The organism is Ruegeria sp. CI8, assembly GCF_056536865.1.
Map to the genome: position 1 here is coordinate 113,023 of NZ_JBQFQL010000001.1, position 112,597 is coordinate 225,619.

At 62.2% G+C, this 112,597-nt stretch carries 110 protein-coding genes and 1 riboswitch (2 of these 111 running past the window's edge); of the genes, 63 read left to right on the plus strand and 47 right to left on the minus strand.

Going from position 1 to position 112,597, the window contains the following annotated elements; genetic code table 11:
• The 4 genes from pcaF to ACR0DA_RS00540 all read right to left on the minus strand — a co-directional run.
• Positions 1 to 1,097: the 5' portion of a 3-oxoadipyl-CoA thiolase gene (gene pcaF / locus ACR0DA_RS00525; protein ID WP_480752573.1), read on the minus strand. It extends 106 nt beyond the left edge of the window; the window shows 1,097 of its 1,203 coding nt (coding positions 1–1,097); its start codon is at positions 1,095 to 1,097; its stop codon lies off the left edge, out of view.
• 191 nt (positions 1,098 to 1,288) lie between these two features.
• Complete coding sequence (locus tag ACR0DA_RS00530; protein ID WP_170357019.1) at positions 1,289 to 1,681, minus strand: carboxymuconolactone decarboxylase family protein; 393 nt, start codon at positions 1,679 to 1,681, stop codon at positions 1,289 to 1,291.
• On the minus strand, positions 1,665 to 2,789 hold the full coding sequence (locus ACR0DA_RS00535) for an aromatic ring-hydroxylating oxygenase subunit alpha (protein WP_170365227.1): 1,125 nt from the start codon (positions 2,787 to 2,789) through the stop codon (positions 1,665 to 1,667). Before ACR0DA_RS00535 ends, ACR0DA_RS00530 begins: the two co-directional genes overlap by 17 nt.
• Positions 2,786 to 3,673 carry a MurR/RpiR family transcriptional regulator gene (locus ACR0DA_RS00540; protein WP_170365229.1) on the minus strand — a complete coding sequence of 296 codons (888 nt, stop codon included), beginning with the start codon at positions 3,671 to 3,673 and terminating at the stop codon, positions 2,786 to 2,788. The genes ACR0DA_RS00535 and ACR0DA_RS00540 overlap by 4 nt, the downstream gene beginning before the upstream one ends.
• Before the next feature lie 68 nt (positions 3,674 to 3,741).
• Here ACR0DA_RS00540 and ACR0DA_RS00545 point away from each other — a divergent pair, with 68 nt between their 5' ends.
• Genes ACR0DA_RS00545 through ACR0DA_RS00570 form a run of 6 tightly spaced genes read left to right on the plus strand, consistent with a single transcriptional unit; the run spans position 3,742 to position 11,361 of the window.
• Entirely contained in the window at positions 3,742 to 6,195 is a 2,454-nt protein-coding gene (locus ACR0DA_RS00545) for an FAD-dependent oxidoreductase (protein ID WP_480752575.1), read from the plus strand.
• Positions 6,192 to 7,271 (plus strand): alcohol dehydrogenase family protein, encoded by a 1,080-nt coding sequence (locus ACR0DA_RS00550; protein ID WP_217355903.1) that lies wholly within the window; start codon positions 6,192 to 6,194, stop codon positions 7,269 to 7,271. The genes ACR0DA_RS00545 and ACR0DA_RS00550 overlap by 4 nt, the downstream gene beginning before the upstream one ends.
• On the plus strand, positions 7,268 to 7,846 hold the full coding sequence (locus tag ACR0DA_RS00555) for a dimethylsulfonioproprionate lyase family protein (protein WP_170537936.1): 579 nt from the start codon (positions 7,268 to 7,270) through the stop codon (positions 7,844 to 7,846). The genes ACR0DA_RS00550 and ACR0DA_RS00555 overlap by 4 nt, the downstream gene beginning before the upstream one ends.
• Positions 7,843 to 8,949 (plus strand): mandelate racemase/muconate lactonizing enzyme family protein, encoded by a 1,107-nt coding sequence (locus ACR0DA_RS00560; RefSeq protein ID WP_480752578.1) that lies wholly within the window; start codon positions 7,843 to 7,845, stop codon positions 8,947 to 8,949. The genes ACR0DA_RS00555 and ACR0DA_RS00560 overlap by 4 nt, the downstream gene beginning before the upstream one ends.
• Entirely contained in the window at positions 8,946 to 10,052 is a 1,107-nt protein-coding gene (locus tag ACR0DA_RS00565; protein ID WP_480752580.1) for a mandelate racemase/muconate lactonizing enzyme family protein, read from the plus strand. The genes ACR0DA_RS00560 and ACR0DA_RS00565 overlap by 4 nt, the downstream gene beginning before the upstream one ends.
• 10 nt (positions 10,053 to 10,062) lie before the next feature.
• Entirely contained in the window at positions 10,063 to 11,361 is a 1,299-nt protein-coding gene (locus ACR0DA_RS00570; protein WP_170420169.1) for an aspartate aminotransferase family protein, read from the plus strand.
• Here ACR0DA_RS00570 and ACR0DA_RS00575 read toward each other — a convergent pair.
• The 3 genes from ACR0DA_RS00575 to ACR0DA_RS00585 all read right to left on the minus strand — a co-directional run bounded on the left by ACR0DA_RS00575 (position 11,358) and on the right by ACR0DA_RS00585 (position 12,916).
• Complete coding sequence (locus tag ACR0DA_RS00575) at positions 11,358 to 11,576, minus strand: hypothetical protein (RefSeq protein WP_093964526.1); 219 nt, start codon at positions 11,574 to 11,576, stop codon at positions 11,358 to 11,360. The two genes, ACR0DA_RS00570 and ACR0DA_RS00575, sit on opposite strands and share 4 nt — an antisense overlap.
• 123 nt (positions 11,577 to 11,699) lie before the next feature.
• Positions 11,700 to 12,095: a carboxymuconolactone decarboxylase family protein gene (locus tag ACR0DA_RS00580; protein WP_170451096.1), complete on the minus strand. Its 396-nt coding sequence runs from the start codon at positions 12,093 to 12,095 to the stop codon at positions 11,700 to 11,702.
• A 2-nt stretch (positions 12,096 to 12,097) separates the two neighbouring features.
• Positions 12,098 to 12,916, minus strand: a complete 819-nt coding sequence (locus ACR0DA_RS00585) for a cyclase family protein (protein ID WP_170357027.1) — start codon at positions 12,914 to 12,916, stop codon at positions 12,098 to 12,100.
• Positions 12,917 to 13,167: 251 nt separating this feature from the next.
• On the opposite strand from ACR0DA_RS00585, the gene ACR0DA_RS00590 reads away from it, so the two are divergent.
• The 6 genes from ACR0DA_RS00590 (at position 13,168) to ACR0DA_RS00615 (ending at position 20,791) form a co-directional block, all read left to right on the plus strand.
• A complete protein-coding gene (locus ACR0DA_RS00590; RefSeq protein ID WP_480752582.1) occupies positions 13,168 to 15,264 on the plus strand; it encodes a 3-hydroxyacyl-CoA dehydrogenase NAD-binding domain-containing protein in 2,097 nt (698 codons plus the stop codon).
• Positions 15,264 to 16,439, plus strand: a complete 1,176-nt coding sequence (locus ACR0DA_RS00595; RefSeq protein WP_480752584.1) for an acetyl-CoA C-acyltransferase — start codon at positions 15,264 to 15,266, stop codon at positions 16,437 to 16,439. Before ACR0DA_RS00590 ends, ACR0DA_RS00595 begins: the two co-directional genes overlap by 1 nt.
• Before the next feature lie 102 nt (positions 16,440 to 16,541).
• Entirely contained in the window at positions 16,542 to 17,732 is a 1,191-nt protein-coding gene (locus ACR0DA_RS00600; RefSeq protein WP_480752585.1) for an acyl-CoA dehydrogenase family protein, read from the plus strand.
• Position 17,733: 1 nt separating this feature from the next.
• Entirely contained in the window at positions 17,734 to 18,861 is a 1,128-nt protein-coding gene (locus ACR0DA_RS00605; RefSeq protein ID WP_480752586.1) for an acyl-CoA dehydrogenase family protein, read from the plus strand.
• A complete protein-coding gene (locus tag ACR0DA_RS00610; RefSeq protein WP_480752587.1) occupies positions 18,842 to 19,261 on the plus strand; it encodes a PaaI family thioesterase in 420 nt (139 codons plus the stop codon). Before ACR0DA_RS00605 ends, ACR0DA_RS00610 begins: the two co-directional genes overlap by 20 nt.
• A gap of 39 nt (positions 19,262 to 19,300) precedes the next feature.
• Positions 19,301 to 20,791, plus strand: a complete 1,491-nt coding sequence (locus ACR0DA_RS00615) for a class I adenylate-forming enzyme family protein (RefSeq protein ID WP_480752588.1) — start codon at positions 19,301 to 19,303, stop codon at positions 20,789 to 20,791.
• A gap of 112 nt (positions 20,792 to 20,903) precedes the next feature.
• Here the strand turns inward: ACR0DA_RS00615 and rpe are convergent, their stop codons facing one another.
• Positions 20,904 to 21,593: a ribulose-phosphate 3-epimerase gene (gene rpe / locus ACR0DA_RS00620; protein ID WP_480752589.1), complete on the minus strand. Its 690-nt coding sequence runs from the start codon at positions 21,591 to 21,593 to the stop codon at positions 20,904 to 20,906.
• A 184-nt stretch (positions 21,594 to 21,777) separates the two neighbouring features.
• Between rpe and phnC the strand changes: the two genes are divergently transcribed.
• From phnC to ACR0DA_RS00645, 5 genes are all read left to right on the plus strand, one after another.
• On the plus strand, positions 21,778 to 22,599 hold the full coding sequence (phnC, locus tag ACR0DA_RS00625; protein WP_480752590.1) for a phosphonate ABC transporter ATP-binding protein: 822 nt from the start codon (positions 21,778 to 21,780) through the stop codon (positions 22,597 to 22,599).
• Between the two features lie 68 nt (positions 22,600 to 22,667).
• Positions 22,668 to 23,570, plus strand: a complete 903-nt coding sequence (phnD, locus tag ACR0DA_RS00630) for a phosphonate ABC transporter substrate-binding protein (RefSeq protein ID WP_170451077.1) — start codon at positions 22,668 to 22,670, stop codon at positions 23,568 to 23,570.
• A gap of 66 nt (positions 23,571 to 23,636) precedes the next feature.
• The gene (gene phnE / locus ACR0DA_RS00635; protein WP_480752591.1) at positions 23,637 to 24,518 is read left to right on the plus strand and encodes a phosphonate ABC transporter, permease protein PhnE; all 882 of its coding nucleotides are present in this window, start codon (positions 23,637 to 23,639) and stop codon (positions 24,516 to 24,518) included.
• Entirely contained in the window at positions 24,515 to 25,882 is a 1,368-nt protein-coding gene (gene phnE, locus ACR0DA_RS00640) for a phosphonate ABC transporter, permease protein PhnE (RefSeq protein ID WP_480752592.1), read from the plus strand. Before phnE (ACR0DA_RS00635) ends, phnE (ACR0DA_RS00640) begins: the two co-directional genes overlap by 4 nt.
• A gap of 24 nt (positions 25,883 to 25,906) precedes the next feature.
• Positions 25,907 to 26,524, plus strand: a complete 618-nt coding sequence (locus tag ACR0DA_RS00645) for an LbetaH domain-containing protein (protein WP_480752593.1) — start codon at positions 25,907 to 25,909, stop codon at positions 26,522 to 26,524.
• Positions 26,525 to 26,530: 6 nt separating this feature from the next.
• Here ACR0DA_RS00645 and phnF read toward each other — a convergent pair whose 3' ends face one another.
• Positions 26,531 to 27,247: a phosphonate metabolism transcriptional regulator PhnF gene (gene phnF, locus ACR0DA_RS00650; RefSeq protein WP_480752594.1), complete on the minus strand. Its 717-nt coding sequence runs from the start codon at positions 27,245 to 27,247 to the stop codon at positions 26,531 to 26,533.
• Between the two features lie 102 nt (positions 27,248 to 27,349).
• Between phnF and phnG the strand changes: the two genes are divergently transcribed.
• The 7 genes from phnG (at position 27,350) to phnN (ending at position 32,600) form a co-directional block, all read left to right on the plus strand.
• Positions 27,350 to 27,811: a phosphonate C-P lyase system protein PhnG gene (gene phnG, locus ACR0DA_RS00655; RefSeq protein WP_480752595.1), complete on the plus strand. Its 462-nt coding sequence runs from the start codon at positions 27,350 to 27,352 to the stop codon at positions 27,809 to 27,811.
• Complete coding sequence (gene phnH, locus ACR0DA_RS00660) at positions 27,808 to 28,383, plus strand: phosphonate C-P lyase system protein PhnH (protein ID WP_480752596.1); 576 nt, start codon at positions 27,808 to 27,810, stop codon at positions 28,381 to 28,383. The genes phnG and phnH overlap by 4 nt, the downstream gene beginning before the upstream one ends.
• A gap of 3 nt (positions 28,384 to 28,386) precedes the next feature.
• Positions 28,387 to 29,478, plus strand: coding sequence for a carbon-phosphorus lyase complex subunit (locus ACR0DA_RS00665; protein WP_480752597.1), 1,092 nt, complete (start codon positions 28,387 to 28,389; stop codon positions 29,476 to 29,478).
• Between the two features lie 235 nt (positions 29,479 to 29,713).
• Entirely contained in the window at positions 29,714 to 30,574 is an 861-nt protein-coding gene (locus ACR0DA_RS00670) for an alpha-D-ribose 1-methylphosphonate 5-phosphate C-P-lyase PhnJ (protein WP_480752598.1), read from the plus strand.
• Complete coding sequence (phnK, locus tag ACR0DA_RS00675) at positions 30,571 to 31,341, plus strand: phosphonate C-P lyase system protein PhnK (protein ID WP_170598907.1); 771 nt, start codon at positions 30,571 to 30,573, stop codon at positions 31,339 to 31,341. Before ACR0DA_RS00670 ends, phnK begins: the two co-directional genes overlap by 4 nt.
• A gap of 24 nt (positions 31,342 to 31,365) precedes the next feature.
• The gene (gene phnL, locus ACR0DA_RS00680; protein WP_480752599.1) at positions 31,366 to 32,049 is read left to right on the plus strand and encodes a phosphonate C-P lyase system protein PhnL; all 684 of its coding nucleotides are present in this window, start codon (positions 31,366 to 31,368) and stop codon (positions 32,047 to 32,049) included.
• A complete protein-coding gene (gene phnN, locus ACR0DA_RS00685) occupies positions 32,046 to 32,600 on the plus strand; it encodes a phosphonate metabolism protein/1,5-bisphosphokinase (PRPP-forming) PhnN (protein WP_480752600.1) in 555 nt (184 codons plus the stop codon). Before phnL ends, phnN begins: the two co-directional genes overlap by 4 nt.
• Here the strand turns inward: phnN and ACR0DA_RS00690 are convergent.
• Positions 32,576 to 33,259: a DUF1045 domain-containing protein gene (locus ACR0DA_RS00690; RefSeq protein WP_170340361.1), complete on the minus strand. Its 684-nt coding sequence runs from the start codon at positions 33,257 to 33,259 to the stop codon at positions 32,576 to 32,578. The two genes, phnN and ACR0DA_RS00690, sit on opposite strands and share 25 nt — an antisense overlap.
• Before the next feature lie 52 nt (positions 33,260 to 33,311).
• Between ACR0DA_RS00690 and ACR0DA_RS00695 the strand changes: the two genes are divergently transcribed.
• Complete coding sequence (locus ACR0DA_RS00695; RefSeq protein WP_480752601.1) at positions 33,312 to 34,454, plus strand: alpha-D-ribose 1-methylphosphonate 5-triphosphate diphosphatase; 1,143 nt, start codon at positions 33,312 to 33,314, stop codon at positions 34,452 to 34,454.
• Here the strand turns inward: ACR0DA_RS00695 and ACR0DA_RS00700 are convergent, their stop codons facing one another.
• The 7 genes from ACR0DA_RS00700 to ACR0DA_RS00730 are packed head-to-tail and all read right to left on the minus strand — an operon-like array spanning position 34,455 to position 40,953.
• Entirely contained in the window at positions 34,455 to 34,931 is a 477-nt protein-coding gene (locus ACR0DA_RS00700) for a class I SAM-dependent methyltransferase (protein ID WP_170340366.1), read from the minus strand.
• 18 nt (positions 34,932 to 34,949) lie between these two features.
• Positions 34,950 to 35,702 carry a polysaccharide deacetylase family protein gene (locus tag ACR0DA_RS00705; protein ID WP_480752602.1) on the minus strand — a complete coding sequence of 251 codons (753 nt, stop codon included), beginning with the start codon at positions 35,700 to 35,702 and terminating at the stop codon, positions 34,950 to 34,952.
• Positions 35,699 to 36,841 carry a glycosyltransferase family protein gene (locus tag ACR0DA_RS00710; RefSeq protein WP_480752603.1) on the minus strand — a complete coding sequence of 381 codons (1,143 nt, stop codon included), beginning with the start codon at positions 36,839 to 36,841 and terminating at the stop codon, positions 35,699 to 35,701. The genes ACR0DA_RS00705 and ACR0DA_RS00710 overlap by 4 nt, the downstream gene beginning before the upstream one ends.
• Positions 36,838 to 37,422, minus strand: coding sequence for a histidine phosphatase family protein (locus tag ACR0DA_RS00715; RefSeq protein ID WP_480752605.1), 585 nt, complete (start codon positions 37,420 to 37,422; stop codon positions 36,838 to 36,840). The genes ACR0DA_RS00710 and ACR0DA_RS00715 overlap by 4 nt, the downstream gene beginning before the upstream one ends.
• Positions 37,419 to 38,495, minus strand: a complete 1,077-nt coding sequence (locus ACR0DA_RS00720; protein ID WP_170340375.1) for a glycosyltransferase family 4 protein — start codon at positions 38,493 to 38,495, stop codon at positions 37,419 to 37,421. Before ACR0DA_RS00720 ends, ACR0DA_RS00715 begins: the two co-directional genes overlap by 4 nt.
• A complete protein-coding gene (locus ACR0DA_RS00725) occupies positions 38,495 to 39,742 on the minus strand; it encodes a glycosyltransferase family 4 protein (RefSeq protein ID WP_170369780.1) in 1,248 nt (415 codons plus the stop codon). Before ACR0DA_RS00725 ends, ACR0DA_RS00720 begins: the two co-directional genes overlap by 1 nt.
• Positions 39,739 to 40,953: a glycosyltransferase family protein gene (locus tag ACR0DA_RS00730; RefSeq protein WP_480752607.1), complete on the minus strand. Its 1,215-nt coding sequence runs from the start codon at positions 40,951 to 40,953 to the stop codon at positions 39,739 to 39,741. The genes ACR0DA_RS00725 and ACR0DA_RS00730 overlap by 4 nt, the downstream gene beginning before the upstream one ends.
• A gap of 373 nt (positions 40,954 to 41,326) precedes the next feature.
• Between ACR0DA_RS00730 and ACR0DA_RS00735 the strand changes: the two genes are divergently transcribed.
• Positions 41,327 to 43,699, plus strand: coding sequence for a mechanosensitive ion channel domain-containing protein (locus ACR0DA_RS00735; protein ID WP_480753892.1), 2,373 nt, complete (start codon positions 41,327 to 41,329; stop codon positions 43,697 to 43,699).
• Between the two features lie 93 nt (positions 43,700 to 43,792).
• On the opposite strand, the gene ACR0DA_RS00740 is transcribed toward ACR0DA_RS00735, so the two are convergent.
• Genes ACR0DA_RS00740 through ACR0DA_RS00760 form a run of 5 tightly spaced genes read right to left on the minus strand, consistent with a single transcriptional unit; the run spans position 43,793 to position 51,010 of the window.
• Positions 43,793 to 45,142 carry a CoA transferase gene (locus tag ACR0DA_RS00740; protein WP_170369776.1) on the minus strand — a complete coding sequence of 450 codons (1,350 nt, stop codon included), beginning with the start codon at positions 45,140 to 45,142 and terminating at the stop codon, positions 43,793 to 43,795.
• Positions 45,139 to 46,293 carry an ABC transporter permease gene (locus tag ACR0DA_RS00745; protein WP_480752610.1) on the minus strand — a complete coding sequence of 385 codons (1,155 nt, stop codon included), beginning with the start codon at positions 46,291 to 46,293 and terminating at the stop codon, positions 45,139 to 45,141. Before ACR0DA_RS00745 ends, ACR0DA_RS00740 begins: the two co-directional genes overlap by 4 nt.
• Positions 46,290 to 47,318 (minus strand): ABC transporter permease, encoded by a 1,029-nt coding sequence (locus ACR0DA_RS00750; RefSeq protein ID WP_093964561.1) that lies wholly within the window; start codon positions 47,316 to 47,318, stop codon positions 46,290 to 46,292. The genes ACR0DA_RS00745 and ACR0DA_RS00750 overlap by 4 nt, the downstream gene beginning before the upstream one ends.
• 13 nt (positions 47,319 to 47,331) lie before the next feature.
• Positions 47,332 to 49,245, minus strand: coding sequence for an ABC transporter substrate-binding protein (locus ACR0DA_RS00755; RefSeq protein ID WP_480752611.1), 1,914 nt, complete (start codon positions 49,243 to 49,245; stop codon positions 47,332 to 47,334).
• Complete coding sequence (locus tag ACR0DA_RS00760; RefSeq protein WP_170390840.1) at positions 49,238 to 51,010, minus strand: ABC transporter ATP-binding protein; 1,773 nt, start codon at positions 51,008 to 51,010, stop codon at positions 49,238 to 49,240. The genes ACR0DA_RS00755 and ACR0DA_RS00760 overlap by 8 nt, the downstream gene beginning before the upstream one ends.
• Before the next feature lie 231 nt (positions 51,011 to 51,241).
• On the opposite strand from ACR0DA_RS00760, the gene ACR0DA_RS00765 reads away from it, so the two are divergent.
• From ACR0DA_RS00765 to ACR0DA_RS00795, 7 genes are all read left to right on the plus strand, one after another.
• A complete protein-coding gene (locus ACR0DA_RS00765) occupies positions 51,242 to 51,739 on the plus strand; it encodes a class I SAM-dependent methyltransferase (RefSeq protein ID WP_170598888.1) in 498 nt (165 codons plus the stop codon).
• A gap of 92 nt (positions 51,740 to 51,831) precedes the next feature.
• Entirely contained in the window at positions 51,832 to 52,461 is a 630-nt protein-coding gene (locus ACR0DA_RS00770) for a glutathione S-transferase family protein (RefSeq protein WP_480752613.1), read from the plus strand.
• Between the two features lie 78 nt (positions 52,462 to 52,539).
• Positions 52,540 to 54,942: a GcvT family protein gene (locus ACR0DA_RS00775; protein ID WP_480752614.1), complete on the plus strand. Its 2,403-nt coding sequence runs from the start codon at positions 52,540 to 52,542 to the stop codon at positions 54,940 to 54,942.
• Between the two features lie 2 nt (positions 54,943 to 54,944).
• Complete coding sequence (locus ACR0DA_RS00780; RefSeq protein WP_480752616.1) at positions 54,945 to 56,489, plus strand: trimethylamine methyltransferase family protein; 1,545 nt, start codon at positions 54,945 to 54,947, stop codon at positions 56,487 to 56,489.
• Between the two features lies 1 nt (position 56,490).
• Complete coding sequence (locus ACR0DA_RS00785) at positions 56,491 to 57,177, plus strand: TetR/AcrR family transcriptional regulator (RefSeq protein ID WP_480752618.1); 687 nt, start codon at positions 56,491 to 56,493, stop codon at positions 57,175 to 57,177.
• Entirely contained in the window at positions 57,164 to 58,468 is a 1,305-nt protein-coding gene (locus ACR0DA_RS00790; RefSeq protein WP_480752620.1) for an NAD(P)/FAD-dependent oxidoreductase, read from the plus strand. The genes ACR0DA_RS00785 and ACR0DA_RS00790 overlap by 14 nt, the downstream gene beginning before the upstream one ends.
• A gap of 54 nt (positions 58,469 to 58,522) precedes the next feature.
• A complete protein-coding gene (locus ACR0DA_RS00795) occupies positions 58,523 to 59,254 on the plus strand; it encodes a hypothetical protein (RefSeq protein WP_170357064.1) in 732 nt (243 codons plus the stop codon).
• Here ACR0DA_RS00795 and ACR0DA_RS00800 read toward each other — a convergent pair.
• Positions 59,242 to 62,670 carry an indolepyruvate ferredoxin oxidoreductase family protein gene (locus tag ACR0DA_RS00800; RefSeq protein ID WP_480752622.1) on the minus strand — a complete coding sequence of 1,143 codons (3,429 nt, stop codon included), beginning with the start codon at positions 62,668 to 62,670 and terminating at the stop codon, positions 59,242 to 59,244. The genes ACR0DA_RS00795 and ACR0DA_RS00800 overlap by 13 nt on opposite strands.
• Before the next feature lie 139 nt (positions 62,671 to 62,809).
• Between ACR0DA_RS00800 and ACR0DA_RS00805 the strand changes: the two genes are divergently transcribed.
• Positions 62,810 to 63,271 (plus strand): Lrp/AsnC family transcriptional regulator, encoded by a 462-nt coding sequence (locus ACR0DA_RS00805; RefSeq protein ID WP_254433925.1) that lies wholly within the window; start codon positions 62,810 to 62,812, stop codon positions 63,269 to 63,271.
• On the opposite strand, the gene ACR0DA_RS00810 is transcribed toward ACR0DA_RS00805, so the two are convergent.
• Positions 63,272 to 63,664 (minus strand): DUF3307 domain-containing protein, encoded by a 393-nt coding sequence (locus tag ACR0DA_RS00810; protein ID WP_093964572.1) that lies wholly within the window; start codon positions 63,662 to 63,664, stop codon positions 63,272 to 63,274.
• Between the two features lie 215 nt (positions 63,665 to 63,879).
• Here ACR0DA_RS00810 and ACR0DA_RS00815 point away from each other — a divergent pair, with 215 nt between their 5' ends.
• Entirely contained in the window at positions 63,880 to 66,876 is a 2,997-nt protein-coding gene (locus ACR0DA_RS00815) for a cyclic nucleotide-binding domain-containing protein (protein ID WP_480753893.1), read from the plus strand.
• A gap of 5 nt (positions 66,877 to 66,881) precedes the next feature.
• Here ACR0DA_RS00815 and ACR0DA_RS00820 read toward each other — a convergent pair whose 3' ends face one another.
• From ACR0DA_RS00820 to ACR0DA_RS00860, 9 genes are all read right to left on the minus strand, one after another.
• Entirely contained in the window at positions 66,882 to 67,169 is a 288-nt protein-coding gene (locus tag ACR0DA_RS00820; RefSeq protein WP_170340532.1) for an ArsR/SmtB family transcription factor, read from the minus strand.
• 115 nt (positions 67,170 to 67,284) lie between these two features.
• Positions 67,285 to 68,517, minus strand: a complete 1,233-nt coding sequence (locus ACR0DA_RS00825; protein ID WP_480752624.1) for a mandelate racemase/muconate lactonizing enzyme family protein — start codon at positions 68,515 to 68,517, stop codon at positions 67,285 to 67,287.
• A 31-nt stretch (positions 68,518 to 68,548) separates the two neighbouring features.
• Positions 68,549 to 69,643, minus strand: a complete 1,095-nt coding sequence (locus ACR0DA_RS00830; protein WP_480752626.1) for a Zn-dependent alcohol dehydrogenase — start codon at positions 69,641 to 69,643, stop codon at positions 68,549 to 68,551.
• Positions 69,644 to 69,723: 80 nt separating this feature from the next.
• The gene (locus tag ACR0DA_RS00835; protein ID WP_480752628.1) at positions 69,724 to 70,923 is read right to left on the minus strand and encodes a TCR/Tet family MFS transporter; all 1,200 of its coding nucleotides are present in this window, start codon (positions 70,921 to 70,923) and stop codon (positions 69,724 to 69,726) included.
• 124 nt (positions 70,924 to 71,047) lie between these two features.
• Positions 71,048 to 71,761 (minus strand): alpha/beta fold hydrolase, encoded by a 714-nt coding sequence (locus ACR0DA_RS00840; protein WP_480752630.1) that lies wholly within the window; start codon positions 71,759 to 71,761, stop codon positions 71,048 to 71,050.
• Between the two features lie 11 nt (positions 71,762 to 71,772).
• Entirely contained in the window at positions 71,773 to 72,561 is a 789-nt protein-coding gene (gene pcaD / locus ACR0DA_RS00845; RefSeq protein WP_480753895.1) for a 3-oxoadipate enol-lactonase, read from the minus strand.
• Between the two features lie 73 nt (positions 72,562 to 72,634).
• The gene (locus ACR0DA_RS00850; RefSeq protein WP_480752631.1) at positions 72,635 to 73,609 is read right to left on the minus strand and encodes a threonine ammonia-lyase; all 975 of its coding nucleotides are present in this window, start codon (positions 73,607 to 73,609) and stop codon (positions 72,635 to 72,637) included.
• The gene (locus tag ACR0DA_RS00855; protein ID WP_480752633.1) at positions 73,606 to 74,433 is read right to left on the minus strand and encodes an alpha/beta fold hydrolase; all 828 of its coding nucleotides are present in this window, start codon (positions 74,431 to 74,433) and stop codon (positions 73,606 to 73,608) included. Before ACR0DA_RS00855 ends, ACR0DA_RS00850 begins: the two co-directional genes overlap by 4 nt.
• Positions 74,433 to 75,119: a haloacid dehalogenase type II gene (locus ACR0DA_RS00860; RefSeq protein WP_480752635.1), complete on the minus strand. Its 687-nt coding sequence runs from the start codon at positions 75,117 to 75,119 to the stop codon at positions 74,433 to 74,435. The genes ACR0DA_RS00855 and ACR0DA_RS00860 overlap by 1 nt, the downstream gene beginning before the upstream one ends.
• A 127-nt stretch (positions 75,120 to 75,246) precedes the next feature.
• Here ACR0DA_RS00860 and ACR0DA_RS00865 point away from each other — a divergent pair, with 127 nt between their 5' ends.
• Complete coding sequence (locus ACR0DA_RS00865; RefSeq protein ID WP_170339858.1) at positions 75,247 to 75,675, plus strand: FKBP-type peptidyl-prolyl cis-trans isomerase; 429 nt, start codon at positions 75,247 to 75,249, stop codon at positions 75,673 to 75,675.
• A gap of 11 nt (positions 75,676 to 75,686) precedes the next feature.
• Here the strand turns inward: ACR0DA_RS00865 and ACR0DA_RS00870 are convergent, their stop codons facing one another.
• Genes ACR0DA_RS00870 through fabA form a run of 4 tightly spaced genes read right to left on the minus strand, consistent with a single transcriptional unit; the run spans position 75,687 to position 78,512 of the window.
• Entirely contained in the window at positions 75,687 to 75,869 is a 183-nt protein-coding gene (locus ACR0DA_RS00870; protein WP_170357073.1) for a hypothetical protein, read from the minus strand.
• A gap of 58 nt (positions 75,870 to 75,927) precedes the next feature.
• Entirely contained in the window at positions 75,928 to 76,719 is a 792-nt protein-coding gene (locus ACR0DA_RS00875; RefSeq protein WP_093965010.1) for an enoyl-ACP reductase FabI, read from the minus strand.
• Positions 76,720 to 76,724: 5 nt separating this feature from the next.
• Positions 76,725 to 77,954, minus strand: coding sequence for a beta-ketoacyl-ACP synthase I (gene fabB / locus ACR0DA_RS00880; RefSeq protein ID WP_480752637.1), 1,230 nt, complete (start codon positions 77,952 to 77,954; stop codon positions 76,725 to 76,727).
• 48 nt (positions 77,955 to 78,002) lie between these two features.
• Complete coding sequence (gene fabA / locus ACR0DA_RS00885; RefSeq protein WP_093964585.1) at positions 78,003 to 78,512, minus strand: bifunctional 3-hydroxydecanoyl-ACP dehydratase/trans-2-decenoyl-ACP isomerase; 510 nt, start codon at positions 78,510 to 78,512, stop codon at positions 78,003 to 78,005.
• A gap of 188 nt (positions 78,513 to 78,700) precedes the next feature.
• On the opposite strand from fabA, the gene irrA reads away from it, so the two are divergent.
• Positions 78,701 to 79,120 carry an iron response transcriptional regulator IrrA gene (gene irrA, locus ACR0DA_RS00890; protein WP_170524872.1) on the plus strand — a complete coding sequence of 140 codons (420 nt, stop codon included), beginning with the start codon at positions 78,701 to 78,703 and terminating at the stop codon, positions 79,118 to 79,120.
• Here the strand turns inward: irrA and ACR0DA_RS00895 are convergent, their stop codons facing one another.
• The gene (locus ACR0DA_RS00895; RefSeq protein WP_170524876.1) at positions 79,121 to 80,017 is read right to left on the minus strand and encodes a LysR family transcriptional regulator; all 897 of its coding nucleotides are present in this window, start codon (positions 80,015 to 80,017) and stop codon (positions 79,121 to 79,123) included.
• Positions 80,018 to 80,103: 86 nt separating this feature from the next.
• On the opposite strand from ACR0DA_RS00895, the gene ACR0DA_RS00900 reads away from it, so the two are divergent.
• Entirely contained in the window at positions 80,104 to 80,901 is a 798-nt protein-coding gene (locus tag ACR0DA_RS00900) for a phytanoyl-CoA dioxygenase family protein (RefSeq protein ID WP_170524879.1), read from the plus strand.
• A 15-nt stretch (positions 80,902 to 80,916) separates the two neighbouring features.
• Here ACR0DA_RS00900 and ACR0DA_RS00905 read toward each other — a convergent pair whose 3' ends face one another.
• Complete coding sequence (locus ACR0DA_RS00905; protein WP_170524882.1) at positions 80,917 to 81,780, minus strand: glycosyltransferase family 2 protein; 864 nt, start codon at positions 81,778 to 81,780, stop codon at positions 80,917 to 80,919.
• A 122-nt stretch (positions 81,781 to 81,902) separates the two neighbouring features.
• On the opposite strand from ACR0DA_RS00905, the gene miaB reads away from it, so the two are divergent.
• The 10 genes from miaB to ACR0DA_RS00955 all read left to right on the plus strand — a co-directional run bounded on the left by miaB (position 81,903) and on the right by ACR0DA_RS00955 (position 92,460).
• Positions 81,903 to 83,222: a tRNA (N6-isopentenyl adenosine(37)-C2)-methylthiotransferase MiaB gene (gene miaB, locus ACR0DA_RS00910; protein ID WP_170339872.1), complete on the plus strand. Its 1,320-nt coding sequence runs from the start codon at positions 81,903 to 81,905 to the stop codon at positions 83,220 to 83,222.
• 183 nt (positions 83,223 to 83,405) lie between these two features.
• Complete coding sequence (locus ACR0DA_RS00915; RefSeq protein ID WP_170340437.1) at positions 83,406 to 84,170, plus strand: outer membrane beta-barrel protein; 765 nt, start codon at positions 83,406 to 83,408, stop codon at positions 84,168 to 84,170.
• A 164-nt stretch (positions 84,171 to 84,334) separates the two neighbouring features.
• Entirely contained in the window at positions 84,335 to 85,357 is a 1,023-nt protein-coding gene (locus ACR0DA_RS00920) for a PhoH family protein (RefSeq protein ID WP_093964591.1), read from the plus strand.
• A 40-nt stretch (positions 85,358 to 85,397) separates the two neighbouring features.
• Positions 85,398 to 85,892 (plus strand): rRNA maturation RNase YbeY, encoded by a 495-nt coding sequence (gene ybeY, locus ACR0DA_RS00925; RefSeq protein WP_480752640.1) that lies wholly within the window; start codon positions 85,398 to 85,400, stop codon positions 85,890 to 85,892.
• A gap of 36 nt (positions 85,893 to 85,928) precedes the next feature.
• Positions 85,929 to 86,813 (plus strand): hemolysin family protein, encoded by an 885-nt coding sequence (locus ACR0DA_RS00930; protein WP_480752642.1) that lies wholly within the window; start codon positions 85,929 to 85,931, stop codon positions 86,811 to 86,813.
• Entirely contained in the window at positions 86,810 to 88,315 is a 1,506-nt protein-coding gene (gene lnt / locus ACR0DA_RS00935) for an apolipoprotein N-acyltransferase (protein WP_480752644.1), read from the plus strand. The genes ACR0DA_RS00930 and lnt overlap by 4 nt, the downstream gene beginning before the upstream one ends.
• A 42-nt stretch (positions 88,316 to 88,357) precedes the next feature.
• Positions 88,358 to 88,406: riboswitch (SAM-SAH riboswitch) on the plus strand.
• Between the two features lie 5 nt (positions 88,407 to 88,411).
• The gene (metK, locus tag ACR0DA_RS00940) at positions 88,412 to 89,593 is read left to right on the plus strand and encodes a methionine adenosyltransferase (RefSeq protein WP_170369733.1); all 1,182 of its coding nucleotides are present in this window, start codon (positions 88,412 to 88,414) and stop codon (positions 89,591 to 89,593) included.
• 127 nt (positions 89,594 to 89,720) lie between these two features.
• Positions 89,721 to 90,431 (plus strand): tRNA (guanosine(46)-N7)-methyltransferase TrmB, encoded by a 711-nt coding sequence (gene trmB, locus ACR0DA_RS00945; RefSeq protein WP_480752646.1) that lies wholly within the window; start codon positions 89,721 to 89,723, stop codon positions 90,429 to 90,431.
• Positions 90,432 to 90,499: 68 nt separating this feature from the next.
• On the plus strand, positions 90,500 to 91,846 hold the full coding sequence (gene aroA / locus ACR0DA_RS00950) for a 3-phosphoshikimate 1-carboxyvinyltransferase (RefSeq protein WP_480752647.1): 1,347 nt from the start codon (positions 90,500 to 90,502) through the stop codon (positions 91,844 to 91,846).
• Positions 91,843 to 92,460, plus strand: coding sequence for a (d)CMP kinase (locus ACR0DA_RS00955; RefSeq protein ID WP_170598854.1), 618 nt, complete (start codon positions 91,843 to 91,845; stop codon positions 92,458 to 92,460). The genes aroA and ACR0DA_RS00955 overlap by 4 nt, the downstream gene beginning before the upstream one ends.
• Positions 92,461 to 92,490: 30 nt before the next feature.
• On the opposite strand, the gene ACR0DA_RS00960 is transcribed toward ACR0DA_RS00955, so the two are convergent.
• A complete protein-coding gene (locus ACR0DA_RS00960; protein ID WP_170598852.1) occupies positions 92,491 to 92,970 on the minus strand; it encodes a YHS domain-containing (seleno)protein in 480 nt (159 codons plus the stop codon).
• Between the two features lie 216 nt (positions 92,971 to 93,186).
• On the opposite strand from ACR0DA_RS00960, the gene ACR0DA_RS00965 reads away from it, so the two are divergent.
• The 9 genes from ACR0DA_RS00965 to trpB all read left to right on the plus strand — a co-directional run bounded on the left by ACR0DA_RS00965 (position 93,187) and on the right by trpB (position 101,302).
• On the plus strand, positions 93,187 to 93,702 hold the full coding sequence (locus ACR0DA_RS00965; RefSeq protein WP_480752649.1) for a hypothetical protein: 516 nt from the start codon (positions 93,187 to 93,189) through the stop codon (positions 93,700 to 93,702).
• 239 nt (positions 93,703 to 93,941) lie between these two features.
• A complete protein-coding gene (locus tag ACR0DA_RS00970) occupies positions 93,942 to 95,627 on the plus strand; it encodes a tryptophan halogenase family protein (RefSeq protein ID WP_170339897.1) in 1,686 nt (561 codons plus the stop codon).
• A gap of 204 nt (positions 95,628 to 95,831) precedes the next feature.
• Positions 95,832 to 96,089, plus strand: coding sequence for a DUF6525 family protein (locus ACR0DA_RS00975; RefSeq protein ID WP_480752651.1), 258 nt, complete (start codon positions 95,832 to 95,834; stop codon positions 96,087 to 96,089).
• Between the two features lie 271 nt (positions 96,090 to 96,360).
• Positions 96,361 to 98,037 carry a 30S ribosomal protein S1 gene (gene rpsA / locus ACR0DA_RS00980; protein ID WP_170340458.1) on the plus strand — a complete coding sequence of 559 codons (1,677 nt, stop codon included), beginning with the start codon at positions 96,361 to 96,363 and terminating at the stop codon, positions 98,035 to 98,037.
• A gap of 272 nt (positions 98,038 to 98,309) precedes the next feature.
• A complete protein-coding gene (ihfB, locus tag ACR0DA_RS00985) occupies positions 98,310 to 98,594 on the plus strand; it encodes an integration host factor subunit beta (RefSeq protein WP_050603110.1) in 285 nt (94 codons plus the stop codon).
• A 7-nt stretch (positions 98,595 to 98,601) separates the two neighbouring features.
• A complete protein-coding gene (locus ACR0DA_RS00990; RefSeq protein WP_170340535.1) occupies positions 98,602 to 98,952 on the plus strand; it encodes a lipopolysaccharide assembly protein LapA domain-containing protein in 351 nt (116 codons plus the stop codon).
• A 6-nt stretch (positions 98,953 to 98,958) separates the two neighbouring features.
• Entirely contained in the window at positions 98,959 to 99,603 is a 645-nt protein-coding gene (locus ACR0DA_RS00995; RefSeq protein WP_480752652.1) for a phosphoribosylanthranilate isomerase, read from the plus strand.
• 48 nt (positions 99,604 to 99,651) lie between these two features.
• Positions 99,652 to 99,987: a hypothetical protein gene (locus ACR0DA_RS01000; RefSeq protein ID WP_480752654.1), complete on the plus strand. Its 336-nt coding sequence runs from the start codon at positions 99,652 to 99,654 to the stop codon at positions 99,985 to 99,987.
• Between the two features lie 67 nt (positions 99,988 to 100,054).
• Positions 100,055 to 101,302, plus strand: coding sequence for a tryptophan synthase subunit beta (gene trpB, locus ACR0DA_RS01005; protein ID WP_170339902.1), 1,248 nt, complete (start codon positions 100,055 to 100,057; stop codon positions 101,300 to 101,302).
• A gap of 60 nt (positions 101,303 to 101,362) precedes the next feature.
• Here the strand turns inward: trpB and ACR0DA_RS01010 are convergent, their stop codons facing one another.
• From ACR0DA_RS01010 to ACR0DA_RS01040, 7 genes are all read right to left on the minus strand, one after another.
• Positions 101,363 to 101,743: a DUF2237 family protein gene (locus ACR0DA_RS01010; protein ID WP_093964605.1), complete on the minus strand. Its 381-nt coding sequence runs from the start codon at positions 101,741 to 101,743 to the stop codon at positions 101,363 to 101,365.
• A gap of 9 nt (positions 101,744 to 101,752) precedes the next feature.
• Complete coding sequence (locus ACR0DA_RS01015; RefSeq protein ID WP_480752656.1) at positions 101,753 to 102,916, minus strand: serine hydrolase domain-containing protein; 1,164 nt, start codon at positions 102,914 to 102,916, stop codon at positions 101,753 to 101,755.
• Between the two features lie 78 nt (positions 102,917 to 102,994).
• Complete coding sequence (gene pth / locus ACR0DA_RS01020; RefSeq protein ID WP_480752658.1) at positions 102,995 to 103,681, minus strand: aminoacyl-tRNA hydrolase; 687 nt, start codon at positions 103,679 to 103,681, stop codon at positions 102,995 to 102,997.
• Positions 103,682 to 103,813: 132 nt separating this feature from the next.
• Entirely contained in the window at positions 103,814 to 104,470 is a 657-nt protein-coding gene (locus ACR0DA_RS01025) for a 50S ribosomal protein L25/general stress protein Ctc (RefSeq protein WP_093964607.1), read from the minus strand.
• 110 nt (positions 104,471 to 104,580) lie between these two features.
• Complete coding sequence (locus ACR0DA_RS01030; protein ID WP_170420231.1) at positions 104,581 to 105,747, minus strand: alpha-hydroxy acid oxidase; 1,167 nt, start codon at positions 105,745 to 105,747, stop codon at positions 104,581 to 104,583.
• Positions 105,748 to 105,905: 158 nt separating this feature from the next.
• Positions 105,906 to 106,697, minus strand: a complete 792-nt coding sequence (gene trpA, locus ACR0DA_RS01035; protein ID WP_170357093.1) for a tryptophan synthase subunit alpha — start codon at positions 106,695 to 106,697, stop codon at positions 105,906 to 105,908.
• Between the two features lie 78 nt (positions 106,698 to 106,775).
• Positions 106,776 to 107,261 carry an acyloxyacyl hydrolase gene (locus ACR0DA_RS01040; RefSeq protein WP_170340476.1) on the minus strand — a complete coding sequence of 162 codons (486 nt, stop codon included), beginning with the start codon at positions 107,259 to 107,261 and terminating at the stop codon, positions 106,776 to 106,778.
• Positions 107,262 to 107,456: 195 nt separating this feature from the next.
• Here ACR0DA_RS01040 and ychF point away from each other — a divergent pair, with 195 nt between their 5' ends.
• The 6 genes from ychF to fdhF form a co-directional block, all read left to right on the plus strand.
• The gene (gene ychF, locus ACR0DA_RS01045; RefSeq protein ID WP_170357094.1) at positions 107,457 to 108,554 is read left to right on the plus strand and encodes a redox-regulated ATPase YchF; all 1,098 of its coding nucleotides are present in this window, start codon (positions 107,457 to 107,459) and stop codon (positions 108,552 to 108,554) included.
• 73 nt (positions 108,555 to 108,627) lie between these two features.
• Entirely contained in the window at positions 108,628 to 109,509 is an 882-nt protein-coding gene (locus tag ACR0DA_RS01050) for a LysR family transcriptional regulator (protein WP_170357095.1), read from the plus strand.
• 150 nt (positions 109,510 to 109,659) lie between these two features.
• On the plus strand, positions 109,660 to 109,812 hold the full coding sequence (locus tag ACR0DA_RS01055) for a hypothetical protein (protein WP_480752661.1): 153 nt from the start codon (positions 109,660 to 109,662) through the stop codon (positions 109,810 to 109,812).
• A 398-nt stretch (positions 109,813 to 110,210) separates the two neighbouring features.
• A complete protein-coding gene (locus ACR0DA_RS01060) occupies positions 110,211 to 110,579 on the plus strand; it encodes a hypothetical protein (RefSeq protein WP_480752662.1) in 369 nt (122 codons plus the stop codon).
• A 176-nt stretch (positions 110,580 to 110,755) separates the two neighbouring features.
• Positions 110,756 to 112,459 carry an NAD(P)H-dependent oxidoreductase subunit E gene (locus ACR0DA_RS01065; RefSeq protein WP_480752664.1) on the plus strand — a complete coding sequence of 568 codons (1,704 nt, stop codon included), beginning with the start codon at positions 110,756 to 110,758 and terminating at the stop codon, positions 112,457 to 112,459.
• A gap of 11 nt (positions 112,460 to 112,470) precedes the next feature.
• Positions 112,471 to 112,597, plus strand: partial view of a formate dehydrogenase subunit alpha gene (gene fdhF, locus ACR0DA_RS01070; RefSeq protein ID WP_480752665.1) — the beginning only. The gene runs 2,657 nt beyond the window's last position; only the first 127 of its 2,784 coding nucleotides appear in the window; its start codon is at positions 112,471 to 112,473; its stop codon lies off the right edge, out of view.

Below are 112,597 nucleotides of genomic sequence, written 5' to 3' on the forward strand. Positions count from 1 at the left end.
ACCAGCCGCGCGCCGGACATGCCCAGCGGATGGCCGATGGCGATGGCGCCGCCATTGGGATTCACATGGGGTGCGTCATCGGCCACGCCAAGTTCACGCAGGGTGGCCAGACCCTGGGCCGCGAAGGCCTCGTTCAATTCTATCACATCCATCTGCTCGATGCTCAGCCTCGTGCGGGCCAGCACTTTGCGGGTGGCTGGGACCGGACCGATTCCCATGACCCGAGGTTCGACCCCCGCGACCGCCATGCCAACGACACGGGCCATCGGGGTCAGGCCGTTCTTCTGCGCGGCAGCTTCGTTGGCCAGCAGAATGGCCGCGGCGCCGTCATTGACGCCCGAGGCATTGCCCGCCGTCACCGTCTTGTCCGGTCCGTTGACGCCCTTCAGGCCTGCCAGCTTTTCGGCCGTGGTGCCGGGGCGGGGATGTTCGTCGGTGTCCATCACCAGCGGGTCGCCCTTGCGCTGGGGGATGGTGACGGGGGTGATTTCCTCAGTAAAAACGCCGGCCTGATGCGCCGCCGCCCAGCGGGCCTGGCTGCGCGCGGCAAAGGCATCCTGATCGGCGCGGCTGATGTCATAGTCCTCGGCCACGTTGTCGGCCGTCTGCGGCATCGAATCCGTGCCGTACATCTGATCCATCTTCGGGTTCACGAAACGCCAGCCGATCGTGGTGTCATAGACCGCGTTGGCGCGGGAAAAGGCGCTGGTGGCCTTGGGCATCACGAACGGCGCGCGCGACATGCTTTCGACGCCACCGGCGATCGCCATGTCATAGTCCCCCGCCTTGATTGCGCGTGCGGCCATGCCGACCGCATCCATGCCGCTGGCGCACAGGCGGTTGATCGTGGTGCCGGGCACCTGAACCGGGAAACCGGCCAGCAGGGCGGCCATGCGCGCCACGTTCCGGTTGCTTTCGCCGGCCTGGTTGGCATCGCCCAGGATCACGTCATCCAGGCTGGCCCAGTCCACCTGCGGGTTCCGCTCTTTCAGCGCAGCCAGCGGAATCGCGGCCAGATCGTCTGTGCGAACCTGGGACAGGGCCCCGCCATAGCGTCCGATCGGGGTGCGCTGTGCGTCGCAGATGAAAGCGTCCATGCGTCAGAACCTCGTGTCTTGCGTCCGAGTCAATAAGTGACCGCTTGGTCGGGTAATACGCCCGGAAGTGATTCGCGGCAAGGAAAATGTAACGCAATCGTGCACCAAATCGAAATTCAGTAACGTATTTGTGCCGACATGAGAAAACCCGCACGGGGGCGGGCGATCTCGATCTTCGGGGCAGGAACCGGCTAAAGCTGACCGGCTTCGGTCAGAACCTTGCGCGCCACGCGAAAGCATTCCAGCGCCTGCGGGACGCCGCAATAGATGCCGACGACATGGATGATCGCCCGAATCTCCTCCTTGCTGACGCCGTTGTTCAGGGCTCCGCGACAGTGGATCTCCCACTCGTGCATCTTGCCCAGGGCGCCGATCATCGACAGGTTCATCATCGAGCGGGTCTTGGGGTCGATCACCTCGTCCCCCCAACCGAAGCCCCAGCACCAGGCTGTCATGGCCTCCTGAAATGGGCGGGTGAAATCATCCGCCGCGGCCAGGTTCTTTTCCACGTATTCGTCGCCCAGCGTCGCCTTGCGCTGCGCCAGTCCCTTCAGAAACAGGTCTTCGTCAAAGATGTCGGCCATCGTCCACTCCGCTTGCATCTGTATCCACCGCCTCGCGCATCCATTGCTGCAAGCGGGCGATCGAATGTTCCGACATTACGCCGCAAGCCGGGTCCAGCACCAGCGGGCCGGGGCGATAGCCGCGCGATTTCAGGCCGCGATGCACGCTTTCAACCAGCCGGATGTCTTCTTCGACCGTGGTTTCCCGGTCCTGCACCGCCAGTTGGCGGATCACCGCGCTTTCGGATCCGCCCTCGGTGTACCAGCCGCGCCAGACGGTGCAGTGATCGGCATCCTGCGCGCGCCAGTGATAGGTGTTCAGCACATTGCCGGGATAGCACTGGAACGAGAACATCGGCCACAGAAACCACGACTGATAGTCGCCCGCATGGGGCACGGACAGGTCGATGGGATAGGTCATCTTGTCGAGGCTCTGACACTCGGTCGTATGGCGCAGGACGTATCCGCCGCCTGCGTCGGGTTGAATGTCATAGGTCTCGGGTTTGACCACACCGGTGGCAAAGGTCGGGTGATTGGTCGGGCAGTGATAGCATTCCGAGTAATTCTCGATACTGACCTTCCAGTTGCAGTTCTCGGGGATCTCGACCCACTCCAGCGGCTCAAGGTCGTCAATCTGCGGGACAAAGGCGCAGATTTCCGCACGCACGCCGGGGTACCAGTCGTCCATCGGGGCGGCGTCATCGTCGAGGTTGACGAAAATGAAGCCGTTGAACAGCTCGGTCTGCACCGGGGTCAGACAGATCGCGCTGCGGTCGAAGCCCGGAACCGACTTGATGTTCGGCCCGGCGCGCAGTTGCCCGGTGAGTTCATAGGTCCACGCGTGATAGGGGCAGACGACGACGCGGGTGTTGCCGGCCCCGGTCACCATCTCATGCGCACGGTGCTGGCAGACATTGTAGAAGGTGCGGATTTCGCCATCACGCCCGCGGATGCAGAACAGGTTCTGGCCTGCGATTTCAAAGGCGAAATAGTCGCCCGGCTCGCGCACCTGCGCCACATGGCCGGCAAATTGCCAGGTGCGGGCCAGAAGGCCCTGTTTCTCCTCCTCGAATATCGCCGGGTCGATGTAATAGCGGGCTTCCAGCGATCGGGTCAGCGGTGCGGTCATTCAGGCTCCTCCGCATAAAGGCCAAGTTGGTGCCGGCGGCGGTGAAACCGCTCCACACGCTCGACGATTTCATCGCTGGACAGGGCGACCACGAAAGACAGAAGCGTCTCCAGCAGCGCGATGGTCGAAACCGATGACGGAAAGAACTGGGGCGTGTCGGCGGCGACGACAAATCCGTGTTGCGCGTTCAGGATGACTGGGCTGGCGGGGCTGTCGGAGATGCCGACCACGGTCATGCCCTGTTCGCGGGCCAGCTTTACCGCCTCGATCACTTCGGTCCGGTAGGGGTGGCAGGTCATCGCGATCAGCACGTCCTGTTCATCGGCCCAGGCCAGATCGTCCACCGGGGTCGAACCGGGCCGGGGGATGGCGTGGAACTGCTTCATCCCGGTCGAGGCCAGATAGGTAAAGTTGCGCGCGTTCGCGTTGTTGACGCCGACGCCCAGCGTGAAAACCTGACGTGATGTCCAGATCGCCTCGGCCGCGGCCTGCAACCGGGTGGCGTCGATCCCGGCGAAGGTTTCTTCGATGTTTCGGATCGCTGCCCCAACCATGTCGGCATAGAGGCCGCCCAACTCGCCGGATTTGCCGATTTCCTGCAGCCAGCGGGCGCGGTCGGGGAACGACACGGTGCCCCGACGGATGGCGTCGCGGAACGGCGCGCGGAAATCCTCGTAGCCCTCAAAGCCCACCTGCCGCGCCATGCGCACGAAGGTGTTGGGCTTCACGTTCGCGGCCTCGGCGATCTCGCGCACGGTCGAAACGCCCACATCCGCCGGGTTCTCCAGCACATAGCGGGCGGCCTTCTGCGCCTCGGGTGTCAGGGCGTCCCATTCACGGGTCAGCCGGTCAAGAACGGCGTTTGATACATTTGTGTCATTCATGATTGACGATGGTACAAATGTGGCCTTAGCCTGTCGAGAAGAAATGCGACTCGGTGAGAGGAAAAATCATGCCCGGGAAGGAACTGCCGTCACAGGCCCGCGTGGTGATCGTGGGCGGAGGTGTCATGGGCGTCGGTCTGGCCTATCACCTGGCGCATGAGGGCTGGACGGATGTCGTTCTACTGGAAAAGGCCGAGCTGACCAGTGGTAGCACCTGGCACGCAGCCGGGCAGATCACCCATTCGACCAGTTCCTTTGGTCTGGGCAAATGCGTGGACTACAACATCGGGCTCTATTCCGGTGCGCTCGAGGCCGAGACCGGGCAGGCGGTGACATGGCACGGATGCGGCTCGTTCCGGCTGGCCTATACCGAGGGCGAGATGGACTGGCTGCGCCACACCCTGTCGGTGGGCCGGTCGCTGGGCTTCAACATTGAACTGGTCGGCCCCGACCGCGTGGCTGAACTGCACCCGTTCTACAACCTCGACGGGGTTCTGGGCGCGCTGCACACGCCGGATGACGGGCATGTGGACCCGACGAACGTGACCATGGCCATGGCGGCGGGGGCGCGTCAGCTGGGCGCGCGGATCATCCGCCGCTGCCGGGCCACCAACATCACCCAGGCGGCCAATGGCGAATGGGTGGTCGAGACCGAACGGGGCACGATCCGCTGCGAACACGTGGTGAATGCGGGCGGCGCCTATGCCCGGCAGATGGGCGAATGGTCTGGCCTACAACTGCCGATGACCTCGATGACCCACCACTATTTCGTGACCGAACCGGTGCCACAGTTCCAGGACCTCGATCACGAGTTGCCTGTGATCCGCGATGACCGCAAGGTCTCGGGCTATATCCGCATGGAGCAGAAGCGCGGGCTGATCGGGATCTACGAAAAGGAGAATTCGAACTCGGTCTGGCATGACCATTGCCCGTGGGACTATGAAAACTGGCTGTTCGATGCCGATTACGACCGGGTCATGCCGTGGCTGGAAGAAAGCCTGAACCGGATGCCGATTTTCGCCGATCTGGGCATCCAGCGCGAGGTTCACGGGGCGATCTCGCACCCGCCCGACGGCAATCCGCTGATCGGCCCGGCGCCGGGCGTGCGAAACTATTGGTGCTGCTGCGGCACGCAGATCGGCATCGGCTGGGGCCCGAGCCTGACGCGCGAACTGGCGCGGTGGATGGTGCATGGGGCGGCCGACATTTCGATGCGCGACTATGATCCGCGCCGGTTCGGGGCCTATGCCACCAAAGACTGGCAGGTCACCAAGGCGCATGAGGATTACAAGCTGCGCCACGAAATTCCGTTTCCGCATTTCAACCGTCTTGCCGGGCGGCCGGCCAAGCCGCCCCCGCTGTATGACCGGCTGAAAGCCAAGGGTGCCGTGTTCGAAGAGGTCTATGGCCACGAGCGCCCCCGCTGGTTCGCAAAGGATGGCGTTGAACAGCGCGACCATTATTCCTTCCGCCGCAATGTGGTGCATGACATGGTCGCCACCGAATGCAGGGCCGTGCGCGAGGCGGTCGGCATCATGGATATCTCGGCCTTCACCAAGGTCGAAGTCACCGGCCCGGATGCCCGGGCCCTGCTGGACCGGCTGGTCGCCAACCGTCTGCCGCAAAAGGTGGGCGGCATCGCGCTGACCCACATGCTGAACCGCCGTGGTCGGATCGAGCTGGAGACCACGGTCGTGAAACTGGCCGAGGACCGGTACTACCTCGTCTGTGCCGCCTTCTTCGAGCAGCGCCTGCTGGATCACCTGACCCAGCATCGCGACGAAGAAAACGTCGATATCATCCTGCGATCCGACGACTGGGCCGCGCTCAGCCTCAATGGCCCCCGGGCGCGCGAGGTTCTGGCCGCCTGCACCGATGCGGATTTGAGCAATGCCGGTTTCAAATGGCTGACTGCGCAGGAAATCGACGTGGCGGGTCACCGGCTCTGGGCTTTCCGCATGTCCTATGCCGGTGAATTGGGTTGGGAGCTGCACATGCCGCGCGACAGCGCCTTGGCCGTTTACGATGCGCTCTGGTCCGCGGGCGCGCTACATGGCATCGCCGATTACGGGTCGTTCGCGATGAACGCGCTGCGGATGGAGAAGGCCTTCAAGGGCGCAGGCGAGTTGACCAACGAGGTCACCCTGGCCGAGGCCGACGTGCTGCGCTTTGCCCGCACCGACAAGGAATACCTGGGCAAGGACCGGACCCTGAACCCCGATCTGCGCTGGGTCTGCGCCTATCTGGAGATCGAACCGGATGGCGAAAACGATGGGCATGGCGGCGAGGCGGTCCTGCTGGATGGCCAGGTCGTGGGTTCCACCGCCTCGGTGGCCTACGGGCATACGGTCGGCAAGATCCTTGCCTTTGCCTATGTCAAACCGCAGGCCAATGTGCCGGGAACCGACGTGCAGGTGGTGATCGCCGGCGCACCGCGTCGCGGGCGGATCCTGGGCGCGCCCGCCTATGACCCGCAAAGCCTCCGGCCCCGTACCGACACCGCGATGGAGGCTGCGGAATGATCCCGAAAACCATGAAGGCCATGGTCCTGACCGGGCATGGCGATCTGGACAAATACGAATGGCACGAGGACTGGCCCACGCCCACACCCGGCCCGATGGAGGTGCTGATCAAGGTGGGCGCCTGCGGGCTGAACAACACGGATGTGAACACCCGCACCGGTTGGTATTCCAAGGCGGTGGACGAGGCAACCACCGGCGGCGCCTATTCCGAGGTGGATGACGACGATAGCACCTGGGGCGGCGCGCCCCTGACCTTCCCGCGCATTCAGGGCGCGGATGCGGTTGGCACGGTCGTGGCCGTGGGCGAGGGGGCCGATCCCGCGATCATTGGCCGGCGGGTGATCGTGGCGGGCTGGCTGCGCGACTGGTCCGAGCCGATGAACCGCGACAGGGCCGGATATTTCGGCTCGGAATGTGACGGCGGCTTTGCCGAATACACCAAGGCCGACATCCGCGGCGTGGCGGTGGTCGATTCCGACCTGAGCGATGCCGAACTGGCGACCTTCAGCTGTTCCTATGTGACGGCCGAGGGCATGTTGGACAGGGCGCAGGTCGGCCGGGGCGATACGGTTCTGATCCCCGGCGCCTCGGGCGGTGTGGGCGGGGCGCTGATCCAGCTGTCCAAGCTGCGCGGTGCCCGCGTGATCGCCATGGCCAGCGCGGCCAAGCACCCCGAGGTCGCCAAACTGGGCCCGGATCGCATTCTGCCCCGCAACCCCAGGAACCTGCGGGCCGAGCTGAAAGGCGAAAGGATCACCGTCGTCGCTGACGTCGTGGGCGGAGAGATATGGCCCAAACTGATCGACATGCTGGAGCGTGGCGGGCGCTATACCTGTTCGGGCGCGATTGCCGGGCCGATCGTGCAATTCGACCTGCGCACGTTCTATCTGCGCGATCTGACCTTCACCGGGTCGACCGTGAACACGCCGCAGAACTTCTTTGATGTCGCGAATTACATAGAAAATGGGCAAATCAAGCCAGCTTTGGCCGCCACTTACCCGTTGACTGAGCTGCGAGAGGCCCAGCAGGCCTTCATCGACAAGCAACATACCGGCAACATCGTGGTGATCCCATGACCCTGGAAAACGTTCTCGAAGCCGCGCGGCACCTGCATCAGAGCATGCCGGCGCTGTCCGAATTCGGCACCTGGCCCACCGACCTGACCGCAACCGGTTTGCAACCGCGGGCGATCCCCGCCACGCCGCTGGTGCAGGCGCTGGATCAACCCGGATCACCCCGGACATCGGGGTTGGTTCAGGCGATCCGGTCGGCGGCGCATCTTGCCCACTGGAAACGAACCTATACCGAGGCAGAGGTCGGTGCCGATTTCCGCAATCGGTACGGGTATTTCGAGCTGTTCGGGCCAAGCGGTCATTTCCATTCGACCCAGCTGCGGGGCTATGTCGCCTATTGGGGCGCCGGGCTGGACTATGACTGGCACAGCCATCAGGCCGAGGAGCTTTACCTGACGCTGGCGGGCGGTGCGGTCTTCAAGGTTGCCGAGGACCAGGCCTTTGTGGGCGCTGAAGGCACGCGCTGGCACGCCAGTTGGCAAAGCCACGCCATGTCCACGGGGGATCAGCCGATCCTGACATTCGTGCTGTGGCGGGGAGAGGGGTTGAACGACCTGCCAAGGATGGACGCCGCATGAAGATCACCCGCATCTCGGTCTTTCACGTCGATCTGCCGCTTGAACATCCCTATTGGCTGTCCGGCGGACGTCTGAAATTCGAGGTGCTGGATGCCACCTTCGTCAAGATCGAAACCGACGCCGGGCTGACCGGCTGGGGCGAGGGCACGCCATGGGGCCACACCTATGTGCCCGCCCATGGGCCGGGCATCCGGGCGGGGATCGAGACCATGGCGCCCTTCGTCCTGGGGCTGGACCCGCGCCGGGTTCTGGAGGTCGAGCGGGCGATGGACCACGCGCTGCCCGGGCATCTATATGCCAAATCGCCGATCGACATGGCCTGCTGGGACATTGCCGGACAGGCGGCGGGGTTGCCGATTGCCGATCTGATGGGCGGCGGGTCGCGCAGCCCCACGCCGATCGCCTCCTCGGTCGGGGCCAAGACCGTCGAGGAAACCCGCGCGGTGATGGATCGCTATCGCGGGCGCGGCTATTGGGTGCATTCGGTCAAAGTGGGTGGCGACGTGGATCGCGACATAGAACGCATCCGCGATGTCGAGGCGCACCGCCCGGCGGGAGAACGCATCCTCTATGACGTCAACCGCGCCTGGACGCGGCAACAGGCGTTGCGGGTGATGAAGGCCACCGAGGATCTGGGCGTGATGTTCGAACAACCCGGCGAGACGCTGGACGACATCGCCGCCATCCGGGCCCTGCATTCCGCGCCGGTCAGCGTGGATGAAAGCCTGGTCACCCTGCAGGACGTCACACGCATTGCCCGCGACGGGCTGGCCGAGGTCTTCGGGATCAAGCTCAACCGTGTCGGCGGCCTGACCAAGGCCGCGCGGATGCGGGACATCGCGCTGGCGCATGGCATCGACATGTATGTGATGGCCACCGGCGGCTCGGTTCTGGCCGACACCGAGGCGCTGCATCTGGCCGCCACCATCCCGGATCACAACCGCCTGGGCGTCTGGGCCTGTCAGGACATGCTGACGCTGGACGTCGCGGGCGGGCGCGGTCCACGCAACCGTCAGGGTCATCTGGAACTGCCCGAGGCCCCCGGCCTCGGTGTCACCCCGGATGAAGATGCACTGGGCGATCCCAAGGCCGTGTACCAATGACCCGCATCACCCGCATTTCGCTCTGGCATGTGCCGCTGACCAGCCATCAGGCCTATTACATGGCTGACGGCAAGGCTTGCGATACGGTTGAAACGGTGGTTCTGGCGCTGGACACCGATGACGATCTGACCGGCTGGGGCGAGGTCTGCCCGATTCCGCATTACCTGCCCGCCTATGCGCGCGGAGTGGCCCCGGCGGTTCAGGACATGGCCCCGGTTCTGCTGGGCGCCGACCCGATCGGACCCGAGGCGTTGATGGCGCGGCTGGACCGGCACCTGCCGGGGCATGTCTATGCCAAATCGGCGATCGACATCGCGCTGTGGGATCTGACGGGGCAGGTGGCAGGGTTGCCGCTGCACGCGCTGCTGGGCGGTCAGCGGGCGCAGACGATGCCGCTCTATCACTCGATCACCTGTATCGCCCCTGCCGAGATGGCCCGCATCGCCCGCGAGGCGCAGGCACAGGGTATCACCCAGTTCCAGGTCAAGCTGGGCGCGGATGCCGATTGGCAGGCCGATGTCGAACGCCTGCGTCTGGTGCGCGAGGCGGTGGGCGACGGGCCGCTGGTCTATGGCGACTGGAACTGCGGCGCCACGTCTCTGGATGCCAGCCGGGTGGGGCGGGCGGTCGCGGATCTGGACGTGATGCTGGAACAACCCTGTGCTACGATCGAGGATTGCGCCCGCGTGCGCGCCGCCACCGGCCTGCCGATGAAGCTGGACGAATGCGCACACGACACCGCCAGCCTGCTGGCTGGCCATGCGCTGGGCTGCATGGACGCGGTCGCGGTGAAGCTGTCGAAATTCGGCGGGCTGTCGGCGGCGCGCCGCGCGCGTGACCTGTGCCTGCATCTGGGGGCGAAGATGTGCGTCGAAGACACCTGGGGGTCTGACATCACCACAGCCGCCCTGCTGCATCTGGGCGCGGCTACCGAACCGGCGCGCCTGATGAATGTGTGCGACCTGTCGGGCTATGTCGTGCCGCGGCTGGCCCCCGATGGCCCGACCCGCAAGGGCGGCCGGATCGCGCCGCCTGACGGTGTCGGCCTGGGCGTTGCGCCCGACCGCGAATACCTGGGCGCGCCGGACGTAATATTGGATTAGGGAGGCGACCATGCCGCGACATCTCAGCCAATCCGATTGGGGCCAACGCGCCCGCGCGGTGCTGCCCGGCGGTGGCTTTGGCAATTTCGACCCGTCGGTCTTCATCCGCGAGGGCCGGGGCAGCCGCGTCTGGGACGAAGACGGGAAGGAATATGTCGACCTGCTGATCGGCTCGGGGCCGATGCTGCTGGGCCATGGTCACCCCGAGGTGTTGGAGGCCGTCGCCGAACAGATGCCCAAAGGCATGACGTTCTTCGCCAACAACGCGCGCGCGGTCGAGCTGGCCGAGGAGATCTGCGCCGCCGTGCCCTGCGCCGATCAGATCCGCTATGTCTCGTCCGGCGGTGAGGCTGACATGTACGCGATCCGGCTGGCCCGCGCTTTTACCGGCCGCGACAAGATCGTGAAGTTCGAAGGCGGCTATCACGGCATGAGCGCCGAGGCACAAATGAGCCTGGCCCCGTCACGGATGGTGAATTTCCCGCAGGCGGTTCCCGACAGCGCGGGCATACCGGCCAGCGTTCAGGCCGAAATGCTGATCGCGCCGTTCAACGACCCGGACTACATCCGATCGCTGCTGGCCGAGCACGGCAACCAGGTCGCGGGCATCATCGTCGAGCCCTTGCAACGCATCATCCCGCCCGAACCCGGCTTCTTGCAGCTTCTGCGGGACGAGGCCGACAGGTACGGCATCGTGCTGATCTTCGACGAGGTGGTGACCGGGTTTCGTTTCGCCTATGGCGGCGCGCAGGAGCTGTATGGCGTGACCCCCGACATCGCCACGCTGGGCAAGATCATCGGCGGCGGCTTTCCCCTGGCGGCAATCGCCGGGCGGGCCGAGATCATGGCCCATTTCGACAAATCCGCCGTTGGACCTGAGAAATGGCTGATGCAGTTGGGGACCCTGTCGGGCAATCCGGTGGCCGCGGTGGCCGGGCTCAAGACGATGGAAGTGCTGCGCCGCCCCGGTCAGTACGACCGGCTGCGCGCCAATGGTCAGCGTCTGATGGACATGGCCTCGGCCGCGCTGACCAAGCAGGGGGTCGCCCACCGCGTCATCGGCGATCCGACCCTGTTCGAAATCGTGTTCACGGAAGGAAAGGTGCGGGATTATCGCGATGTGGTCCGCGCGGACACGGTAAGGGCAACCCGGTTCAACGCGGTTCTGATGCAGAACGGGATGTTCAAGTCGCCGGGCAAGACCTATCCGTCCCTGGCGCTGACCGAAGCGGACTTTGACCTGTGCAAAGCCGCCTATGCCAAGGCCGCGGAGGCCGCGGCCGAAATGCATAGTGCGGGCGTGTCTTAGTAGACGCCCGCCATCACCAGGCGAACGATGTCTTCGCGCTTGAGGCCGCGCGCAGCCAGTTCTTCGTCGGTCAACTCGCTGAGTTGCTTGATCTTGATGACCTTGGCATTTGCTTCGCCCATGCGGATCAAAGCATCATAGATGCCGCTGAACACATCGGCGACGGCCGAGAACAGGTTCAGGATTGCCGGGCGGTGCGTGCTTGTCTGTGCCATGAGCGGAGCCTCTCTGGTCTGTATGTGACCAAAGAGATTTAGACCTGATGCTGCAGTGCAGCTAGGCACTTGACGGAATAGCCGCTGTGCATCTGGTGCAAGTCTGGCCCGACAGGCTCAGGCTCAGGCCTTGAACAGGTCGTCTACCGGCACCTGCAAAGCGGTGGCCAGGGCGTTGGTCTGGCTGGCCATCGCGATCACCGCCAGCAGCTCGGCCTGCATCTGATCGGTCATGCCCTTGGCGCGGGCCGCGGCCGAATGGGAGTGCACGCAGTATTCGCAATTGTTGGCGACCGAGACCGCCACATAAAGCATCTCTTTCACAAGCGGGTCCAGCGCGCCGGGGGCCATGACGGTCTTGAGCCGCTCCCACGTCGTTTTCAGCAGTGCCGGGTCGTGGGCCAGAGCGCGCCAGAAATTGTTGATGTAATCGGTGTTGCGGGTGGCGCGGATGTCATCGAAGACGGCCAGCGCCTCGGCGCTGACCTCTTCGTCCGTCAACAGGCGAACCGTTGCCATGCTCAGACCATCGCAAAGATGCGCGCCGGGCCGCCCGACCCGCCACGATGGGCCGGCGCGCCGACCACCAGCGTCGCTCCGCTGGCGGGCACCTTGTCGAGATTGGCCAGGTTCTCGATGCCGTAACGGTTGGTGGGCAACCACGCGTAATGCGTCACGAAATCGGCCGATGGCCCGTGGTCCAGCGACAGCGTGTCGACGGCCAGAGCAACCGCGCCGGTTCCTTCGATCAGCATCTGCGCCGCTTCGACGTGGAAGCCGGGGAAATGCATCTTGCCGTCGCCGTCGGCGTTGCGGAATTCGGGAGTCGCGGTTTTTCCGGCCCATCCCGAATGCATGGCGACGCAGGCGCCATCGGGGATGTCGCCATTTGCCGCGATCCACGCCTTCAGGTCATCGGGGGTCACCTGCGCATCCGGGTCCTCGGCCGCGCGGGCGGCAATGTCCACCACGCACAGCGGGCAGACGAGGTTCGACACCGGGATTTCGTCCACCGACTGTCCATCCGCCGAGAAATGCAGAGGGGCATCGACATGCGTGCCGGTGTGTTCGTTGACGGCCAGGTTGAACAGGTTGAAGCCATGTTCCTTGAAATTGAAGGCCTGTGTCGCCTCGATCCCCGGCTGGCCGAAATAGGTGGGGAAATCGGCATCGTAGACATGGGTCATGTCCAGCACCTCGCCATGGCCGGCCGCAAGCGCTGGTGGGGCAGCCACCGTCCCAAGCGCCGTGCCTGCCGCCATCGCTGCGCCAGCCTTGAAAAAGGATCGACGCGACAGCATCCGGTCTTTCACCGCGTTCATTACGCAAACGTCACACATTTCAAAACTCCCTGTTCTGCAATCTGTTTTCGTTCCGGGCCGAATTCATTGGCCGGGTGGGCAAAGCCTAGCACGGTTTTCCGCGATCCGGTTCACAAGTTGTTTGGGGCCTGCTCGCCGGCAAGAAATGCGGCCCGGCGGCGCAGTCGGGTATAAGGGGTTGAACCCGCGCGCGGACGGGTTCAATCTGTTGCGGAATATTGTTCCGCAATGCGGAACAAGCTGGGGTTGGCAAGAGGAGACCAAGTCTGATGTCCGAGGCGGTGGAATACGAACGGATTGGCGATATCGCGGTGCTGGCGGCGAACAACCCGCCGGTCAATGCGCTTGGCGTGGATGTGCGCCGGGGCCTGCTGGCCGGGATCGAACGGGCCGAGGCCGAGGGCGCAAAAGCGGTGCTGATTTACGGCAAGGGCCGGACCTATTTCGCGGGGGCCGACATCCGCGAGTTCGGCAAACCACCGCAAGAGCCCTGGCTGCCCGGCCTGTGCGACCGGATCGAGGCCTCGCCCCTGCTGGTGGTATCGGCGTTGCATGGCACGGCGCTGGGCGGTGGGCTCGAAGTTGCGCTGTCCAGCCACTACCGCATCGCGGTTCCCTCGGCCAAGGTCGGCCTGCCCGAGGTCAATCTGGGCATCCTGCCGGGTGCCGGGGGCACCCAGCGTCTGCCGCGCGTGGCCGGGGTCGAGGCCGCGCTGGACATGATCACAACCGGTCGCCATGTCCGCGCCGACGAGGCGCTGAAGCTGGGCGTGATCGACAAGGTGCAGGATGGCGACCCGCGCGAGATCGGGCTGGCCTATGCGCAGGAGCTGCTTGACTCGGGTACGCCCCGCCGCGCGGTCGGAGAGATGCCCGCGCCGGACCCCGTCGATTTCGATGCGGTCTACGAGGCCGTTCTGAAGAAGGGCCGCGGCCAACTGTCCCCCGCCGTTGCCGTGCGTGCCGTGCAAGCCGCCTGCGAGGCGCCCAGCTTTGCCGAGGGCATGGCGCGCGAGCGGGAACTGTTCATGCAGTTGATGGAATCGGATCAGCGCAAGGGTCTGATTCACGCCTTCTTCGCCGAACGCGCCGTGGGCAAGCTGCCCGAACTGAAGGGTGTCGAGCCGCGTCCGGTGCATCAGATCGGGGTCATCGGCGGCGGCACGATGGGCGCGGGGATCGCCACCGCCGCCTTGTTGGCCGGTCTGCCCGTGACCTTGCTGGAGATGACGCAGGAGGCCGCCCATGCCGCCAAAGACCGGATCGCCGGAAACCTGGCAGGCGCCCTGAAGCGCGGCAAGATCAGCCAGCAGCAGTACGACTCGATTCTGTCGGACCAATTGCAGCTTGCCACCGGTTATGACGCGCTGAGCGCCGTCGATCTGGTGATCGAGGCCGTGTTCGAGGATATGGACGTCAAGAAACAGGTCTTTGCCCAGCTGGATGCGGTCTGCAAGCCTGGGGCGGTTCTGGCGACCAACACCTCGTATCTGGACGTCAATGAAATCGCCGCCGCCACCACGCGCCCGCAGGACGTGATCGGGCTGCATTTCTTCTCGCCCGCCCATGTGATGAAGCTGCTTGAGATCGTGGTGGCCGACAAGACCGCGCCCGAGGTGGTCGCCACCGGCTTTGCGCTGGGGCATCGGCTGAAGAAGGTCTCGGTGCGCGCAGGTGTGTGCGACGGGTTCATCGGCAACCGGATCCTCAGCACCTATCGCACCTGCGCCGACCACATGGTCCTGGACGGGGCAAGCCCGTTCCAGATCGACAAGGCGCTGACCGATTTCGGCTTTGCCATGGGGCCGTTCGCGGTGTCCGATCTGGCCGGGCTGGATATCGGCTGGGCGGTGCGTAAACGCAAACGCGCCGAGGGGCTGGACCCGCGCGCCCGCGACAGCAGCTATGCCGACAAACTGTGCGAGGCCGGGCATTTCGGACAGAAGACCGGCCAGGGCTTCTATGTCTATGAAAAGGGCAAGCGCGGTGGCACGCCCAACCCCGAGGTTCTGGACCTGATCGCGGCCGACCGCGCGGCGCAGGGCATCACCCCGCGCACGTTCACGGATGACGAGATCGTGCGGCGATATATGGTCTCGATGGTCAACGAGGCCGCCAAGGTGGTGGGCGAGGGCATCGCCCGCCGCCCCTTGGACGTGGATGTGGTGCTGCTCTATGGCTATGGGTTCCCGCGCTATCGCGGCGGGCCGCTGAAATGGGCGGATCTGCAGGGCCTGCCGGGTATTCTGGACGACATCCGCGCCTGGTCGGCCGAAGATGACTATTTCTGGCAGCCCGCGCCGCTGCTGGAAAAACTGGTGGCCGAGGGCCGCAGCTTTGACGATCTGAACAAGGACGCCGAGTGATGAAACAAGCCGTAATCGTATCCGCCGCGCGCACCGGGCTGGCCAAGTCGTTCCGGGGCTCGTTCAACATGACCCACGGCGCCACGATGGGAGGCCACGCGGTTCAGGCCGCGGTCGCGCGCTCGGGGCTGGATGGGGCCGAGATCGAGGATTGCATCATCGGTTGCGGTTTCCCCGAAGGCGAGACCGGCAGCAACATCGCCCGCCAGATCGCCATCCGGGCCGGGCTGCCGGTCAGCGTTTCGGGCATGACCGTGAACCGGTTCTGCTCGTCGGGGCTGCAGACCGTGGCGCTTGCGGCGCAGGCCATCATCGAGGGCGGCGCGGGCCCCATCGTGGCCGGCGGGGTCGAGAGCATCTCGCTGGTTCAGCCGAAAACCCGGCCGGTGCCCGAGGCGTGGATTCAGGAGCACAAGCCGGCGATCTACATGACGATGATCGAGACCGCCGACATCGTGGCCGAGCGCTATGGCATCAGCCGCGAAGAACAGGACGCCTACGGCCTGCGGTCGCAGCAGCGCATCGCGGCGGCGCAGGCGGCGGGCAAGTTCGACGACGAGATCGTGCCGATGCAGACCACCATGGCGGTCAAGGACAAAGAGACGGGCGAGGTCTCGCACCGGCAGGTCACCGTGGACCGGGATGAATGCAACCGACCGAACACGACCCTGGAAGGGCTGGCCACACTCGAGCCGGTGCGCGGCCCCGGAAACTACATCACTGCCGGCAATGCCAGCCAGCTGTCGGACGGCGCAGCCGCGGTGATCGTAATGGACAGCGCCGAGGCCGAGCGTCGGGGTCTGGAGCCCATGGGCGCGTTCAAGGGGTTCTGCGTGGCGGGGAGCGAGCCCGACGAGATGGGCATCGGCCCGGTCTTTGCGGTGCCGCGCCTGCTGGAACGGCATGGTCTGAGCGTCGAGGACATCGACCTGTGGGAGCTGAACGAAGCCTTTGCCTCGCAAGCGCTGTACTGCCGCAACCGTCTGGGAATCGATGACGAGAAATGCAACGTGAACGGCGGCTCGATCGCCATCGGGCATCCGTTCGGCATGACCGGCGCGCGGATGGTCGGCCATCTGCTGCGCGAAGGGCGGCGGCGCGGGGCAAAGCTGGGTATCGTGACCATGTGCATCGGTGGCGGCATGGGCGCGGCCGGTCTGTTCGAAATCTATTGAAGAATGGGGCACCGGGCTAGCCCATCGAGGGCCGGCCCGGCGCAGCCCGGCCCGCGGGGCCGAGCAGGCAAGGTTCCGATCGCGTCGAGGAGGAGGGCGGCTGTGGACTTGAGTTATACGGACGAGGAGAAGGCCTTTCGCGACGAGGTTCGCGGTTTTCTGGCCGAGAAACTGCCCAAGGAGATCTCGGACAAGATCCGGGCTGGCCGGAATATCGGCAAGGAAGGGTATGAGTGGTGGCATGCCACGCTGAACGAGCGCGGCTGGTTGAATTTCAACTGGCCGAAGGAGTTTGGCGGCGCCGAGTGGAACGCGGTTCAGCGCCATATCTTCGAGGAGGAATGCGCCGCCGCCTATGCGCCGCGCATCGTGCCGTTTGGCCTGTCGATGCTGGGTCCGGTGCTGCAGAAATTCGGCTCGAAGGAACAGCAGGATTATTTCCTGCCGCGCATCCTGAATGGTGAACACTGGTGGTGCCAGGGCTATTCCGAGCCGGGCGCCGGGTCGGACCTGGCCTCGCTGAAGACCCGCGCGGTGCGGGACGGCGACCACTATGTCGTCAATGGCCAGAAGACCTGGACCACGCTGGCGCAATATGCCAACTGGATCTTCTGCCTGGTACGCACCGACCCCGAGGCCAAGGCGCAGGAGGGGATCTCGTTCCTGCTGATCGACATGAACACGCCGGGGATCGAGGTGCGCCCCATCGTCCTGCTGGACGGAACGCCCGAGGTCAACGAAGTGTTCTTTGACGATGTGCGTGTCCCGGTCGAAAACCTGGTGGGCGAAGAGAACAAAGGCTGGACCTATGCCAAGTATCTGCTGACGCATGAACGCACCAACATCGCCGGTGTCGGCTTCAGCCTGGCGGGGCTGGACATGGTCAAACGGATTGCCCGGATCGAAACCGCGAATGGCCGCCCCCTGATCGAGAACCCGCATTTCGCCGCTCGGCTGGCACGGGTCGAGATCGACCTGATGGCCATGGCCACCACCAACATGCGCATCATCAGCAAGGCTGCGGCCGGACAGGCACCGAGGGTCGAAAGTTCGATGCTGAAGGTCAAGGGTACGATCATCCGGCAGGAGATCAACGACCTGGTCCGCCGCGCGGTGGGGCCTTATGCGATGCCTTTCGCCTCCGAGGCGGTGGCGGGCGACAACGACCCGATCGGGCCGGACTATGCCGCGCCGGTCGCCGCCCAGTATTTCAACAACCGGAAACTGTCGATCTTCGGCGGGTCGAACGAGATCCAGCGCGGGATCATCGCCAAGGTCAAGATGGGGGGCTGAGATGGATTTCAACCTGACCGAAGAACGGCAGATGCTGCAGGACACGCTGCGGCGCTATCTGGCCGACCGATATACGACTCCGGTGCGCAACGACATCCTGGACAGCCCGGCGGGGTTCAGCGCCGACATCTGGCGCGAACTGGCCGATCTGGGCGTTCTCGGCGCGCTGTTCGACGAAGCGGATGGCGGGTTCGGCGGAGCGGGCTTTGACATCGCCACCGTGTTCGAGGAACTGGGCCGGGCCGGCGTGGTCGAGCCGGTTCTGGACAGCTGCATTCTGGGCGGTCGGCTGATCGCGCAGGTGGGCAGCCCCGATCAGCGGGTGCTGCTGGATCAAATGATCTCGGGCGCGCTGCATCTGGCACTGGCGCATGGTGAGCCTGCCAGCCGGTATGACCTGAGCCGGGTCGAGGCCACCGTGCGGACCGACGGTACGGACCTGATCCTGAACGGGCGCAAGGCCGTGGTCGTGAATGCCGAGGCCGCCGGGCGATTGATCGTATCCGCGCGTGAAACCGGCGGGCCGTTCGATCTGGACGGCATTTCGCTGTTTCTGGTGCCTGCTGGCACACCGGGTCTGGGCTTGCGCGGGTATCCGATGCTGGCCGGTGGCCGCGCGGCCGAGGTCACTCTGGACGATGTGCGCCTGCCGGAAACCGCGCGTCTGGGCGCCGCGGGGCAGGGGTTCGAGCCGCTAATGGACGTTGTGGCCGCAGCCAATGTTGCGCTGGTCGCCGAGGTGCTGGGCGCGATGGAAAGCGCGGTGGAACTGACGCGGCAATACCTGATGACGCGCAAGCAGTTCGGCCGCCCGATCGGGACCTTTCAGGCCCTGCAGCACCGGTTCGCGGATATGCTGATCGAACTGGAGCAGGCGCGCTCGGCGGTGATCAACGCGGCCGGTCACCTTGAAGCACCCGATCGCGACCGGCAGATCGCCGCGGCCCGCAACCTGGTGTCGCGGGTGGGCCGGTTGGTGGCCGAGGAAACGATCCAGATGCATGGCGGCATCGCCATGACGCAGGAATATGAGCTGGCGCATATAGCCAAGCGGATCGTCATGTCGGATCACAGGTTCGGCGACGCGGATTATCATTTGGAGCGGTTCATTGCACTCGGCGCGGCCTGAAGACGACCCAAAGGTCCGGCGGTCGGGCTGTCAGAACGCGATCGGGTTCGAGGTGAATCTGTCCGACCCCGACGGCCGTGCCCGGTGTCATTTGACCATCCGGGCGGATCACCTGAACAGCCAGGGCATCCTGCATGGCGGCATCATCGCCATGCTGCTGGACGTGGCTTGCGGCAACACCGCCTCGGCCTGGTTCGACCGGGACGAACATCCGCTGGTTCTGACCCTGTCACTGAACACAAGCTATGTGGCGGCGGTGCGTCAGGGGCGCGTGACGGCCACGGGGCGCGCAACGGGGGGCGGGCGCACGCTGGCCTATGTGACCGGAGAGTTGCACAGCGACGACGGAACCCTGATCGCGACGGCGGCGGGGGTGTTCAAGCGCACCACGAAACGCTGAGCGAAAAACCGGTTCCGGCGCAAGGGAGGGCGAAGGGACATGAACAAATGGCACGACTATCCGGATGCCCAGATCCGGACCCGCCCGCAGGCCCGCGCCTTCGCCGACGGGTTCGGCGCCAATTGGAGCTTTGCTGACCTCGACCGCGCGATTTCCGATCTGTCAGGCATCCTGCTGGCCTCGGGGGTGCGCCCCTGCGATCGGGTCATGCTGGTGCTCGAGAATTGCTGTGCGGCAGTGGCCGCGCTGTTTGCCTGTTCCCGGATCGGGGCCTGCGTGGTACCGGTGAACGCCCGTCAGACCGCGGCCGAGTTGGCGCGCATCGTGGATCACGTCACCCCGGCGGTGATCCTGTTCACGTCCGAGGAGTCGCCGGAGGCGCTCGATCATGCGCGAAGGGCCGGGGCCCGGCCTGTTTCCGGGTCCTTCGGGCAGATGCACCTGGCCGCGCCGAACCCGAGCGCGCCCGACCCCGATCTGACGGATGTCGCGGCGATGTTGTTCACCACCGGCACGACCGGAACGCCCAAGGGTGTGATGCTGACCCACGAAAACCTGCGGTTCGGCGGGCTGACCTCGGCGAATTTCCGGGGGCTGACGCAGGATGACGTGGTCTATGGCGTGCTACCGATTTCGCACATCTTCGGGCTGGCCTCGATCGTCACCGGGTCGGCGCTGGCCGGGGCCTTCGTCCAGCTGGATGCCCGGTTCGCGGCGGACCGCGCCTTTGCCGCGTTGAACGCGGGCGTCACGGTGTTTTCGGGTGTGCCGCAGATGCATGCGCTGCTGATGCAATATGCTAAGGAACAGGGGTTGGAGCGGCTGCCGTCGGACGCCCTGCGCTACACCTCGTCCGGGGCTGCCCCGCTGGATCCGGCGTGGAAACGCAAGGCCGAGGCGTTCTATGGCGTCGCACTGCAGAATGGCTATGGCATGACCGAAAGCACGGCGGGGATCTGCGCCTCGCACAACCGGATCGGGGATCCGGATATCTCGGTCGGCCCGCCCTTGCCGGGGGTCGATCTGCGCATTGACGAAACCATACCCGGCGGCGGAGATGGCGTGGGCGAGATCCTGACGCGCGGCCCGCATGTGATGAAGGGGTACTATCGCAACGCCGAGGAAACGGGCCGGGTGCTGGCCCAGGGGTGGCTGCGCACGGGTGACCTCGGCCGTCTGGACGCGCAGGGCAATCTGCACGTCGTCGGCCGCGCCAAGGAACTGATCATTCACGGCGGCTTCAACGTCTATCCGCCCGAGGTCGAGGCCGCGCTGAACGACCACCCGCAGGTGATCCAGTCTGCGGTGATCGGGCATCGGGTGAGCGGCGACGAACAGGTGCTGGCCTTTGTTCAGGTGCCTGAAATCGGCGCTGTGTCCGAGGCAGAGTTGGCGGAGTTCGTGGCGGAACGTCTTGCAGGCTACAAGCGGCCCAGCCGGATCGTGCTGGCCACGTCATTGCCCGCCGCGCCCACGGGGAAGATCCTCAAGCACAGGCTGCTTGCGCATTTCGCGGATCAACTGGCCTAGGGGCAGGGCCGGCAAAACGCTCCCGCGCCCGCGCGACATCGGCTGCGCCGATGCCGGGCCCAACAGTAGGAGGCGTTTTGCCAAAAACGTCGACGACGGGCGGGAGCTGCCGTCAGACCGCGTGACCTTCGGCTGCGGCCCGAATGGCACGGATGTTCTGGCCATAGATTTCGGGGTTCGCAACCGACCCGCCCTTGAAGACCGCCGAACCGGCAACAAGAACGTCGGCACCGGCCGCTGCGACCAACGGGGCGGTCGAGGGGTCGACGCCACCGTCGATTTCGATATGCACCGGGCGGTCTCCGATCAACCCGCGCAGGCGGCTCACCTTTGCGGTCATGTCGATGAATTTCTGCCCGCCAAAGCCGGGGTTCACCGTCATCACGCAGACCAGATCGGCCAGATCCAGCAGGTGCTCGACCGCTTCGGCCGGGGTGCCGGGGTTCAGCGCCACGCCTGCCTTCATGCCTGTCGCGCGGATCGCCTGCAACGTGCGGTGCGTGTGGGGGCCGGCCTCGACATGGGCCGTCAGATAGTCCGCGCCAGCATCGGCATAGGCCTGGATGTAGGGATCGACCGGCGTGATCATCAGGTGCACATCCATCACCGTCTTGACATGCGGACGGAAGGCTTTGACCGCGGGCGGGCCGAAGGTGAGGTTCGGCACGAAATGCCCGTCCATCACATCAACGTGAACCCAGTCGGCGCCTTGGGCCTCGATAGCTTGGATTTCCTGTCCGAAATTGGCGAAATCGGCGGACAGGATCGACGGTGCGATCTTGATCTTGCGGTCAAAGCTCATGGCGGCCTCATGTGACAGATCTGATGGTTCAGGTGTTGAGCCCGCGTATAGACGGGACGAGCGGCATTGCCCAGCCCTTGCATAGGCCATCGGCTTTCAGCCCGTTACAAAAGCTTCACCGGATCGACACATCACCTTTGAGCACCAGCTGTAGACGACCTCCATCACGAATTGGGGGTGGCACGTGCTGCGCATCGAAAAACTGACCAAGCGCTTCGGCGACAATACTGCAGTCGACACCGCAACGCTGGACGTCGACAAGCCATGCATGATCGGGATCATCGGGCGGTCGGGCGCGGGCAAGTCCACCCTGCTGCGCATGATCAACCGCCTGACCGATGCCAGCGCCGGGCAGATCCTGTTTCACGGGCGCGACGTGACCACCCTGAAAGGCCGCGGAAAACGTGCGTGGCAGGCCGATTGCGCGATGATCTTCCAGCAATTCAACCTTGTGCCCCGCATGGACGTGGTCTCGAACGTGCTGCATGGAACGCTGAACCGGCACTCGACGCTGGCGACCATGTTCAACCTGTTCCCGATGGAAGACATCCATCGCGCCATCGACATTCTCGACCGTCTTGGCATCGCCGAACATGCCCCCAAACGGGCCGAGGCGCTGTCGGGCGGGCAGCAGCAGCGTGTCGCCATCGCGCGGGCACTGATGCAGGACCCAAAGATCATCCTGGCCGATGAACCCATCGCCTCGCTGGACCCGATGAACGCGCAGGTTGTGATGCAGGCCCTGCGCCGCATCCACGAAGAGGATGGCCGCACCGTGATCGCTAATCTGCACACGTTGGACACCGCGCGCCGCTACTGCGACCGCGTGGTCGGCATGCGCGACGGACGCATCGTGTTCGACGGCCTGCCCGAGCAGCTGACCACCGGTGTCGCCCGCGAGATCTACGGCGCTGATGCCAGCTTCTCCGAGGCCGCGACCTCGACCGAGATCGAAACGCTGGATGCCACCCGGAAGGCTCTGATGGAAGCCGAGGCCACAATCTGAGCCCCAAACACCTCATTCATCGCCCGGCCCGATGAATGGGGTGGGCCAATCAACCTGGAGAGAGACAGATGAAGAAACTTGTTGCCGCACTGGTCGCGACCACTGCCCTGAGCGCACCTGCCATGGCTGAGGAGATCAGCGAATTCCGTATCGGCATTCTGGGCGGAGAAAACGCACAGGACCGGCTGAACAACAACGAGTGTCTGCGTGAATACACCGAGGACGCGCTGGGCGTCGAAACCAAGCTGTTCGCCCCGGCCGATTACAACGGCGTGATCCAGGGCCTGCTGGGCGGCACGATCGACATGGCCTGGCTGGGCGCCTCCGCCTATGCCAAGACCTATCTGAGCGACCCCGAGGCGGTCGAACCGGTTCTGGTCAAGGTGAACGTGGATGGAGGGTATGGCTACTACTCGGTCGGGTTCGCCCGCAAGGACAGCGGCATCACCTCGCTTGATGACCTGAAAGGCAAGGTGTTTGGCTTTGGTGATCCTAACTCGACCTCGGGGTATCTGATCCCCTCGATCGAAATCCCTCAGGCAACGGGTGCGACGATGGAGTCGGGCGACTATTTCGGTGAAGTAAAGTTCACCGGTGGTCACGAGCAGACAATCGTCGCCGTGAACAACGGTGACGTTGATGGTGGCGTGACCTGGGCCGATGGTCTGGGCAACTGGGAAGACGGCTACAATTCGGGTGCGCTGCGCCGCGCCGTGGATGCCGGACTGGTTGACATGAACGACATGGTCGAAATCTGGAAATCGAAGCCGATCCCCGAGGGTCCGGTGGTTCTGCGCAAGGCATTGCCGGCGGATGTCAAAGAGAAGATGACGGCCCTGATGGCCGGGCTGGCCGACAAAGACCGTGAGTGCTTCTATGGCGTGGCCGCAGGTGAGGCGAAAGCGTTCGAGCCGATCACCCACGAGGCCTACGAAATCATCATTGAAGCCCGCAAGCTGAAGTCGAACTAAGCCTGCGCAACTTCTGTTCGGGGTCCGGCCGCAAACCGGACCCCATTATCCCCATCGGAGCCTTTCATGACCGACCTGACCGCGGGATCCGCCGGCCTCGACCGGATTCGGGAGGATTACACCATCATGACCCGTCGCAAACGGGTTTATGGTGGGATACTTCTGATCCTGTTCGTGGCACTTATGGCGGCCGGATTCCGGACCGCCGACATGCGAAATGCCGGTAGTTTTGCCGATGGGTGGAACCGCATTTTCGATTACCCTGCCGAGGTTCTGACTGAGGCCTGGGAGAAGATCGGGAAATTGCCCGCGAATTTGGTCGAGTTCTTCCCAGCGCTGATCGAAACACTGAATATCGCCGCCGCGGCCACGCTGGTGGGCACTCTGGGCGGCACCTTTCTGGCGCTGATGTCCACCCGCGGCATGGCGCTGTGGCCGTCATTGATCCCCGTTTTTCGTCGGATTTCTGATATTTGCCGGGCCGTTCCGGAAATTGTCATCGCGTTGGTTCTGATCTTTGTTCTTGGCGGCGGGCCAGTGCCTGCAATGATTGCCATCGCCATTCACACTGCCGGTGCCCTGGGCAAATTGTTTTCCGAAGTGAATGAAAACGCCTCTCTGAAACCGGTCGAGGGGCTGCAGTCGGTTGGCGCCAACTGGTCGCAGCGGATGTATTTGGGCGTGATCCCGCAGGTCGGGCCAAACTATGTCAGCTACGCGCTGCTGCGGTTCGAGATCAACATCCGCGCCTCGGCCATTCTTGGTTTCGTGGGGGCAGGCGGCTTGGGGTACGAACTGCGCAACGCCATGTCCTGGGGGCAGGGGCGTTACGACGAGGCGGCGGCCATCTTTCTGCTTCTGTTCGTCACCATCGTGGCCGTGGATCAGCTGTCCGGCGTTTTGCGTGACCGCCTGACACACGGTTCCGCCAAAGGAGCCGCAGCATGAGCACCTTTGCCACTGATCTGCCGATCAACGACTTGAAAGCCAGAACCGACCACATCTTTCGGCGCAAACGGGCGCTGAGTTTCGGGTTGCCGGGGCTGGTCATTCTATACCTGATCTATGTTTTCTTTGCCTTTGACGTGCCCGGCTTGGCCGAGCGGGCCAACTGGGAAAACGGCAAGACGCTTGTATCCGACAGCTACAGCTACAAGACTCACGTGACCCGGGACAATCGAAACGGACAGGTGTCCGTTGCGATCGAAGGAGAGCGCAAGGGCGCTTACCCGGATGGCACTGCGCCGGAATGGGTCGCTTTGGGCGAAACCACCGTGATTGACCTGCAAGATGGCCACACCGTTCGTTTTGGACCTGAAACCGTGGAATATGACATCCCCGGTTACGGAACAGTCCGCGCAACGCCCAGCCGGTCTGCCGGAGTGCAGGCCGAACTGCCGACTGCCGAGGTGCCGGACTGGATCAACATGTCAAAGAACCGCCTGGCGATCACCACGCCGGCGGGCCGGTTGACCGTGACACGCAACCGGGCCGAGGTGTTCCGGTATTTCAACGGGTGGGAACTGTTCTGGTTCACACTGGACAGCCCCTATCACGGTCAGTCTTTCAGCCAGTTGATGGGGCGTGCCGCATCGGGCGAGGCCGCGGAAATATTTGACGATTTCTGGACCAACAAAATGTGGCGCCATCAGGATGTTGCGTGGGCGATCTTTGAAACGCTTCTGATGGCTTTTCTAGGTACTCTGGGGGCGGGGATGATCGCTTTGCCCCTCGCATTTCTGGCGACACGAAATTTCAATCCGTTCAGAACGGTCCGATTTGCCACCCGTCGTATCTTTGATTTCGTGCGCGGTGTTGATGCGTTGATCTGGACGGTGGTTCTGGCACGCGCCTTCGGGCCAGGGCCGCTGACAGGGGCGCTGGCCATCCTGGTCACCGATACCGGCACCTTCGGCAAGATCTTCTCCGAGGCGCTGGAAAATGTTGATCAGAAGCAGATCGAAGGCATGCAGTCCACCGGGGCCAATGCACCGCAGAAGTATCGTTTTGGGGTGATCCCGCAGATCACGCCGGTTCTGCTCAGTCAGCTCCTGTACTTCCTGGAATCCAACACCCGCAGCGCGACCGTGATCGGGGCGATTACCGGGGGCGGGATCGGTCTGTTGCTGACACAGGCGATCATCACCCAGAAAGACTGGGAGGAGGTCGCCTATTACATCGTGCTGATCATCCTGATGGTCATGCTGATGGACTGGTTCTCGGGCTGGCTGCGCAGGCGGCTGATCCAGGGCGGGCCACCCAGGGCGCGCAAACCGCGCGACCCGCAGGCCAAACCCCTGATGTTGCCTTGAACCGAATACGAGGACTTGCAAACCATGGCGCGCTTGCGGCCGGATCAGCCTTTCATTCACCCGGATTGCCAGATAACCGGCAGCAGCTTTGGCGCCTTTGTCGAAATCGGTGCCGGAACGCGGGTGACGAATTCGGTGTTTGGTGACTACTCCTATTGTGACCGGACCTGCGACATCGCCAATGCCCGGATCGGAAAATTCGCCAATATCGCCAGTTTCACCCGGATCGGCGCCACCGACCATCCGATCGAGAAAGCGTCGCTGCATCACTTCCACTATCGCTCGGCCGACTATTGGGACGATGCCGATGACGACGCGGACTGGTTCGCCTTGCGCGCGGGGCGGCTGGCGCATATCGGGCATGACACCTGGATCGGCCACGCGGCCATCATCAAGCCCGAAGTGACGATCGGGCACGGGGCAATCGTCGCCTCTGGGGCGATCGTGACCAAGGACGTGCCGCCTTATACCATCGTCGGGGGTGTCACCGCCCAACCCATCCGCCGCCGGTTCCCCGAGCACGTCGCCGAGCGGATGATGGCTCTGGCCTGGTGGGATTGGGACAATGCCCGCCTGCGCGCGGCGCTGCCGGATTTCCGCGCGCTGCCCGCCGAGGCTTTTCTGGAGAAATACGAGGATTGACCGGCATCACCCGTGATCGTCATCCAGCGTCAGAGTGACCCGCTCACCGGCAAAGACGGTCTTGCCGTATTCAACCGGATGCCCCTGCGGATCGGCATTGATGCCGACCGAATGCAGAACCGGCGCGCCCTCAATCAGTTGCAGGTGCCGGGCCTGAACCGCATCGGCCGCTCGGGCGGTCAGGCGGGTCGATATCCGGGTATAGTCCGCCACGCCGCAGTGCCGCAGCGCCCGCGTGACCGAGCCGTTCTGGGCCAGCACCTCGGGCAGGTCGGGCAGGCGGGCGGCGGGAAAGACGCTTTGGAACACCGCGATCGGTTGGCCATCGGCCAGCGACAACCCGTCATAGACATGCACCGGGTCGCCGGGGGCCAGGGCCAGCGCCTCGGCCTCGGTCTTGTCGGCGGCGCGGGTGATCAGAGACAGCACCCGCTTGCCCGGAATCTTGCCGCTGGCCGAGATGTTCCGGTGGTACCGGACCCGTTTGCCGATCGGGTAATCGGTTGCTGCCGCCGAAACGAACACGCCGGCCCCGCGGCGCGGATGCACCAGCCCCTGCCTGGCCAGTTCGGCCAGGGCCCGGCGCACCGTGTGGCGGTTCACGCCGTGGGTCGCGGCCACCTGCGCCTCGGTCGGCAGGCGGTCGCCGGTTGCAAAGCGCCCCTCGGCGATGTCGGCGGTCAGCGCCAGCGCGATGGTCTTCCAGATCGGTGTTTGGCTCATGTCATCAAAACTTCACAGCATATTCGTTGCGAGTCACCCTTTGCTCCGCTATTATTTGTCTAGTTGTATAGTAGTTGTAGACAACTTGGCCAAGAGGCTTTGATGGCGGATCAGACAAAAATCGCGACAGGTGATCGACGGGCCTGGCTGGGCCTTCTGGCACGTGCGCCGGCCGAGGCGCTGGCTGCCTTTTGGACCGCCTATGGCGCAAGTCCCGAATTCCAGTGGTTGCGCACGCCCGAGATCGGCGGCGTCATGGTGCGGGGGCGGGCAGGCGGCTCGGGCGCGCCCTTCAATCTGGGCGAGATGACGGTCACGCGCTGCGCGCTGGTTCTGCCTGACGGAACCGAGGGCCACGGATATGTGCAGGGGCGCGACAAGACCCATGCCGAAACCGCCGCTCTGATCGACGCGCTGATGCAGACCGGGCACGCCGACGCGGTGCGGGCGAGAATCCTGGAGCCGCTGACCCGCCAGGTTCAGGCGGCCAGATCGACCCGGGCCGCCAAGGCCGCGGCCACCAAGGTCGAGTTTTTCACGATGGTTCGGGGAGAGGATCAATGACCCCACAGACCCGTTTCTCGGGCGGTTTCACCGACGCGCCGGTTCAGGCGGCCTACGCCTTTCGTGCGGCCATGACCGTGATGGCGCGTCCGGGCGAGATGCGGCAGCTGGTCGGCGCGACCCCGCCCGACGGCCTGTCGGTCGCCGCGGGAACGCTGCTGTTGACGCTGTGCGACCCGGATACGGGCGTTTATCTGGCGGGCGCGGCCGACAGCCCGGCCGTTCGCCAATGGCTGACCTTCCACACCGGTGCGCCCCTCGTGCCCGCCGCGCAGGCGGATTTTGCCGTCGGTTTCTGGCAGGATCTGGTGCCGCTGGACCAATACCGGATCGGCACGCCGGAATATCCCGATCGATCCGCCACCCTGATCGTGGAGTGTGACGTATTGCACCAATCCGGCGCCACCCTGCGAGGGCCCGGCATCCGCGACACTGCACGCCTCTCCGTGCCCGACGTTGCGGCGCTGCAGGCCAATTCGGACCTGTATCCGTTGGGGTGCGATTTCTTCTTCACCTGCGGGGATATGGTTGCGGCCCTGCCGCGCAGCACCCGCATCCAGCCCGAGGGTTAGGCCATGTACGTAGCCGTCAAAGGGGGCGAAAAGGCGATTGAAAACGCCCATGCCTGGCTTGCAGAGGAACGCCGGGGCGATCCTGACGTGGCCGAATTGTCCTTGGCGCAGATCCGCGAACAGCTCAGCCTTGCGGTGAACCGCGTGATGGCCGAGGGCTCTCTGTACGACCCCGATCTGGCCGCGCTGGCGATCAAGCAGGCGCGCGGTGATCTGATCGAAGCGATCTTCCTGATCCGCGCCTACCGCACCACCCTGCCGCGGTTTGGATATTCGACCCCGGTCGATACCGGCGGCATGGCCTGCGACCGCAGAATCTCGGCCACGTTCAAGGACGCACCGGGCGGGCAGGTTCTGGGCCCGACCTTCGACTACACGCACCGTCTGCTGGATTTCAAACTGGCCGCCGATGGCGCGGAGCCTGAGGCCCCCACCGCCGCGCCGCGTCACGAGCCGACCCCGCACATCACCGAATTCCTCCAGGACGAAGGCGTGATCCAGGACGAACCCGCCAGCGATGAGCCGCCCGGCGACCTGACGCGCGAACCGATGGAGTTCCCGGCGGACCGCCCCCTGCGTCTGCAAGCACTTACGCGCGGGGATGAGGGGTTCGTGCTGGGTATGGCCTATTCGACCCAGCGCGGTTATGCGCGCAACCACGCTTTCGTGGGCGAGCTGCGCATCGGCACCGTTGCGGTCGAGATGGAAATCCCCGAACTGGGTTTCACGATCGAGATCGGCGAGATCGCCCTGACCGAATGCGAAACGGTTAACCAGTTCAAAGGATCACAGACCGAGCCGCCGCAATTCACACGCGGCTATGGGCTGGTCTTCGGCCAGTCCGAGCGCAAGGCCATCGCGATGGCGCTGGTGGATCGCGCCTTGCGCTGGGAGGAATTGGGCGAAGACGATCTGGGCGCCCCCGCGCAGGATCAGGAATTCGTCCTCAGCCATGCTGACAACATTCAGGCGACCGGCTTTTTGGAGCATATCAAACTGCCGCATTACGTCGATTTCCAGTCCGAATTGGAACTGGTGCGCAAATTGCGCCGCGAAGCCGAAGAACGCCTGGAACCGCGCGAGGCCGCCGAATGACTTCAGTGCCCTTCCTGCATCCTGTCCGCCGGCCGAGATGCCCTGCCAGCCGCAGCCCGGCGTGGCGCGTCCGCGCTGATCGCAGACCATTCGCCTCGCGCGTCCCGCCGCATGGCCCGGCGCCGTCGCTGGGAATGTATCCTGCGCCAGAGAAAGTAGAGCATGACGACCGCGAAGGCCGAGGTAACCAGGTAACCGTCCACAACAACACCGAAAAACGAAAGTGATACATCAAATGAATGAGTATAACTTCGCATATTTGGACGAACAAACCAAGCGGATGATCCGCCGGGCCATTCTCAAGGGCTTGGCCGTTCCGGGTTATCAGGTGCCGTTTGCCAGCCGCGAGATGCCCATGCCTTATGGTTGGGGCACGGGCGGGGTTCAGGTCTCGGCCGCGACGCTGACCCCGGATGATGTGTTCAAGGTGATCGATCAGGGAGCAGATGACACGACCAATGCCGTGTCGATCCGAAAGTTCTTTGAAAAGACGGCGGGCGTGGCCACGACCGAAGAGACCGAGAAGGCCACCATCATCCAAACCCGCCATCGCATCCCCGAGGCCCCGCTGCGTGCTGATCAGATTCTGGTCTATCAGGTCCCGATCCCCGAACCGCTGCGGTTTCTGGAACCGCGCGAGACGGAGACGCGCAAGATGCACAGCCTGCAGGAATACGGGTTGATGCATGTGAAGCTCTACGAAGACATCAGCCAGCATGGCGCGATTTCCACGGCCTATGCCTATCCGGTCCGGGTGGCCGACCGCTATGTGATGGACCCGTCTCCGATTCCGAAATTCGACAATCCGAAACTGGAAATGGACGCGATCCAGCTGTTCGGGGCCGGGCGCGAGCAGCGGATCTACGCGGTGCCGCCGCATACGCGGGTGGTCAGTCTCGATTTCGAGGACTACCCGTTCGAGGCCAGCAAGGCCGATCATGCCTGCGATCTGTGCGGGGCCGAAGACAGTTATCTGGACGAGTTGATCACGGACGATGCAGGCAACCGGATGTTCGTGTGTTCGGACACCGATTACTGCCGGTCCCGCCGCGAGGCCGGACACCAAGGCCGTTTGGCGCAGGAGGATGCGGCATGACCCCTCTGCTGCAGGTCAATGGCATCGAAAAACGCTATGGCGCGCGGATCGGCTGTCGGGATGTCAGTTTCGACCTCTACCCCGGTGAAGTAATGGGGATCGTCGGCGAAAGCGGGTCGGGCAAGTCGACCCTGCTGAACTGTCTGGCCGGGCATCTGGAACCGGATGCCGGGCAGGTGATCTTTGATACCCGCGCCGACGGGCCGGTGGACACGGTCACGATGTCGGAACCGGCCCGCCGGATGCTGGGGCGCACCGATTGGGCCTTTGTGCATCAACATGCCCGCGACGGGCTGCGCATGTCGGTCAGTGCCGGCGGCAATATCGGCGAACGGCTGATGGCCGTGGGGAGACGGAACTATGGCCAGATCCGCGGGCAGGCTTTGGATTGGCTGGGCCGGGTCGAGATAGCGGAAAGCCGCGTGGACGACCGACCCAGCGCGTTTTCGGGCGGCATGCAGCAACGGTTGCAGATCGCGCGCAACCTGGTGACCGGTCCGCGGCTGGTCTTCATGGATGAACCGACCGGTGGGCTGGACGTCTCGGTGCAGGCGCGGCTGCTGGACCTGCTGCGCGGTCTGGTGCGCGAGATGGGGCTGAGCGCCATCATCGTCACCCATGATCTTGCCGTGGTGCGGCTGCTGGCGGATCGCTTGATGGTGATGAAGGATGGCGAGGTGGTCGAGGCGGGGCTGACCGATCAGGTGCTGGACGACCCGCAGCATGCCTATACGCAACTGCTTGTGTCCAGCGTGCTGCAGGTTTGAATGCTACAGAAAAGATGAAATCCGATGATTGAACTGATCGACGTGAGCAAGAGCTTTACCCTGCACAATCAGGACGGCGCCGTGATCCCGGTAATGGCGGGCGCGTCGCTGCAGGTCGGGGCCGGAGAATGCGTGGCCCTGACCGGGGCCAGCGGGGCCGGGAAGTCCACACTGATGCGGGTGATCTACGGCAACTACCTGGCGGCCTCGGGGCAGGTGCGGGTGGGTGGCCTGGACGTCGCCCGGGCCCAACCGCGCGAGATCCTGCAACTGCGCCGGGAGACCCTGGGCTATGTCAGTCAGTTTCTGCGTGTTGTGCCGCGTGTGCCGACGCTGGAGGTCGTGGCCGAACCGCTTCTGGTTCAGGGGTGCGAGCGGCAGACCGCACTGGACAAGGCAGCGGGCCTCCTTCAGCGCCTGAATATTCCGGAACCGCTTTGGCGCCTCAGTCCCACGACATTTTCGGGCGGTGAACAGCAACGGGTGAATATCGCGCGTGGTTTTGCGCATGACTATCCGGCTCTGTTGCTGGATGAACCCACGGCCAGCCTTGACGCACGAAACCGCGAAACCGTGCTGTCCCTGATCCAAGAGGCAAAGGCCCGCGGCGCGGCGATCATTGGGATATTCCACGACCAAGAGGCCCGTGACCGGGTCTGCAACCGCGTGGTTGACGTCACGCAGTTTGCGCAGGGGGCGGCGGCATGAAGATGGCCCCGGTCATTGCAGTTGTCGGGCCTTCGGGTGTTGGAAAAGACAGCGTGATCCAAGCACTGTTGGCGCGCGCGCCGAACTTCGAAAGGGTGCGTAGAGTCATCACCCGTCCCCATGGCGAAGGCGGTGAGGATTTTGACCGCGTGTCCGACCGGACGTTTCAAACAATGGTCCAAGAGGGCGGCTTTGTTCTGCACTGGGCTGCGCACGGGCTGCACTACGGCATTCCCGTTGCGATCACGGAACAACGCCGAAGGGCCGACGCCGTTCTGGTCAACCTCTCAAGGGCTGTGTTGCCCGAGGCACAAAAGGAATTTCGAGAGCTGATCGTGATATCCCTGACGGCCGACCCAAAGGTTCTGGCGCAACGTCTGGCAGTGCGCAGCCGGGAAAGCGCGGCCGATCAAGCCCGGCGTTTGGGGCGCGCCAAGGCAGCCCTGCCCGAAGGCCTGAACCACGTGATCGAGGTCGACAATTCCGGGTCACTGGATGCGACCGTTGAAACCATCTTGTCCGGCCTTCAACCTGAAAGGGCGTACCGTTGAAGCATATGGAACCGCCCGTCTTCAGCCTCGCCCACAAGGGCCAGGTCCCCAATGTCAAAAGGGGCTGGCAGCAATGGGACAAGCCGTTGGTTCAACACGGTTTGCACGTTTGCCAGCATTGGCTTGCTCAGGCGACCGGACAGGGTGATGTGAAAGCGGAAAGCCTCCAGAACGTATGGGTAGCCCCAGTTCGTCAGATTGGCGTCTTGCTCCATGGTCAGCCCGGCCGCTCGGCGCCGGTTCATCTCGGTTTCCGAGGCCGGGGCACGAAAAGGGTCCAGGTCGCGGACGCAAGCCGCCGCAAGCGCGTTCAGGTCTCGTGTGTCGCCCACGGGCCGCAAAGCAAGAAACCGACCAAGGCGTGCAACTTCGAGCCCGTCCAGCGAAACGGGGGCGAATTTACCGGCCAGACGGGCGCAGGTATCCTGCAAAGCGGACAGCGACTGATCTTCACGCAAGCGAAACGGCGGCTTCATCGTGGCATGAAGCCCGTATTTGCGCGGCACTTGTGTTACCGAGGCGACGTCCAACCCGTCGATGGCCGGATGGTCGACGGTCCGTCCCGCATCGATGTCCCACCCCAGCCACCCGGTTGCAAACCTGCTCCATTCGGATTGGGCGGGGGGAACGAAATAGATCGCGTATCGCGCAAAATTCACAATGGCCTCCTGTTGCGTGGCCTCTCCTTACCTCAAACCACGTGAAAATCCGATGACAGATGAACTGACCCTTGCCAATGCGTTGCTTGTTCTGCCGGATGAGACTGTCCGGGGGTGTGTCCGTATCGTTGGCCAGACGATCGCTGACATAGACACCGGCGCGGCTGTTCCGAAAGGCGCGATTGACTGTAACGGGGACTATGTGTCGCCCGGCCTGGTCGAGTTGCACACCGACAACCTGGAACGCCACATCCAGCCGCGGCCCAGGGTGGACTGGCCCCATGCCGCAGCCATTCTTGCGCATGACGCGGAACTGGCTAGCACCGGGATCACGACCGTCTTTGACGCTATGCGCGTGGGGTCGATCCCGTCCGGTGCTGGACGGTATCTGAAATACGCGCGCGGACTGTCCCGCGAGCTGTGGGAGTTGCGAGAGCAGGACGCACTCAAGATCAGCCACTTTCTGCATCTGCGCGCCGAAGTCTGTTCTGAGACGCTGGTCGAGGAACTGCAGGAATTCGGTCCAGAAGACCGGGTGGGCATCGTTTCGTTGATGGATCACACGCCCGGCCAGCGCCAGTTTCGGGACCTGTCCAAGTTCGAAGCCTATCTAAAAGGCAAGTACGCTATGGATGACGACATGTTCGCACGGCACGTCGACCAGTTGCGGGGGCTGAGGGACCGCAATGGAGACCGCCACGAGCAGGAGGCCGTGGACGCCGCGCGCCGCTTCGGAGCGGTTCTGGCCAGCCACGACGACACGACCGAGACGCAAGTGGCGATATCCGCCCGCCATGGCATTCGGCTGGCCGAATTCCCAACGACGGTCGAGGCCGCACGGGCCTGTCACGCTCATGACATTCAGGTCATGATGGGCGCGCCAAACCTGATCCGGGGCGGGTCACATTCTGGGAATGTGGCAGCACGGGAACTGGCCGACTTGGGGTGTTTGGACATTCTGTCGTCGGACTATGTGCCGTCAGCCTTGCTGTTGTCCGCCGTTACCCTTGGGCGCATCTGGGATGACATGGCGCGTGGCATCGCCACTGTCACACGGGCTCCGGCGCGGGCGGCGGGCCTAGCGGATCGCGGCGCTCTGAAACCGGGGCTGCGGGCAGACCTGATCCGTTTTCGAATGCGGGGCAACGTCCCGGCCCTTACTGCCGTCTGGTCGCGCGGGCAGCGCGTGGCCTGATCAGGCGAGGTAGAACAGATAGCGGTCAGGCGCGATGGAGTCCGGGCCGTTGATCTGTTCGAACCCTTCCAGCGGTTGGCCGGAAATCAGCAACCCGCCTGGGACCATGACCGAGCCAATCAGCTTGCTGAGCCTCGCCGCTTCGACCACGTCTTCATGTTTGATCCCGCGACCGAAATCATAATGCGCCAATGCGATCCGCGGGCCATCTTCGGCCAGCTTCTTCAGCATCGGTTCAGCCTCGCCCTGCAGAAAATCTTCGGCCGGAGGGGTGCTGTCCGGGTGACATTGCAGAACCCGGTCCATGACCCAGATGCGCCGGTCGGGCAGGATCTCGCGCAGGTGGTCATAGGTGCGGCCGTTGCCCAAACCCATGTCCAGAACATCGCCTTTCAGCCCTTTGATCCGCGCCGCAGCCCAGTTCAGCCCGTCGCGCTGGGCGGTCAGGCGTCGCAGCATGGAATCCAGTCGGCTCATCAAGGTCTCCTCGGGTAATCAGTGTGGTCCTGCGGACCAGACGCGTGTGGGGCCCGCCATGAGACAATCCAGAAGCGCCTCGGTAAAGTCCCAGATCTGTTGATCATGGACAAGATGATGGGTCAACACGCCAAAAGGTTCGGTTGGGTCGGCACGTTCCTCGCGGCGATCCTGCAGCATCGAGACGGTTTTGGCGATCAACGCATTCGGATCGGCCAACCCTCGCGTACCGCGCCAGTCTATCGGATCCAGATGGCTATTGACCTGAGTCAGGCCCGGCGCTGCTTCTGCGTGCGTTCTGGGCGTGGCCGTGGACAGGAACTGATAGCCGATTTCGGCAAGCTCTGCCGTCACTTCGGGCGCGATGCGATTCCAAGGGGGGACGAACATCGGGCACAGACTAGCACCGAAGAACTCCTGCAGACGCAGGAAGCCATGGCGTGCATCAGACACAATCGAGTCGAGCGGACGATGCAGGCGGAACTCGGACTTCTTTTCGCCCTTTGGTGCGTGGTTCTGGTGCGCCCAGCCGTGAACCACCGGAATCAAGCTGGGCTGGTCGGCAACCTGGTCGACCAGACCTTGACTGGCATCGCGTGGAATGATGGCCAGATGAACCGGCAGCCCGGTTCGGGATGACAGGCCCACCAAACGGTCCAATTGCCGGCTGGGCGCGATCGCGTCATCGTCCCGCCACCACAGTGGAAGCGTAAGCCCAGCCTCTCGCCACACCTGCAATTCGGATCGCAGCGGTGTCCAATCGGTTGTCATTGCCGAGCCTCCCAGAGCGAGGTGGCAATCTCTACCGACTTGCTGGCTCCGTCGAACCCGCCATCCAACGGTTTGCGCGGGCCTTGATGCAGAACGCGGTCGACTGCTTGGGCCAATGCCTCTCCGGTCAGCTTCGCGCTGGGCAGCACGTCGACCGCAGGCAGGCGCGCCAGGCTTTTTGCCCTCAGGGTCTGTTCCACTTCCTTGCCATCGTCAAATGGGATCAGAACGGCCGGGGTCGCGCATTGCAGCAAGTCCATGGCGGTGTTGTACCCGCACATGCTGACCGAGGCTGCGGCCAGCGGTAGCATCTGTCTGAAATCTGGACGTACGGGCTCCAGAATGACATTTTCGCCATTTGTCATATGCCTCAGTTCGGCAATCCGGTCTTCGGCATCCTGACCGCCGACCAGCAGGCGCCAGCGCCTGTTGGGCATATTTTGGGCGGCCTCGATGGCCGCGCTAAAAATCGGTTGTCCGACCGATCCGCCGCCAGCGCTGACCAGGACTTCGTTCGCTCCTTCCCCTTGTTCATGAGGGCCCGGCGCAGGCGGGGCAACAAAGCCCGTATAGAACAGGCGTTCGGCCAAATTGTCTGTAACCGGCCAGCTGGCATCCAGCGGCGTGATTTCGGGGTCGGAATGAACCAGTACACCGTCATAGAAACGCACAATGATTTCTTCGGTCCGCGCAGCTTTGGCGGGTTTCGACGGTGGCGCGAGGATGTCCCGGACCGAACTCAGAACAACCGGTCTGGACGGCAGTGACCGCGCAGTGGACAACAGGGCCAGAAACTCGGCGGCCAGGCTTCGGCGCCCGAAGGGATAGAGTTCCGTTATCAGGACATCGGGGTTTACCCGTCGAACAGCCTCGGTCAGGGCAATAGCGCGGGAGTTCAGATAGGTCGCGTCTGCAATATCTCCGTCGGCCGTCAGCAACCGCGTGAAATCGGTACCATCCGAACGCAGCGGTGGCAGCGCCAGCAGGGAAACCCCATCCGTGTTCAGTTGAGGTGCAGGCATCCCGCCGGATGCGACGGTCACGTCGTGTCCGGCATCCGCAAAAGCCCGACCCAAGGTCAAGGCGCGGCTGAGATGTCCGGTCCCCAGCAGATGGGTGACGACGATCATGGTCCTCATGACCCGGCCTCGCGCGGAATAAGCCGAACGGGCTCTGCCTCCGGTCGCATTTGCTCTAAATCGACCACGTAGAGACGATTGCGTTTGATGCGGAACGGCGCGGGGCCCTGGAACTCCCACCCCCAGGCAAGCGCCAAGATGACCCGCATGATTCCGATATGGCAGACGGCAACATTGTCACCGGTCAGGCTGGACAGCCATGGCATAAGGCGGCGGCGAATGTCGGCCGGGCTTTCGCCTTTGGGGGGACGAAATTCCCAGCTCCAATCCTCGATATGCCGGTATCCAGTGTTGGCATCTGCAATCAGGTCTTCTCCGCGTTGGCCTTCCCAGTCGCCCCAATTCATCTCGACCAGGGCGGCCGAGGTTGCGGGTTCGCGTCCGGCGACCAGCCGCGCAGTTTCGCTGGCGCGGGTCAGGGGGCTGGACCATAGTTCGGCCCGGTCCCAAGGAGTTGGCAAGCGATATCGGGCCAGTTCGGCCTTTGCCTGATCATCGAGGCTGATGTCGCTGCGCCCCTGAATGCGCCCTGCGCGGTTCCAGGCGGTATGACCGTGGCGCAGAAGGGCCAGACGTGTCATGACATCTCCTCTACCAGCGAAGAAACTCCCGACCAGAACGTCCGCGTTGCGGTTGGCATCAAATGACGGCCGGCCACGTAGTCGCGCGCTTTTTGACCTTCGCTCCGACGCAGTTCGGGATCGGACAGCAGCCGGTCAATTCGCTCGGCCAGCGCGGCGGCGCCGTAATCAGGGGCAGGATGATTGGCAGGCGCCAGTACGTCGCGCACTCCCGGGCGATCCTGGGCGACAACGGGGACGCCCGCGGACTGCGCCTCGAGATAGGTCATCCCGTAGGCTTCGTTGACGCCCGGCCAGACCAACAGAGCAGCATCGGAGTAAATCGTTTCCAGGTCATCGCGGCTCAGCAGGCCCAAAAAACGGACACGTGTGCCGAAGGGGGCCATCAAAGCCTCGACATCCGGGCGGGCTGGCCCGTCGCCGGCGATGTTCAGCGTCCAATCCTCATTCAAAAATGCCAGCGTATCGGCCAGAATGCGGAAGGACTCCAACTTGTCCCCGTATCGCATCATTCCCACCGTCAGCATCGGCCCCGCGCATCGAGAGGGCCGAGGCAGGTCCGATCGGGGCAGGAAGGGTGGGAGTTCAATCAATGACTGATCACCGAACCGCTCGCGTTCCAGTGTGATCAAGTCATTTGCTGTGTGATAGAAGATCACCTGCGCGGCGTCGCAGGCATCGTGCGCAGCTTGGGCAAAGCCGGCCCAGGGCCCGGAAAGGCGCGACATGGCGCGGGTGCTCTCAAGCTGAACATAGGGTATCCCGCGCGCCCTGCAGACCGCCGGCCCCAAAAGGTCCGGAGCTTTGTAGTAGTTGTGATAGGTCACCCAGAGGCCTGTATCTGCAGGCAGTTCTGTGCTCAGTCGGGTGACCTCGGCCGCGGCTTCGCGGTCGAGACGGTTCTGAAGGTCCGGGTCTCCGGTTTTGTCATAGATGCGCAGCCGCGAGACCAGATCAACACGATGCCCGTCGGCCCCGATTGCAGCCATCAGGTTGCGAGCCATTTCGCGGTCGCCGGACGGAACCGGGCTGTCTGGGGCTTTCATCGGCGCATAGAAGGCGACCCGAACCATCAAGTACCCTCCGCGCACAAGGCTTTCAGGCGGCGGGACAGACGCGCAATGCCGGGGTCCATGCGAAAATTGGCAAGCAAGCGGTCATAAGCCGCATCGGCCATGATTGCCGCTTTCTGCGGGTCGGCGGCCAGGGTGGAAATGGCGTCTGCCAGCGCCTTGGGTTCGTCATCGGACAAGATGCCGTGCACGTTGTTGCGGATGAATTCAGGAATGGCCGAGACCGGAGTGGACAGGATCGGTAGTTTTTGCGACGCGGCTTCCATCAGGACATTGGGCAGGCCGTCCCGGTCGCCGTCCGCGGCGATGCGGCTGGGCAGCACGAACAGATCCGCATCGCGCATGGCCGCAATGACTTCGGGTTGATCGCAGGCGCCTTTCCAAGTGATGCGATCCTGCAGGCGCAGATTTTCCGCCAGGCTGCGCAGGTTGTCCGACAAGGTGCCGCCGCCAATGTGGGTCCAGTGCCAGTCGATCTCTGGGGGGAGTATGGCCAAGGCGTGGATCAAGCGATCAAAGCCTTTCTTTTCTACCAGTCGTCCGACGGACACCATATGGAACCGTTCATCGACGGATCGCAGTTTTCGTACGGGCGGCTCAGGAAATCGCGTCAGGTCCAGCCCGTGATAGATCAGATCGACACGGGCGGGGTCATCGGCCAGATCGCGCAAGTGCCGCGCGCCGATCTCGGTGCAGGTTGCGCCGAACGCCGCTCCGAAGGTGTCAGCGTGAAGTTTTTCACGCTTTTCCCACTCGGGCGACGTCCAGATATCCTTGGCGTGAGCCGAAAAGCTCCACGGCAGGCCGCGCATGATTGCAGCATAGCGGGCAACCGAGGACGGGGTATGCAGGAAGTGGGCATACAGCGCGCGCGTGTCGCCGGGCAATTCCGCGGCCAGAACGCAAGCCTGTCCAAAGCGGCGGATCCGGTTGTGCGTGGGATCGCGACGCAGATCCTGTCGCCACACCCGGTAGGCCTGTGCGTAACCCGGAAGCGCCTGTGCGGTTCGTCTCGCCGCCCATACGCGTTGGGGTTCCTGGTACAGGTATTCGGGAAGATAGTGCACCCGCCCCTGAAATCGGTCGTGCAGGGGGTGGCGTTTGGTGTCGGTTGGGTGGCGCAATGACCAGATGTCGAAGGCGTGGCCGGCATCCTGCAAAGCAACCAGTTCCTGAGCGATGAACGTCTCGGACAGGCGCGGCCAACCTTTGACCAACACCGCCAGTCTCGGCTCTGCGTCGGTCATCCGGTCGCTCGTTCCTGTTCCACGCTCAGCAGGGCCTCGACCCGATCAGAGACATAGTCCAAGCCATCCAGCAAACCGGCCCGGATCGCCTGCGAGGGAAGGGGCTGCTGCGGCAGGTTGCGAATGGCCGTGATCATCGCATCGGCCGTCAACCCATCACGGGTCTCGTCCAGCATCCGCACAAGACCCAGTTCCTCGGCGCGCGAGGCGCGGATCCACTGTTCCAGCCGCGGGGTGGTTCGCGGGACGATCACCGCGCGTTTGTCAAAGGAGAGCACCTCGCAGAACGTGTTGTATCCGCCCATGCAGACCACACCCGCCGCGCCGGCGAACAGGGTTTCGATCTGGGATTCGAACCCGACCGCCGTTACACGACCTTTCAGGGCCGCCACGCGGGCCTCGAATTCTTCGCGCAACTCACCGGACAGGAAAGGGCCATAGACGAGCAGGGCTCGGGGGGACAGATCAGGGTCTTTTTCATATGCGGACAGGACAAGGTTGACCATTGCCTTCCCGTCGCCACCGCCTCCGGGCGTGATAAGGATATAGGGCTGCTCGGGAGGTTCGCCGACAGGGCCGAGATCGCGGCGCAGATAGCCGGTCCAGTGAATCCGCGCCTGCGCCGACGGGCTGAGCGGCAATCCTTCTGTCGGGTCATAAACGGACCGCAGGCCGTAGACCCAGATTTCGTGATAGTATTTCTCGGTCGCGGCGACAGCATCCTTTCGGGCCCATTCCGCCGCCAGAACCTCGGGTTCGTCCAGAACGTCGCGAAGGCCCAGCACCAGTTTGGCGCGCCCGGATTGATGCAGCTGTTCCAGGGTGGGCAGCAGTTCGCCCCGGAATCCGGTCGGCTCCTTGTCGACGACGACGACGTCCGGATCGAATTGGCGCATGGTGGTCTGGATCAGTCCCGAACGCAGCTCGGTGACCTCGTCAATCCCCATTCCGATCGTGCGCGCGGCATACGAACCATCGGCCCGCTTGGTCACGCCCGGCAGGCGTACATGGTCCACGCGCCGCGGAAAAGTGAAGCGCCCGGCAACGGGCGAGCCCGTCAGGATCAGGGCCGAGGCACGCGGGTTCGCCCGCGTCATTGCCGCAGCCAGCGCTCGGGAGCGTCTGAGATGACCCAGTCCGAACGTATCGTGACTGTAGAACATTATGCGCGGAGCGCGACCGGTCTGTTTGTCGTCGATGCCTAGGCTCATGCCCTCGCTCGTATCTTTGTTACGGTGCAGTTTCCGCGCGTTTCGCACCAGTTATCTTATATTTTTTGACGCCGCCTGCCAAAGGGTCTGTGTCAAAGCCGCAAATGCGTCAATCATTGCGATTTGGCAACAGCCATTGCGCAAGTCACCAATAACGCGAAGCCTGCAACATTCCCCGAAGTTGGCAAAGCCCGGATTTGCCGGATGCTGCCTGCTCTTATAGGAATTCCAGAGGGTTGGAAACATCCTGCCTTTGGGCTTGCGCCAAAAACACGGTCCTACACGATGTCGGGAAGCAACGAGTGGATCGTTTGATCAAGGCCGGTGCCTTCTATAGGCTGTCGTGCAGCAAGAGATCAGGATGCAAGACCTTATGAAACCGAACTTTCTTGTCCGTGTACTTTTCCTGACGTGGACAATCGCTCTGGCCTTCGCGACCGGTGCGGCGGCGCAGACCTCGCTGATCCCGGGGTATCCCGGGGCGTCCGGTGAAACAGAGGCCCCGCAGGACAACGATGTCGCGGCCGCGATCCGCGCCGCGACCGAGGCCGGCGCCAGCGTGATCGTCATTGACAGCGCCGGGCAGGTCGTATCCTCGGTCGGGCAGGCTGGTGGCCAGCCCGAGGACGTCGCTCATGATCCGATGGCGGAAAGTTCGCAGTTGATGAAGGCGCAGGAGCGCTTTGCCAAGTTCAGCGAAGCCGTGCGATCCCGCCTTGAGGCGTTGCCCTATTCGATCTTCGAGGTGCGCTACATCCTCGAGCAAACCAGTCCTGATGGCCGGATTTTCACCTATGTCGAGGTGCTGGGATGGAACATACTGTTCCTGATGGTTGGCCGATGGCTGTCGATCGAGCTGTACGGCAAGCGCTTTGCCCGACGGTGGGTCGTCGCCCGGATCAAGGAAAACCCGCAGGGGTATCGGGAAAAGATGCCGTTCCTTGTGTTCCGGTTTCTGATGGGTATCGGGGCCACGGTGTTTGCAATGCTGATGGCTCTGATCGTTGGGTATCTGTTTTTTGGCGAGGCCGAAGATATCTCGATCCAGTTCACCGTCACGGCGATTTTCACGGCGTTTTTCCTGTCACGTACGGTTTCCGACCTGTGGCGGATGGTACTGTCGCCGTATCTCAGCCAGTACAGGCTGCCGCCATTCTCGGACCGTGACGCCAAGCGGCTGTATATCTGGGCATCGGCGCTGGCGACCTATGACATTACCGCTGTTCTGTTTTCCACCTGGGTGGCGGATTTCGGGCTGAACTACAACGTCTACGCGATGGTTTATGGCGGGCTGACCCTGATCGGGATGGTCGGGAACATCCTGATGATCCTGTTCAATGCCCGGGCCATTTCGAACGCCATCCGAGGCGGCCGCCAGCCAGACCAGGTGTCTTGGTTGCTGCGGTTCGTGTCATTTGGCTGGGCCCCGGCCCTGATCGTCTATCTGGTCTTCAGTTGGTTCAAGCTGGCGGTGGATCTGGTGCTCGAGACCGAGGACTCGCTGCCGATCGTCGCAAGCAGCTACATGATCTTCATGTCGGTCGTCATCGCCTATGGCGCGATGAACTATCTACTCGAGCGGTACTTCGATCGCAACCGGCAGATCGAGGCTCTGAATGCCGAGCTCGATACCGATGAAGATACTATGCGGACCTCGGAGACGCCCGAGGCGGAGAAGCGCAAGCACACATTGGTGACCTACGAAGATCTTGCGCGGCGTGTCGCGGGCATTCTGGCCTTTGTCGTCGGCATCTACGCACTGGTCGTCATCTGGAATCCCGAAGCCAGCTGGAGCGAGGATTTGCCCATTGGCAGGGCGCTGGATGTGATGGTGATCCTGTTCATCGGCTACATCCTGTTCCACTTCTTCCGGATCTGGATCGACACCAAAATCGCTGAAGAAACCGATGATGGAGCCGCCGAAGCCGAGTTGGGTGACGAGGGCGGAGAGGGCGGTCAAAGCCGCCTTGCCACGCTGCTGCCTCTGTTCCGGGGCGCCATACTGGCCGTGGTGGTCGTGACCATCGTGCTGATCGTTCTGATGGAACTGGGAATAAATGTCAGCCCGCTGTTTGCAGGCGCCGGCGTGGTCGGTCTGGCCGTGGGCTTTGGCTCGCAAACCCTGGTGCGGGACATTTTCTCGGGCGCGTTTTTCCTGCTGGATGACGCGTTCCGCAAGGGTGAATACATCGACATCGGAGATGTCAAAGGCACGGTCGAAAAAATCTCGGTCCGGTCTTTCCAGCTACGCCACCATCTGGGAGCCCTGAACACGATTCCGTTTGGTGAAATCAAGGTTCTGACCAACTACTCGCGCGACTGGGTGATCATGAAACTGCCTCTGCGCGTGACCTATGACACGGACGTCGAGAAGGTCCGTAAACTGATCAAGAAGCTGGGGCAGGAGTTGCTGGAGGATCCGGTGATCGGGGACAACTTCATCCAGCCGCTCAAGTCACAGGGCGTCATCGAGATGCAGGATTCCGCGATGATCATCCGGGTGAAGTTCATGACCAAGCCGGGCGACCAGTGGCTGGTACGCAAGAAGGTGTACCAAGAAATCCGCGAGTTGTTCGCGCGCGAAGGCATCAAGTTTGCCCACCGCGAAGTCACGGTTCGACTGGCCGATGGCAAGGATCCCGAAGACCTGTCTCCGAAACAACGCGAGGCGGTCACCGGCGCGGTGCAAGCCGCGATTGACGAGGAGTATCTGGACGATATCGGCCCCGGTGGCGACGACCGCTAGGGCGCTCCCGCCACTTTGACCTGCGGCGCCGCTGCGCCACCGTTCCAAGCGTTGGGCAGGGCCGCGCGTTCCGCGCGGCGGTCGGGCCTTTGTTCAGGTGGTTCGCCACGTGGGATCAGACGTGCCGAGCCGGGATGCCGGGATCGGCCAGTGCATCCGCGCCTCACCGACGCTCAGCGCGGGGTTCAGCCGTTTGCCGGGGCCCCAGCCGGACTCTTCTGATCTGGATGCGTAGTCCCCGGGTTTGGCAGCGGTGAACGGGTCGCCCGTCTCGGATTTCGCGAGGCTGGCCAGCAATTCGGCGATACGGGCAAGCGACAAGCGCCCATCCATGATCGAATGCCCCGAAGCCGCTTCTTTCAGAGCCGAGAGGACAGCGGCGGCCATCAAATAGCCGGTGGCATGGTCAAGTGCCTGAACGGGCAGCGGGGTGGGTTTGTCGGCTCCGGCCCAAACGCGGCCGGCGTCAGCGACTCCCGAGCTCATCTGGACGAGGCTGTCAAATCCGCGACGGGTGGCCCAGGGCCCCTGCCAACCGTAGGCGTCCAGCGTAACTTCGACCCGGTTTGGAGCGATCGTATCGCGCACCTCTTTGGTCAGGCCCAGAGCATCCAGCGCACCGGGGCGGTAGCCATGGACAAAGACATCCGCTTGCGCGAGCAGCTCTTGCAGCTTTTCCAGGCCAGCGGGTGACTTGAGGTCCAGGTATGCGCAGCGCTTGCCGAGCGAGATATCGGGGATCACGCCCGGCTCATCCCAACCCGGTGGGTCGATGCGCAGCACTTCGGCTCCGAACCCGGCCAGCGTGCGGGTGGAAACCGGGCCTGCCAGCACGCGCGTCATGTCGAGAACCCGAAGCCCGGCCAAAGGCCGATCCGCGCGCGCCTGAGGCCTGTCGCGCAGGGTGATCCGGCGTGGGCCGTGCCAGCCGATCAACGGATCCCGCGTCACGGCGCGGCCTTGCGGGTGGTCAAGCCACTCGGCCCGGCTGCGCATGGCGGCGGCAACACCACCCTGCGCCACGATATCCGTTTCAAGGTTCGAGACCGACCAGCTCTTGATGGCCTGCGTCACCGCGGCACGATCCCCCTCGGTCGCCAAAACCCTGAGGGCCGCTTCCCTATGGTGGGGGAGGTTGGTGTGCAACCTGATCCAGCCATCGGCCCCCCGATAGTCGCCCGCGATTGGATCCCAGAGACTTGGCATATCCCAGCCTTCGGGCTTGAACGAGTATCCGAACCACAGCGACGCGAGGCGGTGATCGACCATTGCCTTGGGTGGGAGCGAGACAAGATTGGTGGCCTGCATGAACCGTCCAAGCTCGCGGCCCACGGCTGCAAAGCTGGCAGTTGCCAGCTCGGATACGGCAAATGCGCTGGGAAGCGCACCGGAGCCGGCGACCTGATAGGCCTCGGACGGTGGAAGCGAAGCCAGCAGGCTCATTGCTGATAAGGGTCCAGACTGTCGCGCAGCCCGTCACCCAGGAAATTGAAGGCCAGCACCACCACGATGATCGGCAGCATCGGGATGGCCGTCCACGGATAGATCTCGATCGAGGCGAGGTTCTGCGCGTCGTTCAGCATCACGCCCCAACTGACCGCCGGTGCCCGCAGGCCGAGACCCAGAAAGCTGAGCGCGGTTTCCCCCAGGATCATGGCCGGGATCGACAGCGTGGCCGAAGCGATCAGGTGAGACATGAAGTTGGGCAGCAGGTGCTTGCGGATTACCCGGCCGGAACTGGCACCCATCATCTCGGCGGCGCGCACATATTCTTCTTCGCGCAGCGACAGGAATTTGGCGCGCACGGATCGGGCCAGCCCGGGCCAGTCGAGGATGCCGAGGATGATCGAGATGATGAAGAACACCGCAACCGGCGACCAGTTCGACGGAACTGCGGCCGATAGTGCCAGCCACAGCGGGAGTTCGGGCAAAGACCGCAGGATTTCGATCACGCGGTTGATGACCCAGTCGATCCGCCCGCCGAAATAGCCGGCCAGCGACCCGAACAGGATGCCAAGGAAGAACGAGACCGAAATGCCGATCAGGCCCACGGTCAGCGACAGCTGCGCGCCATAGAGGATGCGGCTGAAGATATCGCGGCCCAGCCGGTCCGAGCCCCAGAGGAACAGTGTCGTGCCTTCTGGTGCGCAGAACAGATGCGTGTTTGACCGGATGAGCCCGGCCAGCTTGTACTCGGATGCCTCGCAGAAGAACCGCACGGGTCGCGGATTCTCGGTGTCAGGGACGAATTTCCATTGGAACGTCTCGAGGTCGGCCTCGGCCACGATCGGGTAGACGAACGGCCCAATGAACTCGCCCTGGTGGAACCAGTTCACCGATTGGGGCGGTGCGTAGAGATGTTCGCCATTTCGTTCGTTCGGGCCATAAGGCGCGATGAACCCTGCAAACGGGAGCATCAGATAGCACAGCAGCAGAAAAATGCCCGATATCAGACCCAGCCGGTGTGTCTTGAACTTGCGCCAGACCAGAACCCAATTCGGGGCGTCCAGATCCCTGCGCTCCAATTGCTGCAAAGATGCTTCGGGATCAAACGGGGCGTCGTCGACAAAGCGACCGTCGGGAAGTTTGCTCATGCTTCGCGCCCCTCGTACCGGATACGCGGGTCAAGCATGACCAGCAGAATGTCGGAGATCATGGTGCCGATCAGCGTCAGCAGCGCCACGAACATCAGAATGAAGGCTGACAGGAACTGGTCCTGTGTCTTAAGCGCCGTCAGCAGCGTGGGGCCGATGGTCTGCAAACCCAGCACCACCGAAACCAGAACCGATCCCGACACCATCGAGGGCAGCAGGTTGCCGATGTCGGCCACGAAGGGGTTGAAGGCGACGCGCAGCGGGTACTTGGTCAGCATCCGCGACGGCGACATGCCCTTGGCTATAGCGGTTTCAACATATGGCTTGCCCAATTCGTCCAGCATGTTGGCGCGCAGGCGCTGCATCATGGCCGAGGCGCCCGAGGTGCCGATCACGAATGTGGGCACGATCAGATGAACCAGGATGGACTTCATCTTGTCCCAGCTCATGGGTTGCCCCTCATACACCGGGTCCATCAATCCGCCGATGGGCAAATCGAGGTAGCGGTGCCCGTAATAAAACAGGATGAGCGCCAGCAGAAAGTTGGGCGTCGCCAATCCCAGATACCCCACGAAGGCGGTCGAATAGTCCACCCAGGTCCGCGATTTGGCCGCCGCCATAACGCCCAGAGGCAAGGCCACGGCATAGACGAACAGGATCGCGGCAAGGTTCACGACCACGGTCAGCCACAGCGTGTCCCCGACGATGTCGGCAACCGGACGATCGAATTCGAAGGACCAGCCGTAGTTGCCCTGCAGCAACCCCTCAAACCCATGAGGGCCGGGAAAGAAGCCGACCCAGATCAGGTATTGTTCCCACATTGGGCGGTCCAGAGCGTATTCCTTTCGCAGGAATTCCGCCTTGGCCACACCGGCCGACTGCCCCGAAGCCTGCAGCTCGGCAATCTGATTGCTGAGATAATCTCCTGGCGGCAGGTTGATGATCACGAAGATCAGCATCGATACCACCAACAGGGTCAGCAGCATCGTGAAAAAGCGATACACCGCGTAGCGGAGCATGATCATCTATCCGCTCCTGTCAGTCGGCGAAGAAGAATTCGTCTGGGCGGTGCACTCCGAAATGCGCTCCGGGTTCCCAGGCCCACATGGCCTGTTCGGGAACATTGCGCAGACGGTTTGAAACCACGATCGGCTGGGGCGCGCCGTTCAGAATTCCGATGCCATAGATCTGGTCGGCGTGTATCTTCAACATCTCCTCCCAGACCGCCCGGCGTTCATCCTCGGTTTTTGCAAGTTCCCAGATGTGGTTCAACTCCAGCAAGCGCTGGGCTTCGGGCAGATCGGGCGGCTCGCCGGCTTCGCCGCCGGTTTGATAGTGCTGCCCCCATTTTGGCCAGGCCAGAAACACCTGGTCGGTCGGGGCCAGGTAAACCGGTGATGTATGCAGCTGCGGGATGCCATCATCCCAGCCATACCAGACCGAAGCCATCGTATTGCCGGCAAAAACACGGTTGCGCAGGATGTCGCGGTCAAGCGGACGCATGACCAGTTTCACCCCGATTTCCCGCCACGTATCAGTCACGATCTGCAGCGCGTTCTCGACCTCTTGGCGTTCTCCGGCTGTTTCGATCACCAGCTCCATGGGGCGGCCGTCCGGCAACAGGCGTATGCCGTTCTTGTCGCGCTGCGTCAGCCCGACCTCGTCCAGCAGGGCGTTGGCCTGTGCGACGTCGTATTGCGCCCACGCCTGCGCATTCTCTTCACGGTAGAAGGGCGAGGCAGGCAAAACGGACATGGCGGCCGGATGCGCCAGTTTGAAGTACAGCGCCTGGTTGATGGTCTGCCGGTCGATGGCCAGCGAAAGAGCGCGTCGGACACGGACATCGCGCAGCACATTGCGCCAAACCTCGTCTTCGAAATTCAGGTTGGGGTAGATTGCGATCTGTGACGCAACACCAGTTTTCCAGAGTAGCGTCTTGTAATTTCCGTTGGCTTCGCCCTTTTTCAGGATCGAGGCATCCCGAAAATCAAGCCCACGACCCTGCAGGTCGGTCTCACCGGCATTGGCCTTGGCCGCCACCAGGCCGGGAGCAACGATCTCCATCTCGACCACGTCGATGTATGGCAGTTGCAAACCCTTCGAGTCGATGCGGTGGTAATAGGGGTTGCGGACGAAATTGTGCCGGATCTTCTTGCCCGAGCTCGCGTTCAGCCAAGGCTGCAGAGTGGGCAGTTCGTGATTGTCGTACTTGTAGAGGTTGTCCAGCTTGTTGTGCAGGGCGGCCCAGCTTTTGACACGTGCGTCACTGACCTCGAAGTCCAGCTTTTCCTTGTCGGCATATTTCTCATGATAACGCTTCAGGAACGCAGCAGGGCGGTAGATGAAAGGCGGTCGCGCCTGCGCCAGTGAGGCCAGAAAGTTCGGGTTCGGGTCGTCCCATTCGTAAATCACCGTCGTTTCGTCCGGGAACGTGACAGTGGGGAGCTTGCCCTCAACCCGCAGGAAATCAGGGGGGCCGGACGGGCTTAGAAGCTCGTTGTTGGCCACGTCTTCCCACCAGTATCGGAAGTCTTCCGAGGTGAACGGTGTGCCGTCCGACCATTTGTGTCCCTTGCGCAGGTGCAGAGTGTACTTGCGGTTTTCTTCGTTGTCGTAAGACGCCAGCAGATCGGGGACCAGATTGTACTGGGCGTCGAAGCCCACCAGTCGGGCGTAGCCATAGACCACCATCTGCCGGATATCCTTGGACCGGGTGACCATCGTGCGCAGGGTTCCGCCCTGTTTGCCGAATTCGCGCCCTTTCGAAGACAGGTCGACGATCAGCGGTTCCTGCGGGATGCGATCTTGCACCGGGGGCAGGTTTCCGATGTCCACCTCGGCTTTCCAGAACGTGCTTTCCTGCAGGTCGGGAAGGGTGTCGGCCCAGGCGGGCAGCGCCGCGCCCAGCGTCAGCGCGGCGGCCAGAAACGTGAATCGAGTGGTCTTAAACATGGCAACGTACCTTATGGCCGGGCTCCATTTCCACGAGTGAAGGTATCATGGTGTCAGAGAATCTAAAGGCGTCATCCCAACTGTCCGGAGACCCGGCGCCAAGGGCGACCAGCTTCAGATCGATGGGACGATTGATATCGGGTTCGGGTTGTGCGGCAATCAGAGCCTTGGTGTAGGGGTGGCGCGGGTTGTAGAACAACGTCTCGGGTGGAGCCTGTTCGACGACCAGCCCCTGGCGCATGACAGCGACCTCGTCCGCGATACGGGCGACCACGGCCAGATCGTGAGAAATGAAAAGATAGGACAGGTTCAGACTGTCCTGCAGTCTTTCCAGAAGGGTCAGGATCTGTTCCTGGACCGAAACATCCAAAGCCGATGTCGGCTCGTCGCAGACGATCAGGGACGGATCCAGCATCATCGCACGGGCGATTGACAGGCGTTGGCGTTGCCCGCCGGAAAAAGCGTGGGGGTAGCGCTTGAGCATACCGGCGTTCAATCCCACACGTTCCAGCATTTCAGCGGCCTTGTCGCGGCGCTCGGCCGTCGTGCCGATATTGTGGATCTCCAGCGGTTCGGTCATCGCATCCTGAATGCGCATGCGCGGGCTCAGAGAACTGTAGGGATCCTGAAACACCATCTGAGCCTTGCGCTGAAAAGCCGTACGCTCCTCGCGGGTCATCTGGTGGACGCGTATCGGGTCTTCGCCCGGCGCGGCGCGAAAAAGCACCTCGCCGCCCGGGTCTGGCAGCTCGGCCCCCAGTGCGATCCGGGCCGCGGTGGTCTTGCCCGATCCGCTTTCGCCGACTACGGCCAACGTCTTGCCGCGGGCCAGTTTCAGGTCGACGCCCCGGCAGGCATAAATCAGCTTGTCCGCTTTCCAACCGCGCGACGACCGCATCGTGTAGGTCTTGCACACATCCTTCATGTCGAGGATCAGATCCTCGTCCGGCATCGGAATTCCCACCGCTTCCTTGTCCGGGATCTCGGGGGCTGCATCAAACAGCTGGCGGGTATAGGGATGGGCCGGAGCATTCAGGATCAGCTCGGCTGAACCCGCCTCCATCACCCGGCCTTTGTGCATGACGACGACCTGTTCGGCCATATTGGCGACCACGCCCAGATCATGCGTCACCAAAACCAGCGCCATACCAGTTTCTTTCTGCAGATCCTTGATCAAGCCCAGCACCTGAGCCTGGGTTGTCACATCCAGCGCAGTTGTCGGTTCGTCGGCAATCAGCAGTTCCGGCTTGGACACCATCGCCATCGCAATCATCGCGCGTTGACGCATCCCGCCCGAAAGTTCGAAGGGATACGAGTCATAGGCACGCGCCGGATCGGGAAAACCCACGCGTTCGAACTGCGACAGCACTTCCTTGCGGGCCTCAGACTCGGAGGCGCCCCGATGCAGCCACAGAACTTCGCTGACCTGGTTGCCGATCTTGTGCAACGGAGACAGAGACCGCATAGGTTCTTGGAAGATCATCGAAATTCGATTGCCGCGGATGCCACGCATCTCACGTTCGGAAATTTCGGACAGCGCGACGCTGCCCTTGGAGGTGTTCAGCTGCATCACGCCGCTGCGGATCTGGGCCGTTCTGGGCAGAATGCGCAGCACCGCCCGGCAAGAGATCGTCTTGCCCGACCCGGATTCCCCGACCAATGCCAGCGTTTGCCCGGCCTCGACATCGAAATTCACATCTCTGACGACGGGCTCCCCGGCGCCGAAGCCGATGCTCAGGTCTCGGACAGACAGCAAGGCCGTCATGCGGGCTTTCCACCCGTGTGGCCACCACGTGACATTGGTTTTGAACTCCCTGGTTTTTTTGTCGCAGTTTCGCGCGCTTGGGGGCGACTAGTCAAATACCTTCTTGGGCTGAAATGTCGCGGAAACGTGACGAACAGTGCATTGTGCCTACACAAAGTCTTGAGTTTTTGTCATCAAAGCCGCGATTGGCCGCGATTGGTGGTCGTTAAGGTATCAGGGAGATATTTCGCAATGTCCGACGCGCAAAGCCGATTGGATCTGTTCATTGATCGCATGGTCTCGCAGCGGGCATGTCTGGATTTCGCGATTGCCGACACGGCCGATTTGGCCGGTCCGGTGTTCGAACTGGGTCTGGGAAACGGGCGCACCTATCATCACATGATGAACCGGGTCCGCAACCGACCCGTCTATGTGTTCGAACGCGCGGTGGCCTCGCACCCCGATTCCACCCCGCCCGAAGATCGTCTGATCCTGGGCGACGTGCGCGAGACGCTGCCCGCCGCGCTGGATCGGTTCGGCGCGACCGCCAGCCTGATCCATGCTGATCTGGGCGGCCACAACCGCGAAAAGAACGACGCTTTCGCCCGCTTCGTGTCACCCCTGATCGAACCGCTGCTGGCCGAGGGCGGGCTGATGGTCTCGAGCGACCGGATGTATTTCGAAACGCTGACGGAGCAGCCCCTGCCCGCAGATGCGGTTCTAGGTCGCTGCTTCATCTACCGGCGCTGAGCAGCGTTCCGCAGGGTCACTTTGCGCGGGGACTCGATCCCGGCACGGCGGCCGGTCTAACCTTCGCGTGACGTTCACGCAAAGGACCGCCCATGCTGTTTTACGATTGCTCGACCGCCCCGAACCCGCGTCGCGCCCGGATGTTCATCGCCGAAAAGGGGCTACAGATCGAAACCCGCGACATCTCGATCGCCAAGGGCGAGCAAATGAGCGAGGCGTTCCGAAAGGTAAATCCCCGCGCCACCATCCCGGTTCTGGTTACCGAAGAGGGGACCGTTCTGACAGAGAACCTCGGCATCGCCGCCTATCTCGAGGCGCGCTTCCCTGAGCCTCCGTTGATGGGGCGGACACCGGACGAGAAAGGGCTGGTGCTGATGTGGAACGCGATCGTCGAGCAACAGGGCGGAGCGCCCATCGCAGACGCGCTGCGCAACACGCATCCGGCCTTCAAGGACCGCGCCATCCCCGGACCGCAGAACCACGCGCAGATCCCGGAACTGGCCGAACGCGGCCTCGCGCGCGTCGGAGCGTTCTTCGACCTGCTCGAAGAACGTCTGCAAGACAGCGCCTTCATCGCGGGCGAGGCGTTCTCGCTGGCCGATATCTCGACCTTCGTGTTCGTGGATTTCGCCCGTGTCATCAAGATGCGCATCCCCGAGGGCAACACGGCAACCTGGGCCTGGTTCGACAGCGTGCAGGCGCGACCCAGCGCCAGCGCCTGACAGCACTGTACAGAAATGTCTAGACAGAAGTGAACAGTACCCCTAGCGTCCTTTGGGAATCGTCCAGGGGAGGTCGGGATGAAATCGCAGTATCGCGTTGTAGTCATCGGGGGTGGCGTCGTCGGCGCCTCGGTTCTGTATCATCTGGCCAAGTTCGGCTGGCCGGATGTGGTTATGCTGGAACGCCGGCGGCTGGCTTCGGGGTCGTCATGGCACGCGGCGGGGGGCATCCACGCGCTGAACGCCGATCCGAACATGGCGGCGCTGCAGGCCTACACGATCGACTTGCTGAGCGAGATCGAGAAGGAATCGGGCCAGAATATCGGCCTGCACATGACCGGCGGCCTGACGCTGGCCGGAACCCCCGAACGGTGGGAGTGGTTGCAGGCGAACTACCGCATCTTTCAGTCCATTGGCATCGACGACTGCGAATTGCTGTCCCCGGAAGAGGCGCAGAAACGCTGCCCGATCATGTCCACCGACGGCATTCTGGGCGCGATGTGGGCCGACCGGGAGGGCTACATCGACACCACCGGCACCGTGCAGGCCTATGCCACCGCAGCCAAAAAACGCGGGGCGGAATACTACGAGGAAACCAAGGTTGAGGAACTGATCCAGACCGCCGATGGCTGGCAGGTGGTGACCGACAGGGGAACGATCACCTGCGAGCATGTGGTCAACGCCGCCGGCCTGTGGGCCAAGCAGGTGGGGCGCATGGCAGGGGTCGAACTGCCGGTGTCGCCACTGAAGCACCATTACCTGATCACCGACACGGTGCCCGAGGTCGCAGCGGCCGATTTCGAGATGCCGATGACCGTGGATCTCGAGGGCTTCACCTACATGCGGCAGGACCAGAAGGGTGTTCTGGTCGGCATCTACGAGGTCGATCACGAACACTGGGCTATGGACGGCGCGCCGTGGAATTATGGCGAGGAGCTGTTTCAGGAGCAGCTGGACCGCATCGAGAACGAACTGACGCTGGGCTTCGAACGCTATCCGGCGATCCAGAACGTTGGCATTAAGACATGGGTGAACGGTGCCTTCACCTTCTCGCCCGACGGCAACCCTCTGGTCGGTCCGGTGCCGGGCAAGCGCGGCTATTGGACCGCCTGCGCGGTGATGGCCGGGTTCCTGCAGGGGGGCGGCGTCGGCAAGACGCTGGCCGAATGGATGATCCATGGCGAGCCCGAGGCCGACGCCTGGCCGATGGACGTGGCGCGCTATGGCGACTTTGCCCAGAACAAGCGCTACATCCGCGAGACGACGGGCCAGTTCTATTCACGCCGTTTCGTGATGACCTATCCGAACGAGCAATTGCCCGCCGGACGCCTGTTGAAAATGTCGCCGGCCCATGACGCGATGACCGAAGCGGGTTGCAAATGGGGGGTCAGCTGGGATCTCGAGGTGCCGCTCTATTTCGCGCCCGAGGGGTTCGAGGAAACGCCAACCCTGAAACGCTCGAACGCCTTCGACATCGTGGCCGAGGAATGCCGCACCATCCGCGAAGGCGTGGGCCTGATGGACATCACCGGGTTCTCACGGTTCGAGGTTTCGGGGCTCAATGCGGAAATCTGGCTCGACAAGGTGATGGCCTCGAAACTGCCGGGACCGGGCCGCGCGAAACTGGCGCCGATGCTGGGCGAGAACGGGCGGCTCAAGGGCGACCTGACGGTTCTGAACTGGGGCGACGGCACCTGGTGGATCATGGGCAGCTATTACCTGCGGGCCTGGCACATGCGCTGGTTCGACGATCACATGATCGATGGCGTACAGGTGCGCGACCTGGGCGAGGAGGCCTGCGGCTTTGCCGTGGTTGGCCCGAAATCACAGGCGGTGGTCGAGAAACTGGCCGAACAGGATATCTCAACCCTGAAATTCATGGGCTGCGGTGACTACGACATCGGCCTCGTGCGCGCCCGGATGGCCCGCATGTCGGTCACTGGCGAAAAGGGTTATGAGATCAACTGCCGGTATGGCGACCACATCGCCCTGCGCCGCGCGCTGCTTGAGGCCGGGGCCAGCGACGGCATCCGCGAATGCGGCTTCAACGCGATGCTGTCCACGCGACTTGAGAAAAGCTTTGGCATCTGGTCGGCCGAGTTCACCCAGGCCTACACCCCCGGCATGACCGGCATGGACCGCTGGATCGACTGGGACAAGGATTTCGTAGGCAAGGACGCGGCACTGGCCGAGCGTGAGGGCAACGGCCCGGCGCAGGTTCAAGTCACGCTCGAGGTGGACGCGCTGGATGCCGACGCCAGCGGGTATGAACCCGTCTGGGCTGGTGACAAGCGCGTGGGTTTCGTGACCTCGGGCGGGTATGGCCACTACATCGGCAAGTCGCTGGCCATGGCGCTGGTGGACCGCGACAAGGCGCAGCCGGGCACCGAGCTGTCGGTGCACGTGGTCGGGGTCGAGCGGCCCGCGCGGGTAATCGCGCCGTCGCCCTATGATCCCGAGGGCAAGGCGATGCGGGGCTGATCGTGGCGGCCCGGGGCAGGGATCGGCGAAGGCGGGGCCGGGGTGCGGAGTCCGCACCCGCGACCCATCGGGACGTGAATTATCGCCAGTTGCGCAACCCGTTTCCGGTGATGGAGGTCTTTCCCGTCGACCAGATCGCCGACATGCACGAAACCGCTCTGCGCACGCTGGAGGAACTGGGCGTCAAGGTCCTGCTGCCCGAGGCGCGGCGCCTCTTTGCCGCTGCAGGCGCGCGGGTCGATGAAGACAGCCAGATGGTGTTCATCGGCCGCGATCTGGTCGAGGCTGCGGTGGCCTCGGCCCCGAAATCCATCGCCTGCCGGGCAGGGGCGCGGCATCGCGACTTTACGCTGGAACTGGGCAGCCTTGTCTTCCAGCCCGGCGCAGGCGCGCCCAATGCCACCGATCTGGAACGCGGCCGCCGCCCGGCCAGCGGGCAGGATTACCTCGAATTCCTCAAGCTCACCCATCATTTCGACGTGTTCCAGATGATCTCGCCGCAGGTCGAGCCGCAGGACGTGCCCACACACCTGCGCCACTATTTCACCACGCAGGCGCAGATGGAGCTGACCGACAAGTTCCCGTTCTTCTTCTCGCGCGGGACGCCGCAGGTGATGGATTGCTTCCAGATGCTGGCCGTCGCGCGCGGTCTGTCCGATGACGAGTTCCGCGCCCACCCGCATTGCTACACGATCATCAACACCAACAGCCCGCGCACCCTGGACATTCCGATGGCGCAGGGGCTGATCGATTTCGCCCGCCACGGTCAGATGTCGATCATCACGCCGTTCACGCTGATGGGGGCGATGGCGCCGATCACGGTTGCGGGCGCGATCACCCTGTCCCATGCCGAGGCGCTGGCGGCCCTGACGCTGACCCAACTGGCCAATCCCGGCGCGCCGGTCTGCTATGGCACCTTCACCAGCAATGTGGACATGAAATCCGGCGCCCCGGCTTTTGGCACGCCCTCGCATTTCCAGGCCTCGCTGGCGGCGGGGCAGCTGGCGCGCCATCTGGGCCTGCCGTGGCGGTCGGCGGCCGGGTCGGCTTCGAACGCCAATGACGTGCAGGCCGCTAATGAAAATCAGTTTGGGCTGTGGGGTTGCCTGATGGCGGGGGCCACCGTGATCATCCATTCGGCCGGGTGGCTGGAAGGGGGGCTGACCGTGTCCTTCGAAAAGCTGGTCTGCGATGCCGAGGTGCTGAACATGGTAGCCGAGCTGTGCGCAGGGGCTCAGGCGGGTTCGGCTGAGATCGGGTTCGACACTGCGCTGTGCGAGGTCGAGCCCGGCGGCCATTTCTTCGCCGCCAGCCAGACGATGGAGCGCTACACTACCGAGTTCTACGAACCGCACCTGCATGACTATGCCAACTTCGGTACCTGGACCGAACGCGGATCGGTCGATGCGAACCACCGGGCAACTGCGGTTTGGCGTGACATCCTGAACAATTTCGAACCACCCGCGCAGGACCAGCCGGGGCTGGACGCAATGCGTGATTTCATTGCCCGTCGAACCACCGAGGGCGGCGCGCCGCCGGAGAGTTGATATGAACAGCAAACCCATCCTGCATCGTGACGACCCCAAGGCCGAGCCTCTGGTCGGCAACGTCAAGGTCACGCGCGACGACTGGCTGAACGTGGCGATGGACGTGCTGATCTCGGACGGGGTCGAGCAGGTCAAGGTGCTGAACCTGGCCGAGCGCATGGCGGTGTCGCGGTCCTCGTTCTACTGGTACTTCAAATCCCGGCAGCACCTTCTGGATGCGCTGCTGGATCACTGGCAGGCCACCAACACCGCCGCCCTGATCGCGCAGGCCGAGGCCCCGGCCCAGACCATCACCGCCGCCGTCTGCAACGTGCATCGCTGCGTGGTCAACACCGCCCTGTTCGACACGGCGCTGGATTTTGCCGTGCGCGACTGGGCACGGCGTTCTGGCAAGGTGCGGCGGATGCTGGACCAGTCCGATGCGCGCCGCCTGGCCGCGCTGCGGGCCATGTTCGCCCGCCATGGCTATGAAGCGGTCGAGGCCGAGACCCGCGCGCGCGTGCTGTATTACATGCAGATCGGCTATGATCTGGCGCAGTTGAACGAGCCATTGGCGACGCGCCTGTCTCTGGTGCCGCACTACCTGTACGTCTTTACCGGGGTCGAGCCACGCCCCGAGGAAATCGAGGAATTCAGCGCCTATGCCAAGCGCTGCTGGGAGGGAGGATCAAGCCATGAGCCAGCCTGACGCAATCATTATCGGAACCGGCGTGATAGGCGCGGCCATCGCGTTCGAGATGGCCAAGGCCGGCTGGAAGACCCTGTCGCTGGACCGCAACGCGCAGGTGGGGCACGGCTCGACCGCCGGGTCCTGCGCGATCATCCGGATGCACTATTCAACCTTCGACGGCACCGCCTTTGCGTGGGAGGGCTATCATTGCTGGCGCGACTGGGCGGACTATCTGGGCCTGCCCGACGGAACCGATCTGGCGCAATTCCGCGAGACGGGCTGCTTGGTCATGAAGACCGAGGCCAACGGCCACCTGTCAAAGCACATGAAATACAGCGCCGAGTTGGATTGCCCTTTTGAGGAATGGTCGGCCGAACAGATTCTCGACCGCCTGCCGATCTATTCTCTGGACAGTTTTGCCCCGGCCAAACGGATCGACGATCCAGCCTTTGGTCAGCCCAATGGCAGCAGGATGCAGGGGGCGGTGTTCTGGCCCAAGGCCGGTTATGTCACAGACCCGGCCCTGTCCGCGCAGAACCTGATGCAAGCGGCCACGCAGCGCGGCGCGCAGGTGCGGACCGGGGCCGAGGTCGTCGAAATTCTGCAGGAAGGTGGCAGAGTCAAAGGCGTCAGGCTGGCCTCGGGCGAAGAGATTTACGCGCCGGTGGTGATCAACGTGGCCGGGCCGGGATCGTCGATCATCAACCGCATGGCGGGTGTGCTGGACGACATGACCATCGAAACCCGCCCGCTGCGGCAGGAGGTGGTCCACGTTCCCGCGCCGGAAGGGTTCGATTTCGAGCGTCAGGGAACCATCGTATCGGACGGCGATATCGCCTGCTACTGCCGGCCGGAACATGGCAACCATATCCTGATCGGCTCGGAAGACCCGGACTGCGACCCGCATCAGTGGTGCGAGGACGATGTGCACTACAACCACGACTTCACCGACCAGTGGACGACGCAGGCTATGCGATACGCGCAGCGCGTTCCCAGCCTGGGCATTCCGTCCAGAACGCGGGGAGTGGTCGATCTGTACGACGCCTCGACCGACTGGATCCCGATCTATGACAAGTCCAGCCTGCCAGGGTTTTACATGGCCTGCGGCACCAGCGGGAACCAGTACAAGAACGCGCCGATCGCGGGCAAGATGATGGTCGCGTTGGTCGAGTATTGCGAGGGCGGGGCGGATCACGACGCCCAGCCCCTGCAATTCGAGCTGCCCCATATCAAACGCACCATCGACGCGGGCTTTTACTCCCGCAAGCGACCCATCAACGAGGAAAGCAGTTTTTCCGTCCTTGGCTAGCCAAGCCGGACAAATGCGCTAGCTCTCTGGAAACACTGAGAAAGGGCGGGCGCGATGGCGGAGAATGACACCAAAGTTCTGATCTTGGGAAGTGCGCCCGCAGCGCTGGCGGCACGGGAATGGGCGCGTGGGCCGTTCACTCACATCGTGGTCATCAACAACGCCTGGCGCATCCGCGAAGATTGGGATTTCCTGATCCATCCCGAGGATTTTCCGGCCGAGAACCGTCCCGACTGTCTGACAGCGACACAGCGCATCGTGACGGCGCAGGATTATGTCCCGATCCAGAACGCGTATGGCGGTTTCGTCTATGCCGGAGGCACCATGGCCTTTACCGCCGGGTACTGGGCGCTGGGCGCTCTCAAACCATCGGTGATTGCCTTCTTTGGCTGCGACATGGTCTATCCGCGCTCGGGCAATACCCATTTCTACGGCCAGGGAACGGCCGATCCCTTGCGTGCTGACGTCACCCTGCGTTCGCTCGAGGCGAAATCGGCACGGCTGGCGCTGCTGGCGGCGCGTCAGGATTGCAACGTGGTGCGGTTGTCCGTTGGACCCAGCCGGCTGGTCTATCCGTCCGTCTCTCATACCGAAAAGATCCCCGAGGCCCGGCCGCGCACTGAACACGTCGATGCTCTGCTGCAGGCCGAGTACGAGGCGGGCTACATGGTGCCATCCGGCCGGTATTGGGAGGTCGAAGACCGGTTCAATCCAGCCGTTGTCGACCGGCTGGATGCGGCTTGGCTTGCGGCCTACAAAGCCTCGGCGCTGGATCAGGCGGCCTGAGCGCGCGGCGCGCGCAACAAGTCATCGACCTTTCGTCTGGCGGTCTCGGCCGCTTGTATCCGAACCGGGCCGTAACCGCGGATCTCGTCCGCGCAGGACAGGATGCTTTGCCACGTTTCGGTATCCCGATCCCCGTACTCTGCCACAAGGCGGTCCAACAGCCCCTGGTACCAATTCAGCAGATCGCGGTGCAGGCGCGCTTCGGCATGATAGCCAAACGGATTGAGAGCTGTTCCGCGCAGTGCCCGCATCTTTGACAGGCCCCGCAGAACCGGCTGCATCCAAGGTCCGAACGCCTTTTTCAGCGGTCGGCCCCGGGCATCCGTTTTGCGGCTCAGCAGGGGTGGGGCCATGTGGAAACGGACCGCAAAATCGCCCTCGAACTGGTTGGCCAGTTCCTTTGCGAAATGGTCCGAAGTCATCAGCCGCGCGACTTCGAACTCATCTTTGTAGGACATCAAGCGGAACAGGTTGCGAGCGACGCTGCGCAGCAGGGTCTCGTCAGCCTGCGGCAGCGCCGAGCGGAGGGCGGCGATACGATCGGCGTAGGCCTGCGCGTATTTCGCGTTTTGATACTCGGTCAGGTAGGCGGTACGGCGCGCAATCATCTGATCCAGAGTTTCTGCTGAACCAACGTCGTCGGAAGGCAGCGCCAGAACGTCCGGACGAACCGCCATGTTGCGCCCGATTGCAAAAGCCAGACGGTTCTTCTCGACAGCGACGCCGTTCAGCAGAATCGCCTGACCCAGCGCGACTTGCGATACCGGCACAAGACCGTGCTGCCACGCAAAACCCAGCATGATCACATTGGCAAACACGGCATCACCCAGCAGGGTTTCCGCCACCGCGTTGGCGTCGAAACCGAACAGGTTTTCCGCCCCGACCACGTTCTGAATGGCCTGTTCACGGGCATTTACCTGCAACTGAGCGTCGCGGCGCAGAACGATATCGCCGGTCGGCATCTCCGCCCGGTTCAGGACCACGCGCGTACCCTTGCGGTAATGTGCCGAGGCTTTGGGGGCCGAACTGACGACGACGTCGCAACCAATCACCGCATCGGCCGCGCCCTGATCAATGCGGACCTGGTTCAATGCGTTTGGAGTGTCGCCTAAACGGATATAGCTGAGAACGGTTCCGAATTTCTGTGCAAAGCCTGTGAAATCCAGGACCGAGGCGCCTTTCCCCTCGAGATGGGCCGCCATCGTGATCAGCGCCCCCACCGTTACCACACCCGTGCCGCCCACGCCGGTGACCAGCAGCTCGAACGGTTTGTCCAGGCGGGGCAGGGCAGGGTCGGGCAGCCCGTCCTCGAGTGTTGCCAGTTCCAGCTTTGCCATGCGTTTGCGGCGTTCGCCGCCTTCGATGGTCACGAAGCTGGGGCAGAATCCGTTGAGGCACGAGAAATCCTTGTTGCACGAGCTCAAATTGATCTTGCGCTTGCGGCCCAGCGGGGTTTCGCGCGGCTCGACGCTCAGGCAGTTCGACTCGACCGAGCAGTCGCCACAGCCCTCGCAGACCAGATCGTTGATCCAGACGAACCGCTTGGGGTCCTCCATCGTGCCGCGCTTGCGGCGGCGGCGTTTTTCGGTGGCGCAGGTCTGTTCATAGATCAGAACGGTCACGCCCGGGATCTCGCGCAACTCGCGTTGCAAGGTGTCCAGTTCGGCGCGGTCGTGGAACGTGGTTTCCGACGGGAAATCCGCGTGGTGGAACTTCGAGATGTCGTCCGAGACGACGGCGATCCGTTCCACGCCCTCGGCGCGGCAGGTCTGGGCGATGCCGGCGACGCTGACCGGGCCGTCCACCGGCTGGCCACCGGTCATGGCCACGGCGTCATTGTAGAGGATCTTGTAGGTGATGTTGGTCCCGGCCGCGACCGCCTGCCGAATCGCCAGCGAGCCCGAGTGATACCAGGTGCCCTCGCCGAGGTTCTGGAAGATGTGCTTGCCGCCGTTGAACTTGGACGCCACCACATGCGGCACGCCTTCGCCGCCCATCTGGGCATAGCCGACGGTGTGGCGATCCATCCACGAGGCCATGACGTGGCAGCCGATGCCACTGGCCGCGATCGAGCCGTCGGGCACTTTGGTCGAGGTGTTGTGCGGGCAGCCCGAGCAGAAATAGGGTGTGCGGGTCGCGCCCGGCACATTGATCAGTTGCGGCGGCTGGTCCGTCAGCGCCTTGGCCTTGGCGGGCAGGTCCTCTTCGGGGAAAAACCGGTGCAGGCGGTCGGCCACGATGGGCACCAGCATCAGCGGGCTGAGTTCACCCGTCCAGGGGATCAGCGGCTCGCCGTGGCTGTCGTATTTGCCCACCATCTTGTGCGGCTTGTCGCCGGGCCAGTCATAGAAATATTCCTTGAACTGGCTTTCGATGATGCCGCGCTTTTCTTCGACCACCAGCACCTCGGCCTTGCCCTTCACGAAGCGCAGCGCGTTGCGCCGCGCCAGTGGCCAGACCATGCCGACCTTGTAGATGTCGATGCCCAGACGGCGGCAGGCGGCCTCGTCCAGCCCCAGCAGGCGCAACGCCTCCATCAGGTCAAGATGGGCCTTTCCGGTGGTGACAAAGCCGAACTTGGCGTTGTCGATGTCATAGATGCGCCGGTCGATCGGATTGGCCTCGGCAAAGGCGCGCACGGCGCGCAGCTTGTGCTGGATGCGGGTCTCGATCTCGGACGAGGGCAGGTCGGCGGCGCGAACATGCAACCCGCCGGGGGGCAGCTCGATCTCGGGCAGGATGTACTGTCGGTCGGGGCGCAGCTCGACCGAGCGGGCGCTTTCGACGGTTTCCGAGATCGCCTTGAACCCGACCCAGGTGCCGGAAAACCGCGACAGTGCAAAGCCGTATTCGCCGAATTCCAGATACTCCTCGACCGAGGCGGGGTTCAGCGTGGGCATGAACCATGCCATGAAGGCAACGTCGGACTGGTGCGGCATCGAGGAGCTGACGCAGCCATGGTCGTCGCCGGCCACGACCAGCACGCCGCCCTTAGGCGCCGAGCCATAGGCATTGCCGTGCTTCAGCGCATCGCCCGAGCGGTCGACGCCCGGCCCCTTGCCATACCACATCGAGAAGATGCCTTCGAATTTGCACTGCGGGTCCAGCGTCGCCTGCTGCGCTCCCAGAACGGCGGTTGCGCCCAAATCTTCGTTCACGGCGGGCATAAACGTAATGCGGTCGGATTTCAGCCGTTCGCGCGCGCGCCACAGCTCCAGGTCCAGCCCGCCCAAGGGCGAGCCGCGATAGCCCGAGACGAACCCGCCCGTGTTCAGCCCTGCATCGCGGTCGCGCCGCGCCTGATCCATCAGGATGCGCGCCAGCGCCTGCGTGCCGGTCAGGAACACGCGACCCTCGGTCTGTTCGTACCGGTCTGTGAGTTGATAAGTGCGAAGAGTGCTGTCGTGGCGGCTCATGGCTTGGACCTGGATTGGCTTTAAGATTGAACAACTGTAGTTCGGTATTTGCGAAATGTTGTGCCAATGGGTCCGCAAGCTTGATATCATTTCGAAAAAATTTGCCGATAAACGCTAAGAAGACGAAAAGGTTTACCAAATGATGCAGCTGGACGACAGAGATCGCCGGATTCTGACCCTGCTACAAAGGGACAGCCGCGTGTCGAATGCGGACCTAGCCGACGCGGTCGGTATGTCGACCTCGGCCCTTTGGAGACGGGTGCGCGCATTGGAAGAGGCCGGGATCATTGAACGCTACGGCGCAGTCGTGAACCCAGTCGCGCTGGGGTTGGGGTTCGAGGCGATCGTACATGTGCATCTGACGCGGCATGATCCCGACAAGATCGTGGAGTTCATCCGGGCAATCGAAACCTGCAAGGAAGTTCAGGAATGTTTCGCAACGACCGGTCAGGCAGACTATCACCTGCGAGTGCAGTGTCCCGATCTTGCCGCCTACAACGTCTTTTTGGAGAGGTTTCTGTTTCGTTTGCCGGCCGTCGCAAGTGCACAGACGAATGTGGTTCTGCGCGCGGTCAAACGCAATCGTTTGGTCGAGTTCTGACTACCGCGCGACGAATTCAACCCAGGCCCAGGCCATCGCGATGTAAGTGAGGTTGTGCAGGCATTGATCCAAACCGGCGGCCCGCCAAAAGGCGGCCTGATCAGGTTGCAATTGTTTCTTGTCGGAATAGCTGGCTTTGGCGAAATCGATATTGAAATGCACAATCCACTCAAGCGCACCAATGATCAGAATGAACGAAAGCGGCGCGCCGAATATCAGGAAAACCACGACTGATCCCACAACATGCACCGCAGCATGCTGCGCGCGCCCGACATGCAGGTACTCCCCCCGCCCAGACAGCATCTTGGGCGTTTGGAGGTAGAAATCGGCAAACATGTGTTTGATCTGCAGTGCACACAGCAGAAGCAACACAGTGCCAAGTGTAGCAGGCAAAAACTACCCTCCCGATATCGTCCTGACCTTCAGACTAAGGGCTATGAGACAGGATCGCAAATGAACTAGTTCACACAAGTCGAAATAGTTTTCGCCTTGGAAACCATTTGCCTATCCAAGCGCGATTGCAGTACCGTCGTGCTGCTTTGACTGCGGCAGGATCGCTGCAAAACAGTTTCGGGTCACCAGTAGGGGCAGGGGCCATAGAACGTTCAATTTTTGGATTTATTTGGAAGTATTCCAAGCGTGATCAGCTTGTTCTGCTGGCCGTGACGGCAACTTTGTTCCCACTGCTGTACCTGACGCTTGAATTGCCCAAACGCATCATCAACGACGCAATCGGCGCCTCCAGCGAGATCGTGGATGTCTGGGGATACAGTCTGTCGCAGACGACGTTTCTGGTAATTTTGTGCTTCGCCTTTTTGGCGGCGGTGTTGGCGCATGGTTTGATGAAGATGCGCATCAACACGATGAAAGGCGTTCTCAGCGAACGAATGCTGCGCCGGTTCAGATACCAGTTGATCAATCGCGCACTGTTGTTTCCTCAACCCTATTTCGAGCGCGTCAGTCAGGGCGAACTGGTCTCGATGATCACCGCCGAAAGCGAGCCGATGGGCGGGCTGATGGGCGATGCGATCAGCCAGCCTGTCCTTCAGGCGGGGCAGATGCTGACAATCCTGTCCTTTCTATTCCTGCAAAGCGTCTGGTTCGGATTGGCTGCTGTCGCGCTGATCCCATTGCAGGCCTGGCTGATCCCGCGATTGCAGCGCCAGATCAACCTGTTGAACAAGCGCCGGATCCAAGAGGTGCGCGTACTGGCGGCTCAGATCGGCGAGAATGCAGCAGGCGCGGCAACCCTGCGGCAGAACGGCGGCTGGCGCCACCGCCGAGCGCTGATTTCAGATCAACTGTCCCGGCTGTTCAGCATCCGGTTCGAGATCTACCAGAAAAAATTCTTCATGAAGTTCATCAACAACTTCATCTCTCAATTGACTCCGTTCCTATTCTACCTGGTCGGTGGTTTGCTGGTTCTGCAGGGGTCAGTTTCGCTCGGTGCTCTCGTGGCCGCGCTCGCTGCCTACAAGGACCTCAGCTCGCCCTGGAAGGAACTGCTGACCTATTACAACCAGACACAGGACATGTCTCTGCGCTGGGAGGTGGTCATCGAACGGTTCGCCCCGAGCGGCATGCTGGATGAAAGCCTGTTCGAAGGCGAGCCCGACAGCCGACCGCACCTGAATGGCCCGATCGAGTTGGAGCAGGTCTCGGTGCGTGATCTGGATGGCAATCAGGTTCTGGATGATCTGAACCTGACCTTCCCTGCCGGCAAGACCATAGGGATCGCGGCCCCCAGCGAAGAGGACCGCCGGGCCCTGGCGGATCTATTGACCCGGGAGATCCTGCCAAGTTCGGGCCGGGTCGAAATCGGGGGTGTTAACCTGTCCTCGCTGCACCAGGCCGTCGTGGCGGCCCGGATCGGTCATGCCACATCGCGACCGGTGATGTTCCAGGGAACCGTTGGCGGCAACGTGATGATGCCGATGCAGCTCAGGCCTCTGACCGCTCCACCGGAGGACGCGGACCACCTTGAAACGCTGCGTGCGGGCAACAGCCCCGATCCCTTCCGGGCCACTTGGCTGGACCCTTCCCTGGCCGGGTTCGAAACGGCCGAGCAGCTGCGCGATTGGTGGTTGAAGCTGATCGACGGACTGGGCTCCGGGCCCACCTTGTTCCAACGTGGGGCCGAGTTGGGTTTCGATCCCGAAAAACACCCCGACCTTGCTGCCAAGCTGATCGATTTGCGGCCTTTGGTGCAGGACGCCGTCAAAAAGGCCGGTCTGGAGTCGCAAGCGCTGATCTTTGACCGCATGACGTACAACGCTGCACTGCCCGTTGCCGAAAACCTGCTGTTTGCTGTGCCGCGCGTGCAGGTGACTCAAGAGTTGCTGGCCCGGCAGACCGTTTTCCTCGGGCAGTTGCGTGAGTTGGGTCTGGATGAAACACTGGTCGGCCTGACACGTGACGTGATCGAAATGCTGCGTCAGATCTTTGGTCTGGACGGGACGGATCACCCGTTGTTCCGCAAGCTGGGTCTCGAGGCCGCCACCTACGAAGCCGCTGTCGACCTGGTAGAGAGGACCCGGGAAACCGGCGCATCGGGGTTGGACGATGACCAGTTGGCCAGCCTGCTGGCGGTGCCTTTCGTGATCTCGGCCGAACAGATAGGGCCGGCCTTTTCCGAAGAGCTCAAGAACCGCATCCTCGAACTGCGGCACAGCCATTCCGACAAGTTGATGGAGCGCCTGAACGACGTGTTCGAGCCGCTGGACCCGGCCACCTTTGCGCCCGGATTGACGGTTATGGAGAATGCGCTGTTCGGCAAGGTCAGCCAGATCGGGGGCGCGCGGTCGGACGAGGTTCGGAAAGTGATCGCAGACGTGCTGACCGAAAACGGAGCCCGTCCGCTGGTGGTTGAGCTGATCTACGATGTACCGGTCGCGCTGGGCGGGCAGAACCTGCCGGCCGCGCTGGCCGAGCCTTTGGCCTTTACCCGCGCGACAATCAAGAAGCCGGATATCCTGATACTGGAAAATGCGCTGGCGAGTTATGGCATGGACACGCAGGTGGCTGTGTTCAGAAACCTGCGAGAGCTGCTTCCGGACGCCACGATCATCTACCTGAACGAACAGTTCAAGAACCCCGGCGCTTTCGACATGTTTGTCGAGATCCGACAGGGGCGCGTAGTGTCCGATCAGGTTCCGTCGGATGTCGAAGGTGACAGTGCAGCCTCGGCGGACCTCACGCGAAAGCTGCGTGCCTTGGAACAGACGCCGCTGTTTTCGGGGCTGGATCGTCGTCAGCTGCGGCTGCTCGCCTTTGGTGCGCGCTGGTACGAGGCAAAGGCCGGCGAAGTCGTGTTCCTCAAGGATGACCAGCCGACCGATGGTGCCTACATGATCATCGACGGCGAAGCGGGTCTGTACCTGCCGCAGCCGCCCGAGGAGGATCGGCTGGTGACCCGCGTCGGCAGCGGCACCCTGGTGGGCGAACTGGGCCTGATCCGCAAAGAGCCCCGCGCACTCAGCATGGTGGCCGAAACCGATCTGACCTGCCTGCGTATCGGCGAGGAAGAGTTCCTGGCCGTGGTAGAAAACGATGCTGCGACCGCGTTCAAGCTGTTGCAGGTGATCGCAGGCTATGTATCACGCTGACAGGTTCAGGCCTGCGGGCTACAGAACAGGGAATGCATCAACTCGATCACCTGCTTGGCTTTGCCGTCGCGCAGCGAATAGTAGATCGTCTTGCCCTCTCGGCGGGTTGAAACCAGGCCTTCGGTTCGCAGACGCGCCAGCATCTGGCTGACCGCGGCCTGGCGCAACTTGAGCAAGGCTTCAAGCTCGCCCACCGAGCGTTCTCCGGCCGCGAGATGGCACAGGATCATCAAGCGGCCCTGATGCGCCAGCGTCTTGAGGAAAGCCGCTGCTTGCGCGGCGCTTTCCTCCATTTCCGAGGGCAATTCGGATTGTGGGGTCGTCAATTCGGCGTCAGTGAAAGTCACGTGGTACCTTGGGGATGGAAATAAGGGGTAGACGCAGTATGCACCAACTTGTCTGAAATTGTCATCCCTCGGTTGCCGGGGCCCCGCCCTGAAACGCATTGCCGTTGACATAGTCGCAGGGGGCTTCCTGCATCTGCAGGTGCAGACCGTCGCCGGAATAGGGGTGGGCACGGGCCAGTTCCTCGTCGACCTCGATGCCCAGGCCGGGGGCCGAAGGCGGCTCGACAAAGCCGTTATCGACCCGGATCGAGCCCTTGATCAGCTGGTCATGAAACGGCGTTTCGATGGTCTCGAGCAGCAAAAGGTTCGGGATCGAGGCCGCGAGATGGATGTTCGCGGCCCATTCCACCGGCCCGGCATAGAGATGCGGCGCCATCTGCGCATTGAAGACCTCGGCCATGGCGGCGACCTTCTTCATCTCCCAGATACCACCGGCCCGGCCCAAGGCGGGCTGCAGGATCTCGGCCGCGCCGGCGCGCAGAACCGCGCCGAATTCGGCCTTGGTGGTCATCCGCTCGCCCGTGGCCACGGGGATGCGGACACTGCGGGCGACGCGCGCCATGTCCTCGATCATGTCCGGGGGGGTGGGCTCTTCGAACCACAGCGGCGAACAAGGCTCGATTGCCTGCCCAAGACGGATGGCGCCCGCGGTGTTGAACTGGCCATGGGTGCCGAACAGCAGGTCGGCCTTGTCGCCCACGGCGTCACGGATCGCCTTGCAGAAGGCCACCGACATCGAGATGTCGGACATGGCCGGCATATGCCCTCCACGCATCGTGTAGGGGCCGGCGGGGTCGAACTTGACCGCGGTGAAGCCGCGCCGGACCATTTCGGCGGCGCTTTCCCCGGCCTGTTCGGGCGAGGTCCAGAAATCGGTCAAGTTGTGTTGGGGCAGCGGGTAGAGATAGGTGTAGGCGCGGATGCGGTCGTTCATCCGGCCGCCGATCAGAGCGTATACCGGGCGGTCCCGGTCCTTGCCCAGAATGTCCCAACACGCGATTTCCAGCCCCGAAAATGCGCCCATCACCGTCAGGTCGGGGCGCTGGGTGAAGCCGCTGGAATAGGCGCGGCGGAACATCAGCTCGATATTCTCGGGGTTTTCGCCGGCCATGTGGCGGTCGAAGACGTCACGGATGACGTGTTTCATTGCCTCGGGACCGACCGAGGAGGCATAACACTCGCCCCAGCCGGTGATGCCGGTATCGGTGGTGAGTTTCACCAGAATCCAATAGCGCCCGCCCCAGCCCGGCGCGGGCGGAGCGGTCACGATGATGTCGAGATCCTGCAGTTTCATCCGGTCTCCTCCCGCCGGTGGTCCGGGGCCGTCAGCCCCGGTCGAATACGATCACGTTGCGCTTGGCCGAACCGGTCTTGGTGTCCTCGATGGCCTCGTTGATCTGTTCCAGCGTCCAGCGACCCGAGATCAGCTCGTCCAGCTTCAGACGTCCCTGTTCATACAGATCGATCATCCACGGAATATCGCGCTGGATCACCACGTCGCCCATCTTCGACCCGACCATGCCCTGACCCAAAGCCGCCAGAATGACCGGCTCATAGCTGGATTGCGCGCCGGAATGCGGCATACCGATCATCACCGCCTTGCCACCGCGACCCAGATAGCGGGGCGCCTGATCATAGGCGGGGATCGCACCGACAGTGATCAGAACGGCATCGGCCCCGCGACCGCCAAGGGCCTTGTAGGCTGCTCTCCACGGTTCTTTCAGCGTGGCCAGAACCCCATGCGTGGCGCCGAATTCCTTGGCGATTTCCAGCTTTTCCTCGGTCATGTCGACGGCCACGATCCTCCGGGCCCCTGCCAGCCGCGCGCCCTGGATGGCGTTCAGGCCCACACCGCCCGCGCCGATGACCACGACATCCTGACCCGGGCGCAACTGCGCGGCGTTGACCGCCGCCCCCACGCCGGTGATCACCCCGCAGGACAGCAGGCTGGCCACGTCCTTGGGCATCGCGTCGGGTATCTTGACGATCTGGCGGTGGCTGACCACGACCTTTTCGGCAAAGGCGCCACAGGCCATCGCCTGTTCCAGCGGCCCGCCATCCGCAGTGCGCAGCGGGCCATTGACGGTGTCATAGGGTGTTTCGCAGATCACCGGCTTGCCGCTGGCGCAGGACGGGCAGGACCCGCAGGCGCGGATCAGGGTCACCACGACCGCATCGCCAACCTTGAATCCTCCGCTGGCTTCTCCGACGGCCGAGATCACACCGGCGGCCTCGTGCCCGTAGACGGCGGGCAGAAACCCGCCCCAAGCGCCGCTGGCATAGGTGATGTCAGAATGGCAGATCGCCACCGCATCCAACGTGACTTCGACCTCGCCCATGCCGGGCGGCGCGATCTGGATGTCTTCGATGACAAGCGGTTCGTTGAAGGCGCGGCATACGGCGGCTTTGATGGTCTGCATGGATCCCTCGTTTGGTTTGGGCCACGGTGACGCGGGAATCTGCGGTCCGCAAGGCTGAAACCGTCATTCCCGTGTCGTTGTTACGTTTCGCTGGGATGTGCGCGCAGAAACAGGACGAATCCGGCCAGCATCAGCAGCAATGCCAACAGGAAGGGGGCCCCTGGAAGGTAGAATGCTGCATCAACGCGCGCGAATTGGGCGAAAACGGTGGTCATCACCAACGGGGAGATCACCATCGACAGCGCGTGGAGCGCGGCCAGAACCCCCTGAAGCTCTCCCTGTTGCGAATCCGGGGTTGCGCGTGACATCTGTGCCTGAAGGGCCGGCGTCACGACGGCGCCCAGTGCGGTGATCGGAATCAGCATCAACGCAATCGTGCCGTTTGTGAGAAAACCCAGGGCCAGAAAGCTGACGATCTCGAAGATCATGCCCCAAACAATCGTGGTCCGCTCTCCCAAGTGGCGGGTGGCGGGGCGGATCAACCCGCCCTGAACCGCCGCCATGCCCAATCCGTAGACCGCGAGTGACAACCCGATCATCTGCGGTGACCAACCGAAACGCTCGGTCGTGAAGTATGACCAGATGGCGGGATAGACGTAGATCGACACCGAGTACAAAAAGTATACCCACAGCAACGGTCGGATGCCGGGCAGGGCGGCGATGGCACGCAATGCGCTATCAGGACGCGCGCGGTGCCAGCGGAATCCGCGGCGGTTTTTGTCCGTTACCGTCTCAGGCATGACCGCGACGCCCAGCAGGAAGTTCGCAAATGACAATCCGGCAGCCGCCCAGAATGGGGCGCGGGTTCCGTATTCGCTCAGCAATCCTCCCATCAAAGGGCCGAGGACAAAACCTACACCAAAAGCTGCTCCGATGAGACCGAAATTGGCGGCCTTTTCATGAGGTTTCGAAACGTCCGCCATAAAGGCCGCTGCGGTAGAGTGGGTGGCCGCGGTGATGCCACCCACGATGCGGCCGATCAGCAGCAGCCAGATGCTGCCGGCCAAGGCCATGACCACGTAGTCCAAGCTCATGACAAACAGGGAAACCAGCAGGACCGCGCGGCGTCCGTAAGCATCCGACAGGTTGCCCAGCACCGGACCGAACAGGAATTGCATCGCAGCAAAGGCAGTGCTGAGGATCCCACCCCAGATGGCTGCCGATGCCAGAGAGCCGCCCTGAACCTCGACGATCAGCTGAGGCATGATCGGCATGACCAGTCCGATGCCCATGGCATCGATCATGACAGTGCCGAGAACGAACAGAAAAGGAAGACGCATGAAACCGCACGAATGACTTATTTTGCAGGACCTTAGTCGCCCGCCTGTCGTGTTGTAACCCGGTCTTTTGTGATCGAGGCGAAATTCTCGACTGACGGCACGTCAGCCTTGGCCGGGCCGGATCTCAGACGCGGGTGGCGATTTCGTTCAGGTGTCGAGCCAGATCCGCGGGATGCGAGAAGAATGGAGAATGGGAACTGTCGATCGTCAGGCGCAATTCGGGCGGCGCGCAATGGCTCATCTCTTCCTGGTACTCAGTTGGAATCGTCCGGTCATCCATGGTGCGGACATAGGCCTTGGGAATTCCGTCAAAACGCTCGCTCAGGTCCAACGGCGTGTCCTGCGGGCGGATGGCCTGCGGGCACAGGCGGGCCAGGGCATAGGTGACAACGTCGGCCGGACAGTCGTGATAGAAGAGAGATTGCACCCGATCCGGCAACACGCTGTAGGACAGTCCGTCTGCCGATTTCTCGACCGCATCGCCAATCAGCTGTCTTGGTGCACGCCGGCGCATTTCTATCATCGACAGCCCGGAGACCGGCACGTAGGCGCAGACATAGATCAGGGCTCGCATCCGATCTGAGGCGAATTCGGCGGCCGCACTGATCGGGTAGCCGCCCCAGGAATGGCCGACAAGAATCGTTTGCGGGGTCGTGGCATTCAACACCGCATCTCGACATGTCTCGAGCGTGACCTCGGATACTGGGGTCGGGTCCGATCCATGACTGGGCAGGTCGATCGCCCCGACCGAATGCCCCAGATTCTCAAGTTCCGGTATCAGATCGCGCCAGCACCATGCGCCGTGGCAAGACCCGTGAACAAGAAGAAATTCCGCCACCGTGACCTCCTTCAGATATGTCCGGTTTCTCGCAGAAAAGCGTTCAGCAGCTCGGCGTAGACCTCGGGCCGCTCGACGCAGGGCAGGTGCCCGGCCTTGCGGATCAGCTCGAACCGGGAGCCGGGGATCAGGTCGACGGTTTCGCGCACCAGATCGGGAGGGGTCGAGCCATCTTCCGAGCCCGCAATTCCCAGCGTCGGCAGTCTGAGCCCGCTGGTTGGCGTATAGAAATCCGTGCCCGAGATGGCGGAGCAGCAGCCCAGATACCCCTGCACCGGTTGGCGTACCATCATATTGCGCCATAGCTCGACATCGGGGGTTTCCCGAAATGCTTTCGAAAACCAGCGCTCCATGGTTGCGTCGGCCAGCGCCTCGATCCCACCTGCACGAACGGCGGCCATCCGATCGGCCCACATGGCGGGCGTCCCGATTTTGGCGGCCGTGTTGGACAGGACCATCGCCCGGATCTGATCCATCCGCTTGACGGCCAGCCCCTTCGCGATCATTCCGCCGATCGACAGGCCGACGAAGACGCAATCCCGCACCTCGAGAAAGTCCAGGAGCCGCTCGGCATCGCGCACCAGACTTCCCATCGAATAGGGACCATCCGGTTGCGAAGACAGGCCGTGCCCCCGTTTGTCATAGCGGATGATGCGCAGACCTTTGGGAAGCAGAGGTAGCACGGGGTCCCACAAGCGCATGTCGGTGCCCAACGAATTGGCAAAAACCAAAGGTGGACCATCCGGGTCACCGTCCAGGCGATAGTGAATCTGAACATCTCCGAAATCAGCGATGTGCATCTGGTCAGCCTTTTCTGCTGCGATCATTCCGACAGTTTACGCCGCGATTTATTGCATCTGTCCTAACCCGTTGTCAGGTAAGGAATTCCAACGCGCGGGCAAAGACCTGCGGATCGACATTCCCGCCCGATGCCACGACGATAACGGCGTCGCCCTGGATCTCGTTCTTGCGGAACAACGCCGACGCCAACGAGACTGCCCCGCCCGGTTCCAGAACGACCTTGAGGCGCAGGAACGCCAAGGCCATGGCGCGGAGAGCCTCGTCTTCCGATACCGCCAATCCCGGTCCGCAGAGGCGACGGAGGATCGGAAAGGTAATATCACCGGGCCGCGGTGTCAGGATCGCGTCGCAGATATTGCCTGCGGCTGCGTTGTTGGTCTGAACGGACCCCGAGGCCAGGGATCTTTTGACATCGTCGAATCCTTCGGGTTCGCAGGGGCGCGCCCTGAGACCCGGCGCATGTTTTTCCAGGGCAAGTGCCACGCCTGAGGTCAGTCCACCGCCACCACAGCATACCAGAACATCGGCGTCGGTCACACCGAGATCGCGCGCCTGCCGCGCCACCTCGAGGCCGACGGTGCCCTGACCGGCGATCACCTGCGGTTCGTCATACGGGCGGATCAACGTAAGACCGCGCTCCCGGGACAACGCCTCGCCGATCTCTTCGCGGCTTTCACTGGCGCGATTATATAGGATGACCTCGGCGCCCAACGCGCGAGTGTTTTTGATTTTCAGAGCCGGTGCGTCGGATGGCATGATGATGATGGATTGAACACCATGAAGTGTAGCGGCATGCGCCACGCCCTGCGCATGGTTGCCTGATGAATACGCGATCACCCCGCGTTTGCGAGCTTCGGAATCCAGGGCGGAAATCGCAGACCACGCGCCGCGAAACTTGAAGCTTCCAGTGTGTTGAAGGCACTCGGGCTTGACCAGAACGCGCCGCCCGGCAAGTTCGTCCAGAAACGGCGATGTGAGGATCGGGGTTTCGCGCGCGTGCCCTTGCAGGCGCACGGCAGCGGCTTCGATCAGGTCAATTGTGCTCATATCAAATCCAGTACTTTCCGAATGACGGTAATGGACTGCGGTTCGTCCAGAAATGGAACATGGCCCCGGTCGGGCACTTCAGCCGAAATCAGCCCCGCGTGACGCCGGTGCATCTCTGCAAGGGTCTCGGCGCTCAGCAAGTCCGAGTTCGCTCCACGGATCACTCCGGTGGGAAGCGGGTTCAGGGCTTCGAACAATGGCCACAAATCAGCGCGCGGGCCCGCTGCAATCTGTTCTTTCAACGCGGTTCTCAATGCGGGGTCATAGCGCAACCGTAGGCCGGTGCCGGTTTCTTCGTATTGGAATGCGGCCTGCTTTCTCCAGGTTTCAATCGATACACCCGGAAACTGCGGGTCCATTGCCTGTTTCAGCGCAAACGCGGCCTGTTCCAGCGTTGTTGCGGCAGGAGCCTTGCCGACATAATCCATAATGCGCCCGATGGCCGATGGTTCGATTACGGGGCCCACATCATTCAGAATGACGGCACTCAGACGTTCGGGGCGAATTGCGGCGAGGGTCATGGCAATTAACCCGCCACGCGAGGTGCCAAGGATGCTGACCCGATCTAGCTTGAGGTGATCCAGCAACTCGATCACGTCCTGTGCCTCGCGCGGAACGGAATAGTTGCGATAATCCGGATCAAAATCCGAGTCGCCGCGCCCCCGATAGTCCATCGTAATGACACGCAGTCCGTTGGCGTGCGGCGCGAAGTAGGAAAAATCCCGGCTGTTTCTGGTCAGGCCGGCAAGGCACAGCAGTGGCTTGCCGCTGCCTGTTTCTTCGTAGGTCAGGCGCAGACCGTCAGACGTCGTGAATTGCGGCATCAAACGCCCGCCAGTTCCGGAATCGAGGTCAGGTCGGACAGGACATGCGCCGGGGTCCACGGCAATCGGTCCATTGGTTCGCCGGCGCGGTTGACCCAGGCTGTAACGAACCCGTACCCGCTGGCTCCGGCGGCGTCCCAACCATTCGAGCTGACGAACAGAACGTTCGATCGTTCGCACCCGAAACGGTCGCACACAAGATCATAGACCCGTGCATGCGGTTTGAAGACGCCGACGCTTTCGACTGACAGAATGTCGTCCAATACGCCGGCGATACCCGCAGATCTGACCGCGCCTTCCAGCATGGGCGGCGATCCGTTGGACAGGATCGCGGTCTGCATCCCGCCATCCTTGAGCGCCTTCAGCATGGCGGGAACCTCGGGATAGGCCTGCAGTTCCCAATACAGGTCAAGCAGTCTCTGCCGCAGCGCAGGATCCCCCTGCAGGCCTGTCGCCTCGAGCGCCCAGTCCAGGCCATCCTGCGTCACGTCCCAGAAATCGGCATGTGCGTCGGCCACTGCACGCAGCCACGTGTATTGCAGCTGTTTCAGCCGCCAGTGGTTGGCCAGTTCAGGCCACTTGTCACGCAGCGCATCCTGGCCCGGTTCGGCGGCCGCCTGACGCGCGGCTGCGGCCACGTCGAAAAGGGTTCCGTACGCATCGAAAACGCAGGTTGTGATCGCCATCTGCCTCTCCCCATCTTCCGGGGCAGGTTGGCACAGGCCATGCGCGGGTTAAAGCGTAAAAGGGTTTACATTGGCGGGTCAGTCTCTAGGTTTGACCGCTCATTCTAAACTCAGGTCGGAGACAGTTATGACCGCAATCAAACAAGGCGACACGGTTCGCATTCACTACACTGGAACTTTGCGGGACGGCAACGTTTTCGACAGCTCGGAAGGACGCGATCCGCTGGAGTTCGCCGTGGGGTCCGGCCAGATCATTCCCGGTCTGGACGCCGCTCTGCCGGGCATGGAAATCGGCGAGAAGAAACGGGTCGAAGTGGATTGTCAGGACGCTTATGGGCCGATCAACCCCGCGATGCGCCAAGACGTCCCGCGCGAAGGCATCCCGGACGACATTCCGCTGGACCCCGGCACCCAACTGCAGATGCAGACCCCCGATGGTCAGGCGCTGCCTGTGACGGTGGTGGACGCCAACGAAGAAACCGTGACCCTGGACGCAAACCATCCGCTGGCGGGCCAGGATCTGATCTTCGACATCGAGGTCGTTTCGATCAACTGATCAGGGCGCGTTCAGCCGCCCAACAATGACCCAACCGCCTCACGAAGCTGCGGTTGGGTATAGAAGATCCACAATACCAACAATGTCGTCAGGGTCAGCAGTAGCGTTCGCGCGCGGCTGCTGAGCACTCCGGTCTTGCGACGAGAGTGAGATGCACGCGAATTGGTCGCGATTATCCGGTCTAGTTTGCTCATGTGATATCCCTGCCGCGGAAGTTTGGTAAAATCTTGGCAACGACAGGGAAAGATCGCGTCACATGAAGTCGGGCTGTGGCATTCCCAGGATGTGGAAACCGCCGTCTACGCGAATGATTTCACCGGTGGTGCAGGCCCCCGCGTCCGACGCAAGGTAAACGGCCGTGCCGCCAACCGCTTCGAGCGTGGCGTTCGATCGCAGCGGGGCGTTCTGGTCGCAGAACTTGTAGGTCTTGCGAGCCCCCCCGATGGCCGCGCCGGCCAGGGTTTTCATAGGTCCGGGCGAGATGGCGTTGACCCGGATCCCGTCGGGGCCCAGATCATTTGCAAGATAGCGCGTCGCCGATTCCAGGGCAGCCTTTGCAACACCCATAACATTGTAGTTCGGCACGACCTTGTTCGAACCCTGATAGGTCAGGGTGAGCAGCGTCCCGCCGTTTTCCTTCATCATCGGATAGGCGCGACGGGCCACTTCGATGAATGAATAGGCCGAGACATCCAGTGAGTGTTTGAAATTCGCCCGCGTGGTGTTCAGGAACCGCCCGGTCAGCTCGGTCTTGTCCGAGTAGGCGATGGCGTGGACGAGGAAATCAATCGTTGGCCAACGGGCGGCCAGTTCGTCGAAGGCCCGGTCCAGCGATGCGTCATCGGTCACGTCCGCATCGACCATGAAGTCGCTGCCCAGGCTCTGTGCAAGCGGTTCCAGCCGTTTTCCGAAAGCCTCGCCCTGGTAGGTGAATGCCAGTTCAGCGCCCGCCTCGTGCATGGCCTTGGCAATGCCCCAGGCGATCGACCGATCATTGGCGACGCCCATGATCAGCCCGCGCTTACCCTTCATAGAATCCGACATCATAATCACCCGTTATACTTGGACAGAATCATGGAACCGTTGGTGCCACCAAAGCCGAAGCTGTTGGTCATGACACTGTCCAAACCTGCGTTTTCAACAACCTCAGTTGCAATTTCGCCGGGCTGGATGCCTTCGGCCAGCGTGTCGACATTGATCGACGGCGCAATGAAATCATGCTGCAGCATCAAGAGGCAGAAAATCGCCTCGAGCGCGCCGGCAGCACCCTGAGCGTGGCCGGTCATCGACTTGGTCGAGGAGATCGGCGGCACATTGCCCTCGCCGAAAATCCGGCGGACGGCTTCGACTTCGCCCACATCCCCGACCGGTGTCGAGGTCCCGTGCGCGTTGATGTAGCCGACCTTGCGGCCTTCGGGCAGGGTGGACAAGGCCAGGCGCATCGCGCGCTCTCCACCTTCTCCCGAGGGCGCGACCATGTCGTGCCCGTCCGAGGTTGCGGCATAGCCCGTCACCTCGGCATAGATCCTCGCGCCGCGGGCCAGAGCATGTTCCAGCTCTTCCAGAACGACGATGCCGCCTCCGCCCGAGATCACGAACCCGTCGCGGTTCTGATCGAACGCGCGCGAGGCTTTTTCGGGCGTGTCGTTGTATTTCGACGACATCGCGCCCATCGCATCGAACAGGCAGGACAAGGTCCAGTCCAGTTCTTCACCGCCGCCAGCGAACATCACGTCCTGTTTGCCCAGCATGATCTGCTCAGCCGCGTTTCCGATGCAATGCAACGACGTCGAACAGGCCGAGGTGATCGAGTAGTTGATGCCCTTGATCTTGAACGCAGTCGCCAGGTTGGCCGAGATCGTCGAGCACATGCATTTCGGAACGGCAAACGGTCCGATGCGCTTGGTTGCGCCGGTTTTCAGAACAGTCTGGTGCGCGGTCAGCATGGCGCTGGTGGACGGTCCACCGGACCCGGCAACAAGACCGGTACGCGGATTGACGACCTGATCTTCGCTCAGCCCCGCGTCAGCGATTGCCTGGCTCATCGCGATATGGGCATACGCGGCGCCTGGTCCCATGAACCGCAAAGTGCGCTTGTCGACCTGTTCCGACACATCGATCTTGAGCGTCCCTGCAACCTGGCTGCGGAAGCCGTGCTCGACCATCTGCTCGCTGGCCTCGATGCCGGACTTACCCGCCTTGAGCGAGGCCAGAACCTCTTGGGCATTGTTCCCGATGGAAGAGACAACCCCCAAACCGGTGACGACGACGCGACGCATTTGCGTTCTCCTGTGTTCCATTCCCTGTTGACTGTCAGTCAGCTGGGGTCAGCTTTCCGACAATGCAACCTTCATGTCCTTGACCTGATAGATGACTTCGCCATCCGCTTCGACCCGGCCATCCGCCACACCCATAGTCAGGCGGCGGGTCTGGACTGCCTTGGTGAAGTCCACGTAATAGGTCAGCATCTTGCGGTCGGGGCGCACCATGCCTGTCAATTTTACTTCGCCCACACCCAGCGCATAGCCGCGACCCTGCCAGCCACGCCAGCCGAGATTGAAACCGGTCAATTGCCACAGTCCGTCAAGACCCAGACAACCCGGCATGATCGGGTTTCCGGGAAAGTGGCAATCGAAGAACCAAAGGTCCGGTGTGATGTCGAATTCGGCCACGACATGCCCCTTGCCGTGCGCGCCGCCATCGCCTGAAATGTCGGTGATGCGGTCCATCATCAGCATCGGGGGAGCCGGAAGCTGAGCATTTCCGGGGCCGAAGAGTTCGCCGCGGGCGCATTTCAGCAGGTCGTCCTTGTCAAAGCTGCTTGGGAATTGGGCCATTCTGCCGCGTCTCCTGCCAGGGGTCTGTTTATTCAATCTGGCCTCGTCTATCACCCGTTTGCAAGGTCCTGCAAGACCACCCGAACACATCCGGTCCGCCAGAGCCGTTGGTTGCGAATGAATTTCATTTGAAATTGGTGGTGGTCGGCACTTATATATTGGGGCAGGGGAAATTGGGTAATGGTTTCATGACAGCTCAAAGCCGGGACATCGCTACGAACTGGTTGGTTGACGCCGGGCTGCGCCCGACGCGCCAGCGTGTTGCCTTGGCCGAATTGCTGGTGGGCGATGGCCGCCACCGACATGTTACCGCCGAAAGCCTGTTCGAGTCGGCCAAGAACAAGGGCGACGCGGTTTCCCTTGCTACGGTCTACAATACCCTGCGTGCCTTCTGCGATGCCGGCGTTCTGCAGGAAATCACCGTGGACGGCTCAAAAAGCTATTTCGACACCAACACCCATGACCACCCGCATTTCTTCTGGGAGGACGAGGGCCGCCTGAGCGATGCGCCGTCCGAGCAACTGGTTATCCAGCGTCTGCCCGAAGCGCCGGCCGGGGTCGAGATCACGTCGGTGGACGTTGTCATCCGGCTGCGCAAAAAGCGCTGATCACAGTTTCCCAAGCGACCTAACCAGAGCCTGTTCAGCAGCAGAGATTGTCGTGTCCGCAGGGCCGGTGCCGTGACGAACCAGAATCACGGCCTCGGTGGCATCGGGGTCGCTGATCGGCAGGCTCAGCAGCCGCATCCGATCATAGCTGAGGCCGTTTTGCGGGCTGGCATAGCTGATGCCCACCCCTTCACCATGGGCCGCAAGACTGCGTTGGATCTCGAGCGATTCCGCGCGGTAGGACACGCTGGGGTGCAGCCCATGACGCCGGAACAGGCCCAAGACATGCTGCGCTGACAGACCTTCTTTGGACAGGATGAGCGGGTATTGCTCAAGCTCGGCAAGTGAAACGCTGCCTTGCCCGGCCAAAGGGTGCGCGGGACTGACCAGCGCGTTTGGCGTACTGTCCAGCAGCTTGTGGCGTGAGAAACCGGCATCGAGGCCCAGATCATAGGTGAGCGCCAGATCGAAACGGCCGTCGGTCAATCCGCTGATCAAGCCTTCGAAAGTGTCTACCCCGTGGGTCAGAACGATATCGGGAAGGGTGTCCCTGATCGTTTGCATTGCCCGCGCCAGCAGGAACGGTGCAAGATCTACAAAACAACCCAACTTCAAACGGCTTGTTCCGGCAACCAGGGCTTTCGCCTCTTCGATCCGGGCAGCGCTCGTCAGCAAGGCTTCGGCCTTGTCGATGAACTTGCGCCCCTGAGGCGTCAGCGACATTGCCGCGCCGCGTCGGCGCGAGAACAGCGGATGGCCCAGGTGTTCTTCGACCCGGGTCAGCGCGTTTGAAAGCGCAGGTTGCGAAACGTTCAGGTGCTGTGCCGCGGCGGACAGGCTTCCGTGTCGCCCAATGGCGCAAACATATTCGTATTGGCGCAAGGTGATATATAACATGGAGTTAATGCTTATTTTGAAAGATATGATTTGAACAGGGGTGCCGGACATGTGCAAATCGGCCTCAGCAAATGACGGAGACCGAAATGCCACACCCTCTTGTTTCACCGGAGATGATCGAAACCTATCGCAATGACGGGGTTGTTCTGGTCAAGGGCCTGTTCGCCGATCACGTCGATGCCTTGCGAGAAGGGGTGGCTCGCAACATGGCTGATCCCGGGCCATATGCGTCGGAAAACAAGAAAGTAGGCGAAACCGGCCGTTTCTTTGACGACTACTGCAACTGGTCTCGCATCCCCGAGTTTCGGCAGGTCATTCAAGCCTCTCCGGTTGCCGAGGTCGCTGCTGACCTGATGGAGTCCCGTTCGGTCCAGATTTTCCATGACCACGTTCTGGTAAAGGAGCCCGGCACCTCGATGGCCACGCCGTGGCATCAGGATGGGCCCTATTACTTTGTGGAAGGGCGTCAGACGATAAGCTTCTGGTCGCCGCTCGACCCGGTGACGCAGGCGACTCTGCGTTGCGTGGCGGGGTCTCACCTGTGGGAAAAGGAAGTGTTGCCGACGCGCTGGGTTTCGGAGGAGGGTTTCTTTCCTGACGAGGGCCAGTACATCGCGGTACCAGACCCCGAGGCCGAAGGGATGCGGATCGTTGAGTTCGACATGGAACCCGGCGATGCGGTCGCCTTCAACTTTCGAACCCTGCACGGTGCCCGAGGAAACCAGTCGAACAGCCGGCGCCGCGCCTTCTCGCTGCGGCTGGTCGGGGATGACGCCCGGTTTGTCGAGCGTCCGGGCCGGACGTCGCCGCCGTTTCCGGGGCATGACATGCGGGCTGGACAACGATTGCGCGAGGACTGGTTCCCGGTTCTGTTCAATCGCTGAGCCGTTCCGGCCCGCTCAGAACCACTGGCCGGGCTCCATCAGGCCAAGGTCCAGCAACTGGTGCGAGTTCCATTGGAAAGGAACCGAGGAGGGGCAGCGGAAACTGGGAATATCAAAGGTCGATCCCGCGTTGCTTTTCAGTGCTTTGGCGGCGCGGAAGGAACAGATGGCGGCGGTCAGATTGTGATGCCAGGGACAGGCATAGGTGTTGTACTCGGGCTCGTTAAAGGTGTGATCGGGTTGTAGGGTCAGACCCTTGCAGCTTTTGAACAGCGCGATCCGGTCGATCCGGCGCCGTTCATACGGGATGTGATCCTCGAACCGCCAACGCAGGCCACCGGACATGTCCAACTGACGCTCTAGCGGTTGTCCCGATCGGTCGTGCCGGGAATGCGCATAATATCCAGTGCTGTCCAGCATCGCATGATCCGGGGCCACACCGTTGGGATAGGCGGACAGGTCGTCGGCGTAGATGTCGATCACGTGGCAGAGCATCGCGTCGCGCCGCTCCTCGGCGTGAAAGGCCAGCATCTCTCCGACCGTGCGCGTTTCGCAGAACGGAAAGAACAGGTATTCCGAGTTGTAGCAGTAGAACAGCCAGATGTTCGGCGCCGTCTGAATGACGCGGTTTATGGTGTCGAACACCACGTTTCTGGGCGAGCAGCGCATCGTGACCCGGTGCACCCGGTCCAGGATTTCAGGCAGGATCGAAAACTGAGCCGGTGCAAATACGATCACGGATTTGAACCCCAAGTCCAAGTGATGGCGCAATGTCCCATCAAGCTCGACATCGTCTTCGGCAAAAACCAATGCGACCGGCCCCTTGGTTAACGCTGCCCGGCCCGATTTCAGAAAGTGATCGAGGGATTCGTATTTCATTGCCCGCGTGTAGCCTGCCTTGCTGGAAATATCCGTCAAATTCGGGTAATTGCGCCAGCATTGCAAGCGGCGTTCGATGGGTATAGACGACGCCGGTCCAGCGAACGCAAAAGGCCCAGCCCATGTCCGAACCGAAAAAGCTGTATATCAAGACCTATGGCTGTCAGATGAACGTCTATGACAGCGAACGCATGTCCGAGGCGTTGGGCGGGCAGGGCTATGTGGAAACGCAGTCGCCCGAAGATGCGGACATGATCCTGTTGAACACCTGCCACATCCGCGAAAAGGCGGCCGAGAAGGTGTATTCCGAACTGGGCCGCTTCAAGGGGTTGAAGGCCGAAAAGCCCGATCTGAAGATCGGCGTGGCGGGTTGTGTGGCGCAGGCCGAGGGCGAAGAGATCATGCGCCGGCAGCCGCTGGTCGATCTGGTCGTCGGCCCGCAAAGCTACCACCGCCTGCCCGAGCTGGAAGCCAAGGCGCGTGCGGGCGAAAAGGCGCTGGATACCGATTTCCCCGAAGAGGACAAGTTCGAGAAGCTCAAGAACCGTCCCAAGGCCAAACGCGGCCCGACGGCGTTTCTGACCGTGCAGGAAGGTTGTGACAAGTTCTGCGCCTTCTGCGTCGTGCCCTATACCCGCGGGGCCGAGGTCAGCCGCCCTGCCGATCGCATCCTGCGCGAGGCGCAGGACCTGGTCGAGCGCGGCGTACGCGAGATCACGCTGCTGGGCCAGAACGTCAACGCCTATCACGGGGCTGGCCCCGATGGCGACATGACTTTGGCCGGGCTGATCTGGGAATTGAACAAGATCGACGGGCTGGAGCGCATCCGGTTCACAACCTCGCATCCCAACGACATGACCGACGACCTGATCGAGGCGCACGGCACCTGCGAAAAGCTCATGCCCTATCTGCACCTGCCGGTGCAGTCCGGCTCGGACAAGATCCTCAAGCGGATGAACCGTAGTCACACCGCCGAAAGCTATCTGCGTCTGATCGAGCGGATCCGCGAGGCGCGCCCCGATATCCTGATGTCGGGCGATTTCATCGTGGGCTTCCCAGAAGAGACCGAAGAGGATTTCCAGGCCACGTTGGATCTGGTCGAGCAGGTCCGCTATGGCTATGCGTATTCCTTCAAGTATTCGACACGGCCGGGCACGCCTGCGGCCGAGCGTCCGCAGGTCGATCCACAGGAAGCTGACGACCGTCTGCAACGCTTGCAGGCTCTGATCACCCGGCACCAGCGCGAGATCCAGGATGCGATGGTTGGTCGGACTGTCCGGGTTCTGTTTGAGAAACCCGGGCGTCTGGCCGGACAGATGGTTGGCAAGTCCGAGTATCTGCATGCCGTCCACGTTTCCGGAGCCGATCTTTCGGCGGGAGATCTTCGCAACGTCCGGATCACGGCCTCGGGCGCCAATTCACTGGCCGGCGAGGTGCTGTGACAGGGCCGCGGTTCACCGCTCACGCAACACTCGTGGCGTTTGTTTCCAAAATTTACCCTTGATTTATCGCTTGGAACTATGGTCGGAGAATAGCCAGAATTCTCGGGGCCGTGTTTCAGGTGGCCTTCGGGCTTTACATCGGCGGGGCTTCGGGTCGCCCGGGCACCGCAATGGAGGGTACGAGTGACACGTCAGGCAGGTATTCGACAAACAGGGGTGGGCCGTGTTCTGGCCGGCCTATTGCTGGCCGCCAGCGCAGGTATTCCCACTCATGCGGGGGATTTGGACGGCGCCGTTTCCGATCCGGTCGTGTTGGGGCCGGAGCGCTATTCCAAAGACGTCAGCGCCTTCTATCTGGGGTTCAGCGCCGGGTATGGATCAGGCGGAACAGACCAGTTCGGGCTCGCTACTAATGCGGGCACCTTTCCCATCGGCAAACTTGACCTGAGCGGTGCCTACGGCGGGATACGGGGCGGTTGGCGCGGTGTTCTTCCTGCGCGTGGCGGGCGCGATTACGTCTACGGGTTCGAGATCGGGTACGATTTCGCTTCGCTGGATGACAGTGTCACCACGCAGATAGGCACCACGACCGTTCAGGGCGGTTCCGAGATATCGGATGTGCTGTCGCTGCGGTTCAAAAACGGGCTGACCAACCCCAGCGGTTCGGTTCTGTATTTCGTTACCGTCGGGTTCGTTCAGGGTGAAATCGAAACGACCAACAGCTTGTCCAGCGGCGGCACCACTCAGTCTTTCGCAAGCGATGACCGACGCAACGGATTCGTTGCCAGCATCGGGGCCGAGCATCAGTTGAACGACAATTGGTCCGTCACCGGCGAATTCGAATATGTGCAGTTCCAGTCGAAGGTCGTCGATTTTGGCTCGGGCTTTTCGACCAAGTCCACGCCCAGCTACCAGGGGATTCGCGTCGGGTTGAACTACAAGTTCTGATCCCGCCAGCGGATTCCGGCCTGAGATTTCACCACGCCAGGCCATGAATTCCTTTCCGCCTGACCGATTTGCGATCAGTTGCTCAGATTTTTGAATCTGTGGCTTGCGCCGACCGACTCTTGTTGTCTACGCTTGGGGTGACAACGCCAAGACAGGAGAACGGATTGGCCATCGGTGCCCTTACCCCACCGCAAGATGAAATGCCCGCGAACGAGGCGTTTGTTGAATTCCCTGACAACCGACTGTTGATTGATCTTTGCGGCGAATACGACCGCAACCTGGCCGAGATCGAGCGGAAGCTTTCCGTTCAGATCGTGCGCCGCGGCAACCAACTTGTCGTCATGGGCGAAGACGAGCTTCAGAAGCAGGCGATCGAGGTTTTGCAGGCCCTTTACACCCGTCTGGAAGGCGGGCGCGACGTCGAAGCTGCCGACGTTGATCGCGAATTGCGGATGGGCAATTCCGAAGCCGGAACCGGCTCGCGTGATGGCGACCAGCTTGAAATGTTCAAGGGTGGAACTGTCGAAATCAAGACCCGAAAAAAGCTGGTTGAACCCCGTACTGACGCGCAAAAGGCTTATGTGCAGTCGCTGTTCAACAACGAACTCGCCTTTGGCATCGGCCCGGCGGGAACGGGCAAGACCTACCTTGCCGTGGCCGTGGGTGTGTCGATGTTCATCGGCGGGCATGTGGATCGAATCATCCTCAGCCGCCCAGCCGTCGAAGCTGGCGAAAAGCTAGGTTATCTGCCCGGCGACATGAAGGACAAGGTCGATCCGTATATGCAGCCGCTATACGACGCGTTGAATGACTTTCTGCCTGGCAAGCAACTGGCCAAGCTGATCGAGGAAAAGCGGATCGAAATCGCCCCGCTGGCGTTTATGCGCGGGCGGACACTGGCCAATGCCTTCGTTGTATTGGACGAGGCCCAGAACGCCACGACGATGCAGATGAAGATGTTCCTGACGCGCTTGGGTGAGGGCAGCCGGATGGTGATCACCGGCGACCGGTCGCAGGTGGATCTGCCGCGTGGCGTGGCTTCGGGGCTTGCGGATGCCGAGCGGTTGCTGAAGACGATCCCGAATATCAGCTTCAACTACTTCACATCCAAGGACGTGGTGCGCCATCCGCTTGTCGCGGCGATCATCGAGGCGTATGAGGCCGACTCGGGCCGGGAAACGGGTTGAACCGTCGGACCTGGGCAAATCGGCCTCGGAGCGTCACGAGATGAACTTGGAGATTACGATCGAAGACCCGCGTTGGCAGGGTCTTGAGCCATTGGCGCGCAAGGCCGTGGCCGCGACGCTGGCGCATTGCGGCGTGGATGCCGATTTGTGCGAAGTCAGCGTGCTGGGCTGCGACGACAACCGGATTGCCGAGTTGAATGCTGATTTTCGTGAAAAGCTTGCGCCGACGAATGTGCTGAGCTGGCCAGCTGAGGAACTTGCGGCGGATCAGCCCGGCGGCACACCGTTCGTGCCCCAGCCGGATTTCACGGGCGACATCGCGCTTGGTGACATCGCGATCTCGTATGACACTTGCTGGCGCGAGGCTCAGGAGGCCGGGAAACCCATGGATGACCACGTGACCCATTTGCTGGTTCACGGAGTGTTGCATTTGCTGGGGTATGATCACATTCGTGACCTTGACGCCACTTTGATGGAACGTGCCGAGGTCGAGATACTTGGCAAAATGGGTATTGATGACCCATATAATGGGTAATGTGGGCCTTGGTGCCCGATCTATTGGAACAGGAAAATGGGCGATATTGACGGCAGTTCTGGAGCGGCGCAGAGCGCGCACTCGCAGAGCAGCGATGAAACCAAAGAGAAAAGCGGGCTTTTCTCTCGTATTCTTGATGCTTTTTCTTCCGCCGAGGATGACGCCGAAGTCGTCGTGAACGGGAATGAGGCTGTGGCCCCTCAGCCACGCGGCATGATCAATCTGCGGCGCATGCGCGTCGAGGATGTGGCAATTCCTTCCGCCGATATCGTGTCAGTGCCTTCGACCATCACCAAGGAGGAACTGGCCCAGGTCTTCCGGGATAGCGGTCTGTCGCGAGTACCGGTCTATGAGGGTACGCTGGACACGCCGCTGGGCTTTGTCCACCTCAAGGATTTTGCGCTGACGCATGGGTTCAACGGTGGGTCGGCGGAATTCGATCTGATCTCGATGCTCCGCCCGCTGCTGTTCGTCCCACCCTCAATGCCGATCGGTGTTTTGCTGACCAAGATGCAGACCGAGCGCCGCCACATGGCGTTGGTGATCGATGAATATGGCGGCGTCGACGGGCTTGTCACGATCGAAGATCTGATCGAACAGGTCGTCGGAGAAATCGCCGATGAGCATGACGCCGACGAAAATCAGCTGTGGGTGCAAGAAAAGCCCGGGTGCTATATCGTTCAGGCCAAGGCCCCACTTGAAGAATTCGAGGCCGAAATCGGCCGGTCGCTGACCAGCCACGAGGACGTGGACGAGGAAGAGATCGAGACCTTGGGCGGGCTGGTCTTCATGCTGTCGGGTCGGGTTCCAGCTCGCGGTGAGGTGGTTTTGCACCCCGAAGGCCCCGAATTTGAGATTATCGACGCGGATCCTCGGCGCATCAAGCGCCTGCGGGTGATGCTGCCGGATATGGCTGCATGAATCCTGCCTTGCGGTGGCCGCATTGGCTGCACGTGGTACTGGCCGCGATGTTCGGAGCGTTGGCGGCCTTTGGCTTGTCGCCGTATGGCTATTGGACAATCACCTGCATTGCGCTTGCATCCGTCGCGCCGTTGTTTCTGGCCAGTTCCACGCGCGCTCGCGCGGCGTGGGTGGGCTGGGCTTTCGCAACCGGTTACTTCGCCAATGCCCTGAGCTGGATCATCGAGCCCTTTCAGATCGACGCTGAGCGTTATGCTTGGATGGCCCCTTTTGCGCTGGTGTTCATGGCTGCTGGCTTGGCCCTGTTCTGGGCGTTTGCTTTCTGGTTCGCGCGCGGAACCCGAGAGGTGGGGCCGCGGCAGGCCATCGTTCTGGCCCTGATCCTGTCGCTGGTTGAAATGGCGCGCGGCTACATTCTGACCGGGTTTCCCTGGGCTGGAATGGCACAGATTTGGGTGGATGCCCCGGCCGGACAACTCTTGGCATGGGTTGGTCCATATGGCCTTGGGGCCGGGACCTTTTTGCTTGCCCTGCCGTTGGGCGCTGCCGTCGCCGGTCCTCGCAACGGCAAGGCGATTCTTTGGCCCGTAGTGGCAGTTGTCATCTTTGCCGGTTTGGCGCTGGTTCAAGCCAGCAACCGCCCGAGGGTTGCAGAGACCGGTCACATCGTTCGTATGGTCCAGCCCAACGCGCCGCAAGAGCAGAAATGGGACCCTTCTTTTGCCCCGCTGTTTTTTGCTCGACAGATTGAATTCACTGCCGCCGATCCGCGTCCGGACCTGATCGTATGGCCCGAGACGTCGGTTCCGGCGTGGCTGGGCAGTGCGGGTCCCTATCTGGAAGCGATTGCCGAGGCCGCTCAGGGAACGCCCGTCATCCTCGGTATCCAACGCGGAGACGGGCCGCGCATCTACAACTCGATGATCTACCTCGACGAGCAAGGGCGTCAGACCGGCCTGTACGACAAGCATCATCTGGTGCCCTTCGGCGAGTATGTTCCCCTTGGCGATCTGATGGACAGGTTCGGAATACACGGTATGGCCGCGACCACGGGAAGTGGCTTCAGCGCCGGGCCCGGAGCGGCGATGCTGAACGCCGGCAAGCTGGGTCTGGCTCTGCCGCTGATCTGCTACGAGGCGATCTTTCCGCAGGATGTCTCGGCGGCGCCGCAGCGCCCGGATTTCCTTCTGCAGATAACCAATGATGCCTGGTTCGGAACCCGTACAGGACCATTCCAGCATTTGGCGCAGGCAAGGATGCGGGCCATCGAACAGGGTCTGCCGCTGGCGCGGTCGGCAAATACCGGTGTTTCGGCGATGGTCGATCCCTATGGCAACGTAATCGCCTCCCTGCCTTTGGGACAGGCGGGTTTCGTGGATGCTCATCTTCCGGCGCCATTGCCTCCGACACTGTATGCGCGAACCGGCGACGGGCCGACGCTTGGGCTATTGTTGGTGCTTCTGCTGCTGTTTGGGCGCAACGTTCGGTTTGGCAGGGCATAATTACCGATTGACCCCCTGTTTCTTCGGGCGTATCCCGTCGAATGCCTGTCACAACGGCTTCCTGGCGTGACGGGGAAATCTTAATGGAGCGCTTTCATGTCCCGACAGAACTACATTTTCACTTCGGAATCCGTTTCCGAAGGGCATCCCGACAAGGTGTGCGACCGAATTTCAGATGCGGTCCTGGATGCCTTTCTGAACGAAGAGCCCGAAGCGCGCGTTGCGTGCGAAACCTTTGCCACCACCGATCGGGTGGTCATCGGCGGCGAGGTCGGTCTGTCGGATCACGAAAAACTGCACGACTACATGGGCAAGATCGAAGAGATTGCCCGCGCTTGCATCAAGGACATCGGTTACGAGCAGGACAAGTTTCACCACGAAACGGTCGAGGTGACGAACCTGCTGCACGAACAGTCCGCGCACATCGCCCAAGGTGTCGATGCGTCTGCTGACAAGGATGAAGGCGCCGGTGACCAGGGCATCATGTTTGGATATGCCACTACCGAAACCCCAGCCCTGATGCCGGCTCCGATCCAATATGCACACGCCATCCTGCGCCGTCTGGCTGAGGTGCGCAAGAGCGGGTCTGAGCCCGCTCTGGGTCCCGATGCCAAATCGCAGCTGTCGGTGATCTACCGTGACGGGCGGCCAGTCGGTGTCAGTTCGGTCGTGCTGTCCACCCAGCATCTGGATGAGGCGCTGACCTCGGACGATATTCGCCAGATCGTCGAGCCCTACATCCGCGAATCTCTGCCCGATGGCTGGCTGAGCGACCAGACGGAATGGCATGTGAACCCTACCGGCAAGTTCGTCATCGGCGGCCCGGACGGGGATGCTGGTCTGACCGGGCGCAAGATCATCGTCGACACATATGGCGGTGCGGCTCCGCATGGGGGCGGGGCGTTTTCAGGCAAGGACCCGACCAAGGTCGACCGGTCGGCGGCCTATGCGGCGCGGTATCTGGCGAAGAACGTCGTGGCCGCCGGCATGGCCGAGCGTTGCACCATCCAGCTGAGCTATGCGATCGGCGTTTCCAAGCCGCTTTCGATCTACGCTGACACCCACGGCACCGGACTGGTTGCTGACGCCGAGATCGAGAAGGCGGTCGGACAGGTGATGGACCTGACTCCGCGCGGCATCCGCGAACACCTGCAACTGAACAAGCCGATCTACCAGCGCACGGCGGCCTATGGGCACTTCGGGCGCGAGCCGGATGCGGACGGCGGCTTCAGCTGGGAGCGGACCGATCTGGTTGAGGCCTTGAAAAAGGCTGTCTGAGCCGGCACCGGGAAACCAAACACGGCAAGGCGCGTCCGATGTGGCGCGCCTTTTCCGTTCCGAAGGTCGCCTCTCGGGCACAGCCCGCCCCTTGCAACGCAAACCCCACCGCAGTAAGGGCACCGGCATGAGCACCCAGTCACCCGAACGCCCCCGCAGAAACTTCTATGGCCGCTTCAAGGGCAAGACCCTGAAGCCCAGCCAAAAGACCTATCTGTCTGAGGACCTGGCCGCCCTGTCGCCCGGCGCGGTGGATTGGGACAGCAACCCCGACCGTACCCCGATTGACCTGAACGCGCTGTTCGACGGCAAGCCGGTATGGCTTGAGGTCGGGTTCGGCGGCGGCGAGCATCTGGTGCATCAGGCGCAGCAGAACCCCGATATCGGCATCATCGGCGCGGAGCCGTTCATCAACGGCGTGGCCATGTTGTTGGGCAAGATCCGCCGGGCCGAAGTGACCAACCTGACAGTGCATCCCGGCGATGTGCGCGACCTGTTCGACGTGCTGCCCGATGCCAGCATTTCGCGGGCGTTTCTGCTCTATCCCGACCCATGGCCCAAAAAGCGGCACCACCGCCGCCGTTTCGTGACGCCCGAGCATCTGGAGCCGCTGGCCCGTGTGCTGAAACCCGGCGCGGTTTTCCGCGTGGCGACCGACATCCCGGACTATGTCCGCCAGACGCTCGAGGAGGTGCCCCGTGCCGGTTTCGAATGGCTGGCCGAGGGCCCCGAGGATTGGCGCAAGCCGTGGGATGACTGGATTTCCACCCGCTACGAGCAGAAGGCCCTGCGTGAAGGCCGCACACCACATTACCTGACCTTCCGCCGCAACGGGTGATTGCGGCTGGACGCTGCGGCGCCAATTCGCTAATCGGCAGGGGCACTGATAGCGCAAAAGGAGCCCTCATGTCCGGACACGGCACGCCCATCCCGATGACCTCGCATCCCTGCGGCCCGCTGACCGGCACGGCCGAAGTGCCGGGTGACAAGTCGATCTCCCACCGCTCTTTGATCCTTGGGGCGATGGCCGTGGGCGAGACCCGGATCTCGGGCCTGCTGGAAGGCGAAGACGTTCTGGACACCGCCAAGGCGATGCGCGCCTTCGGGGCCGAGGTGATCTCGCACGGGAATGGCGAATGGACGGTGCATGGCGTCGGCGTGGGCGGCTTTGCCGAGCCGGATCAGGTGATCGACTGCGGCAACTCGGGCACGGGCGTGCGCCTGATCATGGGCGCGATGGCGACCAGCCCGATCAGCGCGACCTTCACCGGCGATGCCAGCCTGAACAAACGCCCGATGGCGCGGGTGACCGATCCGTTGGCGTTGTTCGGGGCGCAGGCCGTGGGCCGCTCGGGCGGACGCCTGCCCATGACCATCGTCGGCGCGGCCGATCCGGTGCCGGTGTGGTACGAAGTGCCGGTGCCCTCGGCTCAGGTAAAATCCGCCGTTCTGCTGGCCGGCCTGAACGCGCCCGGCAAGACCGTGGTGATCGAGAAGGAAGCCACCCGAGACCATTCCGAACGGATGCTGGCAGGGTTCGGCGCCGAAATCACCGTCGAGGACACCGACGAAGGCCGGGTCATCACCCTGACCGGCCGGCCTGAGTTGAAACCACAGGTGATCGCCGTACCGCGCGATCCCTCCAGCGCGGCCTTCCCGGTCTGCGCGGCGCTGATCTCGCCGGGATCGGACGTTCTGGTGCCGGGCATCGGCCTGAACCCCACGCGCGCCGGCCTGTTCACGACGCTGCGCGAGATGGGCGCCGATCTGACCTATGAGAATATGCGCGAGGAAGGCGGCGAGCCGGTCGCCGACCTGCGCGCGCGTTACTCGCCCGACATGAAGGGCATCGACGTCCCGCCCGAACGCGCGGCTTCGATGATCGACGAATATCCGGTGCTGTCGGTGGTTGCGGCCAACGCCACCGGTAAGACGATGATGGGCGGCGTCAAGGAACTGCGCGTCAAGGAAAGCGATCGCATCGACGCCATGGCGCATGGCTTGCGGGCCAACGGCGTCACGGTTGACGAGGGCGATGACTGGTGGTCGGTCGACGGGCTGGGCATCGGCGGCGTTCCCGGCGGCGGCACCTGCGAAAGCTTTCTGGACCATCGCATCGCCATGTCGTTCATGGTGATGGGCATGGGCGCGCAACAGGCGGTCTCGGTCGATGACGGCAGCCCCATCGCGACCTCGTTCCCGATCTTCGAGCCGTTGATGAAGGGCCTGGGTGCCAAGGTCGAGCGCACATGAGCTTTACCGTCGCCATCGACGGCCCGGCCGCTGCGGGCAAGGGCACGATCTCCAAGGCCGTGGCCGCGCATTTCGGGCTGGCGCATCTGGATACGGGGCTGCTTTATCGCGCGGTCGGCCGACGCACGTTGGACGGCACCGACCCGGTCGAGGCGGCGCGGTCCCTGACGGCCGAGGAATTGGAGCAGGGCGACCTGCGGACAGCCGAGATCGCGCAGGCGGCGTCGAAAGTGGCGGTGATCCCCGAAGTGCGCGCAGCTCTGGTCGATTTCCAGCGCAGCTTTGCCCGGCGGGCCGGCGGCGCGGTGCTGGACGGGCGCGATATCGGCACGGTGATCTGCCCCGAGGCCGAGGTGAAGCTGTTCGTCACCGCCAGCCCCGAAGTACGCGCCGAACGGCGCTATCTGGAGCTGGCAGACAAAGCTGCGGAAATAACGCGCGCGCAGGTTCTGGCCGATGTCCGCGAGCGCGACGCGCGAGACGCCGAGCGCAGCACGGCCCCGATGAAACCGGCCGACGATGCCGTAATTCTGGACACTTCGGACCTGAGCATCGAGGCCGCGCTGGAAAAGGCGATCGCGGTTATTAAAGGAAAGCTGCCCGCGGCAAGGTGAGACCGCGGACTGCGCTTGGCGACAGTCCGATTACAGTTCGCCGACCGCAACCGACTTGATATTCGCCCACTGGTCATCCGCGGTCTTGGCGGTGCCGGACACGTCTTCGAGGAACTTGGCGCGAGTTGCCGCGTTCAGAAACAGGTACAGCTTGCCGTCGGCCAGCAGGTACTGATCCGGATCGCCATCGAACTTCTTGCCCACGGAAACACCATACGAGCAGAAGCCGCCGTGCTGCGGCAGGTAGGCCTCGGGGTTGGCCTCGAAAGCTTCGCGGTTCTCGGCCGAGGTGAAGTAGTAGGACGCGCCATCATAGGTGGCCGAATGCGTGGCGAACCCTTCCACCGGGTTGCCGTCAGTGACCAGCGCCACCAGATCGACCCCGTGAGCAGCCAGCGGCGCACCGCCGGCCGAGATCCCGTTCGAGACATTGATCTCATCCGCCGCAAAAGCCGGTGCGGCGATCATCGGCAGGACGGCGACAAGGGCGCTGAGTACAACAGATTTCATTGTGTGTTCCTTTCGTATTCAGTTGTGGCCGGCACGCGCGCCGACCGGTGCTGAACAGATAAATGCGGGCGTGCGGACGCGTAATCGCAGGGCGGACGGAAAACCTTGCAGATCGTTCGCACTTGCCGAGAACCAGCCAAACCGGCTCACTAAGCTGTGTTTGGCCAGTTGATCAGTCCCCGCTTAGGCTGAACGTGTCTATGGTGGAGAGAGCGGATGATCCGATTTGCCTTGATCTGGGTTTTGTTGGCCGGCCATGCGTTGGCACAGGAAGCCGAGCCACCGATGACCTACGAGAGACTGGGCAAGATCATCTTTGCCCTCGACCCCGATGCCGAGCCGCAGGGTCCGGGCTTTACCATGACGATTTCCGATGTGCCGGTGCTGGTTGTTACTGATGTGCATGCCGACCGGATGCGGGCAATGGTTGCGATCAGCGGCACCTCAGAGCTTTCGGACGAAGACTTGCAGCGCATGATGCAGGCCAATTTCGACAGTACGCTGGACGCGCGCTACGCGATCGCCAACGGTACCTTGTGGGCCGTGTTCATCCACCCGCTGTCACGGCTGAACAAGGATCAACTGATCTCGGGCCTGGCGCAGACCGTCAATATCGCTCGGACCTATGGCACTCTCTATTCCGGGGGTGCGGCCGAGTTCGGCGGTGGCGACAGCCATGGTCTGCAACGCGAACTGATCGACGATCTTCTGAAGAAAGGCGAGGACATCTGAGGCTGCCTCGAAAGGTTCATCCGTCATCACTGGCCGTTAGGTGCCGGGGAAACAGGTCGTGACCATGCGTTGCTTTGGCAAAGGCGCCCGTTTGGGCCCACTTGATGCCGCCATTGGCCCTAGCTGGATGCCTGAAAACTGCTATAGTTTCCCTCAGCGATAAGGGGAGGTCGCCACCGAGGCCCGGCAAAACGGGCAGGCGGCCGCATAATCCTCACAGCCAACAGGGACAGAACAACATGAATAATCGTTTGCAAAAAATCACCATCGTGGGTGGCGGTACGGCCGGCTGGATGACGGCGCTGCTTCTCGAGATGGTGTTTTCGCGCACGTCAGCACCCAAGGATCGTCCGCGGATCTGCCTGATCGAAAGCCCGAACATCGCCACGGTCGGCGTTGGTGAAGCGACCGTGCCGCGTATGCCGGTCACGCTCCGGCAGGCTGGAATTTCCGAGCGAGACTTTTTCCGCGAAACCAATGCGTCGTTCAAGTTGGGCGTCAAATTCTGCAACTGGAACAAGGACGCAAAGGGAAAACGCATCGACTATGTGAACCCATTTGCCCATGGCCAGATGCTGGAGGGCCTCGAGGCCGCCGAATACTTCCTTCGGTTTGGCAACGGGGACCGGGATTTCACTCAGTCCATCTCGCCGCATGATGACCTGGCTCGGCTGTGCAAGGGCGCGCGGCTTCTGGGGCAACCCGAATTCGAGCAGCGGTTTGGCTATGCCTATCACCTGGACGCCGTAAAATTCGCTGGCATGCTGACCAGGGTCTGTACGCAGCGTGGCGTCGAACATATCCGCGACGAGGTGCAGTCGGTCGAGTTGAATGAACAGGGCAATGTCAGCCATCTGATGCTTGAGCGTGCAGGCCGCCACGATATTGAAATGGTCGTGGACTGCACCGGTTTCCGCGGCCTGATCATCAATCAGGCACTGGGCGAGCCGTTCATGGATTATTCGGACTATCTGCCGAACGACCGTGCCATGGCGTTGCAGATCGAGCACCCCAATCCGCGGAAGATCGAAAGCGTCACGCGGTCGACTGCACTTGGCGCTGGTTGGACATGGCGCGTGCCTCTCTACAACCGGGTGGGCACGGGATACGTGTATTCATCCGCGCACCGGACGGATGATCAAGCGGCAGACGAATATCTGGAGTGGCTGGGTGACAGCGGCAAAGGCGCGACGCCGCGGGTGATCCCCATGCGGATCGGGCGCGTGCGCAACGCGTGGGTCAAGAACTGCGTGGCGATCGGGCTGGCCGGTGGGTTCATCGAGCCGCTGGAAAGCACTGCGATCCATATGGTCGACCATGCTGTGCGCTGGTTCGCCGAGCATTTGCCGACCCGCGATATCGAACCCTCGCTGAGGGACAGGTACAATCGTCAGATGAACAAGCTCTATGACGAGGTGCTGGATTTCATTTGCCTGCATTACAAGCTGAACAATCGTACCGATGATCAATACTGGATCGACGCGCGCACCGAAATGAAGGTGCCGGACAGGCTGGCTGAAAACCTCGAGCTTTGGAAAAACCGCCTTCCGATGCAGCACGATGTCGAGTTTGCAACGCTGTTTGACCATCGCGTCTATCAGACGGTTCTGCTGGGCAAGCAGGTCTATGACACGGGATATGGCACAGGAATTCGGGATCGCATTCGACCATTGCGGAAGGACATCTGGTTCCAGTGGTGGAAGGGCGCGAAAGTGGACCTGGCGCAAATCCTGAAAGCGATGCCGGACCACAAAACCCTGCTGCGCGACATTCGCGGAGAGCTCAAGCAACCCACCTTTGCGATGGCCAAGGCGGCACAGCCGACCGTTCCGATGCCGGGTGCGGCACCCGAACCGGTGGTCATCCAGAACATGCCGAATCTGGCCGAGATTCAAAGCGGCAAGAAAGACCTGCAACTGTTCTAGGTCTCCCGGCTTCGGCTAACATTGAGAGCTTCTGAATGGTAGAGGGCAGGGTTGCAGAACCCTGCCTTTTTTGACCTCAATCCGGGGTTGCGCACCAAAAGTATGTTACGTAATAACATACCATTTCAGTTGGGGCGTTTCCCCAACCCATTCTGTTCGGTCCAGTTCCAGCTCTGAAAATTCGCATTGGTACAGTCGATGCCCATGACCATTCAAAGACGCAATCTGCGCAGCCGCCTGAACCGCCGGAGACGACAACGCCCCGCAATGCAGGCCTATGACACCCTTCCCCCTCAGTTGCGTCAGTGGCTTGCGAATGCATGCTTGCCGTGGAGTCCGAACTCGGCCCTCAAGATTTGGAAAGCAGCCGGTGGGGCAAAGGCCCCGGCCGACGCTCTGGCACGTTTGAATGCGATCGAGCAGGCCATGCTGCTGAGGGATGCCCGGATTTGGGAGGAGTAGCTGACCCGGAAAACGCAAGCGGAATCCCGCGTCGGCTTGCAACAAGGGCCTTTCTGCTTGCGCTGCGCCCAGAATCCGCCTATACGCGCGCTGTCTGAACAAGGGCGGTCAACGCCCGGGCGACGTATCTGAGCAGGGCCGGGTTTCCTCGGCCCTTTGTGTTTGTTTAGCCAGATGCGCACCGGGTCACGCCAGAGGACATCATGAAACAAGACCGGCGGAGACAACCGCTCGGCCAGCAAAAACGTTATGTAAAGGAAAACAACGCCACATGGCTAACGCATCCATGGAGGAATTCGAAGCCCTCCTGAACGAAAGCTTCGAAATGGACACCCCCGAAGAAGGTTCGGTTGTCAAAGGCAAGGTCATCGCGATCGAAGCGGGCCAAGCCATCATCGACGTAGGCTACAAGATGGAAGGCCGTGTCGATCTGAAAGAATTCGCAAATCCCGGCGAAGCTCCTGAAATCGCTGTTGGCGACGAGGTCGAAGTCTACCTGCGCGCTGCAGAAAACGCCCGTGGCGAAGCTGTCATCTCGCGCGAGATGGCCCGCCGTGAAGAGGCATGGGACCGTCTGGAAAAAGCATATGCCGACGACCAGCGCGTCGAAGGTGCTATCTTTGGTCGTGTCAAAGGTGGCTTCACCGTGGATCTGGGTGGCGCAGTTGCGTTCCTGCCCGGCAGCCAGGTTGACGTTCGCCCCGTGCGCGACGCTGGCCCGCTGATGGGTCTGAAGCAGCCGTTCCAGATCCTGAAGATGGACCGCCGCCGTGGCAACATCGTTGTCTCGCGCCGTGCAATCCTGGAAGAATCGCGTGCCGAACAGCGTGCCGAAGTCATCGGCAACCTGTCCGAAGGTCAGACCGTCGAGGGTGTCGTCAAGAACATCACCGAATACGGTGCATTCGTCGACCTGGGCGGCGTTGACGGCCTGCTGCACGTCACCGACATGGCATGGCGCCGTGTGAACCACCCGTCCGAGATCCTGACGATCGGCGAAACCATCAAGGTTCAGGTCATCAAGATCAACAAGGAAACCCACCGCATCAGCCTGGGCATGAAGCAGCTGCAGGAAGATCCGTGGGATCTGGTTGGCGCCAAGTACCCGCTGGGTTCGGTGCACAAGGGTCGCGTCACCAACATCACCGACTACGGTGCGTTCGTCGAGCTGGAGCCCGGTGTCGAAGGTCTGGTGCACGTGTCCGAGATGTCTTGGACCAAGAAAAACGTCCACCCCGGCAAGATCGTTTCGACCAGCCAGGAAGTCGACGTCATGGTTCTGGAAATCGACGGCGCCAAGCGTCGCGTGTCTCTGGGCCTCAAGCAGACCCAGCGCAACCCGTGGGAAGTGTTTGCAGAAACGCACCCCGAGGGCACGCAGGTCGAAGGCGAAGTCAAGAACATCACCGAGTTCGGTCTGTTCATCGGCCTGGAAGGCGACATCGACGGCATGGTTCACCTGTCCGACCTGTCGTGGGACGAGCGTGGCGAAGATGCCATCCAGAACTACCGCAAGGGCGACGTCGTTCAGGCGGTTGTCTCGGAAGTTGACGTCGAAAAAGAGCGGATCTCGCTGTCGATCAAAGCCCTGGGCGGTGACAAGTTCGCCGAAGCCGTGGGCGGCGTGAAGCGTGGCTCGGTCATCACCGTCGAAGTGACCGCGATCGAAGATGGCGGTATCGAGGTGGAGTACGAAGGCATGAAGTCCTTCATCCGCCGTTCGGACCTGAGCCGCGACCGTGCCGAACAGCGCCCCGAGCGTTTCTCGGTCGGTGACAAGGTCGACGTCCGCGTCACCAACGTGGACAGCAAGACCCGCCGTCTGGGCCTGTCGATCAAGGCGCGCGAAATCGCCGAAGAGAAAGAGGCCGTGGAACAGTACGGTTCCTCCGACTCGGGTGCATCGCTGGGCGATATCCTTGGCGCAGCGCTGAAGTCCGGCGACTAAGCCAGACTTGCAGTTTTGAACACTCAGACGGCCCCGCTCATCCCGAGCGGGGCCGTTTCTTTTGCGAATCAATGTGTTCCGGTTTTGCGAGTTATTCGGTGATAGGTGCAGGCATGAACCGCCGGATTCGCGTCTCTACAGGCGAATTTCCGGTGCTTTCTTGGAAAATGCACCCCGGACACACAGAGTTTACATTCCACCCGGCACCGTTTTTTCCTATACTGACCAAACCAGTAGACGAGATGACACGGTGACCTGGGAGGGTAGCACGCATGATCCGTTCAGAACTGATTCAGAAAATCGCCGACGAAAATCCACATCTGTACCAACGTGATGTCGAGCGGATCGTGAATACCGTATTCGAGGAAGTCACAGACGCGATGGCGCGCGGTGACCGTGTCGAACTGCGGGGCTTCGGAGCTTTTTCGGTCAAGAAACGGGATGCGCGGGTCGGCCGGAACCCACGCACTGGCGAGACGGTTCAAGTCGAGGAAAAGTGCGTGCCGTTTTTCAAGACCGGCAAGTTGCTAAGGGATCGTTTGAACGGTAAAGCGTGATCTCATGATGCGCTACATTCGATACGGTTTTCTTGCGGTCCTGGGGATCGTCCTTGTCTCGGTCTCGTTGGCCAATCGCCAGATGGTTCAGTTGCAGTTGATGCCGGACGCTTTGTCTGACTTGCTTGGCTTCAATCTGGCCACTTCGCTGCCGTTGTTTCTTGTAGTTCTTGGCGGGATTGTGGCCGGCCTTGTCATCGGTTTTCTGTGGGAATGGCTGCGTGAGCACAAGCACCGCAAGGACGCCACCGTCAAAAAGACCGAGGTCAAGAAGCTCGAGCGCGAGGTCAAGAAGCTCAAGAAGAAGCAGAACGAAGGCCAGGACGATGTGCTTGCCCTTCTGGACGAGGCCAGCTGAGAGCCGATGTCTTCCGAGATCAGCGTAAAAATATGCGGCTTGACCGCACCCGAGCATGTGCGTGCCGCCGTTGAAGCAGGTGCGCGTTACATTGGGTTCAATTTCTTTCCCAAGTCTCCACGCTATGCACCGATTGCCAAGGCAGCGGCGCTGGCCAGTGACGTGCCGGTCGGCGTAGCCAAGGTGGCCTTGGCGGTGAACTTCAGCGACGCGCAGCTGGATGAGATCGTGGCCGGGGTTCCACTGGACATGCTGCAGCTGCATGGGGCTGAAAGCCCCGAGCGCGTGGCCGAGGTCAAATCACGCTACGGCTTGCCGGTGATCAAGGCGATTGGAGTGGCGGAAGCCGAGGATTTGGCCGCAATAGACCTGTATTCGGACGTGGCCGATCAGTTGTTGGTTGACGCCAAACCGCCGAAGAACTCTGAGCTGCCCGGCGGCAACGGTTTGCCTTTTGACTGGCGTCTGCTCGCCGGTCGCAAATACTGGCGGACGCCGTGGATGCTGTCGGGGGGGCTCAACCCGGACAACGTAGCCGAGGCGATCCGTATGACCGGTGCAAGGCAGGTCGATGTGGCATCGGGCGTCGAAAGCGCCCCGGGCGTCAAGGATCCGGGCCTGATCCGCTCATTTATTGAAGCGGCACAGTGATCTGACCAGAACGCGCTTGCGTATCCTTCTCAAAGGGGAGGATGCGGGATGCTGGCTGCAATCGGCGCGGTTTCACTGAAGCGATGGTACCATGGGCCCGAGTTTTTCTGGCGTGCGGGCAAGGCCTTGCGCCAGGCCAAGGGCGATCCCTTGTGCTTCCATGCCGAGGTGTTTTCGCATGAGGGCGCGTATTTCTCGCTCAGCGTTTGGCACGACGTCGAAGCCATGTTGACCTTTGCCCAGTCAAACCCGCACCGAGGGGTGATGCAAGCTGCCCCACGTTTGACCAATACCTACCACTTCCGTCACTTTGCCTGCATCGCCATTCCGACCCGGGAACAGGCGCTGACTATCTGGATGAACGGCAGTACCGCGGCGGAATAGTGCGATTTGCGATGGCAAATCCCGCCGGCACCTCCTAATAACAACAGGCACGACGATGGAGACCACCATGGCCAATGATCTGTTCAATTCCTTCATGTCCGGCCCGGATGAAAACGGCCGCTTCGGCATTTTCGGCGGACGCTTCGTCAGCGAGACTCTGATGCCGTTGATCCTGTCGCTGGAGGAGGAATACGAGAAGGCCAAAACCGACCCGAGTTTCTGGGCCGAGATGGACGATCTGTGGGCCAACTACGTGGGCCGTCCGTCGCCCCTGTATCACGCCGAGCGCCTGACCGAACATCTGGGTGGCGCCAAGATCTATATGAAGCGCGACGAGTTGAACCACACCGGCGCGCACAAGATCAACAACGTGCTGGGCCAGATCATCCTGGCGCGCCGCATGGGAAAGACCCGGATCATCGCCGAGACCGGGGCAGGGCAGCACGGTGTCGCCACCGCGACGGTCTGCGCCAAGTTCGGTCTGAAATGCGTGGTCTACATGGGCGCACATGATGTCCAGCGGCAGGCGCCCAACGTGTTCCGCATGCGCTTGCTGGGGGCAGAGGTGATTCCGGTGACCTCGGGCCGCGGCACCCTGAAGGACGCGATGAACGACGCGCTGCGCGACTGGGTAACAAATGTGCGCGACACGTTCTATTGCATCGGTACGGTGGCCGGCCCGCATCCGTACCCGGCGATGGTGCGCGACTTCCAGTCGATCATCGGCAAGGAAGCCAAGGAACAGATGATGAAGGCCGAGGGTCGCCTGCCGGACACGATCATCGCGGCGATCGGTGGCGGTTCGAACGCCATGGGACTGTTCTATCCCTTCCTCGACGACAAATCGGTCAACATCATCGGCGTCGAAGCCGGCGGCAAGGGTGTCAACGAAAAGATGGAGCACTGCGCCTCGCTCACCGGCGGCCGGCCGGGTGTTCTGCACGGCAACCGTACCTATCTGCTGCAGGACGACGACGGCCAGATCCTCGAGGGGTACTCGATCTCGGCCGGGCTCGACTATCCGGGCATCGGCCCCGAACATTCCTGGCTGCACGATATCGGGCGCGCGCAGTATGTCTCGGTCACCGACAAAGAGGCGCTTGAGGCGTTCCAGCTGTGCTGCGCGACCGAGGGGATCATCCCTGCGCTCGAACCCAGCCACGCGCTGGCGCATGTCATGAAAATCGCGCCGGAGCTGCCGAAGGATCACATCATCTGCATGAACATGTGCGGACGTGGCGACAAGGATGTCCAAACGGTCGCCAAGTATCTGAACTTCGACATGTCTGATACCGAGGGTCGCGACGCAACCTGAGGGCGGCCCAAAGAACAGGACCCGGCACGCTTCAACCGTGCCGGGTTTTTCATTCGCGGTTCACTGTCCGGAGTCTGCGCGGTGGCTGGTCAGAACGTGCAGTGGCACGATTTCCAATGCGCGCTGGTGAGTCGCCTCAAGATGGACCTTTGGCGCACAGCCCTCGTCATGGGCCTGCATGAACCGTGCGGCACACAGGCACCAGCTGTCGCCGGGCTTGAGGCCCGGGAAATCGAATTCGGGCCGGGGCGTGCTCAGGTCGTTGCCGACATATTTCGAATAGGCCAGAAACTCGGCCGTCATAACAGCGCAGACCGTGTGGCTGCCGCGATCCTCAGGGCAGGTGTTGCAGGCCCCGTCGCGGAAAAAACCGGTCAGGGGCTTTCGTGAACACGGAGCCAGCACGCCGCCCAGAACATTTATGCTGTCCTGCTTTTGCATGAAGCTACCTTACAGGCTTTGCGCGATCTTGCGGAACATTTCGATGTTCTGCTCATTGACCCCGGGCTCGCGGAACTTCCGATCAGCGCCCGTGGCTACGATCAGCACGCCGCGCGACTGGTCGAAATACATGTACTGGCCATAAACACCGCGTGCCAGAAACTCACCGTCATGGGCGCCAACGGGGATCCACCACTGATATCCGTAGCCGATCTTTCCGGGTTCGGTCGGCGCGCTTGGCAAGGTGGATTCCTTGATCCAGTCGGCCGGAACGATCTGGCGCCCATCGCGCACGCCGTTCTGCAGGATCATTTGGCCAAAGCGGGCGTAATCCCGCGTCGTGAAATTCAAGCCACCCAGAACAAAGGCGACGCCTGCGCCGTCGGTGATATAGTATCCGTCCCGCTCAAGACCGAGGTGCTGCAGGATCTTTTCGTCCAGCAATGCGGCGACGCTTTGACCCGTCGCCCCTCGGATCACCATTCCAATGACATGGGTATCGATGGAAACATACTGCCAGGTCTCGCCAGGTGCCGCGAAACTGTCCTTCAACGAGGCCGCAAAGTCATCCAACTCGCCGCCCAGGGCGACGACCCGACCCATACGGTTGATGTCGGATTTCGGATCCAGATAGTCTTCGTCAAAGGTTACACCGCTGGCCATGTTCAGCACGTTGCGGATCGTGGCTGTTTCATAGGCGCTGCCCTGCAGCTTGGGGGCATATTTGATGACCGGACCATCCAGCGAGGCTATGCTGCCCTCCTCAAGAAGGATGCCGAACAGAGCGGACAAATAGCTTTTGGCCATCGACCACGAGATCCGGCGGTCCTCCGGCGATGTGCCCAGGAAATACTCCTCGAACCGGATCTGCCCGTCCTGCATCACCAGCAGGGATGTGACGGCGCGCTCTTCGATCCAGTCTTGCGTCTCGGCGGGCAGGTCGAATTCAGCGCCATAGGGCAGGTCCCAGGTGGGACCATTCCCGCGAGGGAGGTCGACGGTCAGAAACGCCGCATCCATGTGAGAGAAATTCTGAACGATCTTTTCTTCGGAAAACAGAGAGTTCACCGCCAGAAGGCGCTGGATTTCCTCGCGCTTCCAGAAACCGACAACTGCAGCGGCCAAGACCAGCGTCAGGACGATTCGCAGCAGCCACTTCAGACCTGTTTTCATGATTATCCTCCCGTTTGGCGGCATTGGATCGTGATGACGGAAATTCTGCAATTGCTACGTTGCGGAAGGTCTTTGCCGCTATCGGAACTTGTCCAACAGCTTCTGCATCGCCGTGCGGTCATCGGGCGGTGGCGTCTCGGCTTTCGGGGTAGGAGAGGTCTTGGTTTCGGATTTGGGCGTCGTGGTGGAACTGCGCGGTGGCGCTGTTCGCAGCGCCACCGCGTTCATGAACTTGGCCGCATCGCCCGCAGCCAGATGAACCGCCCCGTCTGCAACACCTTGCAGAACATCGTCCAGCCAGTCGGCGTCGGCCTTGGCGAAATCGCCCAGAACATAGGGCGAAACCAGCTCTTTGCGTCCGGGATGGCCGATCCCCAGCCGGACACGGTCATACGCGGCACCGATATGGTCGTGGATCGACCGCAGGCCGTTATGCCCGGCATGGCCGCCACCGGCCTTGGCGCGAACCTTCCCGGGTGCAAGGTCCAGTTCGTCATGGAAAACGGTCACATCGGTTGAGTCGAGCTTGAAGAACCGCATGGCCTCGCCGACCGATTGGCCCGAGCGGTTCATGAAGGTCATGGGTTTCAGCAGCAGGACCTTCTCTCGGCCCAGCATTCCTTCGGATATTTCACCCTGAAATTTCGAACGCCATGGCCCAAAGCCATGATCCCTGGCGATGGCATCCACCGCCATGAAACCGATATTGTGCCGGTTGCGGGCATACTTTGCGCCCGGATTGCCCAATCCGACAAACAGCTTCATCGCGAATTCCTTGTGCGTTTCGGTCCGGCGCAGAATTGCACGAGATGCCTTTCCAGTGCCAGCCGGTCGTTCAAAGAAAAACGGGGCCCTGGACGAGGCCCCGCTTCAAATTCCAATCCGAAGGATCCGGATTTATTCTTCGTCTTTGCCTACGACTTCAACTTCGTCGGCTGCGACTTCCTCTTCACCTTCGCCTTCTTCATCGTCGCTGGACGCCAGGCCGGTCGGTGCCGAGATGTTCGCAATCACGAAATCACGGTCGATGGTCGGTTTGGTGCCGTTGGGCAGGTCAACCGACGAGATGGTGACAACGTCGTTGATTTCCAGGCCGGTCAGATCGACGGTGATCTTTTCGGGGATGTCGCCGGCGGTGCAGACCAGCTCGACCTCGGGACGGACAACGGTCAGAACGCCGCCCTTCTTGATGCCGGGGGCCTCTTCCTCGTTGATGAATTCGACGGGGATGTACAGGGCGATCTTGGTCGTGCGACGCAGACGCATCAGGTCCAGGTGGGTCGGCAGGTCCTTGACGACATCACGCTGGACGTCGCGGCAGATGACGCGGACGTCTTCGTGGCCTTCGACCTTCAGGTTCCACAGGGTCGACTTGAAGCGGCCTGCCTTCAGGCGCTTGAACAGTTCGTTGAACGGAATCTGGATCGGCAGCGGGTCTTTCTCGCCACCAAATACGATGCCCGGAACCATGCCGTCGCGGCGTGCCTGACGAGCGGCGCCCTTGCCCGTCCCCGTCCGTTCCAGAGCTACGAGATCAGGAATCTCACCAGCCATGATAAATCTCCAATGTTAGGGCAGGGTGCCTCCAAGGCTGTCACCCCGCGTGAAGCGGCGTCCTTAGACCGAATCCGGCCATTTGGAAAGGGGTAAAAACGATTTCCGCGTCATTCCTGCCAGCGGCCGCAGAAATCCTGTGGGACAAGCAGGTTGTGCGGCCCCAGATCGGCCACGTTGCGTTCGCCGCACAGGGCCATGGTGGTGTCCAGTTCCTTCTGGATCACCTCCAGCGCGGTGGTCACGCCCTTTTGGCCCATCGCGCCCAGCCCGTAGACGAAAGCGCGCCCGATATAGGTGCCCTTGGCCCCCAGCCCCAGCGCCTTGAGCACGTCCTGCCCCGAGCGGATGCCGCTGTCGAGATGCACCTCGACGTCGCCGCCCACCGCATCCATGATCCGCGGCAGCATCCGGATCGAGCTGAGCGCGCCGTCCAGCTGCCGCCCGCCGTGGTTCGACACCACGATGGCGTCGGCGCCCAACTTGGCCGCCATCTTGGCGTCTTCGGGGTCAAGGATGCCTTTCAGGATCACCTTGCCGCCCCATTGCTCCATCAGCTTCTCGATCTTCTTCCAGTCGAGGCTGGGATCGAACTGCTCGGCGGTCCATGCGCCCAGCGATGAGGCGTCCGAGATGCCCTCGACATGGCCCACGATATTGCCGAACTCGCGTCGTTTCGCGCCCAGCATCTCGATGCCCCAGGCCCATTTCGTCATCAGGTTGGCGATCGTTTTGGCCGTCAGTTTCGGCGGGGCGGACAGGCCGTTCTTCAGGTCCTTGTGCCGTTGGCCGAGGATCTGCAGATCCAGGGTGATGACCAGGGCCGAGCATTTGGCATCCTTGGCGCGCTGGATCAGGCGGCGGACGTAATCTTCGTCCTTCATGGTGTACAGCTGAAACCAGAACGGCGCACCGGTATGTTCGGCCACATCTTCGATCGAGTTGATCGACATGGTCGACAACGTGAAGGGCACGCCGAAATCCAGCGCGGCCTTGGCGGCCTTCATTTCACCATCCGCATGCTGCATCCCGGTCAGGCCCACGGGTGCCAGGGCCACCGGCATGGCCACGTCCTGTCCGATCATCTGCGACGCGGTCGAGCGGCCGGACATGTCCACCGCAACCTTCTGGCGTAGGCGGATGTCGTGGAAGTCCGAGCTGTTGTCGCGGAAGGTCTGCTCGGTCCAGCTGCCGCTTTCGGCATAGTCATAGAACATCCGGGGCACCCGGCGTTCATAGATGCGTTTCAGGTCGTCGATATTGGTAATGACAGGCATGGCCGCACCCTTCTGTAGATTGGTTAGGTTTCTTTACCAATTCTTCCGCCGCGGCGCAACGGCCAGTTGCGCATGTGGTCAGGTGGGTCAAAGGCGCAAAGAAAAACCGCCGCAGGCGTGCGGCCTGCAGCGGTTGCAATCCGTTTGGGATTTTGGCCTCAGGCGCTGTGGGCGCCGTCTGCCAGCGATTTCACGAAGTCCAGAACCTCGGCCACGGGTTTGCCGGCGGCGATCTGACTGACGATGGCCGAGCCGACCACCGCTCCGTCAGCAACGCTGGCGATGGCACGTGACTTCTCGGGCGTATTGATGCCGAACCCCACGATCACCGGAAGATCGGTCGCCGCCTTGATGCGCGCGACCTCGGGGCCGACATCGGTTGCCTCGGCTTCGGCCGCGCCGGTGATGCCGGTGATCGAGACGTAATAGACAAAGCCCGATGTGTTCTGCAGCACTCGCGGCAGGCGCTTGTCATCCGTGGTTGGCGTGGCCAGCCGGATGAAGTTCAGACCGGCCGCCTGCGCGGGCAGGCACAGTTCTTCATCTTCTTCGGGTGGCAGGTCGACGACGATCAGGCCGTCGATGCCGGCCTCTTTGGCGTCGGCAAGGAACTTGTCCACGCCGCGGCTGTAGATCGGGTTGTAATAGCCCATCAGTACGATCGGGGTGGTGTCATCGGTTTCCCGGAATGCCTTGGCCAGATCCAGCGTGCGCTGCAGCGTCATGCCACCGTCCAGCGCCCTTTGACCCGCCGCCTGAATGGTGGGGCCGTCCGCCATCGGATCGGTGAAGGGCAGGCCCAGTTCGATCACGTCCACGCCGGCCGCCGGCAGGCCCCGAACAATCTCAAGCGAGGTGTCATAGTCGGGATCCCCGGCCATGATATAGGCGACAAAGGCCTTCTTCCCCTCGGCTTTAAGGGCGGCGAACTTGGCGTCGATACGGGTCATGGAAGATCCTTGCATACAGGTTTGGACCTGATGTGCAGAAACTTTGGCCGAAAATCAATCCCGTCCTGAGCGGTGGGGTCAGAAGTTCAGGTGATACCGCAGCAAGAGCGCGTTCACGCCGGGGTTTTCCTCTTGCGTGCTGGCATTCGATTTGTGGGTCACGGCCAACGATATGTCATTGCCGTTGTTCAACGTATAGCCCAGCCCGAAAAGGCTTCGGATTTCGAAGCTCCCGCCAAGGTCGTTCAGTTCGTTGGCTTCGCTGTAGAATCCCGGCATCACGCTACCTTCCACAAACCATCTGTCGGCAAAGGAATAGACCCCGATCACCCCGGCGCCGATATGTGTGTTTCCATCCTCGTCCACCGACAGCGCGGCCCCAAGCGCGGCGCTGAAGCGGGTGGCCTCGTGAAATGGCCGGTGCTGGTATTCGAGGGAAAAGATCGCCTGGTCAATCGAGCTGCTGTCGGAATAGTCGGCGTAGCCGGCGCCGAAAATCACCGACTGCGCCTGCGCGGCTGTTGAAAAAGCCAGAAAAGCGGCGCTTGAAAGGAGGTTTTTCATGGGGATGTTCGCTGTTGATATTCGTTAAATGTTAAAGTTTGACACTATTCTTTCGTGTTCAATGTCAACAAGCACACGTTTTCCCTACATTTTCGTGATGTTGCAGATTGGACTCAGGGCCAGCAGCCGCAGGTGCCTTGCGCATTGAACCGGACCCGCATAGAAGCAGCCCGCGAATGGCATCAGGAGGCCGTCATGGGCTTTAAAATGGGTATCGTGGGTCTGCCGAATGTCGGCAAGTCGACCCTGTTCAACGCGCTGACCAAGACCGCGGCCGCGCAGGCGGCGAATTTCCCGTTCTGCACAATCGAACCCAATGTGGGTGACGTGGCCGTTCCCGATGCGCGTCTGGACAAGTTAGCTGCGATCGCCAAGTCGAAGCAGATCATCCCGACCCGGATGACCTTCGTAGATATTGCAGGCCTGGTCAAAGGCGCTTCAAAAGGTGAGGGGCTGGGGAACCAGTTTCTGGCCAACATTCGCGAAACCGATGCCATCGCTCATGTGTTGCGCTGTTTCGAAGATGGCGACGTGACCCATGTCGAAGGCAAGGTCGATCCGGTGGCCGATGCCGAGACCATCGAGACCGAACTGATGCTGGCCGATCTGGAAAGCATCGAAAAGCGTCGCGCCAACCTCGTGCGCAAGCTCAAGGGCAACGACAAGGAGGCGCAGCAGCAGGATCGGTTGCTGGCCACCGCGCAAGAGATGCTGGAAAGCGGCAAACCCGCCCGTTTGGTCGAGGTGTCTGACGAGGATGCAAAAGCCTGGAAGATGCTGCAGTTGCTGACCACCAAGCCGGTCCTGTATGTCTGCAATGTCTCGGAAGAAGACGCTGCCGAAGGCAATGAATATTCCGCGCGTGTGGCCGAGATGGCCGCGGCGCAGGGCAATGCCCATGTCATCATCAGCGCCAAGATCGAAGAAGAGATCAGTCTGCTGGAGCCTGAAGAGGCGCAGATGTTCCTCGAAGAGATGGGGCTCGAAGAACCGGGCCTCGATCGGCTGATCCGTGCGGGGTACGACCTGCTCAAACTGGAAACCTATTTCACGGTCGGCCCGAAAGAGGCCCGCGCCTGGACCATTCGCAGGGGTACTGCAGCGCCTCAGGCGGCCGGTGTCATCCACGGGGACTTTGAAAAGGGTTTCATCCGCGCCGAGACCATTGCCTATGATGACTTCGTAGCGTGCAATGGCGAACAGGGTGCCAAAGAGGCCGGCAAGATGCGTGCAGAAGGCAAAAGCTATGTCGTCAAGGACGGCGACGTGATGCACTTCCTGTTCAACACCTGATCACGAAACAGCTTTTCTGGGCGGGCATTGGCGGTATCTTACGGTATCGCTCCAATCCGCCCGAGGCCCGCACGTGTTCGAAATCCGCGATCTGCAACTGCTCAGCGCCTTGGCGCGCCACCGCCATTTTGCCAAGGCGGCCGAGGAGTGCGGTATTTCGCAGCCCGCGTTCTCGATGCGTATCCGCAACCTCGAGGATCGGCTTGGCGTGTCCATCGTCCGCCGTGCGAACCGCTTTCAGGGCCTGACCGAAGAGGGCGAGATGATCGTCCGCCGCGCTCGCCGCATACTGGATGACGCCAAAGCGCTCGAGCAGGAGGTGCAGGCGATCAAGGGCGAGATCACCGGTACACTGATCCTGGGCGTGATCCCGACCGCCATCGCGTTTACTGGCCGCTTGGTCAAGCGGCTGCAGCAGGCGCATCCGCGTATCCTGTCGCGGATCGAGACGATGTCGGCCACGGCAATCCAGCACCGTCTGGACGAAGGCAGCCTGGATGCCGGGATCACCTATGGCGACAGCATCGGCACTGATCTGCGCTATGTGCAGCCTTTGTACGAGGAAACCTATGTTTTGCTCGTACCCGAGCATATGACGCAGGGCACGGGCCCGATCCCCTGGGCACGGGTGGCCGAGTTCCCGCTCAGCCTGCTGGAGCCCCAGATGCAGAACAGGCGCATCCTCGACAGGATATTTGCCGAACAGGGGTTGCATCCGCGTGTGGTGGCCGAAACCAGCGGATTTACTGCCTCGATGGTCATGGCGCGCGAAGGGCTGGCGGCGACGGTCGTGCCACGGGTTCTGGTACGGGCGCTCGGCGATTTGAAAGGCACGCGTGTCCTGCCTCTGGTTGATCCGGTGGTCAGCAAGCCGATCTGTCTGGCGACGCTGGCGCGGGATCCGGAATTGCCCACCGTTGGCGCATTGCGGCAGGTCGTGACGTCTTTGCGGTGAAAAGGCGGGGGGTGGTTTGCTAGGCGTCCAGTAATAATTACTGAAGGTTTTTCATATCGGTCGGCTTCGCTATGGCTAGGTCCGTAAAGTATAGGCTCCGCCGTTAGGTACACTTTCCCGCCGTTTAGCCGCCGCTAGGGCAACGTTTATGTGTCGCTGCCCATCGTCGGAGGCGCGATGCAGGCGAGGGCCCCGAAACTGCCGCTGTGGAACCAGCTGATGGAGAACCCGACAGCTTCGACGTCGCTGCGTGTGAATGATCTGGGCAATGGTGAATTTCTGATATCGTCGCCGCTGAATTGACGGAGGGCACGGACATGAAACTTGCTGTGGGGAATTGGACGGCCTGCGGGCCTATCGACTTTGACGGCAAACCTGTGTTCCCTCGGTTGGAAAAGCTCGGTGGGCTGTACAGGTTTTCTTGGCCGGCTACTGGTGACAGTTACATCGGCCACACCAGCAACCTGCGGTCTCGGATGGGTGGGTATCGCGCTTGGAACAAACCCCAAACGCACCCCGAGCTTTTTGATGCGTTGCGGACGGAAGGTGGCATGGTTGAGGTATTGACAGCTGCAACGCTTGGTGGCCAACCAATTGACCTCAGTAGGCGAGACGGACGCGAGATGGTGGAGGATTTCTTACGGTACACACTGAGACCCACGTTGAACAAGGACGGATAGGCAGAGGGCACTGAATTGAAGATGCGATTTGCTCACGGTCACTACGAACCACAGGTGGTTTACGGCCACAGGTTTCCGGGCACCGACGAGTTGTTCCACATCGGGTCTGGCAGCTATGGTCGGGCGATCAAGCCCGAGCGCGGTGCGCCTTGGGTTGAATACGTTGGTGACCGCGACGTTGAGGTGGTTATCATTGAGACCTACCAGTGCCCAGCCCGCGCCCGGTTGCGGGAAGCAGAACTGATCTTTGAAATGCAACCCGTGACCAACCACCATCATCGCAACGGACCGCACAAACAGGTGTTGCGCGGGTTTACGAAACAGGGAGCACGTTGTGACTGTGGTGCGGAAGACTGTTGTGGACGCGAGGCCGCGCGCCGGGAGGCTTAGGTACGCTTAGGCCCCCGCCTTTTACCCGCCGCCCGGTACAAAATAATTTTGTACTGCGAACGGTTTACACCACCCCGCCGCTTTTGCGGTGATAAACTGTCGTTATCGTGCCATTGGTTTTTGCGATTTGACGATATGCTACTCTGATGAGAGACGAGGCTCGATCGGAGGGCATCATGGCACCATTGGATACCAAGCCGTCAGGCGCGCCAAAGGGCGTCTGGAAGTCAGGTAAAGGCAAGGGGCGGCACACGCCCAAAGGCCGTCAATTCACGGACGAGGCGCAGGCCGAGATTCAGCGCCTGCTGGGCGACCGCCCGCGCCGCCGCGATCTGCTGATCGAGTTTCTGCACCTGATCCAGGATGCGCACGGCCATATCAGTTCCGACCACATCGCCGCGTTGGCCGTCGAGATGCGGATCGGTCAGGCCGAGATCTACGAGACCGCGACCTTCTATGCCCACTTCGACGTGGTGAAAGAAGGTGAAACTCCTCCGCCGGCCCTGACGATCCGCGTCTGCGACTCACTGTCCTGCGAAATGGCAGGCGCGCAGCAGTTGAAAAAGGCGCTGGAGGACGGGCTGGACCCGTCCGAGGTGCGCGTTCTGCGTGCGCCCTGCATGGGGCGCTGCGACACCGCGCCGGTGCTGGAACTCGGTCACAACCACATCGACCACGCGACCCCCGAAAAGGTACAGGCCGCCATCGCGGCGGGCGACACCCACGCCCATCTGCCCGAGTATGAGACCTTCGCGACCTATGTCGAAAACGGCGGGTATGCCAAACTGAAAGAGCTGCGCGAAGGCGGCGACTGGGAAGAGGTTCAGGAACAGGTTCTGGCCTCGGGGCTGCGCGGTCTTGGCGGCGCCGGTTTCCCGTCGGGCAAGAAATGGGGCTTTGTCCGCATGAATGACGGCCCGCGTTACCTGGCCGTGAACGGCGACGAGGGCGAACCGGGCACCTTCAAGGACCGCTACTATCTGGAGCGCACGCCACATGTTTTTCTCGAAGGGATGCTGATCGCCGCGTGGGCAGTCGAGGCACAGACCTGCTTCATCTACATGCGTGACGAATATCCAGCCGTTCTGGAAATTCTTCGGCGCGAGATTGTTGCGCTGGAACAGGCCGGGATCGTCGAGAAAGGCTATATCGACCTGCGGCGCGGCGCGGGCGCTTACATCTGCGGCGAAGAATCCGCGATGATCGAATCGATCGAGGGCAAGAAGGGCCTGCCGCGTCACCGCCCGCCTTTCGTGGCGCAGGTCGGTGTATTCGGCCGCCCGACGCTGGTGCACAATGTCGAGACGCTCTACTGGGTGTCCAAGATCTGCCGGGAAGGCCCGGAAATCCTAGATTCGGTTGAAAAGAACGGCCGCAAAGGCCTGCGCAGCTACTCGGTCTCGGGCCGGGTGGCGAAACCCGGCGTCTACCTGCTGCCGGCCGGCTCGACCATTCTTGACGTGATTGAGGCCGCCGGGGGCATGGCCGAGGGCCACGTCTTCAAAGCGTATCAACCGGGCGGGCCGTCTTCGGGTCTTCTCCCGTCCAGCATCGACGACGTCCCGCTCGACTTTGACACATTGCAGCCGCTGGGCACCTTCATCGGGTCCGCCGCCGTGGTCGTCCTGTCCGATCAGGACACCGCGCGCGATGCGGCGCTGAACATGCTGCGGTTCTTCGAGGACGAAAGCTGTGGCCAGTGCACGCCCTGCCGGGCGGGCTGCGAAAAGGCGGTCAAGCTGATGCAGGCCGAGAAGTGGGATACGGGCCTGCTGGAAGATCTGTGCCAGGTGATGGGCGATGCCTCGATCTGCGGTCTGGGGCAGGCGGCCCCGAACCCGATCCGCCTGGTCATGAAACATTTCGCCAATGAGATCTGAGGGAGACAGCCATGCTTGACGCAAGCGAAACCAAGACCGTCACCTTCAACCTGAACGGCGAAGACGTGACCGTGCCCGAGGGCACCACGATCTGGGAAGCGGCCAACGGCAAGGGTCTGGTCATCCCGCACCTGTGCC

Coding starts and splice junctions, on each gene's coding strand:
- ACR0DA_RS00530 (WP_170357019.1), bottom strand. CDS start 1,681: ATGGCCGACATCTTTGACGAAGACCTGTTTCTGAAGGGACTGGCGCAG.
- ACR0DA_RS00535 (WP_170365227.1), bottom strand. CDS start 2,789: ATGACCGCACCGCTGACCCGATCGCTGGAAGCCCGCTATTACATCGAC.
- ACR0DA_RS00540 (WP_170365229.1), bottom strand. CDS start 3,673: ATGAATGACACAAATGTATCAAACGCCGTTCTTGACCGGCTGACCCGT.
- ACR0DA_RS00545 (WP_480752575.1), top strand. CDS start 3,742: ATGCCCGGGAAGGAACTGCCGTCACAGGCCCGCGTGGTGATCGTGGGC.
- ACR0DA_RS00550 (WP_217355903.1), top strand. CDS start 6,192: ATGATCCCGAAAACCATGAAGGCCATGGTCCTGACCGGGCATGGCGAT.
- ACR0DA_RS00555 (WP_170537936.1), top strand. CDS start 7,268: ATGACCCTGGAAAACGTTCTCGAAGCCGCGCGGCACCTGCATCAGAGC.
- ACR0DA_RS00560 (WP_480752578.1), top strand. CDS start 7,843: ATGAAGATCACCCGCATCTCGGTCTTTCACGTCGATCTGCCGCTTGAA.
- ACR0DA_RS00565 (WP_480752580.1), top strand. CDS start 8,946: ATGACCCGCATCACCCGCATTTCGCTCTGGCATGTGCCGCTGACCAGC.
- ACR0DA_RS00570 (WP_170420169.1), top strand. CDS start 10,063: ATGCCGCGACATCTCAGCCAATCCGATTGGGGCCAACGCGCCCGCGCG.
- ACR0DA_RS00575 (WP_093964526.1), bottom strand. CDS start 11,576: ATGGCACAGACAAGCACGCACCGCCCGGCAATCCTGAACCTGTTCTCG.
- ACR0DA_RS00580 (WP_170451096.1), bottom strand. CDS start 12,095: ATGGCAACGGTTCGCCTGTTGACGGACGAAGAGGTCAGCGCCGAGGCG.
- ACR0DA_RS00585 (WP_170357027.1), bottom strand. CDS start 12,916: ATGTGTGACGTTTGCGTAATGAACGCGGTGAAAGACCGGATGCTGTCG.
- ACR0DA_RS00590 (WP_480752582.1), top strand. CDS start 13,168: ATGTCCGAGGCGGTGGAATACGAACGGATTGGCGATATCGCGGTGCTG.
- ACR0DA_RS00595 (WP_480752584.1), top strand. CDS start 15,264: ATGAAACAAGCCGTAATCGTATCCGCCGCGCGCACCGGGCTGGCCAAG.
- ACR0DA_RS00605 (WP_480752586.1), top strand. CDS start 17,734: ATGGATTTCAACCTGACCGAAGAACGGCAGATGCTGCAGGACACGCTG.
- ACR0DA_RS00615 (WP_480752588.1), top strand. CDS start 19,301: ATGAACAAATGGCACGACTATCCGGATGCCCAGATCCGGACCCGCCCG.
- rpe (WP_480752589.1), bottom strand. CDS start 21,593: ATGAGCTTTGACCGCAAGATCAAGATCGCACCGTCGATCCTGTCCGCC.
- phnD (WP_170451077.1), top strand. CDS start 22,668: ATGAAGAAACTTGTTGCCGCACTGGTCGCGACCACTGCCCTGAGCGCA.
- phnE (WP_480752591.1), top strand. CDS start 23,637: ATGACCGACCTGACCGCGGGATCCGCCGGCCTCGACCGGATTCGGGAG.
- phnE (WP_480752592.1), top strand. CDS start 24,515: ATGAGCACCTTTGCCACTGATCTGCCGATCAACGACTTGAAAGCCAGA.
- ACR0DA_RS00645 (WP_480752593.1), top strand. CDS start 25,907: ATGGCGCGCTTGCGGCCGGATCAGCCTTTCATTCACCCGGATTGCCAG.
- phnF (WP_480752594.1), bottom strand. CDS start 27,247: ATGAGCCAAACACCGATCTGGAAGACCATCGCGCTGGCGCTGACCGCC.
- phnG (WP_480752595.1), top strand. CDS start 27,350: ATGGCGGATCAGACAAAAATCGCGACAGGTGATCGACGGGCCTGGCTG.
- phnH (WP_480752596.1), top strand. CDS start 27,808: ATGACCCCACAGACCCGTTTCTCGGGCGGTTTCACCGACGCGCCGGTT.
- ACR0DA_RS00665 (WP_480752597.1), top strand. CDS start 28,387: ATGTACGTAGCCGTCAAAGGGGGCGAAAAGGCGATTGAAAACGCCCAT.
- ACR0DA_RS00670 (WP_480752598.1), top strand. CDS start 29,714: ATGAATGAGTATAACTTCGCATATTTGGACGAACAAACCAAGCGGATG.
- phnK (WP_170598907.1), top strand. CDS start 30,571: ATGACCCCTCTGCTGCAGGTCAATGGCATCGAAAAACGCTATGGCGCG.
- phnL (WP_480752599.1), top strand. CDS start 31,366: ATGATTGAACTGATCGACGTGAGCAAGAGCTTTACCCTGCACAATCAG.
- phnN (WP_480752600.1), top strand. CDS start 32,046: ATGAAGATGGCCCCGGTCATTGCAGTTGTCGGGCCTTCGGGTGTTGGA.
- ACR0DA_RS00695 (WP_480752601.1), top strand. CDS start 33,312: ATGACAGATGAACTGACCCTTGCCAATGCGTTGCTTGTTCTGCCGGAT.
- ACR0DA_RS00700 (WP_170340366.1), bottom strand. CDS start 34,931: ATGAGCCGACTGGATTCCATGCTGCGACGCCTGACCGCCCAGCGCGAC.
- ACR0DA_RS00705 (WP_480752602.1), bottom strand. CDS start 35,702: ATGACAACCGATTGGACACCGCTGCGATCCGAATTGCAGGTGTGGCGA.
- ACR0DA_RS00710 (WP_480752603.1), bottom strand. CDS start 36,841: ATGAGGACCATGATCGTCGTCACCCATCTGCTGGGGACCGGACATCTC.
- ACR0DA_RS00715 (WP_480752605.1), bottom strand. CDS start 37,422: ATGACACGTCTGGCCCTTCTGCGCCACGGTCATACCGCCTGGAACCGC.
- ACR0DA_RS00720 (WP_170340375.1), bottom strand. CDS start 38,495: ATGGTTCGGGTCGCCTTCTATGCGCCGATGAAAGCCCCAGACAGCCCG.
- ACR0DA_RS00725 (WP_170369780.1), bottom strand. CDS start 39,742: ATGACCGACGCAGAGCCGAGACTGGCGGTGTTGGTCAAAGGTTGGCCG.
- ACR0DA_RS00730 (WP_480752607.1), bottom strand. CDS start 40,953: ATGAGCCTAGGCATCGACGACAAACAGACCGGTCGCGCTCCGCGCATA.
- ACR0DA_RS00735 (WP_480753892.1), top strand. CDS start 41,327: ATGAAACCGAACTTTCTTGTCCGTGTACTTTTCCTGACGTGGACAATC.
- ACR0DA_RS00740 (WP_170369776.1), bottom strand. CDS start 45,142: ATGAGCCTGCTGGCTTCGCTTCCACCGTCCGAGGCCTATCAGGTCGCC.
- ACR0DA_RS00745 (WP_480752610.1), bottom strand. CDS start 46,293: ATGAGCAAACTTCCCGACGGTCGCTTTGTCGACGACGCCCCGTTTGAT.
- ACR0DA_RS00750 (WP_093964561.1), bottom strand. CDS start 47,318: ATGATCATGCTCCGCTACGCGGTGTATCGCTTTTTCACGATGCTGCTG.
- ACR0DA_RS00755 (WP_480752611.1), bottom strand. CDS start 49,245: ATGTTTAAGACCACTCGATTCACGTTTCTGGCCGCCGCGCTGACGCTG.
- ACR0DA_RS00760 (WP_170390840.1), bottom strand. CDS start 51,010: ATGACGGCCTTGCTGTCTGTCCGAGACCTGAGCATCGGCTTCGGCGCC.
- ACR0DA_RS00765 (WP_170598888.1), top strand. CDS start 51,242: ATGTCCGACGCGCAAAGCCGATTGGATCTGTTCATTGATCGCATGGTC.
- ACR0DA_RS00770 (WP_480752613.1), top strand. CDS start 51,832: ATGCTGTTTTACGATTGCTCGACCGCCCCGAACCCGCGTCGCGCCCGG.
- ACR0DA_RS00775 (WP_480752614.1), top strand. CDS start 52,540: ATGAAATCGCAGTATCGCGTTGTAGTCATCGGGGGTGGCGTCGTCGGC.
- ACR0DA_RS00785 (WP_480752618.1), top strand. CDS start 56,491: ATGAACAGCAAACCCATCCTGCATCGTGACGACCCCAAGGCCGAGCCT.
- ACR0DA_RS00790 (WP_480752620.1), top strand. CDS start 57,164: ATGAGCCAGCCTGACGCAATCATTATCGGAACCGGCGTGATAGGCGCG.
- ACR0DA_RS00795 (WP_170357064.1), top strand. CDS start 58,523: ATGGCGGAGAATGACACCAAAGTTCTGATCTTGGGAAGTGCGCCCGCA.
- ACR0DA_RS00800 (WP_480752622.1), bottom strand. CDS start 62,670: ATGAGCCGCCACGACAGCACTCTTCGCACTTATCAACTCACAGACCGG.
- ACR0DA_RS00805 (WP_254433925.1), top strand. CDS start 62,810: ATGATGCAGCTGGACGACAGAGATCGCCGGATTCTGACCCTGCTACAA.
- ACR0DA_RS00820 (WP_170340532.1), bottom strand. CDS start 67,169: ATGGAGGAAAGCGCCGCGCAAGCAGCGGCTTTCCTCAAGACGCTGGCG.
- ACR0DA_RS00825 (WP_480752624.1), bottom strand. CDS start 68,517: ATGAAACTGCAGGATCTCGACATCATCGTGACCGCTCCGCCCGCGCCG.
- ACR0DA_RS00830 (WP_480752626.1), bottom strand. CDS start 69,643: ATGCAGACCATCAAAGCCGCCGTATGCCGCGCCTTCAACGAACCGCTT.
- ACR0DA_RS00835 (WP_480752628.1), bottom strand. CDS start 70,923: ATGCGTCTTCCTTTTCTGTTCGTTCTCGGCACTGTCATGATCGATGCC.
- pcaD (WP_480753895.1), bottom strand. CDS start 72,561: ATGCACATCGCTGATTTCGGAGATGTTCAGATTCACTATCGCCTGGAC.
- ACR0DA_RS00850 (WP_480752631.1), bottom strand. CDS start 73,609: ATGAGCACAATTGACCTGATCGAAGCCGCTGCCGTGCGCCTGCAAGGG.
- ACR0DA_RS00855 (WP_480752633.1), bottom strand. CDS start 74,433: ATGCCGCAATTCACGACGTCTGACGGTCTGCGCCTGACCTACGAAGAA.
- ACR0DA_RS00860 (WP_480752635.1), bottom strand. CDS start 75,119: ATGGCGATCACAACCTGCGTTTTCGATGCGTACGGAACCCTTTTCGAC.
- ACR0DA_RS00865 (WP_170339858.1), top strand. CDS start 75,247: ATGACCGCAATCAAACAAGGCGACACGGTTCGCATTCACTACACTGGA.
- ACR0DA_RS00870 (WP_170357073.1), bottom strand. CDS start 75,869: ATGAGCAAACTAGACCGGATAATCGCGACCAATTCGCGTGCATCTCAC.
- ACR0DA_RS00875 (WP_093965010.1), bottom strand. CDS start 76,719: ATGTCGGATTCTATGAAGGGTAAGCGCGGGCTGATCATGGGCGTCGCC.
- fabB (WP_480752637.1), bottom strand. CDS start 77,954: ATGCGTCGCGTCGTCGTCACCGGTTTGGGGGTTGTCTCTTCCATCGGG.
- fabA (WP_093964585.1), bottom strand. CDS start 78,512: ATGGCCCAATTCCCAAGCAGCTTTGACAAGGACGACCTGCTGAAATGC.
- irrA (WP_170524872.1), top strand. CDS start 78,701: ATGACAGCTCAAAGCCGGGACATCGCTACGAACTGGTTGGTTGACGCC.
- ACR0DA_RS00895 (WP_170524876.1), bottom strand. CDS start 80,017: ATGTTATATATCACCTTGCGCCAATACGAATATGTTTGCGCCATTGGG.
- ACR0DA_RS00900 (WP_170524879.1), top strand. CDS start 80,104: ATGCCACACCCTCTTGTTTCACCGGAGATGATCGAAACCTATCGCAAT.
- ACR0DA_RS00905 (WP_170524882.1), bottom strand. CDS start 81,780: ATGAAATACGAATCCCTCGATCACTTTCTGAAATCGGGCCGGGCAGCG.
- miaB (WP_170339872.1), top strand. CDS start 81,903: ATGTCCGAACCGAAAAAGCTGTATATCAAGACCTATGGCTGTCAGATG.
- ybeY (WP_480752640.1), top strand. CDS start 85,398: ATGAACTTGGAGATTACGATCGAAGACCCGCGTTGGCAGGGTCTTGAG.
- ACR0DA_RS00930 (WP_480752642.1), top strand. CDS start 85,929: ATGGGCGATATTGACGGCAGTTCTGGAGCGGCGCAGAGCGCGCACTCG.
- lnt (WP_480752644.1), top strand. CDS start 86,810: ATGAATCCTGCCTTGCGGTGGCCGCATTGGCTGCACGTGGTACTGGCC.
- metK (WP_170369733.1), top strand. CDS start 88,412: ATGTCCCGACAGAACTACATTTTCACTTCGGAATCCGTTTCCGAAGGG.
- trmB (WP_480752646.1), top strand. CDS start 89,721: ATGAGCACCCAGTCACCCGAACGCCCCCGCAGAAACTTCTATGGCCGC.
- aroA (WP_480752647.1), top strand. CDS start 90,500: ATGTCCGGACACGGCACGCCCATCCCGATGACCTCGCATCCCTGCGGC.
- ACR0DA_RS00955 (WP_170598854.1), top strand. CDS start 91,843: ATGAGCTTTACCGTCGCCATCGACGGCCCGGCCGCTGCGGGCAAGGGC.
- ACR0DA_RS00960 (WP_170598852.1), bottom strand. CDS start 92,970: ATGAAATCTGTTGTACTCAGCGCCCTTGTCGCCGTCCTGCCGATGATC.
- ACR0DA_RS00965 (WP_480752649.1), top strand. CDS start 93,187: ATGATCCGATTTGCCTTGATCTGGGTTTTGTTGGCCGGCCATGCGTTG.
- ACR0DA_RS00970 (WP_170339897.1), top strand. CDS start 93,942: ATGAATAATCGTTTGCAAAAAATCACCATCGTGGGTGGCGGTACGGCC.
- ACR0DA_RS00975 (WP_480752651.1), top strand. CDS start 95,832: ATGACCATTCAAAGACGCAATCTGCGCAGCCGCCTGAACCGCCGGAGA.
- rpsA (WP_170340458.1), top strand. CDS start 96,361: ATGGCTAACGCATCCATGGAGGAATTCGAAGCCCTCCTGAACGAAAGC.
- ihfB (WP_050603110.1), top strand. CDS start 98,310: ATGATCCGTTCAGAACTGATTCAGAAAATCGCCGACGAAAATCCACAT.
- ACR0DA_RS00990 (WP_170340535.1), top strand. CDS start 98,602: ATGCGCTACATTCGATACGGTTTTCTTGCGGTCCTGGGGATCGTCCTT.
- ACR0DA_RS00995 (WP_480752652.1), top strand. CDS start 98,959: ATGTCTTCCGAGATCAGCGTAAAAATATGCGGCTTGACCGCACCCGAG.
- ACR0DA_RS01000 (WP_480752654.1), top strand. CDS start 99,652: ATGCTGGCTGCAATCGGCGCGGTTTCACTGAAGCGATGGTACCATGGG.
- trpB (WP_170339902.1), top strand. CDS start 100,055: ATGGCCAATGATCTGTTCAATTCCTTCATGTCCGGCCCGGATGAAAAC.
- ACR0DA_RS01010 (WP_093964605.1), bottom strand. CDS start 101,743: ATGCAAAAGCAGGACAGCATAAATGTTCTGGGCGGCGTGCTGGCTCCG.
- ACR0DA_RS01015 (WP_480752656.1), bottom strand. CDS start 102,916: ATGAAAACAGGTCTGAAGTGGCTGCTGCGAATCGTCCTGACGCTGGTC.
- pth (WP_480752658.1), bottom strand. CDS start 103,681: ATGAAGCTGTTTGTCGGATTGGGCAATCCGGGCGCAAAGTATGCCCGC.
- ACR0DA_RS01025 (WP_093964607.1), bottom strand. CDS start 104,470: ATGGCTGGTGAGATTCCTGATCTCGTAGCTCTGGAACGGACGGGGACG.
- ACR0DA_RS01030 (WP_170420231.1), bottom strand. CDS start 105,747: ATGCCTGTCATTACCAATATCGACGACCTGAAACGCATCTATGAACGC.
- trpA (WP_170357093.1), bottom strand. CDS start 106,697: ATGACCCGTATCGACGCCAAGTTCGCCGCCCTTAAAGCCGAGGGGAAG.
- ACR0DA_RS01040 (WP_170340476.1), bottom strand. CDS start 107,261: ATGAAAAACCTCCTTTCAAGCGCCGCTTTTCTGGCTTTTTCAACAGCC.
- ychF (WP_170357094.1), top strand. CDS start 107,457: ATGGGCTTTAAAATGGGTATCGTGGGTCTGCCGAATGTCGGCAAGTCG.
- ACR0DA_RS01060 (WP_480752662.1), top strand. CDS start 110,211: ATGCGATTTGCTCACGGTCACTACGAACCACAGGTGGTTTACGGCCAC.
- ACR0DA_RS01065 (WP_480752664.1), top strand. CDS start 110,756: ATGGCACCATTGGATACCAAGCCGTCAGGCGCGCCAAAGGGCGTCTGG.